Below are 114,577 nucleotides of genomic sequence, written 5' to 3'. Positions count from 1 at the left end.
GCGGCGATCACCGCACCATTTCCGATCGTGACGCCATCAAGGATTACGCAATTTGCGCCGATCCAGACATCGTCACCGATCACGATGCCGAGGCTGATGACTCCCTGGCGGTGTATAGGTCGATCAGGATCGTCGAAGCCGTGATTGAAGCCGACAATCGATGCGTGCGAGGCAATCCGTACCCCATTGCCGCATGTCACCTTGCCGGACACGCAGGCATAGGGATTGATGCTGCAGTCGTCGCCGAGGATCACGTCACCTCGAACGAGCGCGTGCCCGGCGATCCAGGACCGCTCGCCCATCGCCAGGCTTTCGGTGAAGATCGCGGCACCCTCGGCAATATAGGATGTCTCGGCCAATTCAGCCCCGCACGCCCGCCGAAGCTCCGCCTTGCGGGCGAGGTGCGAGGGATGATCGAGGTCGGATGCAATGCGTTCCCACGGAAGATATTGAAGCCTGCGCGCTTCCCCATCTTCGCTCGCCGATGTTTGCGGACGATTGGCGTGATCCATCCTGCTCCTCATTCGCGGATTCGGCTGCCGAATATTCGTCTGCCTTCAGCGGTCGTTTGGCGCCCGGCATCAGACAGCGTGATCCGGTCGAAAGCAAGACTGCCGACGATGATAACCAGAACGCGCTCAGGTCAGACGGGCTGAGCCGTAGGCCGGAACAGGATTTCGTTGATATCGACATTGTCGGGCTCGTTCACCGCGAAGGCGACCGTTCGGGCGAAGGTGTCGGCGCCGATGGCGATCTGGCTGACGAACTCCTTCGTGCCCGCCTGAATGTCCTTTTCGCTGATATGTTCGAGGAGCTCGGTGCTGACCGCGCCGGGTGAAATGATCGTCGTGCGAATATTATACGGCTTCACTTCCCCTCGCAGCCCTTCCGAGAGGGCGCGGACGGCGAACTTCGTGGCGCAATAGACGGCAGCACCTGGATCGACCACATGGCCGTAGACCGAGGACACGTTGATGATGTGCCCAGACTTCTGCGTCTTCATATGGGGAAGCGCTGCCGCGATGCCGTAGAGCACGCCCTTTATATTCACGTCGATCATGCGATCCCATTCGTCGACTTTGAGCCGTTCGAGCGGCGCGAGCGGCATCAGGCCCGCATTGTTCAGCATCACATCGATACGACCGTACGCATCGACCGCCGCGTCGACGAGGTTCTTGACCTGATATCGATCCGTTACATCGGTCTGGACGGCCTTGGCCCTATAGCCTTTGCCGGTCAGTTCCGCAGCCAGTGCGGTGATGCGATCGCTGCGGCGCGCCCCGAGGACGACCGAGGCGCCGCGCTCGGCGAGGTGACGTGCGGTGGCTTCGCCAAGTCCGCTGCTTGCCCCGGTGATGACGACGACTTTGTTTGTGATTCCTTCAGACATGACGATCTCCTGGTTTGAGGCTTCGGAAGGTTCAGGCACGACGGCCGGCTAGGGCGGCAAGGGCAGCCGAACCGGTGAGAAGGCAGGCGGCCAGAAGGAAGGTGCTCCACCATCCCGTGGTGTCGAACAATACGCCGCCGGCGAAAGCGCCGCCAGCAATGGCGAGTTGGATCAGCGCCACTTGCAGTCCACCTGCCGCTTCCAGCTCGCCGGGGACGATCGCGGCCATCCAGGTGTTCCAGGCGACCGGAATAGGGGTGGAGAAAAATCCCCACAGGACGAGCAGAGATACGGTAATCGCCGCAATCGGGCTGAGAGCGATCAGCAGCAAGGCAAGGATCGCCAGAGCAGCCGGCAATCCGACGAGAAAGAGCAGGAGGTGCCGCCGGGCGAGGAAGCCGATAACGGAGGTTCCTGCCAGGCCGCCGACGCCAAGGCCGAGAAGCACCATGGACAGGGTATTCAATCCCAATCCCGTGACGACCTCGAGGAACGGACGAAGGTAAATGGAGAGTGCGTTCTGGCCGATGAAGGCGAGACCGGTCGCCGCCATTCCAACCGCGAATGTGCGATTTCGCAGCAGCCCGAGGATGTTGGCCGCCGAGACGATGGCAGTTGCCGGCATCCTCGGCAGGACGACCAGTTGCCAGGCGAGTGCGGCCATTCCGATCGGCACGGTGACCAGGAAGGCACCGCGCCATCCGATCAGCCCGCCGAGGAAGCTGCCGAGCGGTGCGGCAAGGACGAGCGCGAATGCGGTGCCGCCCTGCAGCAGGGCGATAGCCTTGGGCAGGTCATGGCTGGAGGCCAGGCGTGACAGAATAGCCGTCGACAGCGACCAGAAGCCGCCGATCGACATGCCGACCAGAGCCCGTCCGACGAGAAAGACGAGGAAGTTCGGCGCAAGGGCAACCGCCAGGCTCGAAGCAACCAGAACCACCGTATAGAGCAGGACGACAGTCTTCCGGTCGATCTTCGCCAGGAAAGCATTGCCGAAAAGGCTGGTGACAACCGCAAAGACGCCCGACACGGTGATCGCCATCCCGGCCTGGCCCTCAGACACCGAGAGCTCCGCAGCGATCGGGATCAGAAGGCTGACAGGCAGGAACTCCAGCCCCACGAGAAGAAAGGTAAGAAGCGAGAGACAGGTCACCGCCGCCCACGGGGTTGCTGCGCCTTCAATCGTCGGCGCCTCATCCAATGTCAGCTCAATGGTCATCCATGCTCTCCTGTCCGTTGCGGAGATAAATAACCGCGCTGGTTTTGCGCGACTAGGAGCTATAATCTGAATGTCGTGATGAAGGAGATTCAACAATGCGGCGGGACGAGTTCACCGAAATGCGGGCTTTCCTGGAAGTGGCTCGGGAACGGAGTTTCACGCGCGCCGCATCGAAGCTGGGTGTGACGCGATCGGCGCTCAGCCACACGATCGGCGCGCTTGAAGAGCGGCTCGGCGTCCGTCTTCTGTCGCGGACGACACGCGATGTCGCCCCGACGGCGGCTGGCGCGCGCCTCGTGGAAAGCATTCAACCGCATTTCGAGAGCATTGCCGCCGGAATCAGTGCAATCAGCGCACTGCGTGGCAGGCCCTCAGGGGAAGTCCGGATCGTCTGTCCCGACGACGCCGTCGACCTGGTGTTCCGTCCGCGACTGCCGGCATTTCTGAGCGATTACCCTGAGATTGCCGTGGAACTCTTCGTCGACAATGGATTCACAAATATCGTCGAACGCCAGTTCGACGCCGGCGTCCGGCTTGGAGAAGCGATTGCCCGCGACATGGTGGCTGTTCGCATCGGCCCCGACGTCACCTATGCCGTCGTCGGATCACCGCAGTATCTTGCGCGCCGCGCCGCGCCTTCGACCCCGCAAGACCTGACGGACCACAATTGCGTCAACCTTCGGCTTCCGACTTCGGGCGGGCTCTACGCCTGGGAGTTCGAAAGGGACGGTCGCGACTTTAGTGTCCGGGTCGAGGGCCAGCTGACGATGAGCCATATAGGACCGGCGATCAATGCCGCCCTTGACGGCATCGGCCTCGCCTATGCGCCGAAGGATCTCGTCCGGCCATACCTCGACAGCGGCCAGTTGCAGGAAGTGCTGGCGGACTGGGCTCCGACCTTTCAAGGCTATCGCCTCTATTACCCCAGCCGGCGCCATCCATCGCCGGCTTTCTCTGCATTTGTCGAAGCCTTTCGCTACCGGCATAGGTAGGCCCAAACGCAGGTCGGGGCTTCATGCGAGAAAGTAGTTGTATCCGCCAGGGTCATATAATCACGAAAGGCTCGAACCGAACTTGTCCCAGCCTTCCTTGATCGTCTCCATCGCGACGTTCGTCGACGTGTTGGCAACGTGCGGCAGTGTCGAGATGCGCTCGCCGAGAACGCGGCGATAGCGGCCGATATCGCGGGTGCGAATCTTCAGGAGATAGTCGAACCGGCCGGCGATCATGTGGCACTCTTCGACTTCCTTGATCTTCTTGATGGCGTCGTTGAAGCTTTTCAGCGCAGCCTCACGGGTGTCGGAGAGCTTCACCTCGACGAAAGCGATATGGTCGAGCTGCATTTTCGCAGGATTGAGCACGGCCTTGAAGCCTTCGATGTATCCGTCGCTGATCAGCCGCTTGAAGCGGATCTGGCAGGGTGTCTTCGAAAGCCCCACGCGCGCCGCGAGATCGGTGATCGACAGCCTGCCGTCCTCGGCGAGCGCCGCGAGAATCTTCCTGTCGAACTGGTCTAATTCACTAAAGACGTCGATTTCTGTGGCCATCTGAACTCTCAGTGATCGCTTATTAAGTTCATACAGCTTGAAAAGCGCTAAAATCAAGTGAGATCGCAATTTACGGCTATGATAGATTATGCGTCGATAGCGGGAGGAAGGCGTGAGCGCCTGGCGCATTGCCGAAATCGGTATCGACGCCGCACCAATGGGGATCATGGATGCACGAGAAAAAATCGGATGACGATCAGAAACCCGACCTGCTCGTTCACTACCGGCCGGTGGCGATCAGAGCGGTTGCAGCGGCATTCACCCTGAAGCGCGACAAGCCGGATGCGCGCCCGCTTCGCGAGACGGAATATTCCGGCCCCGCTTTTATCGATGATGCGCACTGGGACGATGAGCCCGGTGTTCCATTTATCCGTTAGACGAAACATTGATTGATCAGGAACTCCCATGTTGAACGCAGCGATCGACCCCGCATCCTCCAATGATCCCGCCGATAGGGCGCCGTTCGCCGGCTTTGCCCCGCCGATCCGGCCGCAATCCGAGCTTCGCCAGGCGATCACGGCGGCCTATCGCCGTCCGGAAACCGAATGCCTGCCGCCGCTCGTGGCTGCCGCACGCGTCTCCGAGGCGAAGCGCTATGACATTCGCAGCACGGCCCGCACGCTGATCGAGGCGCTGCGCGCCAAGCACAAGGGCACCGGCGTCGAGGGGCTGGTGCAGGAATATTCGCTCTCCAGCCAGGAGGGCGTGGCGCTCATGTGCCTTGCCGAAGCGCTGCTGCGCATTCCCGATACCGATACCCGCGATGCGCTGATCCGCGACAAGATCTCCGAGGGAAACTGGACCTCGCATATCGGCGGCGGCAAATCCATGTTTGTCAACGCCGCCACCTGGGGTCTCGTTGTCACCGGCAAGCTGACGTCGACGGTCAACGACCGCAGCCTGTCGGCGGCGCTGACACGGCTGATCGCGCGCGCCGGCGAGCCGGTCATTCGCCGCGGCGTCGATATGGCGATGCGCATGATGGGCGAGCAATTCGTCACCGGCGAAACCATCGAAGAGGCGCTGAAACGCGCCCGGCCGCTCGAAGCGCGCGGCTTCCGCTATTCCTACGACATGCTGGGCGAGGCCGCGACGACCGCCGCCGACGCTGAACGTTATTTCAAGGACTATGAGAAGGCGATCCATGCCATCGGCAAGGCGTCGAACGGACGCGGCATCTATGACGGCCCTGGCATTTCGATCAAGCTTTCGGCCCTGCATCCCCGCTATGTGAGGGCACAGGCCGGCCGGGTGATCGGCGAGCTGCTGCCGAAGGTCAAGGCGCTGGCCGCGCTCGCAAAGTCTTATGACATCGGCCTCAACATCGACGCTGAAGAGGCCGACCGGCTGGAGCTTTCGCTCGATCTGCTCGAGGAACTCTGCTTTGCCCCGGATCTCGCCGGCTGGAACGGGCTGGGCTTCGTCGTCCAGGCCTATGGCAAGCGCTGCCCCTTCGTGCTCGATTATATCATCGATCTCGCCCGTCGGTCCGGGCGCCGGATCATGCTGCGTCTGGTCAAGGGCGCCTATTGGGATGCGGAGATCAAACGCGCCCAGCTCGACGGTCTCGACGACTATCCGGTCTATACCCGCAAGATCTATACCGACGTCGCCTACATCGCCTGCGCCCGCAAGCTGCTTGCCGCCCCCGATGCCGTCTTCCCGCAGTTTGCCAGCCACAACGCGCAGACGCTGGCGACGATCTATCATCTCGCCGGCCCCGATTTCGCCGTCGGCAAATACGAGTTCCAGTGCCTGCACGGCATGGGCGAACCGCTCTATGACGAAGTCGTCGGCAAGGAAAAGCTTGACCGGCCCTGCCGCATCTATGCGCCTGTGGGGACACATGAGACGCTGCTTGCCTATCTGGTGCGGCGTCTCCTGGAAAACGGCGCCAATTCCTCCTTCGTGCACCGCATCTCCGATCCGAACGTCTCGGTCGAGGCGCTGATCGCCGATCCCGCCGAAACGGTCGCCGCCATGCCGGTGGTCGGCGCCCCGCACGCGCAGATCGCCGCGCCGAAGGCGCTTTATGGCAGCGCCCGCGCCAATTCCGATGGTCTCGATCTCTCAAACGAGGCGACCCTCTCCGATCTGGCGCAGGTGCTCGCCGCTTCAGCTGCCAACCCGTGGCATGCGCTTCCCATCCTTGCCGATGGCTCCACGGATGGGGTGACACGGGACGTCCTCAATCCCGCCGATCACCGCGATGTCGTCGGCACGGTCACCGAGCTGAAGGTCGAGGACGCCGCCCGCGTCGTTGCAATGGCGGCCGAATATGCGCCACAATGGGCGGCCGTACCGCCGGCCGAGCGCGCGGCTTGCCTGGAGCGGGCGGGCGACATCATGCAGGCCCGCATCAAGACGTTGATGGGCATCATCATGCGCGAGGCCGGCAAATCCGCCGCCAATGCCGTCGGCGAGGTGCGTGAGGCAATCGACTTCCTGCGTTATTACGCCGAACAGGCGCGCAAGACCCTCGGGCCGTCGCATGCGCCGCTCGGCCCGATCGTCTGCATCAGCCCGTGGAATTTCCCGCTGGCGATCTTCACCGGGCAGGTTGCTGCAGCACTCGTGGCCGGCAATCCTGTGCTTGCCAAGCCTGCCGGCGTGACGCCGATCATCGCCTCGGAGAGTGTCAAGATCCTCCACGAGGCGGGCGTGCCTGTGGGCGCCCTGCAGTTCGTGCCTGGCAGCGGCCGCCTCGGCGCCGGCATGGTGGGCGCCGCGGAAACGGCCGGCGTGATGTTTACCGGCTCGACCGAAGTTGCCCGGATGATCCAGGCGCAGCTCGCCGAACGGCTGTCTTCGACCGGCAAGCCGATCCCGCTGATTGCCGAAACCGGCGGCCAGAACGGCATGATCGTCGACTCCTCGGCTTTGGCCGAACAAGTGGTGGCCGACGTCATTGCCTCGGCTTTCGACAGCGCCGGCCAGCGATGCTCGGCGCTCCGCGTTCTCTGCCTGCAGGACGATGTCGCCGACCGGACCCTCAACATGCTGAAGGGCGCCTTCCGCGAGCTGACGATCGGCCGCACCGACCGGCTGAGCATCGATGTCGGCCCCGTCATCAACGACGGCGCCAAGGCGGAGATCGACCAGCATATCGAGCAGATGCGCGGTATGGGCCGCAAGGTCGATCAACTGCCGCTGCCCGAAACTGCGACAGCCGGCACCTTCGTCCCGCCGACGATCATCGAGATCAAGGCCCTGTCTGATCTGACGCGGGAGATCTTCGGCCCGGTCCTGCATGTCGTCCGCTTCAAGCGAAACGGGCTCGATCGCCTGATCGACGATATCAACGCATCGGGCTACGGCCTCACCTTCGGGCTTCACACCCGGCTTGACGAAACGATCGCGCATGTGACGAGCCGCATCAAGGCCGGCAACCTCTACGTCAACCGTAACATCATCGGCGCCGTCGTCGGCGTGCAGCCTTTCGGTGGCCGCGGCCTGTCGGGCACCGGCCCGAAGGCCGGCGGTCCGCTCTATATCGGCCGGCTGGTGCAGCGCGCACCGGTGCCACCGCAGCAGGATTCCGTTCATACCGATCTTGCCCTTCGCGACTATATCGTCTGGCTCGACAAGAAGGGCTTGCCGGGCGAAGGGGAAGCGGCGCGCGGATATGCGAGCCGTTCGGCGCTTGGGCTCGAACGGGAACTGGTTGGTCCCGTCGGAGAACTCAATCTCTACGCGCTCCATCCCCGCGGCCGCATTCTTGCCGTGCCGCAGACCGAAAGTGGGCTCTATCGCCAGATCGCCGCAGCACTGTCGACGGGCAACCACGTCGTTGTCGACGCCGGCTCCCTGCCGAAATCAGTCCTGGCGGATCTCCCGGCGGCTGTTGCCAGCCGGGTTTCCTGGACGTCGGATTGGGAAAAGGACGGGCCATTCTCGGGCGCACTGGTCGAAGGGGATCGCGACAGGGTCCTGATCGTCAATCGAAAGATTGCTGCTCTGCCGGGTCCGCTTCTCCTGGTCCAGGCCGCGACGAGCGAAGAATTGGCGAGCGATCCCGAGGCCTATTGCCTGAACTGGCTGCTGGAGGAGGTGTCGACATCGATCAACACCGCGGCTGCCGGCGGCAATGCGAGCCTCATGGCGATCGGCTAATTGATAGGCCGAGGCCAAAGATACGATCCCTCCGGGCCAATGACCCAGGCTGCCAACTTCTTTTCGTCATGCTCGGGCTTGTCTCGAGCATTTGCGACCGACCGACAAGGCGGCAGATCCTCGGTACAAGGCCGGGCGTGATGCTGAGTAAATAGCGACCTTTGTCAGCAGACCTGAGAATCCAGAAAATGCGGTGTCTCGGTCACGGTTCCGATGGCTCTGAATGAACTCGACACCATTGACCATTTTTTTAGCAGTTGCAGCTATCGTCGCGCCATCAGGCGTGACCATTCCTGGGGGGCGGGGTTCTTATGGCGTTGATTGATCGACTGCTGCAGCGTATGCGGATCGTGACGAAGGTGCTCTTTTTCGTGGTGCCGCTGATCGTCCTCATCGCCGGCATCGGGCTTTTCGGCTATTTCACCGCCGGTACGCTCAAAGGCCAGATGACACTGACGCGGCAGACGATCGACGCCCTTTCCAGTTTCCAGCAACTGCGCTCTTCGCTGACGGCCTTTACCGATCTTCCGGCGGCTACCACGCGCGATCGGCTGGTTGCCAGCATCTCCGATCAGGAGAAAGGTGCCGCAACGCTCGACGCGATGCTGATCGATCCCGCCCAAAAACAGCAGATCGCCGTGGTGCGCGAACTCGGGGCTAAGATGCAGAGCGGCGCCGATACGCTTTGGGCTGTGTCGCAGGAGCGCGCCAATACCGAACAGGCAATCGACGATGCCGTGACCCAGTTGTTCAAGGAAAGCCAGACCGCCCGCAAGCAGCTCGACGTTCTCCAGGATCAGGCGAACGGAAAAGAGGCCTTCGTCCGGGCGTTGCTCCTCGATGCCTCCGTCTACAAGAATCTCGCGCAGCGCGTTGCAAAGTTGCGCAAGGCAACGGCGCAGGCAACTGCCCCCGCCGATATCGCCGGCGCTCTCGGCAGTCTCCTGCCGCCGCTCGTCAAGGAGGTCGGCGGGAGCGCCGCACTCGCCTCCGACAAGGCCCAGACCCAGATTGCCGCGCTGAAGCCGGTATTGGACAAGCTCGCCGCGATGGCGAAGGACAGCGCCAACCTGACGCTCGACGGCTACGCGCCTGTCGACCAGGACCTGCAGGGCTTCGAGGAGAAGTTTGGGAAGCTTGCCTCAGGGAATGCGGATACTGCGATCGAGCGTTTCGTCGGCATGGATGCAAGCATATCAACGTTTCGCTCGATGGTGGCGATCGTCAATACCGCGTTCAAATCGATTGACGATCTGCGCCTGCACTTAAGCGAATTGAACAGGCGGGTCGACGCCGAGGCGCGGGATGCCGTTCTCGCGGATCTCAAGGCGCTGCGCGAAAGCGCTGGCCAGCTCGTACCCTTGAGCGGAAAAAACGCCGCCTTGCAGGATCTTGCCAAGAAGATCGAGCCGTCGCTGGCCTCGATCGAAAAGGACAGTTCGCTTCTGATATCGATCGCCGACCAGTGGCGCGCGGACAAGGAGGCGGCGACCGCACTTGTGGCCGACGCAAGCCACACGCTCGAACAGTTCGTCAGCACGGCGCAGGAGAGCGGCAAGGAAATCAGCCAGCGTTCGGCGACGATGTCGCTTGCGGCAATGATTGCGGGCACGGTGCTTGCGATCATCGGCGGTCTCATGCTGATCGAAACCCTGCGCGCACCGCTGAAGCGGATCACCCAGACGATGATGAGACTTGCCGACGGCGATCTGAACATATCCATCGGCGACGGCAAGCGCGGCGACGAGATCGGCGACATGATCCGATCGGTGACCGTCTTCCGCGACCAGGCGCTGGAGAAGACCAGGCTGGAAGAGCTTGCCGAAACAAACAGGGCGCGGGACGAACGGGAGCAGGCCCGCCGCGCGGCCGAGCAGGCGCGCATCGAGGCGGAACAGAGCGAGGCTTTGAACGCGCTGTCCGACATGCTCGGCAAGCTCGCCAGCGGCAATCTCGCTGCAGAGATGAGCGAGGATCTGGCGGCAGATTATGTCGCGATGGCACGCACCTACAATCACGCCATCGACGCGTTGCGCCTGACGCTCGCCGAGGTTCGCAACACGACCTACGAGATCGCCGAGGGCAGCACCAATCTTTCGGGCGCGGCCGACGACCTGGCTCGCCGAACGGAGCAGCAGGCTGCGGCTCTCGAAGACAGTTCGCGCGTGCTCGGCGAACTCACAGCCAGCGTGCGGACGACGGCCGAAAATGCGAACCAGACGTCGCGTTCGGTCGCCGAAGCGCACCGCCAGGCCGAGCATTCCGCAGCCGTCGTCGCCAAGGCCGTCGACGCCATGGGCGCCATCAACCGATCGTCCGAAAAGGTCAGCAGCATCATCGGTGTGATCGACGAGATCGCCTTCCAGACCAATCTTCTTGCCCTCAATGCGGGCGTGGAAGCGGCGCGCGCAGGGGAGGCCGGCAGAGGTTTTGCCGTGGTTGCTCAGGAGGTTCGCGAGCTTGCCCAGCGTTGCGCCAAGGCTGCCCGCGAGATCAAGGAGCTGATCTCCAACAGCGCATCGCAGGTCGGCACGGGCGTCAAGCTCGTCGAGGAGACCGGTGAGGCGCTTTCGGCGATCATGGAGCACTTCACCTCGATCAACGGGCTGGTGCAGGTCATCTCGTCCGCCACGACAACGCAGTACAAGGGCATCGACGAGGTGAACAACGCCGTTCGCGACGTCGAGCACATCACCCAGCACAATGCCGCCATGGTGGAGGAAAACACCGCGGAAATTCACCGGCTTCGGCAGCAGGTGGAACTATTGAACGAAAGAATTTCCCACTTTCAAACTGCCGACGGCCGCAGGACTTCGCCTGCCAGCATCCTGCGGATGGCCGTGGGCTCCTGACGGGGTTCGTTCGGAGAGCTTCCCAATGGTGATCAAGCGTCGTCGACCCTGACCGGTCGAGGTGTCATGTTGCCCTCGACCGCACCTGGTCCTTTCGCTGCCCCAAACGCCGTTTCACGTTTTCGATCCCAAGGACCGGGCTTGTTAGAACTGGAAGACTGTGGTCCATGCCCTTTACTGCACGAGCCATCGAAGCCTGCGCAAAAACGATCACATCGACCTTCTGCGACAGCTCTTCAAGCGCTTGGCGGATTTGCGCGTCATGCGCTTCGACGTTCCCGTCGGGGAGGAATTGAAACGCTCCCTGAACAAGCACCTCGTCGATCACTACATTTTTGCCCGCCTCGCATGCCTGGCGCTTCAGCAGATCCACCGTCGGCACCAGTGTCGTGGATAATGTCGCCAGGACGCCGATGCGGTTACCATGCTCGACAGCGGCTTTGGCCATGCCTTCGTCAATACGGAACAGCGGCACAGGGCAAAGCGGTGCAATTGCATCGACCGCCGGTCCAAGCGTTGAGCATGTGACGACAATCGCATCTGCCCCGGCGTCGACTGCCGACCATACGTAGGTAGCGAGCCTTCGTTTCGTCAGATGGGATAGCGATCCGCGCTCAATGGTGCTTCTCAGTAGGCTCTCGTCGAGGATCGCGAACGGCTTCCAGTCGGGCAAATGTTCTGTAGCGAGGGCCCCGAATTCGGAAACAAGGCCTGAAACTGTATGGATGAACGCCAGCTTTCTGGCGGAAGCGCTCGTAGATTGAATCGACATGTGATTTCCATCGAGTTGCGGGGGAATCGGCCGACATCGTGATCCGTGATTTGAAGGATCCGCGGCAGCTAGGAACATCGCGGATCATCCAACGCCGCTCGGCTACATCGCATCAGATCGCGCCAACTTCAATTTTCGATTTGTCCGCGAAGCGCGACAGGCGGAATGGGGTCGGATCGACGATTGCCCTGTCGCCGGCGACCAAATCCGCTGCCAGATGGCCTATGCCAGGGCCGGCGCCGAAGCCGTGTCCGGAACAACCTGCGGCGACGAACACGCCGTCGATGCTGCCCACCGGAGAAATCGCGGGTATGGCATCCGGGGTGGAGTCGACATATCCGCCCCAAGCAGACACGACGCCGGCATCGGCGACGGCGGGCAGCAGGGCTTTTATCCGCGCCATTATGGTTGCCGTCGTCCGAATGTCCGGAGCAGGATCGAGTACGCGAATGCGTTCGAAGGGGGTCGGCCTGTCAAGATGCCAGCGACCGAGTGCTTCCGGACCTTGGAAAAACGAGCGGCCTATGCCGATCTCGACGGCCTTCCGCCGTTTGATGAACATCGGCAGAAACGGGCGAGCATAGCGAATGCTCTGCGGCGTGAGCTCGAGCGTCGCCCTGCCGCTGACGGCTATCGTGTAGCTGCCATCGGTCCGGCGCGTCAGGGCACAGTCGGACGTATAGATTGCTCCGCCAAAATCCGGTGCAGGGCCGGTCCGCAGTGCGGTCTGACGGACACTGGCCTGCGGCAGGGAAACCGCATGCATGCGCAGAAAAGCAGAAGCCCAGGCACCGGCGGCACATAGTACCCGGCTGGTGCGGATAAGGCCCTTCTCGGTGACGACGCCGCTCACTTGACCATTGGTGATATCCAGGCCGCGCGCCGCGCAGTTCTGATGAATGGTCGCGCCATGTTTGCGCGCCCCCTCGGCTATCCGAGGAGCGGCGAGCCAGGGCTCGGCCTTGCCGTCGTCGGCCGCGTGGACGCCGCCCAGCCATTTGCGGCCGCCGGCCGCTGGAACGGCGGCAGCGGCCTCGCTGGCGGTAAGCATTCGCGTATTGACGTCAAACCGTCGGGCAACCTCGCGCCAACGGTCCCATTCAGCGAGCTGCTTGGGATCAGCAGTGGCATAAAGGAGCCCGCAACGGCGAAAGCCAAGGTCATGCCCGATCTCTGTGGTCAGCTCTTCCCATAGCCGCAGCGCCAGATTGGCAAGCGGTAGCTCACGCTCATCCCGGTTCTGTTGACGGCACCAGCCCCAGTTCCGGCTCGACTGTTCGCAGCCGACATAACCCTTTTCGATAAGCGTCACTGAGAGGCCGCGACGTGCCAAGAAATAGGCTGCGCTGGCGCCAACAATCCCGCCACCGATCACGACGACATCTGATGATTTGGGTAGAGTTTCATCGCTGCTGATGGTGTGGATCAAAGGGGACATGGCGGCCTCGACGTGAATGATAGCTGGCAGTATCGGGGAGGGGGCACGGCAGAATGCACTGGTTGCAGCGGATTCTCCGTATTTTGCATCGAATATTGTCGCGCAGGAGGGGCGCGAGTTCGCGCAGTGCTGCGTCGGGCTGCGCGCGAGATCAAGTCGCGGTGCTCAGGTTGGTAGGGAGAACGGCCAGGCAATTTCCTCAGTCATGGCGCACCTCACCTCGATCAACGGGTGGTGCAGGTCATCGCGACTGCCACGACCACGCGGTATAAGGGGATCGACGAGGTGAACAACGCCGCTCGTGATGGCGAGCCCATCCCCCAGCACGACCGCAGGGCATCGCATGCCAGCAGCCCGCGGATGTCCGTGGCCTCTGGAACAAGTGCTGTTTCCGGCTTTTTGAGGCGACAGGCGCGTTAGGACATGCCTTAATCGGCGTGCCCGACAATGCCCTTGATCTCGGTGAATTCCTGCAATCCGAACTTCCCGTATTCGCGGCCGTTGCCGGACTGCTTGTAGCCGCCGAAGGGAGCCGCGCCATCCCATGCAGATTGATTGAGGCGCACGATGCCGGTGCGAAGCCGACGGGCGAGCGTCCGCGCCTCCTGCGGATCGCCTTGGATATAGGCGGCAAGACCGTAAGGTGTGTCGTTGGCAATCGCCATAGCATCGTCCTCGGTGTCGTAGCCGATGATCGACAGTACGGGACCAAAAATCTCCTCCCGTGCGATGGTCATCGAATTCTTCACGCACGCAAATACTGTCGGACGCACGTAATAGCCGGCGTTCAGATGCGACGGGCGCCCGCGACCGCCGGCCACCAACTCGGCGCCCTCGGCAATGCCTTTCTCAATCAGCGCCTGGATCTTGGCGAACTGGGCAGCGCTCGCCACCGGACCCAGATCAGTGCCCGGGTCGTCAGGCGGCCCGACCGTCAGCGATGCCGCCGCCGTCGCCGCAATGGCGCTCGCTTCATCCATGCGCTCGGCCGGCACCAGCATCCGGGTCGGCGCATTGCACGATTGCCCGGAATTGGCGAAGCACCGGCGCAGGCCGGCTGCGACCGCCGCACCCAGATCGGCGCTTCGCAATAGGATGTTCGGCGACTTTCCGCCGAGTTCCTGATGCACCCGCTTGACCGTCGGCGCCGCAGCCTGGGCGACGGCGATCCCGGCCTGCGTCGACCCGGTAAAAGACACCATATCGACATCGGAATGGCCGGCGAGCGCCGCGCCGACTGTCGGTCCGTCGCCCTGAACGAGGTTGAAGACCCCTTTCGGAACACCCGCCTCATGCATGATCTCAGCAAAGAGGAGAGCGTTGAAGGGCGCGATCTCCGACGGTTTGAGCACCATCGTGCAGCCTGTCGCCAGCGCCGGAGCCACCTTGCAGGCAATCTGGTTGATCGGCCAGTTCCATGGCGTGATCATGCTCACGACGCCGATCGGTTCGTGAATGATCCGAGTCGAGCCCTGCATATATTCGAAGTCGAATGCATCGAACGCCCGGATTGTCTCTTCGAAATGCGCCGCCCCCAGTCCCGCCTGTTCCGCCCGTGCCATGGCGCGCGGGGCTCCCATTTCGCGGGAGATGATGTCGCCGATCTCCCGCTGGCGGCGCTTCAGGATCATCAGAATTCGCTCGAGCAGCGCCCTGCGCTCCGCCTTCGTCGTCTGTGAAAAAGTCGTAAAGGCCGCCCGGGCGGCTTTGATCGCCCGCTCTACATCGGCGGTATCGCCGATCGCTATCGTTCCGATGGATTGCTCGGTCGATGGATCGATCACCTCAAGCTCTCTCAGCCTTTCGGGATCGACCCACTCACCGCCGATATAGAATTTGCGGGCGTTTTTCATGAAATGTTCCTCCGGCCGCGCCGAAATCAAAAGTCGGCCACCTTGCCCCAGGCGGATTTGCCGAAGCGGTCTGGGTGATAGGGCCGTGGATCGACAATCGGCTCATCGCCTGTGGCGATATCGGCAATCAAATGACCGGCGCCCGGTCCGATGCCGAAGCCGTGGCCGCTGAAGCCCGCAGCAAGGATAAAACCTGGGAGAGTGGCGATCTCGCCAATCCCCGGCACGCCGTCCGGAGTGCTGTCGATATAGCCCGCCCAAGCCGCGGCGATGCTGGTTTTCTTCAAGGCGGGCAGAAGCTCGAGTGCCCTCGCATGGGTTAGGGCAATGGTGGCCTTATCGACGGTCGGGTCGAGGATGCGCATGCGCTCCATTGGGGTCGGCCGGTCTAGACGCCAGCGGGCCAGCGATTCATGGCCGGATCGAAATCCCTCCAGACCGCCGGGCGCTAAGCTCCGCCAGCGCCGGGCAAACATCGGCAGGAACTGGCGGGCGAAGCGCAACTGCTGCGGCGTCGGATCGACGCGGCCGCGACCGCTGATTGCCAGCGTATAGCCACCATCGCTGCGACGTGTAGCGGAGACCGCAGATGTGTGGAGTGCGTCCGGCAGGCCGCTTGCTCCGGGCGAAACGGCAAGGATCGACGAACGGATCGATGCCTGCGGAAATCGAATGCCGAGCTGGCGGCAGAAGGAGGAGGCCCAGGCGCCGCCGGCCATGATGGCAATTTTTGTCCTGATCGTACCGTGCTCGGTGACGACGCCGGCGAGCCTGCCGCCTTCGATGTCGATGCCGCGGGCCGCGCAGGATTGATGCACCGTGCCGCCGAGCTTCAGGATCGCCCGCGCGACGGCCGGTGCGGCGCGTGACGGATCGGCGGTGCCGTCGGTCGGCGAAAACACTCCGCCCTTCCACGAGGCGCCGGTGGCGCGCCCGCGTTCGGTGGCCTCTGCGCCGCTCAGCATATACGTCGTGACGCCGACCGAACGCGCGAAATCCCGCCAGCGTGCCCAGCCGGCCAGTTCTTCGTCGCTATTGCTGAGATAGAAGAGGCCGCAGCGGCGAAAACCGGTATCCTCCCCGGTCTCCGCGGCGAAGCGCTCCCACAGATCGAGGCTCTTCGTCGACATCGGCAGTTCGCGGGCGTCGCGGTTCTGCTGCCGGCACCAGCCCCAGTTGCGGCTCGATTGTTCCGCGCCGATAAGGCCTTTCTCGACAAGAGCCACCTTCAATCCGCGCCGGGCCAGATAATAGGCTGCGAAAACGCCGACGATGCCGCCGCCGATCACCACCGCATCGGCGGCAGTGGGCAGCTCTGGCGTGGTGTCGACGCGATCGAGCGGTGCGGGCATGTCAGGGTCTCCGTTTCAGGGGGTAGTCTAGCGGACCTGGCGCGGCGCTTTTGCCGCAGATCAGCTGGTGGCGGCAGAAGATTGTGCCTTGCGAGGAGGTCGGCAGCCATTCGTGCTTCCCCCTGCCTCGCAAGGCGGAACGTTGCCGGACAAAGTGATCGCCACGCCGACCCTCATTGCCGGCAATAGGCTCGCACCAGTTCAGGATCCTGCTGGAGACCGTCGAGCCAGGCCGGATCGAGCGTCGGCACCGAGGAGAAGAGCAACTGCGAATAGGGATGCGTCGGCGCCTTCACCGTCGAGGGGGTGATTTCCTCGACCTTGCGGCCTCCATACATCACGACGATCTCGTCGCAGATCGCCTCCACGACTGAGAGGTCGTGGCTGATGAAGATGTAGGAGAGGCCGAGTTCGCGCTGCAACTCCTTGAGCAGGTCGATGACCGCGGCGGCAACCACCGTGTCGAGAGCCGAGGTAATCTCGTCGCAGAGGATCAGTTTCGGATCGGCGGCGAGCGCCCGGGCGAAGTTGACACGCTGTTTCTGCCCGCCTGAGAGCTCTCCCGGCCGGCGATGGCGCAGGCTGCGGGGCAGGCGAACCATGTCGAGCAGCTGATCGATCCGGGTTTTTCGCGCCTGACGATCCATGCGGTGGTAAAAAACCAGGGGCCTGGCAAGGATGTCCTCAACCGATTTTGCCGGGTTGAGAGCGGTATCGGCATATTGGAAGACGATCTGCATCTCGCGCAACTGATCGCGCGAGCGCTCGCGAGCGCTGCGGCTGAGTTCCGTGCCGTCGAAGACGATTTTGCCGATTGCGGCCGGCAGGATGCCGGCGATGGTGCGGGCGAGCGTTGACTTGCCGCACCCGGATTCGCCGATGATGCCGAGGTTACGCCCTTTTTCCACCTTCAGGCTCACGTGTTCGACCGCCCGGACGAGGGGGAGGCCGTCGGCCTGGCGCTGTCCATAGCCCGCGACGAGATCTTCGATCTTCAGGAGAGGGGCCGTCGCGTTTTCTATAGCGCCTGCTATGCCGCGTGATTTCGGCTCAAAGGCTGCAAGAAGCTCTCTGGTATAGGGATGCTTGGCGTTGTTGAGGATTTCATTGGTGGTCCCGGTTTCCTGGGTTTCCCCGCCTTTCAGCACGACAATGCGGTCAGCGATCTGCGCGACGACAGCAAGGTCGTGCGAGACATAGACGCCCGCTATGCCGCCCTTCTTCATGACCGACTTGAACGCGCGCAGCACTTCGATCTGGGTCGTCACGTCGAGCGCCGTCGTCGGCTCGTCGAAGATGACGAGGGTCGGGTCGCCGATCAGCGCCATGGCCGCCGCCAGGCGCTGCAGCTGGCCTCCGGAAACCTGGTGCGGATAACGGCTGCCGATCGTCTCGGGCTCCGGCAGGGACAGCGCCCGGAAGAGCTCCACTGCCCGGGCACGCGCATCCTCTGGCGACATCAGCTGATGAATACGGGTGACTTCGATCACCTGATCCATGATCGTTTTGGCCGGGTTGAAGGCGGCGGCAGCAGATTGCGGGACATAGGCGACTTCGGTGCCGCGCACCTTGGCGCGCTGCTTCTCGCTGAGCGTGACCATATCCTTGCCGCCGACCGAAACACTGCCGCCGGAGATGCGGCAGCCCGGACGGGTATGGCCCATCAGGGTCAGGGCAATGGTTGTCTTGCCGGAGCCGCTCTCGCCGATCAGCGCGACGATCTCGCCCTCGGCAATGTCGAGGCTGACACCCTTGATGATCTCGACGCGCCGGCCGGAATCGGTGGTGGCCTCGACCTTCAGGTCACGGATTTCAATGAAATTGCTCATGACACGCTCCGGTCGCGGATTTTCTGCGGCAGGTTGTCTATCAGCAGATTGACGCTGATCGTAAGGCTGGCGATGGCAAGCGAGGGAAACATCACCGCCGGTGCGCCGAACGGCAGCCCGCCGATATTCTCGCGCACCAGCGCACCCCAGTCGGCATAGGGCGGCTGAACGCCGAGGCCGAGGAAGGAAAGCCCGGAAAGGAGCAGAACGATGAAGACAAAGCGGATTCCAAGGTCCGCGAGCACCGGCCCGACGATGTTGGGCAGGATTTCCGAGCGGATGAGATAGAGGGTATTTTCGCCGCGGATGCGCGCGACCGTGATGAAATCCATCGCATTGATGTTGACGGCGAGCGCCCGAGCGAAGCGGTAGGCGCCGGGGATGTAGATCACCGACAGCGTCAAGACCAGAACCGGGACCGAAGAGCCGACTGCGGCGACAATCACCAGGCCGAACAGCTTGCTCGGGATGGAATTGAGGGCGTCGAGGAAGCGGCTGAGGATCGTGTCCAGCCAGCCGCCGGCGACCGCTGCGATCATGCCGAGCACGACGCCGCTGAAGCAGGCGATCGTCACCGCCGCCAGCGAGATGCCGACCGTGTACCGCGCGCCCATCAGAATCCGCGAGAGCATGTCGCGGCCGAGATAATCGGAGCCGAACCACAGTTCCCGGCTCATCGGGCCGAAATAGTCGAGATCGACGATCTCGCCGACAGGGTAGGGGATGATCAGTGGCGCGATGATCGCGATGAGCGCCCACGAAAGGATGACGATAAGGCCGATCGCTCCGACGATGTTGAAGCGATAGCCAAACCGTGTTCCGGACGGACGGCCGGACGTGGTTACGGAACTGGTCATGGTCATCGGAGCCTCGGATTGGAAAGGATGGCGATAATGTCGGCGATGGTGATCAGCAGCAGATAGCCTAGGCAGAAGATCATCGCGCAGCTCTGGATCAGCGGCAGGTCGCGCGTGGCGACGGCATCCAGCATCAGCTTGGCGATACCAGGATAGTTGAAGATGGTCTCGACGATGATGACCCCTCCAAGCAGGTAGGACAGTGAAAGTGCAACGGCATTGACGATCGGGCCGAGCGCATTGGGCAGCGCATGGCGAAAGACGATGCGCGGCCGGGAGGCTCCCTTGAGCAAGGCCATTTCGACATAGGGCGTGTTCAGCGTCTCGATAACAGCCGCGCGCGTCATGCGGATCATCTGAGCCGAGACGACGAAGGTGAGGGTGATGACCGGCATCGCATAGACGCGGAGCAAATCGCTGAGACTGTGGACCTCGTTGGCGAAAGACAGCGCCGGCAGCCATTTCAGATAGACCGCGAAGATCAGCGCAGCCGAGGTTGCGACCATGAACTCCGGCACAGAGATGACGCCGATGGTGATCACCGTGACGATCCGGTCGTAGAGCGTGCCGCGCAGCATCGCCGCGGTGATCCCGAGCGTCAGTGCAATCGGCACGGAGAACAGCGCGGTGACGCCGGCGAGTTTCAGCGTGTTGACGAAGCGGCCGGCAATGAGGTCGACGATCGGCATCTGGTTGGCATAGGACGTGCCAAGGTCGCCCTGCAGCAGTCCGACAGACCAGCGCAGGAAACGAAACAACGCCGGCTCGTCGAGATGCATGGCCTTGCGGAGACCTTCGACGGCTTCTGGCGTCGCCGCCTGGCCAAGCAGGATCGTCGCCGTGTCTCCCGGCAAAAGCGTTGTCGCGAAGAACACGGCGAAGGAGACGATCACCAGGGTGATCAGGGCGATGAGCAATCTGCTCAGCACAAGGGATAGGACCTGGTTGTTCACGCGCGGCTCCCTTTTGGCGTTCGAATTGAGTTTTACCAACACAAATGGAGGAACCGGGGGCGCGGCTGCGGCCGCGGCCCCCGGGCTTTATCAGGCTTCGAGCCAGACATATTCGGCAAAGGCGTATCCCATCTGGCCGCCAAGCGGGCTGGGTTGCAAACCCTTGAGCTTTGCCGTGGTGGCATCGACATTCGATATATAGGCTGGAATGATGGTGCCGGCTTCCTGGGCGACCATAGCCTGCATCTCGTTGTACATCGCCTTACGCTTCTCCTGGTCGAGCGAACCGCGAGCCTCGATCAGCATCTTGTCGAACTTCTCCGACTTGTAGTGGCTTTCGTTCCACGGGGCATCCGAGGCGTAGAGCAGGGAAAACAGGATATCAGGGGTTGGCCGTGGGTTGATATTGCCAAAGTGAATCGGCGCCTTGAGCCAGTAGTTGTCCCAGTATCCATCGGACGGCACGCGCTGAACATCGAGCTTCATGCCGATTTCAGCGCCGGCAGCCTGGATGATCATGGCCATGTCGATCGACGAGTTCGCCGCATCGGAAGCGATGATCGGAATGGATTGGCCGAGGACGCCCGCCTTATCGAAGTGGAACTTCGCCTTATCGGGATCGAATTCCCGCGCTTTCAGGCCGGCGTCATGATAGAAGTTCGCCGGTGAAATGGGTTGGTCGTTGCCGACCTCGCCGAGACCGCGCAGCGCCGACTTGACGATCTGTTCGCGATTGACGAGATATTTCATGCCCTCGATAAAGTCCCGCTTGTTGCCGGGCGCCATATCCAGCCGCATGTTGAGGTTTGTATAGCTGCCGGAGGTCGACTTCGACAATGTGAACGCGTCGCCTTGTGTCTCGACAAGGCGCATGGAACGCGGATTGATCGTGGCGGCAAGATGGATATCGCCCGAAAGCAGCGCGTTGACGCGGGCATTGTCGTCGCTGATGGCGAAATACTCGAAAGAATCGACGTTCGGGCCGGATTTCCAGTAGTTCTTGTTCTTGATCCCGACCGAGCGTACGCCGGGCTCGAAGACCTCCTTGACGAAAGCGCCGGTGCCATTCGCCTTTGAAAAGTCGGTCGTGCCGTCGGCAACGATCATGAAGTGGTGCAGAGCCAGGATGGTCGGCAAGTCCGCGTTTGCATCGGCGAGGGTGATCTCGACGGTCTGTTTGTCGACCGCCTTGAAGCCGGTCATCTGGGCGGCGATCTTGGCGACCTTCGAGCCGACGGCGGGGTCGAGATGGCGCTTCAGAGAGAACACCACGTCGTCGGCGGTCAGCGGCTTGCCGTCGTGGAAGGTGACGCCGCTTTTCAGCTTCACCGTCCAGGTTTTCGCATCCTTGGACTCGATCGCATCGGCAAGCTCCATCTGCGGCTTGCCGCTCTGGTCGAGGATGGTAAGACGGTTATAGAAGGAGCAGCACCGGACGTAGTCGGTGGAGAGCGACGCCTTGGCGGGGTCGAGCGTATCTGCCGTGGAGGACGACCAGCCGGCTGCCTTGAGCGCGCCGCCCGCAACGGGTGAGGCGGCAAGCGCCTTTCCGGCGCGGCCAAGAACGAACCCGCCGGCGGACATGGCGACGCCGCCCGCCAGCATCATATGCAGCAACTCGCGGCGGGTCGCGCCGCGACGGATGGCCGTCTCGATCATGGTGTCGTCGGACCTGGTCCAGTTGGTGATCTTGTCGTTCATCTCATTCCCCTTTTCTTGTGTGGCGGGCTGCCCTGCTGCGGGCGGGGCCCGATCCGGTTAAGTCAGGCGCGGGCGGCGGCCACCGCATCGGCGAGGCCAGCCATGGACGTAAAATGGTAATCGGGTTCGGTGAACTCGGCCGGCTCGATCGTGCCGCCGTAACCCTTTTGGGCATGGCGCCGCTCGATCCAGCAATTGGCGAGCCCCAGTTGCCTGGAAATTCCGATATCGTGGTACTGGCTCTGGGCGACATGCAGGATGTCGTCCTTCGAATGACCTTCTGCGGCAATGTAGGCGAAGACCTTCTCGAAGAATGCGGGATCGGGTTTTTCAGTGCCTGTATCGTCGGCCGTGAAGGCGGCATAAAAGGGATTGCCGAGTTCCTTCTCGAACAAATCGAATGCCCAGCGGCGGGCATTGGTCATCGCAACGAGGCGGTAATCCTTCGCAAGTTTGGCCAACGCTGCGGCGCTGTCCGAAAAGCCCTTCCAGCTCTTCGCCGAGTCCCGCAGCCGTTCGCCATATTTTTGATCGGCGGGCAGGCCGAGTTCCGGCGCGATCGCCAGGTAGACGCGCACGAGGTCGTCGGGAAAAAGATCGGCATCCTCGGAGTAGCGGGCTGCGCGGTAGAGGCTGAGCGCCTGCTCGCCGTCAACCGTGCGTCCCGTCTCGGCCGCGATCTCGGCAAAACAGGCCTTCAGGCCGCCCTCGAAGTCTATGAGCGTACCGACGACGTCGAATGTCATGTATTTGAATTCCGGAAGGCTCTTGCTCACGTGAATTCCCCAGTGTTCGGCTCTGGCGGGAGCGCGGTTTCTCAAAGAAGAATATTCTGTTCCCTATGGCGGGATCTTTTGCCCCGCTCTTGTGTGGAAGGCCCCGCATCTGCCGGGACACGAGCCGTTCACTGATTGTAGTGTGTCACCGGCCTTGCGCCGGATTCTCCTGAAAGGCGCGATATGGCGGCACAAAATACTGAATCTGGCCGTTTCGCGATATTCTCGGGGCTTGCTTCGCCCGCTCGCATCCTGGTCCGCCGGAGCCTCTGTCGGCGTGAAGCGCCTTCCCGAACGACGCTCGCCGTTTCGGTGCGGCGGGCGACAGGGCTCCCATGAACGCCGGGGATGCGAGGGGATAACGCGGTAATTGCAGGCCCAATCGAATATGCCGCGCACCGGCCCCGACGCCGTTTTCGTAAAGTTTCGGGGTTTCGGAGGCTGCTTGCGGCGCGGCGGCTTCTGACGCCGGTTGAAGGGGACGCGGAAGCGGCACGGCGAGCGGCCCGCGCCAATCGCCGATGAGCGGCGATAGTCGATCGAGATGAACTGATCGGCTTCAGGCTATCCTTGGATATTTCAGAATGGCCGAGAGGCTTCCCGACCATCGGTACCCAAGCCGGCACCTGGCGATGCTGAACACGTCAGTTCATCATCGCCAGCGCTGCCGCAAAGAAATCCTCGCCTCCGAAGTTTCCTGACTTCAACGCCAGAAGCATGTCGCCCTGGGCATTGCCGACTGTGCGCAGGACCGGCACGCCGGGCGCAATCTCCGGTCCGATCAGAAATGCCGGAATGGCAAGCTTGTCGACCGCCGCCCCCGAGGTTTCTCCGCCTGCGACCACGAGCCGCCGCACGCCTTTTTCCACCAGTTCGGCGGCGATGATCGACGTTGCGGTCTCGATCGCATGGCCGGCTGCCTCCCGTCCATAAAGGGATTGCAGACGGGCCACGGTTTCGGGCGCGGCGCTGGCGGCGACCACGACTGGGCCGGCGGCGATGCGGTCTCCCGCCCAGGAAATCGCCGCGGCGATCTCGTCCGGACCGGCAAGCAGTTTTTCTGGGTCGAGACGCAGGACGGACATCGAACGCTCGGCGGCGTCGAGCTGGCGTAGCGTTGCTGCGGAACAACTGCCGGCGATGACCGCGGAAAACCCGCCCACCGGCCGGATAACCGCCGGCGCAGCTCCGTCGGACGATACCCGACCGGAGTGGACGAGCGCGCGGGCAAGGCCGAGGCCGAGCCCGGAGGCGCCGGTGGACACCGGAGTTTCGAGTGCGACCGCGCCGAGCGTTTCAAGATCCCGCTCGAAAATCGCGTCGGCGATGGCAGCGGTGATGCCTGCCGCCCGCAGTGCCTCGAGCCTCGCCTTGACGGTGGCGGGTCCGGCGGCGATGGCCGTGAGATCGATCAGCCCTATAGCGCCATTCGATTGCCTGGCGAGAACCCGCACCAGATTGGCGTCGTGCATCGGATTGAGGGGGTGGTCCTTGAGCGGGCTTTCGTTCAACGGCTGTCCGCCGACAAAGAGGTGACCGAGATAGACGGTCCGACCCGTTTCCGGGAAGGCTGGCGTTACTAGCACGACGCCGCCGCCGGCGGCATCGCGCAATGCCTCGGTGACCGGTCCGATATTGCCGGCATCGGTGGAATCGAAGGTCGAGCAGATCTTGTAGAGCACATGGCCCGCGCCGCTCTGGCGCAGCCATCGCTCGGCGCTGGTGGCGGCCGTGACGGCCTCCGAAGCCGGGACGGAGCGGATCTTCAGGGAAACGACCACGGCGTCGACATCCGGCAGCGTGAGCCCCGGGTTGGGGATGCCGACCGTCTGCACCGTGCGCAGACCGTTCTTCGTCAGCGTGTTGGCGAGGTCTGAGGCGCCCGTATAGTCGTCGGCGATTGATCCGAGCAAAATAGCCATCATCTAGCTCCGTGCAAAAGGTTTGAACCAGCCAAGGCCGTCCAGTGTCTGGCCGCGCGGGATATATTCGCAGCCGATGAAACCGTCGTAACCCAGGCGATCGATTTCGCCGAACAGATAGGGATAGTTCAGCTCCTCGCCGTCCGGCTCATTGCGTGACGGCACACTGGCAATCTGGATATGGCCGGTGATCGGCAGCAGGCGCCGCAATGCCATGACGACGTCGCCATGGATGATCTGCCGGTGATAGATATCGAACTGGAGCTTCAGGTTCGCCAGGCCGGATTCGGCAATCAGTTTTTCGGCGGCGCCGAAATCATTGAGGAAATATCCCGGCATGTTCCGCCCGTTGATCGGCTCGAGCAGAAGATCGAGGCCCTTTTCCGCAAGCCGCTCGGCCGTATAAGTGACCGAGCGCCGGTAACGGGAGGAGGCGTCTTCGTCGTGACGGTTGGCAATGCCTGCCATCAGGTGCAATCGCCTGACGCCCGTCGCCGCCGCATAGTCCAGTGCCTTCTCGACATCCGCTTTCAGCGCATCGAAGCGTCCGGGAAGAGCCGCGATGCCGCGCTCACCTGCCGCCCAGTCGCCCGGCGGCAGGTTGAACAAGGCCTGCTGCAGATTGTTGCGGGTCAGCCGTTCGGCGATCGCCTCGGGTGCCGCTTCGTAGGGAAAGAGATATTCGACGGCAGAAAAGCCGGCATCGGCTGCGGCGTCGAAGCGATCGAGGAACGCCCATTCGTTGAACATCATCGTCAGGTTGGCGGCGAAAACCGGCATTTTGGCGTTTCCTTTTTACAGCTTCTGCGGTTCTTTGCCGGAACCCGGCAATTCAGCGCCGGAAAGTTTTGCGTAGAGCCGGGCGAGCGAGGAATCATCATCACGGCCCATGCCGGCGCCGGCGGCGGCCAGATACATTTGCAGCGCCGCCGCTGCGAGGGGCACCGGATACCGCTCGGAGCGGGCCATGTCCTGGACGATGCCGAGATCCTTGACGAAAATCTCGATGCTGCTGAGCGGCGTGTAGTCTCCGGCCAGCACATGCGGCACGCGGTTTTCGAACATCCACGAATTGCCAGCCGAAGCCGTGATCACCTCGAACACCTTGTCGAGATCGAGGCCCTGCTTGGCGGCAAAGGTTATCGCCTCGCAGGCGGCCGCGATATGCACGCCGGCGAGAAGCTGGTTGATCATTTTGAAGGCAGCGCCGGTTCCGGCCGCGTCCCCGAGTTCGTAGACCTTGCCGGCCATGGCGTCGAGACCCGGGCGCGCCCTGTCGAAGGCCTGGCTGGAGCCGGACGCCATGATCGTCAGTTCGCCACGCGCCGCCTTGGCGGCGCCGCCCGAAATCGGCGCGTCGAGATAATGCAGGCCGAGAGCCTCCACCCTTTGTGCCAGGTCGCGTGCAACGGCGGGGTCCATGGTTGCCGACGAGATGAACACGGCGCCGGGCTTCATCTTGTGGGCGACGCCATCGGGTCCGAACAGCACGGCTTCGGTCTGCGCGCCGTTGACGACGACGGAAACGACAATATCGGCTTCCTTCGCCGCATCGGCGGGGGTTGCCGCGCCACGTCCACCATCGGCGATGAAGCGGTCGACAGCCGCCGGCGTGATGTCATATCCGATGACGTCGATACCGGCGCGCTTCATCGACCGAGCCATTCCAAGCCCCATGGAGCCAAGGCCGATGACGGCCGAGACAATGGCGGAGCCCGAGTTTTCTGCAAATGATGCCATGAGGATGTGCTCCGTCTTGCGAGGAAAGGTCCGCACCGCTGCGAGGGGGCCATACCCGCTTTGTGGCAGCGCTGCCATATTCTTTAATCTATTTTGGCAGCGCTGCCAATGGCAAGTTGGTAGCGCTGCCAAAAAAACATTGCTTCTTGGTCAGAGCAGTGAAAATAGTGGCAGCAGGTAGGCGAACGGACAGAACGAGCAGCCACTTGAAAGCTGGATTTTCCAACGTGACCATGGAACTCAAACAGCAGGTGACGGTAACGCTTGCCGAGGTCGCGGAAGCGGCCGGCGTCGGCGAGAGCACGGTATCGCGCGTGCTGCGCAATCACGGCTCGTTTTCCGGCAAGACGCGGGAGCGAGTGATGGCTGCCGTCGAGCGATTGGGCTATGTGCCGAACCGGATCGCGGGAACGCTGGCCTCCACCGGGTCGCGTCTCGTTGCCTTCGTCATTCCGTCGCTCTCCAACATCGTCTTCCCCGATGTGCTGCGCGGAGCCAGCGCCGTTCTGGAGGAAAACCGCTACCAGGCGGTGTTCTCCGTCACCGATTATGATCCGGGCAAGGAGGAAGTGCTCGCCGCCGCGATGCTCGCCTGGCGGCCGGCGGCGGTCATGCTGGCCGGATACGAACATACGGACGGGACAGTGAAGATGCTGCGCGCCAGCGGGTGCCGGGTCGTGGAACTGCTTGATCTGGACGGAGATGCGCTCGATATCGCGGTCGGCTTCTCGAACCGGGCGGCCGGGCGGGAGAGCGCCGCCTTCCTGCTCAAGCGGGGCTATCGCCGCATCGGCTATGTCGGCCACGATCTCAACCGTGATACCCGCGCCGGCAAGCGGTTTTCAAGCTTTTGCGAAACGCTGGAAGTTGGTGGCGCGCCCCTCGTGGCCCGTGAAATTCTCGCCGGCGCGTCGTCCGTGGAAAACGGCAGGCTGGGGCTGGAGCGGCTACTTGCCCGGACGCCGGATCTCGATGCGGTTTATTTCTCCAACGACGATATGGCGCTGGGCGGCTATTTCCACTGTCTGGCTGAGGGGATCGCTATCCCCTCGAAGCTCGCTATTTTCGGCTATAATGGCCTCGATATCGGCCGGGCAATGCCGCAGCCCTTGTCAACCATCCGAACGCCGCGCGTGGCGACCGGGCAAATCGCCGCGCAGATGGTCGTCGCCAACGCGCCGCCCCAGGCCGTCGATCTCGGTTTCGAGCTCATCGAAGGCGCAACCGCGTAATTTTGGAGGAAATGTCATGTCCGACGCGCGCCAGCGTGAAGAAATCTGCCGATACGGCCGCTCGCTGTTCGAGCGCGGGCTGACGCCCGGTTCGTCGGGCAACATATCGTTACGGCTCGATGATGGCGGCTGGCTGGTGACGCCGACCAATGCCTCGCTCGGGTTTCTCGATCCGGCGCAGATCTCCAGGCTCGATGCCGAAGGTCGGCTGTTGTCCGGCGACAAGCCGACCAAGGAAATTCCGCTGCATACCGCCCTCTACGACACACGCGGCAGCGCCCGCGCCATCGTCCATCTTCATTCCACTCACGCGGTGGCGCTGACCATGCTGCCGGAGATCGATCCCCGCGCTGCCCTGCCTCCGATGACGCCCTATTATCTCATGCGCGCCGGCGAAACCGCACTGGTGCCGTATTATCGTCCCGGCGACCCGGCGGTGGCCGACGCCATCCGCGGGCTGGCAGGCAAGTATTCATCGGTGCTTCTGGCCAACCACGGACCTGTTGTCGCCGGCGACACCCTGGAGGCGGCGGTCTTTGCCACCGAGGAGCTGGAGGAAACGGCAAAACTCTATCTGCTGCTGCGCAACCTCAATCCCCGTTACCTCAGCCCGGGACAGGTGGCCGATCTCGTCAACACGTTCGGCCTCGACCTTCCATCGCATCACCATCACGACGATGATTGAAACTGTCGCTTGGCGGTCCAGGCTTTAGTCGAGCGCCGAAAGCACTGACGAGGTGATCGCGTCTGTCTTGTCCTTGCCAGGAATTGAGCCGATGCCGCGTGCCGTCGTTGCCTCGATTGCGGCCATCACCTTTCCGGCGGCAGCCGGTTCCCCCAGGTGCTCCAGCATCATTGCGCCCGACCAGATGGCGGCGATCGGGTTGGCAATGCCGAGATGGGCGATATCCGGCGCCGAGCCGTGGACGGGCTCGAACATGGACGGCGCCGAGCGATCAGGATTGATATTGGCGGAGGCCGCAAAGCCGAGCCCGCCCTGGATGGCGGCGCCGAGATCGGTCAGGATGTCGCCGAACAGGTTGGAGGCGACGACCACGTCGAGGCTCTCCGGCGCCATGACCATCCGGGCAGCCATGGCGTCGATATGGTAGCTGGTCACCTCGACATCGGGGTATTCCGTGGAAAGCTGCTGGGTGATCTCGTCCCAGAACACCATCGAGTATTTCTGCGCGTTCGACTTCGTCACCGAGGCAAGCTTGCCGCGCCGCGCCCGTGCTTGTTCGAAGCCGAAACGCAGGATGCGCTCGACCCCCTTGCGGGTGAAGATCGAGGTCTCGACAGCCACCTCGCTGTCGGTTCCCTGGTGGATGCGGCCGCCGGCGCCGGAATATTCGCCCTCGGTATTTTCACGAATGCAGAGGATGTCGAAATTCTCCGACCGCAGCGGTCCTTGCACACCCGGCAGCAGCCGGTGCGGGCGGATATTGGCATATTGCACGAAAGCCTTGCGGATCGGCAGCAGAAGTCCATGCAGAGACACGGAATCGGGCACTTTCCGAGGCCATCCGACGGCGCCGAGCAGAATGGCATCGAAGGAGCGCAGCGTTTCGATGCCATTGTCGGGCATCATGCTGCCGTTCTCCAGATAGTAGTCGCAGGACCAGGGATAGCTTGTTGTCGCCAGCGAAAATCCGTTTCGCGCACCCGCCTTTTCGAGCACGGACTTGGCTGCCTCAGTTACATCGCGGCCGATGCCGTCTCCCGGCAGAAGGGCAATCTTGTAGGTCTTCATGGCAGGTCCTCTCAACGCTGATCAGCACATTCTTGCACCGCGGGTTGGCCGGATAGGCTTCGCAGTCGGGATCCGTGCTGATACCGGGCTGCGTGTTGCGCCGTACGGCCATGACTGTAGAGGGCCGGTCAGGCTTTATTTGCCGAAAGCGGTCGGGATTTGGTCGATTGTTGTGTTCGCGCCGGCATCACCAGTGAATTCTATCGAACGATCCGTTGTCGGCAGGGCGCATTGCTACCTGGCGAAAGAAATGCGCAGGCAGGCGAAGTTTGAATTCGGCGAGGAAGGGCGCGGGATCGACGGAATCGATTGAGCGGGATCTTCGCATCGCTGCGGGGTCAAGCGCCGGGATAGATGGGCGTGGAGACCAGAGCCTGTGCGCGTTCGGATTCGGGCCGGAACGAGCGGTATTGCCAGAAGCCGTCGGAGGATTTCCGCCGGTATACGGTCTCGAGCCAAAACACGGTGTCATCGATCGGCAAGACCGGATGCCAGGCATACCATTCGGACCAGATCTTGCCTGCCTGTCTGCTCTCCATGGCCATCGCTCATTGGATGAGTTTCCGCATTGGAGAATAACAATGAAATATCATTCTTCAATAGAGATTGTTTTTCCCGCGTGGCGTGAAAATTTTCTTGGGTAATATCGTGGAGCGTTTGGGGCTTGCAAGCGGTTTAGGGGCGTTGTGTCGGCCGCTAAAAGTCCTTGCTGGCATCTATTGAAATTATATCGTAATACGATATATTTCGGTGTCGACTATTGAGGAGTGAGCTTCATGTCAAGCCGATTGTATCCCGCATTGCACCGCCCTGCGCCTTATCCCGCTGATGAGGCGTTTGAAAATCTCAGGCAGAGGGTTCATGCCTTGCTTGATAGTGGAGAAGCAGGCCGCTGGGAGCTTTTGCGGGCGGAGTGGCTGTATGATGTGGCGCTGCTCACGAATGATTTTCGGCTCTGGATGCAGCACCTCGACAGAGGCTTCGGAACGGCCAAATAGCTTGCGTTCGATAGGGCTCAGTTGATCGAACGCACGCCGAGATAGGCCGCCAGGCTGATGGCGGACAAGGCGATCGTCAGTCTGGGTCTGGCATCATCGAACATGGTCGCCAGGAACAGGCCGAGCAGCAGGATGGCGGATTTCGCCCAGAGGTCCTGATCGGAGACGGTGAAGGCGAGCGTCGCCAGGAAGACGGCGCTTGCGACGATCGTCACGGGCGCAGACTTCTCGGCGAGATCGCCGCCCGGGAAATAGGGCAGAAGAAAGCGCCGCATGCTCAGGCCGGAAGCGATGCTGAGAAGAAGACAGGTCAAGACAATATGCAACATGGGGTCGGCGCCGATCGATCTGCAGATGGAATTGCACATGCAAACCCCGTGCCAGCTGCAAGCCTCGAAATGGCGCCCGGCAGATGGGATGTCCGGGCTTGTATGGCTATTTACGCGGCGTCTCGATCCTTTTTTCGGCAGCCGTTCACGGCTTCGCTTCAGCCGTACGATTATATCGTGATACGACTTGAGCTGCGACAATGATTTTTATATAGAGAATTATCTTCCCCGTTAATTCCGGAAACGAGATCTTTTTTGGACCTTTCGTCGATCGAAATATTTCTCGCTGTTGTCAGCGATCGCAGCGTGACCAAGGCTGCCAAGGCCGTCGGGCGGGTGCCGTCAAATGTGACGACACGCATCCAGCAGTTGGAGGAGGATCTCGGCGTTTCCCTCTTCAGCCGTGACGGCAAGAAGATGACGTTGACGCGGGAGGGTGAGACGTTCCTTGCCTACGCCAACCGGCTGATGGCGCTTGCGCTCGAAGCGCGCCAGGCCGTGCGACCTCTTGCTCCGTCGGGAACATTGCGCGTCGGCACGATGGAAAGCACGGCCGCCAGCAGGCTGCCGGCGGCGCTGACCCAATTCAACCGGATGTGGCCTGATGTGTCGCTTCAGCTGACGATGGGTGCATCCCGCGATCTCGCCTGCGCCGTCGTCAGCGATGCGCTGGATTGTGCGCTGGTTGCCCGTCCGCCCAAGGCGATGCGCGAGGAGGACGTCGGGTTCGATGCTGAGCTCAAGGCGCTGGAGATGGAGCCGGTCTTTGTCGAAGACCTGTTGATCGTGCTGCCCTCCGGGCATCCGGCGATCAAATCCGCCGCCGACCTCCGTGTCGGGGCGCTTGCCGCTTTGGAACCCGGCTGCACCTATCGCAGGATTGCCGAACACTGGGCGCGCAAATCGAGGGCCCTGCCGACGAGCGAGCATGGCTCCTACCATGCGATCCTGGCGAGCGTTGCGGCCGGCAACGCCGCCGGCATCATGCCGAGATCCGTTCTCGACCTCATGCCATGGCCGACATCCGTCCAGACCCACCAGCTCGGGCCTGTCGAGACGCTGCTGGTCTATCGCAAGAATGATCGCCCCAGCGCATTCAATGCATTCCACGAAGTCCTGAGCGCGACAAAAGGCAGAGATATCAGGCTGGCAACAAACTAGCTCTCAGATCTTCCTTCAGTCCGCCAGATAATCCTCGCTCAAAATTGGTCTTGTCATGCAGTATCCCGTTTCCCCGAAGGTGGGACCGAGCCGCTTCCGTCGCTTCCGTCTGTTTTCACCGATTTTGGCGGGTGCGACCTTACGCGAGCGGTTGATCGCATGTCTCGGCGCTTTGGTGGCCATCGGTCTTACCGGCGTCATCAGCGGTTATCTGTTCGGGCAGGGGCCGCATCTTCCCCTGATCGTCGCGCCGATGGGGGCATCCGCGGTGCTTCTTTTCGCGGTGCCGGCCAGCCCGCTTGCGCAACCGTGGTCGATCATCGGCGGCAATACGATTTCCGCCCTGATGGGTATCATTGCCGCCTATTTCATCCGCGATCCGATCATCGCGACCGGCGTCGGAGTGTCGCTTGCCATCGGCGCCATGTCTTTCACGCGCTGCCTGCATCCGCCGGGAGGCGCCGCAGCGCTGACCGCCGTGCTCGGCGGCCCTGTCGTCGCCGGCTGGGGTTTCCTCTTTCCCTTCGTGCCGGTCGCCCTGAACTCCTGCATTCTCGTCGGCCTCGGCCTGCTGTTCCATAAGCTTTCCCGGCGGAACTATCCGCATGTGGTTCCCAAACCCGCGGAGAACACCCATCAAACGATCGACCTGCCGTCTGCCGTGCGGGTGGGTTTCCGCGAGGAGGATGTCGATGCCGCCCTCGCAGCGCTCGACGAAACCTTCGACATCGATCGCGCCGATCTCGGCCGGCTGCTGCAGCAGGTCGAGCTGCAGGCGACGATCCGCTCTAACGGCAAGATCAGCTGTGCCGATATCATGTCGCGCGACGTGATCGCCGTCAGCGAAGCTGCAGAACCGGATGCCGCACGGCACCTGCTTTTGAAGCACAATATCCGCACGCTGCCGGTAAAGGACCCGGAGGGCCGTCTGATCGGCAGCGTCGGCTTGCGGGAATTGTCGATGAGCATTGATACGATTGCTGGCGCAATTTCAAAGCCAGCGGTGGCTAGGCCTTCGGACCCGGCCCTGTCGCTGCTGCCCGTTCTGACGGATGGGCGCACACATGCCGTCATTATTATCGATGACGACCACCGGATCCTCGGCCTGATCTCGCAGACCGATCTTCTGAGCGCAGTGGCGCGGCTGCTGCCGAATGAGAGCACCCCAATCTCGGCCGTGGCCTGAGCGGTGGTCGTGGGTCGTCACGCAGAGGGGAGAATGAGCCAATGTTGATCGAGCGCGATCCGAACGGGGATTTTATTCTGGACTCAGCCGAACTCGCGGAACGGTTCGGATTGTCGCTGGCCGATCTCCGTCGTCACATGCGACATGGCTCCCTCGTCAGCACCGTGGAAATCGGCACTGCTGAACACGAGGGCACCAAGCGGGTATCGCTTCGGCTCGGCAACAGGCTTTGGCGCGCGGTGCTGAACGATGCGAATGAGGTACAGCACGAACAGATGACCGTGCTTCGGGGGAAACCATCCTGACGGCGCCCGGGCTGACATCATCGTCATGAAAGTCTCGTCAGGCGCTGCTTGCTGAAGCCGTTCCGTTCCTCCGAGGCAAGAGCGCCCAGCTATTGCGAGATGTCGGAGCTTCCAGACATTATCCGGTCGATGATCTGAAGCGGATGCGGAATGCGTTTGCCGTCGATTTCCTTGACCTGCGAGCGGCAGGAATATCCGGTTGCCATCAGGATATCGGCTTCCCCGGCCGCATCAAGCTCGGGCTTCCAGCTCATCGCATAGAGGCGTTCGGAGATCGGCCGGTTGCGGGCCTCGTGGCCGAAAGTGCCGGCCATGCCGCAACAGCCGGTTTGCGCTGCCTGAAGATCGACGCCGAGGCTCTCGAACACTTTTTGCCACTGCGCGACGGAGGCAGGCGCGTTGGTGCGCTCGGTGCAATGGGCCATCAAGCGGTAGCTTTTGCCTTCAGCCGTTGAAGGCGAGGCGGCGAGCCGATCGAGGTTGGTGGTGAGCCATTCCTGAGGGAGGAGGACGGTCGCCTTCGATATGCCCTTATATTCGCTGCGAAAGGCGAGTGTCATCGACGGATCGAGCCCGACGAGCGCCACGCTTGTCGAATCCAGTCGCTCGAGATAGCGCGCTGTCCGCTTGGCCGCTGCCTCGAAGCGTCCGAGATAGCCATGAACATGCAGGGCTTTGCCATTGGTGTGGGATGCCGCAAGGAAGGGCGTGAGCCCGATTTTCCTGGCGAGCCCGATGGCGGCAAGCGCGACATCCGGGTCGAAATAGGCGGTAAAAGCGTCGGCGACTAAGACGACGCTGCGCTGCCGTTCACCCGGCGACAGGGCTTCGATTATTTGCGGCGTCGCAAGCGGCACGCCGAGGCGGGCGGCTTCCTTCGCGAGCGAGATTTGCGGCAGCCGCGGCAGGGAGGTCAGCCCGGCAATGCGCATCATCGCCCGGCCGGCCGGCGTGCCGACGACCAGGTTGTAGGCCGGCCGGATGCGCCGGACCAGCGGCAGGGTGATTTCGATCGCCGCGACCAGCGGATCCTTCAGCGGACGGAGGTAGCGTCCGTAGTAGAGTTCGAGGAATTTCGAGCGGAAGGCGGGCACGCTAACCTTCACCGGACATTGTCCCGCGCAGGCCTTGCAGGCCAGACACGTGTCCATCGCGGCGCGCACCTCGTGGGAAAAGTCGTCCCGGTTTGCTGGGTTGAGCGAGTTGAAGGCGCGCCGCGCGAGGCTTGCGAGCGGGACGCTTCGCCGCAGGCGCGTCGCCTCCTGGCGGGGATCGACGCCTTTCTCGGCAAGCAGCCTCAGCCATTCCCGCATCAGCGCGGCGCGGCCCTTGGGCGAAAAACGCCGATCGCGTGTCGCCTTGTAGGAGGGGCACATCGGGCTCGTTTCGTCGAAATCGAAACAGGCGCCGTTGCCGTTGCAATAGGCGGCGTTGTCGAAGGCGGAGCGGATCTCGTTGCCGATAATGCGGTCGGTCGCTCCCCGCAGCGGAACATCGTCGATCTTGGTCAGTGCCTCAGTGGCAGGGGTGGCAATCTTGCCCGGATTGAGCCGGTTTTCCGGATCGAAAGCCCGCTTGATCTCCTGCAGGCTGGGATAAAGATCGCCGAAAAATTCCGGCACATATTCTGAACGTACGCCCTTGCCATGCTCTCCCCAGAGCACGCCTCCATATTTGCGGGTAAGCGCCACGACGGCGTCACTGACCTCGCGAACCAGCCCGATATGGTCGTCGCGGGTGAGGTCGAGCGCCGGCCGCACATGCAGGACGCCGGCATCGACATGGCCGAACATGCCGTAGGAAAGGCCGGCATTATCGAGAAGCGCGCGGAATTCACTGATATAGGCTGCAAGGTTTTCCGGCGGCACGGCCGTATCCTCGACGAAGGCGACGGGCCTGACCGGCCCCTCCACATTTCCGAGCAGGCCGACCGCTCGCTTGCGCATCGACCAGATCGCCTCGACGTCCGCGTGGCCCCGGGCGATCGTGTAGCCGGCATGGCGTGGATTCGCACCCGTGTCGAGGGCGGTGGTCACATCCGCGAGTTTGCGTTCGAGTTCCTCTTCATCATCGGCGAGCACTTCGGCGATATTGATGCCGTTGGTCGTTCCAGCTGCATCGTCCGGAAAGAAGCGGGCAATGCCGGTCCAGACGATATCGGCTCTGGCAAGGCCGAGAACTTTCTCATCGACCGTTTCCACCGAGGCGACGTTCAACGCCACAAGGTTGCGGGCATCCTCCAGGGCGGTGTTGAAGTCGCCGTAGCGGATGTTGATCAGCGCCGCATAAGCGGGGATCGGCAGAAGGTTGACTTCGGCTTCGGCGATCATTGCAAGCGTTCCCTCCGAACCGCAGAGAACGGCGTTGAGGTCGAAGCGTCCGTCGCCGCGCCTTATATGGGCGAGGTCGTAGCCGGTCATGTAGCGGTTGAGCTTCGGGAAGACCTCGGCGATCCGCTGATGTTTTTCCCGGGCGATCCGATCGACCGTCCTGTGGATCTCGCCGATGCGATCCTCTCGAGCAGCGATCTCTTCGAGCGCCTCAGCGTCGAGCGAGCGCGACCAAAAGTCGGAGCCGTCCATAAGCACGATGCGCAATCCGAGCACGTGGTTGCTGGTCTTGCCGTAAAGGCAGGAACCCTGGCCGCAGGCGTCGGTGGAAATCATGCCGCCGATGGTGGCGCGATTGGAGGTCGAGAGTTCGGGCGCGAAAAAGAGACCGTAGGGCTTCAGCGCCCTGTTCAGCTGATCCTTGACGACACCCGCCTGGACGCGCGCGACCCGTCGGACGGGGTCGATCTCGAGGAGGGACGTCATATGCCGCGAACAGTCCACCACGACGCCGGATGTCAGGGATTGGCCGTTCGTGCCGGTGCCGCCGCCGCGGGGCGCCACGGTTAGATGACGAAATGCCGGTTCCGACAGCACGGCCGCCACGACCTGCAGGTCTTCAATGCCCCTCGGGAAGAGGATGCCGGCCGGCTCGACCTGGTAGATGGAGTTGTCGGTCGAAAACACGGTTCGGCTTGCCGCGCCGCTTTCGATGTCGCCGCCGAATCCTGCCTCGACGAGCCGCTGGAAGAAATCCGCGGGGGGAAGGGAGATTGAAGCGTTGGGCCGGAGGCGTGGAATCATTCCCCCAGGAATGTGCCGAAGATCACATCCTTGTCAATTCGCGGCACCCGCCGCTGTCGCGATGGACGGCGTAAGGAGCTCGAATTCCTGCTGAGTTGACGAAGGCCAGCGCGCGCCGGGGAGGAGCAGTCGCTCCTGCGACCTGACGACGTCTGAGCCTTCCGATCCGGCGTGCGGGCGTGTCGATCGCGCGGCGAGCGATGTCGACACTGAGGCGTCACAGTCTCGCCCCTCCAGGGAACCGAAGATCGGCTCCCGCGTTCGAAATAAAGACGACGGGATGAACTCGGTAACCACCTTACGTCTTCAACCCCAAGTTTTTGGCCCCAAGTCTTTTGGCCCACGTCTTTTGGAGTGCGCGACATGGAAGAGATGACCAGTATAATCAAAGATCTTAGCATTGAGGAACGCGAGGAAATCTTCGTCGATATCGCTCGAACGCTGGAAGACACGGCACGTGAGGCCCTTGTCGAAGGCGATATGCATTTTGCAGAACTTTCCAACAACTTGGCGGAAGCGCTTCGTTTCAACGCCGACGAACTCGCCCGTGACGATCTTGAGAATGCCGAGCGGGTGTTGCTGCAGGCAACGGCGATGGTCTCGCAGTTCGAAGCCGTGCACCCCTATCGGATGATGAGTATGGCCGTTCATTGATGGCTGGGATCGCCGGCCAGTGCTCGGCTCGATCCTCGCCTAAAGCGGTGCTCCGCTCAAATCATTGCGACAGGTTGGAACTCTCGCTATCGGCGAGGGTTATCGGATAGCAACATCTTTTGCATGAATGAAGGGAGGACCGGTATGACGTCCAAATCCACTGTGCCCGATAGCGGCACTGACGACGCACGCTCCGCCGACACGCAGCAGACCGAGAAGGATCGTCTAAGGACATTTGAGAATGCCCGCCGCAACGTCAGCGCGGTCATCGGCGACGGCAGCGACACCGAAACCCCAAGCCTGAAGCTTGCGAAGGAATATCTCAGCCTCGGCGGCCGCCGCCGGTCCAAAATTGACGACAACATTACCAGTGTCCGCCAATGGGAAGAGGATCCGCCGGAAGCCGAACGGTTCTGGAAGGAACGGGTGGAGACGCTTTCAAAGGATAAGCGTAAACTGGTGGAGGATTTTCTTCCAACCATCAATACGCCCTGACCGGCTCATTCAAATCTGCTTGGAGGTGATCATGGCTATAGACAAGCACGAGCAGATCCGTCGCCGTGCCTACGAAATCTGGGAGGCTGAGGGCCGTCCGGATGGCGCGGACCAGCGCCATTGGCTGCAAGCCTGCGATGAACTGGCAGGCGAGGATGAGCACGAGACGCTGCAGGACCTGCTCGATGAAGACGACAGGGATGATGCGGCACTGCTTCAAGCCGCCGGCGAGAGCGATGATCTCGATCGGCGACCGGCAGAAAGTCTTCGCCAGGGCGCGAAGGCTGTGCCTGATATCGAGATAACGACAGGCGAAAAACCGTCCCAGCGGAAGATCAGGACGACCGAAGGGCCGTAATCTTATGCAGCATCTTGACCACGCCATCCAGATCGCTCTGGACGCACATGAAGGGCAGGCTGATCAGACCGACCGGCCGTACTTCGAGCACTGCCAGCGGGTCGCACTTCTCGTTTCCGGCGACGAGACACGAACGGTGGCATACCTTCATGACGTTGCCGAGAAGGGAAACGGGTGGACGCTCGACAGGCTGAGGGAGGAAGGCTTTCCTCCGGCGATTATCTCCGCGGTGGATGCTTTGACACGGCGGACCGACGAGGCCGACGACGACTTTGTCAGACGTGCGGCATCAAACCCGCTGGCCCTACCGGTCAAACAGGCCGACCTCGAAGATAATCTCCGTCAGGCCGAACAAGCCGGCAAGAACACGGAAAAATACCAGCGCGGCCTGGATCTCCTGCGCGACATCGGCAACGGCCGCTAGCACCTCGTTGGCTGGTAATGGCGACCGGCGCGTCGAACGCACCACCGGGGGCGTTGGCCTATTTCATGTTTTATTGGCAAACCAGACGGTCGGAGTGCCGAGCACGCCTCCCTTGCTCATTGCCGCCTTCAGCTCTTCCAGCTTGCTGAAGGCTTGAGCCGCTTCCAGCGTGGCAAATTCGTGTGTAACAGTAATGTCGTTCGGATTGTCGGTAGCCCGGTAGACGGCTTCCGCCGTAACTCCATTGGCCTTTTGCACTTGATGAAACGCATCATATATCTTGCGCCAGCTGGTATAGTCGGAGACCTCGTGCCTCACGAATAACGTCGTCATGTTATCCTCCCGCGTTGCATTTCCGAGTCTGGTCGAAATGTGTATTACGATTGAACCAGGAACCTCATGGTCTCGGGCAAGACGCCGTCAGTCGCCATGGCATCAGCCGCGGCCTTGGTCTGCATGAAGGCCATCAACTTTTCCATGTCTGCCACGTCCATGACCAAACCAACACGGTTGGACGTTTGAGGGTCTGTAAAGGTGCGAATATTCGTGACGCCAACGGGCTCCAATACCTGCTTGCGAACAGGTGAGGCGAGCCAGTGTTTCGGGTCTTTGACATCGTGACAGATCATTATGGTCGGCATTGCATTCTCCTCCTCTCATGATCTTCAAATGAAAGCGGAGTATATCACCATGTTCAGCTGGATCTCAGTCAATAATATTGGCATTGAATGAGTTATGATGGTCTGCGTTCGGAAGAAATAAATATAGTTATTTTAAGTAATCCAAAAATATTATGATGTTCTGCCGGTTTGGCCGCTCTTCATTTTCCGGCCATGGCCTTTGAGGGTCGAATTGACCTCTCGATATCGGTTGATGCATCGATCTTACAATCGGATGCGCGCGCCGCGCATGAGATGGCAGAGGTTCTGGAATGATCGAGCGCCGACCATTTGATCTGAAGGCCTATATGCACCGCATTGAAACAAGGCCGTGCTTTATCTGCGGCTTGGTCAGCTCCATCAGAGAGCAAAGGCTGGCACACGCACGCCTCTGTCACGGAAATGCCGCTCGACCTGCTGAAGCTCCGGGCAAGCCGGCGGATTGGCGAGCGCCTCTGGCCAGTTCTCGCGGCTGGGCAGAGCCATCGCCGCGGTGACGAGCACCGTGGTTCCTGGGCCGATTTCGCCGCGCAGCTGCGGCAGCAGGGTCTTGGCGTGGATGAGGTTGACGTTCGGGATCGGGCTCATCGCATGGCCGGTTCTCGGATTGGGCGATAAGTCGATGATCGCGCTGACATCCGCCTGTCCGTACCAGACGGCCCGGCCCTCGCCCTGTTCGGATCGATCGGCATTGAAATCGGCGCGTGCGATCGCAAAGCCGCCCTCGATGGTGCTGAGGGCGCGCGGCGTGGCGATGCGGTGGATGCGGATGTGCCAGGGATTGGCGGGAAGCAGCCAGGTTTCGATGACGACATCGTTCCAGGGGCGCCAGCGCGAATAGAGCTGGTCGCCTGCTATCAGCGCCTCTTCGAGGATTTCGCGCATGCGGAAGTGGCTGCCGTCGTCGGAGAGGCCGAGCATGCCGTCGAAGCTTGCGGCGGTAAAATTCCGGTCGTCGGCTTCGATGTTGAAGGCGTAGCGGGTGGAGTAGACGAATTTCGAATATTTCTCGTTGGCGCCGCGCATCTTGTCGTGCTGCTGGCCGGAGGAGAGCACGACGACATTTCCCGGTGTGTGCATGGCGACCATACCCGCCGGTTTCAAGGCAACCGGCTCCGGGAATTCCGGCTGCGGCGCTTCCTCCGCGGCCCAGAAGGGATGATCCTCTGAAAGAGCGAGCGGCAGGAAGAATTTCAGCGCCCAATAGGGCGATCCGGGCGAATTGTAGCTCTCGCTCATCAAGAGGTTCGGATAGCAGTAGCCGATGGAGAGAATGCCGTCGCGCTCGGCAATCGGCATCGGCGACCACCAGCGGATATGACGCATGTAATAGCCCTTGATCTCAGGCCAGGGCAGCGCCTCGACGCCGGCAAAGGCAAGCGCGCCCCAAAAGCCGCCGGCCGCAAAGCGGTAGGTCTGGCTGCGGCCGAAGGCAAGGGCAGCGCCATCGGGACCGAACCAATGGCGGATATCCCTGGCGAAGATCCGGGCGCGGTTGCGGAAGCGGTCCTTGCGTGCCTCATCGCCGTGCGCCAGCACGGTATGGATCAGGCCGTAGAAATGCATGGCGAAGGGAATGTAATGGTCGACCCGCCGCACCGGCCCATCGCGATACCAGCCTTCGCCGAGATCGAAAGCTTCCAACTCATCGAGATAGGCGAGGGTTTTCCTGTGGTCGAACGCCACACCCACGCGCTCCAGCCCGAGATCGATAAGGACGCGGAAGAATTTCCAGTTGTTGTCGATAAATTCCAGGTCCCGCGCCGCGACAAGATAGGTGGCGACCGTCTTCCTGTCGCTATCGCTCAAAGGCTCCCAGATGTGTTCAGGCACCAGCGCCAGCGCGAAGCCGACGGCGGCAAGCTCGACGAGCCGCTGGTTGCGGTCGGCGAGATCGCCCCAATATTCGGGATGAGTGGGATTGGTGCCATTTGCGAGCCCGCGCCGGTAGAGATCCCAATGCGGGAAATGGCCCCCGCCGGCGGCAAGCGGAACGATGCCCCAGAGCGGTCGCGCAAATCCCTCCAGGTCCGCAGCCGCCCTGTCGAAGATCGCGCCGGTGGCACCAAGGCGCACGCGGGCGCCGCCTTCGGAAAAATATGGCAGCAGTGGCTCGAAGAGGTCGATGACAGCCTTGGCGAGGTCGTCGCGTGTCTTCAGGGGATTGCCGAAAAGCGGATTGGCCCTTGCGGGATCATAGATCATCGTCAGCTCGAAATTTCTCAAAACAGATTGGCCGCGGGCCAGATGCTGGTCCGCGGCCACCGGCATCTTGTGAGGCTTACTTGATGGCATTCACGCCTTCGGTCATTTCCTTCAATCCGTCGTCGATTGAGGTGTTGTCGGTCATCATCGCGTCATGGACGCGGTTGAGCACGACCTCGATCTTGGCGGCGTTCGGATTGACCGCCATTTCCAGATAGGCCTTCGACGGTGTCAGCGCCTCCTTGCTGGCCGCGTCTGCAGGGAAGCCGGGTGTTGCCGCGATCTTTGCGCTGACATCAGCCGTCTTGAGCGCCGGGAAGGTGCCGGTCGATGCGATGACGGCAGCGCCCTCCGGACCGGTGACGAACTTGATGAAGTCGAGGGCAGCATCTTTGTGCTCGGAATTGGCGTTGACGGCGAGGCCCGAGATCTGCGCAGCCGTCGTGCCGGCTGCAACGCCGTCCGGATGCGGGAATTTCACGATGCCCCAGTTCTTGCTCTTCGATTCACCCGATTTCACCTTGGCGATCTGAGTGCCGACGAACCAGGTGCCCATCGGCAGCATCCCGATCGTGCCATTGAAGAACAGCGCCGAATAATGCGTGTTCGACGTTTTCAGGAAGGCATAGGAGGGAATGGCGCCATCCTTCTGCAGGGTGAGCGCCCGCTCGTACCAAGGCTTGAGGAAGGCATAGTCGCCATCGACGAGCGTGTGTTTTCCATCGAGGATGCCGGGCAGCTGGACGGTCGACCGCCAGGTATGCAGCAGCGCGCCATAGGTCTTGTTGGTACCCATGCCGCCCGTGAGCTTCTCGGCGGTTGCGTCGAATTGCGCCCAGGTCATGTCATTGGTGGGGTAGGGGACGCCTGATTTATCGAAGATGTCCTTGTTGTAATAGACGATCCAGAAGTCGGAGCGGAACGGCAGGGAATAGATCTTGCCGTCGATGGTCAGTTCCTCGATCAGGCCGCCATAGGGCGCCGGGTCGATCTTCTGATCCTTCACAAAGCCGCTCAGATCGGCGATATTGCCGGCGCGCACCAGATTGGTATAGCCCGGCACGTCCTTGACGGTGACGATGTCGATGTCTTTCGAGCCGCCGGTCAGCTGTGTCGAAATCATCTGCTGATAGTCCTGCGAGCCGAGGTCCATCGGCTCGAACTTCACGTTCGGATGCTTGGCCTGATAGGCCTCGATCAGCGGCTTGTAATAGGCTGTTTTGTCCCAGTCCCACAAAGCCCATTTGAGCGTCACGGCGTCTTGGGCAAGTGCTGCGCCGGCCGTCGTTGCTGCCAGCGTGAAACCCGCCACGGCAAGTTTCACCGTCCTCCCGAATTTATCCAGATACATTCCTGTTCTCCTTCCCTGGATCAGTTATTTTATGAAGCGCTTCGTGCATGCGGTTTACGGTGCGGCGGCAGGTCCAGAACCATGACCGCTGCCCGATGGACGCCGAATGCGACGGCGAACATTCCGAGTGAAAAATTGAAGGTTGCCGGCATGAACGCCGACACCGGATAGAAGAGAATGTGCGCCAGCCACAGCCCGGCGTTGAAGGCAAGTGCAGCAAGCGCCGGGAGCGGGCGGGCAAGCGATGCGAGCGCAGCCAGGCGGAGGAGCCGCAGTGCCGGCAGGTCGCGCATCATCATTAGAACGACGAGGTGGCAGGCGAGCACGGCGACGAAAGCGGTGGCGACAAGGGCGATCGTCAGTGGTGCGGCGAACATCAAATTGTCCCGCGCGCCGGCGGCATAGGTCAGGATCGCCTGGATACAGATGGCGAGCGCTCCCGCCAGCGCCAGGCCCCAAGCAGTGGCGCGCCAGAAATAGCGGAGAAAGCCTTCCGTGAAATCGCGCAGCAGATAGGTGTTGCGATCTTCCACCAATTCCACGGAGACGCGGGCCATGGCGACGAGTGCTGCCGGCAACGTCACGACGAAGAGCGAAGCCAGGATGAACAGGATGTTGAGCTTGACCATCTCCCACCATTCGCGGACGAGGATCTCGGTAAACAGGGCAAGGCCGGTCTTTGCAGGCGCATCCTTTGCGATGCCCGGCCCCTCCTTCGTCCACATGTCCCGCAACCACTGCATGGTCGTTTCCCCAGGCGCTCAGTATAGAATCGAGCGTTCCGTTTCCTTGTCGAACAACTGCGCATTGCTCATGTCGGCGGTGAGCGTCGCTTCCTCGCCGATATCGGGCCGGAAGCGCGGCGACACACGGGCGATGAGATTGCGCCCGCCGGCCACCATGTTCAGATGCACTTCCGAGCCCATCGGTTCGGCAAGCTCTACCACCGCCTTCAGCGGCGCCAGGTTCTCGGGTGGGATGTCGGCCGGCGGCAGTTCGTGGAAATTCTCCGGACGGATGCCGAGCACCAGTTCGCGCCCCTCATAGGGTGCGATCCTGCTCTTGTCGAAATGATCGGGCAGCGGCAGCTCCCGGCCGTCGAAGACGGCGACGTAGCCGTCGCCGCGGCGGTGAATGGTCGATGGCAGCATGTTCATCTGCGGCGCGCCGATGAAGCCGGCGACGAACATGTTGACGGGGCGGTCGTAGAGGTTCTGCGGCGTATCGACCTGCTGGATGTGGCCGTCCTTCATGACGACGATCCGGTCCGCCATGGTCATGGCCTCCACCTGGTCATGGGTGACGTAGATGAAGGTGGCGTTGAGGCGCTTATGCAGCTTGGTGATTTCGCTGCGCATCGTGCCGCGCAGCTTGGCATCGAGATTGGAAAGCGGCTCGTCGAGAAGGAAGACGGCCGGATTGCGAACCATGGCACGGCCGAGCGCGACGCGCTGGCGCTGGCCGCCCGAAAGCGCCTTCGGCTTGCGGTTCAAGAGATGGGTGATGTCGAGGATCTTGGCAGCATCCTGCACCTGGGCATCGATGAAGTCACGCGACACCTTTCTGAGCTGCAGGCCGAAGGCCATGTTCTTGTAGACGGTCATATGCGGATAGAGCGCATAGTTCTGGAAGACCATGGCGATATCCCGATCCTTGGAGGGGACATCGTTCATGACATCGCCGCCGATCTTGAGCTCGCCGCCGGAGATTTCCTCGAGACCGGCAATCATCCTGAGCGTCGTCGATTTTCCGCAGCCGGAGGGGCCGACCAGGATGATGAATTCCTTATCGGCGATCTCAAGGTCGATATCGTGGACGACGGTGAGCGCGCCGTAGGATTTGTTCAGCTCTTTAAGCGAAATGCTGGCCATCGGGTTCTCCTGAGGTCACCAATAGGAAGACCAGCGACGCGAAAGGCGCGTCAAAGCTTCCATGTAATAATAGTCTCCCCAGGAGACGCATTCATCGACGCCCTCGCCGCGGCAGGTGTTGAACGGCGATTTCTTCGAATAGGTGGCATGCAGCACCAGACCGTTGGAAACAGTGGGATCCTTGACCGCATAGTGGTCGGCCAGGCTCTTGATCATGCGGCGCGCCAGCGTGCGGTAACGCTCAGCTTGTTCGACTTCGACGAGTTCGGCCATTTCAAGCAGGCCGCAGGCGGTGATCGACGCCGACGAACTGTCGCGCGGCTCGCCGTCGCCGTCGGAAAAGACCAGATCCCAATAGGGCACCATGTCGGCCGGCAGCCGGTTGAGATAGAAGGCAAGCAGCCGCTCGAAGGTCTGGCGATATTCCTCGATCCGCTCGTAACGATAGGAGAGCGCCATGCCGGAGATTGCCCAGGCCTGTCCACGCGCCCAGGCGCTGTCGTCCCTGTAGCCCTGTTTGGTGGCGCCGCGCACCGGAGCGCCGGTCACCGGGTCCATGTAGAAGGTGTGATAGGTGGAATCATCCGGCCGCACCGAGTTGGCAAGCGTCGTGCGGGCGTGGATAAGCGCGATTTCACGGTATTTCGGATCGCCGGTCTCACGGCTTGCCCAGTAGAGCAGCGGCAGGTTCAGCAGGCAATCGATGATGTAGCGGTATTCTTCCGCCTTGCCCTTGCGGCCCCAGGCCTGGATGAACTGGCCGATCGGCTGGAAACGCTCGATCAACTGGTCGGCGGCCAGGATAGCGGCTCTGCGGCCATCCTCGTCGCCAACGAGCTTCCAGGCGGCGATGCAGGAGGGCGAATAGAGAAACCCCATATCGTGATGATCGGTTTCGATGCGATTGACGATCCGATGCAGGAACGATTGCACCTGGATCTGTGCCGCCTCCCGGAAAGCCGCGTCGCCGCTGTGTTCGAATGCGAGCCACAGCTCGCCCGGCCAGAAGCCCGCGGTCCACTGGTCGTTCGCCACGGGGGGATAGAAATTCTTGACGCTCGAATGGTTTTGCGAGGCATGGGTGAACTCAGGCAGATTGCGCCTGACCTGCTCGACGGCAATATCGAGCGCGGTGTTCACTTCCTCGTCGGTAATCGGCTGGGGGGCAACGGAGGAAACGGCGTTCATGGCTTAACCCTTCAATCCGGTCGAGGCGATGCCCTCGACGAAGAAGCGCTGCAGAACAAGGAAGACGATGAGGACCGGAATGAGCGCGACGACGGAAGCCGCCATGATCAGCCCGTATTCGGCCGAATATTGCGAGATGAACATGCGCAGGCCGATCTGCACGGTCTTCAGCTCGGTCTTGGTGAGATAGATCATCGGCCCGAGAAAATCGTTCCAGGTGGTGACGAAGGTGAAGATCGTCAGTGTCGAGAGCGCGGGCTTCGACAGCGGCAGCATGATGCGCGCCCAGATCTGATACTCGTTCATGCCGTCGATGCGGGCCGCCTCGCAAAGCTCGGTCGGGATCGACATGTAGAACTGCCGCATCAGGAAGACGCCGAAGGCGGTGAAGGCCTGCAGGCAGATCAGTGCCAGATGCGTGTTGTTCAGGCCGAATTCGCGCATCAGCAGGAACTGCGGCACCATATAAACCTGCCAGGGCATGGCGATGGTGGCGATATAGCCGAGGAACAGCGTATTTTTGTAAGGGAAATTCAGCTTCGCGAAGGCGTAGGCGGCAAAGCTGGAGGTCAGAAGCTGCAGCAGCGTGACGATGATCGTCAGTTTCGACGTATTGTAGATGAAGAGGGCGAGCGGGATCTTCGTCCAGATATCCACGTAGTTCTGCCATTGCGGCTCGGCCGGTATCCACTCGATCGGAAAGGCGAAGACGTCGCGGCTGAGCTTCAGCGATGCCGAGAGCATCCAGGCGAATGGCATCAGCATGATGAGCGTGACGGCGATGACGATGGCATAAATCGCGATCGTCCCGGTCGTCACTTTGCGTCCGGCGATCCTCATGCCTCGTCCTCCCTCTGGCGGCGGAACTGGAAGACCGTGACGGCGAGCACGAGGAAGAACAGCACCAGCGAAACCATGCTGGAATAGCCGAGATCCCAGGAAATGAAGGCCTCGTTATAGATGTGATAGACGAGGACCAGCGTCGAAGTGCCGGGGCCGCCCTGGGTGATCATGAAGATCTGATCGAACACCTTGAAGGATTGGATCGTCAGCATGACGGTCACGAAGAAGGTCGTCGGCCCGAGCTGCGGCACGGTGACATGGATGAATTTCTGCCAGGAATTGGCGCCGTCGAGATCGGCCGCCTCATAGAGTTCCGCATTGATCCCCTGCAGGCCGGCCAGATAGATGACCATGTAATAACCCATGTTCTTCCAGATGCCGAAGAGGATCACCGTGACCATCGCCCAGTGGCGATCGGCCGCCCATCCCGGCATGTTTTTGGGGTCGAGACCGAACGTGTAGAGGATCATGTTCACCGGTCCCATCTCGGGATTGAAGATCATGTTCCAGACGACGGCGACGGCCACCAGCGAGGCGACATAGGGAAAGAACATCGCCGTGCGGAAGAAATTCCGTCCCAGGATCTTCTGGTTGAGAAGAACGGCGAGGCCGAGTGCGCAAAGCAGCGTCGCCGGCACCGAGGCGACCGTATAGATGACCGTGTTCCAGAACGCCGCGATGAAGGCCTTGTCGTCGAAGAGCCGCCAGAAATTGTCGAGGCCAGCGAATGTGATCGCATTCGAGCCGTCCCAATGCATGAAGGCAAGTGCGAAGGCGAACAGGATCGGGCCGAGCGTGAAGACCGCGAAACCGAGGAAATTCGGCGCGATGAACGAATAGGCGACAAGCGCATTGCGGATCTTGCGCTGGCGCTTGGACAGGACGGTGATCTTCCGGCGTGAAACTGCCGGAGCGCTATCCCTAGCGATGACCGAATTCGATATGGACACCGATGCTTCCTCCTGGGCGGGCATTCTGCGGCTGGCGGCCGTCGGGATTCTCTAGCTTAAACCCAGAGCCGTTTGGGCGGGTGGGCGCCGCCTGTTCTACCTCCTGCCAACGGACATAGCACATCTCCGTTATTGGTCAAACAAGTTCTGAATAGATCATACAAATTTTATGGCGAACGCCAGAAACATATGATAGGTGAGCATCAGGTCGATGCGCCGTCGAGGCATTTTCCAATGCGGGGAGGGACATGTTCAGCGAGATTTCAGGGGAGTTGCCGGACGTCCTCAGCGATTTCACGCCGGGATCTACCTACTTCGATCGCGAGAGATGGAATGCGGTGCCGCAGGCGGTGCGGGATGTGGTCGTGCGCGATGCCGAAGCCACTTTTGCGCGCGCCTGGCCTCTCATCACCGCCGCCGATTACCGGGAGTACACGCAGACCGGCAACCGCTCGCGCTTCGAGGCGCTATATTTCACGCGCCGGCGGATGCTCAATGATCTGGTGTTGGGCGAACTCGTCGAAGCGGCTGGGCGGTTCCTGCCTGGGATTGTCGACGGCATCTTCCTGATTGCCGAGGAGAGCGGCTGGCAGCTTCCTGCGCATAATGCCTACGGGCGCGGCGGCCCGCGTTTGCCGCTTCCCGATACTTCGCAGCCGGTTGTCGATCTCTTCGCCGCCGAAACGGCGGCCCTTCTGGCGACGATCGTCGCTCTCCTTGGCGACGCGGTCGACGGCATCAGCCCGGAGGTTGCGGCGCGTGTGAAACGCGAGATCGAAGCCCGCATCCTGACGCCCTATCTCGGCCGGCATTTCTGGTGGATGGGCAATGGTAAAGAGCGGATGAACAACTGGACGGCCTGGATAACCCAGAACATCCTGTTGACGGCCTTCTCGCTGAAGACGGATCAGCCGACGCGCCGCGCCGTCGTCGAAAAAGCGCTCGGCAGTCTCGATGCTTTCCTCAAGGATTATGCCGAAGACGGGGCCTGCGAGGAGGGCGTGGTCTATTATCGCCATGCCGCACTCTGCCTGAACGGCGCACTGACCGTACTCGATAGCGTGGCGCCCGGCCTGTTCGACGGGATCTGGCAGCAGCCGAAGATCCGCAATATGGCCGAATACATCGCCAACATGCATGTCGCCGGCCGCCATTATTTCAACTTTGCGGATTCCTCCGCGGTGGTCGAGCCTTGCAGCGCACGGGAATACCTGTTCGGCAAGGCTGTTGGTTCCGAGATGCTGGCGGCGTTCGCCGCAGCCGACCGGGCGACTGCCGAGACCCCGCATCTGCCCGGCGAATGGAACCTCTGGTACCGCGTGCAGGAGCTGCTGGCCGGTCATATGATCCCTGCCGCGGAACTGCGGCCGGCATCCGGGCGGGATATCTTTTATCCCGGCATCGGCCTGTTCATCGCCCGCGATGGGCAGTTTTCCCTCGCGGTCAAGGCCGGCAACAACGGCGAGGGCCACAATCACAACGATGTCGGCAGCGTCACGCTCTACAAGAACGGCCGTCCCTTCCTGATCGACGTCGGCGTCGAAACCTATACGGCCAAGACCTTTTCGCCGCGGCGCTACGAGATATGGACGATGCAATCGGCCTATCACAACCTACCCACCTTCGAAGGCGTCATGCAGTCCGCCGGCGAAGCCTACGGCGCACGCGATGTCGAAGTCGAATTTGGCGACAGCGAGGCGCGCATCTCTCTCGATATAGCGAGCGCCTATCCCCCGGAAGCGAACGTGCGCAGCTACAGGCGCGCTGTCTCCCTGCAACGGGGTCGCCATGTCGAGATCGTCGATACCCTCGACGGAGACAGACCGGCGGTTTTGTCGCTAATGACGTGCGTCGCGCCGACCATAACACCCGAGGGGATCGATCTCGCCGATCTCGGCAGCATCGTCGTCGATGGCGCCGGGAAAATCGAAATCGACGAGATCGAGGTAGATGACACTAGGCTGAGATCGGCCTGGCCCGAAAAACTCTTCCGTCTGCGCGTGCCGCTTGTCGGCAAGCGCCTTTCGTTGCGGATCGTCTGAGGAGAGCGAGCATGGAATTGACGCTGAAGATCGTGGATGCCGATGGGTTCTTGCTGGCGAACTCGACAGGGCAGGACGAGACGTTTCTGGTCTATCGACAGAGCTATAGCGAGGGTGACTGCGTCATCGTTGAGGCTTCCGAGCCGGGGCATGTCTTCCTCGCGCTGGACAACGCGGTCCATCCCGCCCTCGCCTACATGAGGGAAGGTGCCTACTCGCTTGCCGTGCCCTTCAGCGACAGGCGAAAGTCCTATTCGCCGAACGCCTTCAAGGGCGATATCCACCGGCTTTCAGCAAGATGTGCTCGGCCCGGGGAGATCGCTCAAAGGCGCAATCTCGCTCTGAACCCTTGGGACGATCATGCCAACCGCACGCTCTTTCCGCATGTGCGGGCCAATGTGGAAACCCGCGGCGAGGCGGCTTTCGCGGCGCGCAACGCCATCGATGGTGAAAAGGCCAACGACAATCACGGCTTCTGGCCCTATACGAGCTGGGGCATCAATCGCGATCCTCAAGCCGCGCTGACGGTGGAATTCGGCCGGCCGGTCCGGATCGATGAGATCGTCTTTTATCTCCGGGCGGATTTTCCGCATGATTCCTGGTGGGAAAAGGCAAGCGTCACCTTTTCGAATGGCAGGACCTCCGCTTTTCCGCTGGTGAAATCAGGCGCCGCCCAGAGCTTTTCGATAGAGCCATGTATCGTCGAGTGGGTAGAGCTGCACGGCCTGATCAAGGCGGAAGACAGCTCGCCCTTTCCGGCGCTGACGCAGATCGAAATCTGGGGGACGGAGGCGATGGCTACCGGAGGCCGAGACGTCGCAGCCATCGCCGTCGAAGCCGAGGCCGAGCGCGCTAGGCGGGTGCTCATCGGTCGCCCCCTGTGACGCTTCCGCCAGACCGTCAGCCCGTGCTAAGGGGGATGGATGAGACTGCTTGTGGTGGAGGACAACAAGGATCTGGCGGCCTGGCTGGGCAAAGCCCTGCGACAGGCGCAATATGCTATCGATATCGCCCATGACGGCGAGGACGCCGAGCATATGCTCAAGGTCGCCGAGTATTCGGCAATGATCCTCGACCTTGCGCTGCCCAAGCTTGACGGCTTGACGCTTTTGAAGCGGCTGAGGCAGTCCGGAAACAAGCTTCCGGTGATTATCCTGACCGCGAATGCAAGCCTGGACGGCCGTGTGGCCGGGCTCGACAGCGGCGCCGACGACTATCTCGCCAAGCCCTTCGAAATTGCCGAGCTCGAAGCGAGAATCCGCGCTGTGGTGCGACGCGGACAGGATCGTGCATCCTCAGAGATCACCGTCGGCAACCTGCGTTTTTCCGGCGGGACACGGCAGTTTTTCGTCGCGGACGAGCTGCTGCAGCTGACGCCGCGAGAATATGCTGTCCTTGAACAGCTCGTCATGAAGCTGGGTAACACGGTCTCGAAGGCCGCCCTTTCCGAAAGCGTGTTCGGTTTCGACGACGAGGCGGATCCGAGCGCCATCGAAATCTATGTCCACAGGCTGCGAAAGAAGCTCGAGAACAGTTCGGTTCAGATTGCGACGTTGCGCGGGCTCGGTTATCTCCTTAGACATGTCGAATAGCGTTGTCACAAAGGCCGGCGCGACAATCGCGCGGCTCAGCCGGAGCCTAAGAGTACAACTGCTCTGCTGGGTGCTGCTGACCCTGCTCGGCGCCATCGGCTTCAATCTTTACGACAGCTTCTGGACGGCGGATGCGACGGCAAAGCTGGTGACGGACCGAACGCTTCTGGCTTCGGCCCGCGTCATCGCCGAGGCAGTCCGCGTCGACGAGGGCGGCAATGTTCAGTTGGACGTGCCGCCGGCTGCGCTGGAGATGTTCGATACAGGCTTCGGCGACCGGGTTTCCTACCAGGTGATCACCGCCTGGGGCAGTCTGGTGAGCGGCTTTCCCGACTTGCCCTTGCCGACCGTCCAGCGCGCAGGGGAGGACCGCGTATTCCATGGCGCCGCCGTGCGCGTCCTGATGCTCGACCATCCCGTCGTCGGCCTTCCTGACGACGGCACTATCTCGGTGACAGTCGCCGTGACCCATAACAGCCAGTACGCCATGCGAAGGCAGCTGTGGCTTTCGGATTTTTCGAAGCAGTTCATGCTTGTCTTCGTCGCAAGCCTGGTGACCATCCTCGGGCTTCAACGCGGCCTGGCGCCGGCTCTCAGACTGCGGGACGCCGTGCGCCAGCGCGGCCGCAACCGTCTCGATCCGCTGCCGCCCGAGATGGTGCAGAGCGAATTGCAGCCGCTCGTTCATGCGCTCAACGATTACATGGAGCGTGTCCAGAACCAGATGGCCGCGCAGCGACGGTTCGTATCGAATGCCGCCCATCAGCTTCGAACGCCGCTCGCGCTGATTTCGACGCAGGCAAGCGTGGCGGCCCGCGAAGGTGATGCGGTTCGCCGCGACGAGGCGCTTTCCGCCCTTCGAACCAGCACGCGGCAGATTTCGCGTCTCGCCAGCCAGCTCCTGACCTTGTCGCGGGCCGAACCCGGAAGCCGGCGTCCTCGCAGCGATGCGACCGACCTCAGCAAGGCTGCCCGCGAGATTTTGGAAGCGCATGCCGAGGAGGCGCTGAGGCGCAATATCGATCTCGGGCTGGAAGTGTCCCGACCCGTTTTTGTCGAGGGCGACGGAACGATGCTGCGCGAGATGCTGGTCAACCTCATAGACAACGCCATCCGCTATACCCGCGCCGATGGCCGGGTGACCGTCGCAGTCGGGCAGGCCGACGGCAGGGCCGTCATCACCGTCGAGGATAACGGGCCGGGTATTCCCGAAGGGGAGCGCGAACAGGTTTTCGAACGGTTCTACCGGATCATGGGAACCGAAGCCGAGGGAAGCGGCTTGGGTCTTGCGATCGTTCGGGAGGTCGCGGAAGGCGCCGGAGGTTCGGTCTCGCTTGAAGATGCGAACGGCGGCGGTCTCGTGGTTACCGTGTGGCTTCCGCTTGCCCATGCCTGACGTGCAATGAGATGAAGAAGGCCGGACGTCGCGCCCGGCCTTCGCTTCGATCTGCCTTGGGAGGAAGATCGATCTGATTACTGTGTATCGAGGTGCTGCTGCGGCCGCCACTTCGCCAGGCGGTTCTCGATCAGCGTCATGATGTATTCGGCGATAAGCGTGACGACCATCACGAGGAGGATTGCCGCGAACATGCCGGCTGCGTCGAACGTGCCCTTCGCAATCGAGATCAGCTGGCCGATGCCGAAGCGGGCGCCGACGAATTCGCCGACGATCGCGCCGATGATCGCAAAGCCGAAAGAGACGTGCAGGCTGGCGAAGATCCAGCTCATCGCCGAGGGGATAACCACCGTGCGGGTCACCTGCCAGTCGGAGGCGCCGAGGATGCGGGCATTGGCGATCATGTTGCGGTCGGCTTCGCGCACGCCCTGGAAGGCGTTGGCAAAGACGACGAAGAACACCATGATGAAGGCGAGGGCGACCTTGGACGGCAGGCCGAGACCCATGATCATGATGAAGATCGGGGCAAGGACCACGCGGGGGATCGAGTTGATCGCCTTGATGTAGACGGAAAAGATATCCGACAAGAAGCGGTTGCGGCCAAGGCCGATGCCGACGAAGACGCCGGTGATCGAGCCTGCGAAGAAGCCGATCAGCGCCTCTTCCATCGTCACCCAGAGATTATACCAGAGCGACCCTTCGGTGGTGCCCTCGGTCGCCCATTCATAGAGCCGCTCGATAACGCCGCTCGGGCTTGAATAGAAGAACGGGTCGATCCACTGCATGTTGGAGGAGAGCTCCCACATGCCGATGACGAAGACCAGGATGGCGATCTGCCAGAAGCGCACGAGTGTGTTGCGCCGGCGTATCGCCTTCAGTGCGGAGGCTTCGATCTCGGCATCTGATGTGCCCGGACGAAACAGCGTGGCCGAAGCGGCCTCGAAAGTGGTGTCTGCCATGATATCCTCCCGTCAGGCCGCTTCGCTTGCGCGGCGGTAGCTGGTCTGGACCTCTTCGCGCAGGTCTTCCCAGATCGTCTTGCAGTAGTCGATAAAGCTCTGCTCGTAGCGGATTTCCGACACCACCCGGGGGCGGGGAAGATCGATCGGGTAGACCGACTTGACCGTCGCAGGGCCGGCGGTCAGCACATAGACCTTGTCGGCAAGGGCCACGGCCTCTTCGAGATCGTGGGTGACGAACACCACCGAGGCCTTGCGCTCGGCCCACAGCTTCAGCAGTTCCTCGTGCATGACCGTGCGGGTCTGCACGTCGAGCGCCGAAAAGGGCTCGTCCATCAGCAGGATCTCAGGCTCGTTGATGAAGGTCTGCGCCAGTGAAACGCGCTTGCGCATGCCGCCCGAAAGCTGATGGGGATAGTGATGCAGAAACTTCGACAGGCCGACGCGGGCCAGCCAGTCGCGCGCCAACTTTTCCGCCTCGGTGCGGGACTTGCCGCGGAACAGTGGACCGGCCATGACGTTGTCGATCACGTTCTTCCAGGGAAACAGCGCGTCGGTCTGGAATGCGAAGCCGACACGCGGGTCGATGCCGGTGATCGGCCCGCCCATCAGCCGGACTTCGCCCGCGCTCGGCCGTGCGAGCCCCGTCACAAGGTTGAGCGTCGTCGACTTGCCGCAGCCGGTGGGACCGACAACGGCGACGAACTCGCCGCGGGCGACCGTCATGTTGAAATCGCGAAGCGCAGTCAGGGATTTGCCGGTCGGCGAGACAAAGCGGCGGCTGACATTGATCAGCTCGATCGCCGGGATCTGCTTGGTGTCCTGTTGCATGGTGTACCTGAGGCGTGCTTTGAGGGCGCGCACGCAATGCCCATGATCGAACGGTGGCCGCTCCCGCTTGGGAGCCGGGAGCGGCGCGACTGACTTACTTGACGTTCTTGACGAACTCAGTCGTGTAGGTCTTGGAGAGGTCGATCTGCTTGCCTTTGACGTTCTTGGAGAACTCCGAGAGCACGGCAAGCACGGTCTTCGGGCCGTCTTCGGGCATGACGCCATCGGGCGTGAACATGCCCTTGCCCGCGTCGAGAGCCTTGATGTAGCCGTCCTTGTCGCCGACGTAGAAATCCTTCGGCATCTTGTCCGCGATCTCGGCGGCAGAATGCGTGTTGATATACTTCAACGTCTTGACGAAGGCGTTGGCGAGCTTCTGCGCCTCCTCCTTGTGGGCGTCGACCCAGGAGGCTTCCATGTAGAGCGAGGCGGCCGGGTAGGTGCCGCCGAGCGCCTGGCGGGTCGACTCGACCGTACGCATATCGACGAGCACGCTCGCCTCGCCTGTTTTGACCAAGCGCGAGATCGTCGGCTCGGTCGTCATGCCGGCTTGGATCTGATCCTGCTGCATGGCGGCGATGAAAGTGCCGCCGGCGCCGACCGGAACGGTGACGACGTCGCCGGGCTTCAGACCGGCCTTCGAGGCCATGAAGAGGGTCAGGAAGTTCGTGGACGAACCGAGACCAGTAACGCCGAGGGTCTTGCCCTTGAAGTCGGCCGGCGACTTGATCTCGGGGTGTTTGCTCGAGACCATCTCGACTTCGCCCGGCGCCTGGCTGAACTGGACGATGGATTCGACGAACTTGCCCTTGGCCTGCAGGTCTACACAGTGATCGTAGAAGCCGACGACACCCTGAACGGCGCCGGCCAGCAGCTGGTTTTCGGCATCGACGCCGGCAGCTTCGTTCAGCAGCTCGACATCAAGGCCCTCGTCCTTGAAGTAACCGAGGGATTCGGCGAGCTTGGCGGGCAGATAGATCTGCTTCTCATAGCCGCCGACCATGATGGTAATCTTGTCGGCTGCGTTAGCGGCGCTCGCAGCAAATGATGCTGCAGCGAAAAGCGCGGAAAATGCGACGGTGTGAAAAAGGCTGCGTGAAGAACGCATTGGTATCTCCTCCTAGTGGTGTGCTGCATCGTCGTCTCGCCACCTTGACCGTGTCTCCTCCACGATGCTGCCTCTTCCTAAGACGTCCAAGCTTTCAATTAGCTTTCAGCCGCAGACGGGTAAAACAACCTGTCCAATCCCGTTCAAGCATCACGCCGATACGTTCTATGCAAGTCCTTTGCCATAACGTCGCCTACGCGAGCCAGCCGGGAAAACCGCTCGCTGACGCTCGTGTTCGCAGGTGGGTTGGCTCGCGATTTCTGAAAACTTATAGCGTTGGCAGCGCTTCTCGACTGCCTCAGCCGGTAAAGCTTCGCAGATCCTTCAGCAGGTTCCGGTATCTCGCCTGGCTGCCGACCAGATGGTCGCGCATGGCGCTGCGTGCAGCCTGATCGTCCCTGTCCGAGATGGCCATGACGATCGTTTCGTGTTCCCTGTGGATCAGCTTTCGGTAAGCGGTCTGCTCGGCCGTCCTCGTTTCCGGGACGAGCCTCGATTGCGGGATGATCGCCGAGCCTTGCGATTCCAGGAAGTGCTTGAACAGCGGGTTGTTCGTCGCCTCGGCGATCGCGACATGAAGCTCGAGATCCGCTTCGCGGATCGATTGATCAGTCTCGATGCATTGCAGGATTTTCCGGTGGCATTCGAAGATCGCTTCCTCCTGTGCCGGCGAGCGGCGCAAGGCGGCAAGTCCCGCCGCCTCGATTTCGACAGGTGTGCGGATTTCGAGCACTTCCAGATCGGAGGCGACGCGGGCCTTGTCGACCTTCCGGCCGGACAGCGCTGGGTCGGCGCCGATGACGAAAATCCCCGCGCCCTGGCGCACCTCGACCAGGCCATCGGAACGAAGAGCTGCCACGGCCTCGCGCACCACGGTTCGGCTGACGCTATGCGTTTCGGTCAGTTCATGTTCGCTCGGAAGCTTGTCGCCGACTGAATACTGGCCGCTCAAGATGGCTTGCCGAAGACTTTCGCCGACCTGTGCGACCAGCGACCCGGAGCCTCTGCCGCGATCCTTCACCTGCATAACGCCTCGACCCCCGCATCGGCTTTGATCCTAACACCGCCCATACCGGCGGCACCGAATCTCGATTCATCACACATGTATGACAAATTGCTCCGACTTTCAATGGATCGAAGTTACTTGTCCATTGCCTGTTACTGCCCGCCGGGCCGCTGTAGTTGAATAACAGTAGAGTTTATCGTTATGATCGGAAGAATGATGAGGAGGTTTTCTATGGAAGCCAGGGCGCCGACCGCGCATGTTTCGCTGCCCCTTGCGCAGAAGCGCCGACGTTTGACGGTCGAGGCGCTGGCCGACGTGAACGACGGCAATACTCTCGATTACCGGGCCGTCCAAGCCTGGGCCGACAGCCTCGATCACGATGGGCCGCTCTTTACCTCGGTGACGCAGTTCAGCCGCGCTCAGAGCCGCCTGGTCGACTCCCCGCGCACGAATCTCGGCGTCAGGATAAAATCCTGGGGCGGGGCGGCGGCGCTCTCGGGGCTTGCTATTCTCGCCAGCAGGCGTTGTGCCGCCAGTTCGCCGAGCTTGTTCGCATCCTGCACGACCATGGTGATGCGGGGCGTGATGACGTTGCTCCACGGCACGTCGTCGACCATCGCCAGCGACACGTCATCAGGGCAGCGGAAGCCCATTTCCTGCATCACCTGTAGTGCAGCCAGACCCGTCATATTGTTGGCGCCAATGATGGCGGTCGGCCGGTCGCGGCGGGTCAGGAGGCGCATCGCCTGTGCATGGCCGCCGGCCCTGGTATAGCCGCCCTCGACCACCAGCGACGGATCGATGTCGACGCCGGCGCCGGCCATCGTGTCCGTAAAGCCCTTCAGGCGCTCATCGGCGGTGTGCAGGCCGGAGGGGCCGGAGATGAAGCCGATGCGCCGGTGGCCGAGCTGCAGCAGATGTTCCGTCAGGATGGTGGTGGTCAGCGGATTATCGGAGCCGACAAAATCACGTTCCGCACCTTCCACCTTCTGGTCGAACATGACGATCGGCGTCTTGAAATCCCGCAGGAAGGTTGCGTATTCCTCGCCATGACCGTTTGTCGCCAGCGCGATACCGGCAATCTTCTGCGCCTCCATCCGCTCTAGCAGCGCCCGTTCGAGATCGGCCCTGCCGGAGGAGTCGGCGATCAGCACGAAATAGCCGTGGTCGAGCGCCTGATGCTCGATCTCCCGACGGATGTCGCCGAAGAACATGTTGCCGAGATTGGCAGACACGAAACCGATCAGCGAGCTGCGGCCGCGCGCCAGCGTCTGGGCCACCGGATCGATGCGGTAGCCCGTCGAATTTATCGCCTGCTGGATGCGGTCTAGCGTCTCGGCGCCGACCCGCTTGGGGCTGTTGAGCGCGAGCGAGACGGTTGAGATCGAAACCCCCGCCAGGCGCGCGACATCTCTTATGGTCGTCATCTTTATCGAACCGGTTCTAGAGCCTTCTTTTGTCAGATTTTATTCGCCGTTGCAACAGAACGTGGCAAAATGCCTAATTTCTGGGTGGTTCCCGAGAATTTGCGAATTGAGAATTTCAACTTGACAGGCGCTGGATCAAGGAAGATGTTCAATCACCGAACCGGTTCGACATGATGTGGGCCGGAGAACAGGGAGGAGAAACCTGTGACGGGTTCGGAACGCCAGCTGGAAAATCCGGCATCGGGGACGAGTAAGCACGCCTGGTTCAGTCATGACCGCTTGGGCATGTTCATCCATTGGGGCCTTTATGCGCTTGGAGCACGGCATGAGTGGTTGAAGAACCGCGAAGAGCTGACCGATGAGCATTACCAGCGCTATTTCGACAATTTCGATCCCGATCTATACGACCCCAAGGAATGGGCTCGCCGTGCGCGTCTCGCTGGCATGAAATATGTCGTGGTGACGACCAAGCATCACGAAGGTTTCTGCCTTTGGGACAGCAAGGTGACCGACTATAAGGCGCCGAGCACGCCCTGTGGCAGGGATCTGCTGACGCCTCTGGTCGAAGCCTTCCGCGCCGAGGGGCTGAAGATCGGCTTTTATTATTCACTGCTCGACTGGCACCATCCGGATTTCCCGATCGACGTTCACCATCCCTTGCGTAATCACCCGGAGGCCGAGGCGCTGAATGCCGGCCGCAATATCGCGAAATACGCCGCCTATATGCGCGAACAGGTGCGCGAGCTTTTGACCGGATTCGGCCGCGTCGACATCATCTGGTTCGATTTCAGCTATCCCGGGCGCGAATATCGCGGCCTGCCCGGCAAGGGGCGCGCTGACTGGGAAAGCGAGCGACTAATTGAGCTGGTGCGCGAGCTGCAGCCCGAAATCATCGTCAATAATCGCCTCGATCTGCCGCCGGGCAAGCTGCCCGACGTGACGACGCCGGAGCAATATACGCCGCGCGTGGCGCCTGCCATCGCCAGCCAGGGCGTGCTCTGGGAGGCTTGCCACACCTTCAGTGGCTCCTGGGGCTATCACCGTGACGAGGATAGCTGGAAGAGCCCGGAACAGATCATCCAGTTGCTGATCGATTCCGTCGCGCTCGGCGGCAACCTCTTGATGAATGTCGGCCCGACAGGCCGCGGCACTTTCGACGCACGCGCCATCGATGCGCTTGAGGTCTACCAGAACTGGATGGCCGTCAACGACCGCTCCATCTATGGAGCCGGACCGTCCGAGTTACCGGCGCCGGCCGGTTGCCGCTACACCCAGCGCGGCAACCGCCTCTACCTGCATGTCTACAACTGGCCTTACCGCCACATCCATATCCAAGGCCTTGCCGACAGGATCGCCTATGCGCAATTCCTGCATGACGCCAGCGAAGTGCGCTGGCTCAGCCAGACGAAGGACGTGGATTCCAATATCGGCGTGATGGTGCCGGAAGGCATGATCACGCTCGAACTGCCGGTCCGGCGACCTGATGTTACCGTCCCGGTGATCGAGATCGTCCTCAAGGCGTGAACTCGGTCGCACTCGCGTGTTCATTGCGTCATGGAGGGAGGAGAAACCCATGAAGGTTCTGAAGAAAGCGCTTTTGCTCGCCACAATCGGCGGCAGTCTTTTTGCCACAGCCGCATCGGCCGAGCAGGTCAACCTGACCTGGCAGATGTGGACCGGCTCCGAAGCCGACACCAAGAGCTGGCAGCATCTGGCCGACATGGTGACCGCCAAGTACCCCGACATTAAGGTGACGCTCACGACGACGGGGTGGGTCGACTACTGGACGAGGCTGCCGGTGCTGGCAGCATCGGGACAGCTCGCCGACATCGTGTCCATGCAGTCGCTGCGCATGCCGAATTTCTATTCGTTGCTCGAGCCTCTGAATGACCGGATCGCGGCCGACAAGTTCGACGTCGGCGCCTTCACCCCCTCGATCATCGGCGGCATGTCCGTCGACAAGCAGCTTTACGGCCTGCCTTACGACGTCGGTCCATGGGTCATCTATTATAACCGGGATGCCCTCGAAGCCGCCGGCATTCCGCTGCCGAAGCCGGGCTGGACACTTGCCGAATTCACGGACGCCGCCAAGAAGCTGACGAAGGACGGCAAATACGGATTCGGCATGACTCCGACCAACTATTCGGTGCTGGCCGCGGCCTGGGGTGATAAATACGTCAACGACGCCGGCGAGCTTGACTTGACCAGTGCGAGCGCAGTTGCCGCCGCCGACAGGCTGATCGGCTTTGCCGCCAAGGATAAGATCGCGCCGCTGGTTCCCTCGGGCGGCGCGGATCCCGGTGATGTCGTCCAGGGCCGGTTCAATTCGGGCAACATCGCCATGTATATCGACGGTCCCTGGTCGATCATCGGCATGAAGGGCCAGACGAAGTTTAAGATCGGCCTCACCACCCTGCCGCGCGCCGAAGGCGAACTCTCGGCTGTCACAGCAGGCTCCGGTTTCGGTATTTCCACGACAAGCAAGAACAAGGATGCGGCCTGGAAAGCCATTCAGGTGCTGACCAGCCCCGAAGCGCTGGCCTATCTTGCCGAAGGCGGTCGCGCCTTGCCGGCGCGCACGGCGGCGCAATCCTCCTGGTACAAGGTGGCGGCCAAGGACATCACCAATGGCGGCGAGGCCATCGACTACTCGCTGGCGCATTCCGTACCCTACGTGATTACCAATAACTGGGCGGCGGTGGAAAACCTGTTCAACCAGTATTTCCCGCCGGCCTTCGGCGGCAGCGCCGACGCCAAGCAGACGATGGAGTCGATCCAGAGCCTCGCGCAACAATAGAGCGCCGCCCACACCCCTAAATCGATTTCGGTTTCCGAGGGGTGGGCCAGCTCTCGTCGCGGCAGGAACTGCCGCGCATGGAGGATGACATGTCGCAAAGCGCCGTCGCTGAAATTCCGTTGCAGCCCAGACAGCCACGGCGCTTTTTCAAGCCAGAGACGCAGACGGCCATGCTGTTCCTGCTGCCGAGCTTCCTCGGCTTCATGATTTTCATGGCCCTGCCGATTGTGGCGTCGCTCGCGCTGAGCTTCACCAACTGGCAGTTGATCTCGACGCCGTCCTTTGTCGGCTTCCAGAATTACATCAAGCTCTTTACCGTCGATCCGGCCTTCTACACCATCCTGGGCAACACGCTGTTCTTCGCCGTCGAGTATCTGGCTGTGAATATCATCGTTTCGCTGACGCTTGCCGTGTGGATATCGAGCCTGAAGCGCGGCAAGGCGATCTTCCGGGTGATCTTCTTCCTGCCGACCTTCACGCCGACAATTGCCGCCTCGGTGGTGTGGCTGCTGATACTCACGCCGGACGGACTGGCCGACAGCGTCATCCGCTCGCTCGGCCTCGGCCTGCCGAATTTCCTGCTGAGCTCGACCTGGGCCATGCAGGCGGTCATCCTGGTCACTCTCTGGGCGAATGTCGGCTATAACGTCGTGATGTTCAACGCCGCACTCGACCTGGTGCCGAAGCACTATCTCGAGGCGGCGACGATCGACGGCGCCAACGTCTGGCAGCGCTTCTGGCGCATCCGCCTGCCGCTGATTTCGCCGACTATTTTCTTTGCCACCGTGATGACGGCGATCACCTCGCTACAGGTCTTCGACGAGATCTTTGCGATGACACGCGGCGGCCCGGGCTCGGCAACGGCGACGCTCGGTTTTGCCATCTACCAGAAGGGTTTCACCAATTTCCAGATGGGTTATGCCTCGGCTCTCGCCTGGGTGATGTTCGTCATGATTATGGCGCTCACCATCCTGCAATTCCACATGCAGCGCAAATGGGTGCATTATGACGATTGACCCGACCCGTCACCCGCATTCCGTTTCCGCGGATCGGCACCGCCTCTTGCGGCGCCTCGGCACTTTCGCCAGTTATGCGGGACTTTCGCTGATCGCGCTGCTTTTCCTCTTTCCCTTTTTCTGGATGGTATCGAACGCGGTGCGCTCGAATGCCGAAGTGATGGCCGTTCCGGTCCGCATCTTCCCCGAGGAATATGAATGGGGAACATTCGTCGACGCCTTCGTTTCATTGCCGTTCGGAACCTTCCTGTTCAACTCCTTGGTGGTCGCCTGCGGCGTCACCGCAATCGTAATTGTGGTATCGTGTCTCTCCGCCTACGCCTTTGCCCGGCTGCGGTTTCCCGGCCGGGAAGGCCTGCTGCTGACCTATCTCAGCACACTGATGATCCCGCAGGTGATGTTGGTCATCCCGCTTTTCCTCGTCGTCAGCAAGCTCGGCTGGATCAACACCTATCACGGCATGATCCTGCCGGTCGCATTTAGCTCCTTCGGCACATTTCTGCTGCGGCAGTTCATTCTTGGCATTCCCAAGGATCTTGACGAGGCGGCAATGATGGACGGCGCTTCGCGCCTGCGCATTCTGGTAACGGTGATCGTGCCGCTCGCCATGCCGGCGATCGGACTGTTGTCGCTCTTCACCTTCATCGCCCAGTGGAAGAGCTTCCTGTGGCCGCTGATCGCCACCAGCGGCGTCGAAAAAGCCACACTGCCGCTCGGGCTTACCCTGTTCCAGACACAGCAGGGCACCGCCTGGAACTACATCATGGCGGGTGCGACGATCTCCATGGTGCCCGGTGTCATCCTGGCCATCGTGCTGCAGAGGGTAATGTACAAGGGCATCTCCGTCGGCTCCGGCTTCGGCGGACGCTAACGCCCATTAAACCAAAAGGCTTAGACGCATTGCATCATCTGACGCGATGTCCATTAAGTCAGGCCGAGTGCGGCCGAAGAACGCGCTTCTGCCGCCGCAAGATCATCCCGCGCGCTTAACTTTTGCTTCCGGGCGAAAAGTAAAATTTAACCAAGATCTGAAATAACGCAGTTCCATCCGAATTGCCCAGAGGAATTCATGAAAACGGCCACGCTTGCTTCCATCGCCCTGGCGATATCGATCTCCGCTGCCAACGCGCAGACGATCGGGGTTTCGATGTCCGATCTCGATAAATTCAGGACGGCGCTGCTGAACGGCGTCATCTCGCACGGGCAGACGATTTCGGGCCTCAAGCTAGTCACCGAGAACGCCAAGGGCGATAACGAGCTTCAGAAGAAACAGGTCCAGAAGCTTATCGCCGACAAGGTCGACGCCATTATTCTTGCGGTCTCCGACGGCGATCTTGGGCCGCAGATGACCAAGATGGCGGCAGATGCGGGCATTCCGCTGGTTTATATCAACAATGTTCCTTCCAACCTTGCGGACCTGCCCGACAATCAGGTCGTGGTTGCCTCCAATGAGAAAGATTCCGGCACACTGGAGACGAAGCAGGTCTGCGCGCTCCTCAAGGGCAAGGGCCGCATCGTCGTGCTGATGGGGGAAACCTTTCATGCGGCCGCCCGCACCCGCACCCAGGACATTTCAGACGTCATCGCCACGCCGGACTGCAAGGGCCTTGAAATCGTCGAACGGCAGGCGGCCTATTGGTCCAGCGATTATGCCGACCAGCAGATGCAGGAATGGATCGCCGCCGGCGTCAAGTTCGACGCAGTCATCGCCAACAATGACGAAATGGCGCTCGGGGCGATCCGCGCCATGAAGAAGGCCAATATCCCGATGAAGGACGTCGTCGTCGCCGGCGTCGACGCGACCGACGATGCACTCGCCGCGATGGTGGCCGGCGATCTCGACGTGACCATTCTCCAGAGCGCTGTCGGCCAGGGAGCGGCCGCAATCGACGCTGCCGTCAAGCTGGTCAGCAAGGAGAAGGTGCCGCGCGAAAACAACGTTCCTTTCGAACTCGTCACACCTGAGAATATTGCCCAATACCTGCCGAAGAGCCAGTGAGTAAAGAGGCCTATGATGTTGCATTTCTGGAATAAATTCGGCATTCGCGCGCAGATCACCTCCGGCTTCGTGCCGTTGATTCTGTTGATGAGCCTGCTCACCGTCAGCGCGATCTCGGGCATGAACGGCCTCGCCTCGATCTTCGCATCCTATCGCGCCACGGCCGGGCAGAGCCTCGCCATATCGGACTACAGCGACCAGCTGCACGAGATCCAGATGTCGGCCGAAGCCTTCCGCTCGACGCCGGCGCAGGCCGTTGTCGACAGCTTTCGCGCCGGCGTGAAGGCGTTCGAGGCGGACGACCCGCGTTTTGCCGACAACAAGGACCTGCAATCCGGCCTTGCGACGATCCGCCAGGACATTGCCGGATATGGCAAGGCCTTCGAACAGATCGTCTCGCTGCAGGCCAGGCGTGATGCGCTGATCTCCAAGGTCACCGAATTCGGGCCATGGACCAGCATTGCACTCAACGACGTCATGCGCAGCGCCTGGCGCCAGAACGATGTGCCGCTGCTGCACATGACGGCGGCAACGCTCGAAGCCTTGAACCGCAGCCTCTATTTTTCTGAGCGCTTCGTGCATTCCGACGATTTTGCGGCCTACGATACGGCCCAGGCAGCACTCGCCGAAGCAGTCTCGCTCAATGATGCCGCTGCCAAGGCTGCCAAGAACGAGTTGCAGAAGAAGCGCCTGATGGGTGCCGGCCAGCTTATGCAGAACTATACCGCCCGTCTGGGCGACATGAAGGATGTCTTGCAGGCGAGCGGCAGTATCCGCCAGACGCAGCTCAATGTGCTGGCACCGAAAATATCAGGCGAGTTCAAGGATCTGCAGGCCGGCGTCACCGGCGCGCAGAAGAACCTGGACGGTTCGGTGGAAGCAACGGTCGCCTCGGCGACCAGCGCGACGCTTGTTATCAGCGGTCTGTTGATCGTCATCGGCCTCGTGCTTTCCTATTTCGTCGGCCGGTTGATTTCCTCGGCGGTGCGCAAGATGGCGCAGTCGATGGAGCAGCTTGCCCGTGGCGAGGAAAAGATCGTGATAACCGGCGTCGAGCACCGCCACGAACTCGGAGCCATGGCTCGTTCGCTGAAGGTTTTCCAGGAAACGGGACGCGCCAAGCTGATCGCCGAAGCCAATGCCGAACGCGCTCGTCTCGCCGCCGAAGAAGAACGGCTGCGCCAGGAAGCCGAGCGGCTCTCCGACGCCCAGGTGATGGAGCATGCCTTCCGCCAGATTTCCGTGGGCCTCGACGCGCTTTCCAAGGGCGACCTCACTGTCCGGGTCGGCGAAGTCGACCATCGCTATGTCAGGATTCGTGATCACTTTAACAACTCGGTCGCAAGCCTCGAGGAAGCGGTCGACTCCGTCATTCGCGCAGTCGCCACCATCCGCTCCGGTCTGTCGGAAATCTCCACCGCCTCCAACGATCTCGCCCGCCGCACCGAGCAGCAGGCGGCGTCCCTGGAAGAAACGGTCGCAGCACTCGGCGACGTGACCCGCGGCGTCAACGGGACGGCGGAGGGCGCAGGCCGCGCCCAGGCCGTGGTGGCGACGGCCCGCACCAATGCTGAAAAGGGCGGCGAAATCGTCGCCCGTGCCATCGACGCGATGACGGAAATTCAAAACTCGTCGTCGAAGATCGGCAACATCATCAGCGTCATCGACGAGATCGCCTTCCAGACCAACCTGCTGGCGCTGAATGCCGGCGTTGAAGCGGCGCGCGCCGGTGAGGCAGGCAAGGGCTTTGCGGTTGTCGCTCAGGAAGTCCGCGAGCTCGCGCAACGTTCCGCCAATGCGGCTAGGGAGATCAAGCAACTGATTTCCACCTCCTCGGCGCAGGTCAAGACCGGGGTCCAGCTGGTCGGCGAATCCGGCCTCTCGCTCGAACAGATCGTCGAGCAGGTCACCGCGATGAATGCGACCGTCGCCGAGATCGCCGTTGCCGCCCGCGAACAGGCGACAAGCCTGCGCGAGGTCTCGGCCGCTGGCGACCAGATGGACAAGGTAACCCAGCAGAACGCCGCGATGGTCGAAGAAACCACGGCGGCCGCGCAAAGCCTGACGCAGGAAACCGAAAACCTTGCGCAACTGCTGTTGCGGTTCAGGACAAGCAGCGGCCGGGCATCGGAACGTCGCCATTATGCGATGGCTTCGTGATGTCTGCTGAAGCATGTCGCGCAATAGTTTGCAGCGGTAATCCGAAAGATCGCGACGCGCTTTGACGCCGCGAAGAGAACACCGCCGCCGCCCCAAAAGGGCGGCGGTGAGCGCGCATCAGTGGCTTCCGGATGCGGGGCCGTGGGGCGCACCGGCGATGCTCCTGCGCACATGACGGACGGCGGTCCAGACGGCGAAAAGCACAAGCGGGATGGCGCCGAGAACGGCGAGTTTTGTCACATGCGGATCGACGCCCAGCGCGGAAATGCTTTCCAGGCAGATCTTCGCCAGGCCAATGGTATAGTAGGTAATGGCGATGACCGAGAAACCTTCGACCGCCTGCTGGATATGCACCTGGACACGCGCCCGCTCTTCCATCGAGGTCAGCAGCGAGGCGTTCTGATCCTCAAGCTGAACCTGCACGGTGGTTCTGAGAAGGTCTCCGGCCAGGCTGACACGTTCGGCGAGCTCGTCGAGACGCCGCTCCGCCGCATAGACGGAGCGGACAGCCGGCTGGAAGCGCCGGTCGATGAAGGTGCCCAGTCTTTGCCTTCCCTCGGCCCGTTCTTCTCTGAGCTCGGATAATCGGCTGGCCACAATGTCGGCATAGGCTTTCGTTGCGCCGAAGCGGTGGCGGGCGAGCGCAGAGAAGTTGAGGACATCCGACGAGAGCCTGGTCACCTCGGACAGCAGCGCCTTGTCGACTTTGACGGCGCTCTGCATATGCGCGATCAGCAGATCGAGGCGCCCGTCGAAGGCGGAAAGCTTGGAGACGGTCTCGCGCGCCATCGGCAAAGCCAGCAGCGCCATCATCCGGTAGGTTTCGATCTCCAGGAAACGCCGGACCATGCGGCCGGTGCGATAGGCGTTGAGGTTGCGGTTGAAGAACAGGAATTCGACGAAACCGCTGTCGGTCAGACGAAAGTTCGAGTGCACTTCCGCATCGCCGCCGCCGACCTCAGAGGCGACATAGTCGAGCTTTGGTTTTTCGAGACGCTGCCCATCCTTCTCGTCGCGCACCAGCACGCGGACAGCCGCCATGACCTTTCCTTCGATCTGCCGGTAACAGGCCCGAAAGGCTTCCGGCGGATTGCTCCCGGGTTCGGACGAAGCGGGAACGACGAAGGTCAGGGTCAGGAATTCGGTATGCGCCTCCCATTTCAGCCGGCCGTCGCCAAGGCGGCCGATGCCATGATTGCCCTGGCCCGTGGTCGTTATCTCGTCCAGTCCCGGAAGATCACTCGGAAGCGGGGGAGGGGCGTTCTCGCCGACGATCGCGACATGCCAGACATCGGTGTCACCATCGAAATACAGCGACGGGCGGGCATGCAATTCGTTGTGAAGCTCCCTGCGCAGCGGATGCTCGGAACCCATCGGCATGGAGATGCACCTCTATACGGTAGACGGTCGCTCGGTCCCCGGCGGAATGACCGGGTGCCGGCGCTTATGATTTGACTTGGCGCCTTAGGGGGCTTGCCCAGGCTGACAACGCCTATAGCCTCTCCCGAGCCTCGTGTCACGACGCCTTCGCTATCGGATGCTAGACCGCATTGTTCTTGCCGCCAGGCCTGGCATCAGAGTGCTTGCCAAGCGAGGAATGGCGGTGCGCGACGCGATGCCCAGCACTTGAACCGGCAAGTCGAACGACGTGTCTCGCTATCCGCGTTTTCCGGAATGAAAAGCCGCGCTCCGGCTACTGCGATCAGCCCAACCGGAATGACGGCGAAGAAAACGGAGCGCCATCCCTTGCAGGGGAAGTAGCGTGGTTCAGCTCATCGACGATTTGAAACCGATCCAACTGTCGTGGACGGCGATGAGCAAGGGCAAAAAACCATCAGCCACGGCCTGTTGCGAGACCGTGGCTGATGCAGCGCGCAATCTGTTGGGAGACAGGCGCGGCCGGTTATTTGTTGGCGGCGAGCGCGACGTTGACCTTGTCGACGTCAGCGCTCATTGCCTTGAAGGTGTCATCGAGGGAAAGCTCGCCGACGATCAGCTGGCTCATGCGCTGGACGATGAGCTGATAGATGGCAGAAGAGCCCTTCAGGCGTTCCAGGTCGCGGGCGGCTTTCGGTGCGCTGCTGCGGGCAGCGAGGAAGACGGCCATGGCGTCCTTGGCGTTCTTGCTCTCGAGCTTGTACTGCGGGTCCTTGATGTCGGCGCCAGTCAGGATAACGTAGTTTTCGGCGATTTCACGCTGGACCTTTTCAGAGCCGAGGAACTCGATGAATGAGGCGACGGCTTGCGGGTACTTGGTGCGCTTGAAGCCGACGATTGCGGTGCCGCCAGGCATCGCGTAGCAACCGGCGTCGCCGCAGGGCGCGCTGATTGCCGTCCAGTCGAATGCATCGCCGATCTTCTTCTGGAACGGATTGACCATCCAGTTGCCGGCGAGATAGGTCACGACATTGCCGTTGACGAACTCGTCACCCATGTTCTTGTACTGGGTTCCGCCGGCAGCCCCCCACATTTCCTTCGGGAAAGAGCCGTCCTTCGTCCAGTTATAGAGATCGGTGATGTAGTGCTTGGCGGCATCATCGGGGAAGGCGAACTTGCCGTCCTTGACGTATTTCGAGCCATAGGAGAAGGCAGCACCCGAGAAGCGATGGCCCGAGCGGTCCATCGTGAAGGGGATCTGGGCGCCGGTCGCCTTGGCGACTCGCGCCGAGGCTTCGACGATATCCTTCAGTGTGGCGGTCGGCTTGGGAAGCGGTTCTTTGGCCTGTTCGAACAGCGTCTTGTTGACGAAGGGCAGGTTGAAGGTCTGCGACGCGACATAGCCGTTGATCGAGTTCGGATCGTTGACGCCGGGGAAACGAAGCGTGTTGAGGCTGTCGCCGTGCAGCTTGGCGAAGCCATCCGGATCTTTCATCAGCGGGCGCATGTCGAGGTAATAGGGCGCCAGCTGCCAGTCGGTGATCTTGGCGATATCTGGACCTTCGCCGATGGCAAGTTGCACTGGCAGCTGCTTGGCGACGGCATCATAGCCGGACGAGACGAAATTGACCTTGATGTCGGGATGCGCCGTCTCGAATTCTTTGCTCAGCGCTTCCATCCGCTCGACATAAGCCTGGTCGTCGTCGGTAAAGAGAAAAGTGATCGTCTGGGTTTCCGCCATGGCCACGCTGGACCACGCAAAGGAAACGGTGGCCAGCGCCAGTGCGAAAGCCCCTGAAAGATACGTTTTCATTTCATCCTCCCATGAAAACATTTTCATCAATCGCGGCATCAGCCATCGATAAGTGAATTTCATATACTTGACATTCGTCCCGTCAAGCTATTTTCTAAGCATATAGCGATGTTTTTGAGCAATTTTAAAAATCACGCACCCAAAGGGCCTAATGAAAATATTTTCATTGTATTGCGGAGGAGGCGATCTGTGAAAACGGAAAGCATCAAGCAGCCGGGCGACATGGCCCCGGCATACAGCGTGGCCGAGGGGCAGACGATAACGGCATGGGCCGTTTCCGGTCTCATCGCCAGCTATTTTCCCGGCGAGCCGGCCCTGGCCGAAGATCGTGTAAACTACCGCTTCATCAATGGTTTCGTCGACGTCGGCGACCTGCCGTGCCGCAAGGCCTTCTGGTCCACCATGGTCGGGCGGACGCTGGCGCCGGATACGTCCTGGCCGACAGAAAGCCTCTATCTCCCCGGTTCGAACCGCCGCGTCGAGTTTACCAGCTTCTGGCATGTGCCCACACATGTCAGGCGATGGCTGAAGGGCACGTTCAGGACGGAAGCCCCGCGCACGCTCAATCTCGCGCTCAAGACCTGCGGCGGTGTCCGCATCTGGGTCAACGGGCAAGAGGCGGTGCGCTTTGAGCCCTTCAAGCGCAACGTCGAGAGCGCAACCGAGATAGCGCTGCCGCTCGACGCCGGCGACAATGAGATCCTTGTCCATGCCGAAGATCTTGCCGAGCGCGACACGACCTGGTTCTTCGAGCTGGAAATGCGGGACAAGGAGCCGCTCTTGGTGCTGCTGCCGGTATCGCTGGATCAGGACGAGGTGCGCGAGCTGGAAGCCCTTTCGCGCGGCGTGCGTCCGGCTCGCGACGCCTTCGTCAATCAGCCGTTGGAGATCATCTTCGACACGGCGCCGGAGCGCGACCTGCCGGTGGAACTCAAGGTCGTCGGTCATGGCCACGAGCGACCCGTTCTCGCCCATTCGAAACTGATCCTGCGCGCCCGTCAGAGCCGTCTGATCGCCGACGATGTCTGCGGTATCGCAGACGGTTATCACGGCATTCACATGACGATCGGCACCGGGCCGGGTTCGGTCGCCCGCGTCATCGATGCCGCCTTCATGAGCAGCCTTTCGCCATTGCCGGCCGAGACGTCGCTTTCCGCCCGCAAGCGCCAGGCGCTGGAATACAGCGCCCGTTTCGGCGCCAACCGTGCCGGCCGCCTGATCGCGATGATGGAAACCGGCTACGACGACCAGGAGAGCTTCGACCGCATCGTCGATGCGACGCTCGCCTCGATCGATGCGCGCGAGGATTGCTCGGACTTCATCATGGTGCCGCTCTTGTGGCTGCTCGGCGCCTATGGCGACCGGATACCCAAGGCGACGGTCGAGCGCATCCGCCATTCCGTTCTCTCCTATCGCTACTGGGTCGACGAGCCGGGCAACGATGCGATGTGGTTCTGGAGCGAGAACCATGTGCTCTGCTTCCATACCAGCCAACTGCTGGCGGGACTTCTCCTGCCCGACGCGGTGTTCTCGGCCTCGGGGCGGATGGGACGGCAGCAGGCGGCGCTTGCCGTCGAGCGCCTCGGGCGCTGGTTCGACAGCGTCGAGGCCCATGGTCTGGCGGAATGGAATTCGGCCGCCTATTACCCGATCGATTTCATCGGTCTCTTGGCGCTGGAGCGCTGGGCCGAGAGCGGGATCGCCGATCGCGCCCGCGGCCAGATCGATCTCATCTTCCGCATGATCGCCCTTCATACGCTCGCCGGCGTTCCGGCCGGCTCACAGGGGCGCGCCTATGACAAGGAACTGCGCGCCGGCCCGCTGACCGAGCTTGCGCCCTTCGCCCAGGTTGCCTTCGGCACCGGCTGGCTCAACAACGGTGTCGCGGCGCTGACGATGTTTTGCGCCGGCGACTATGAGCCGCCGGCCGATCTCGCCGAGCTTGCTTCGCTTTCGCGGGGAAGAAGCGTCGAGGCGCGCTACAGCCAGGGGCTGGAGAGCGGAAAGCTCGTGCTCTTCAAGAACGAGACCGCGCAGCTTTCGACCGTCGTCGATCACAAGACCGGCCAGAAAGGGCATCAGCAGCACGTCCTCGACATCAGGCTGGCCGGCAATCCGATGGCGAGGCTGTGGGTCAACCATCCCGGTGAAGACGACCCCTGGGGCAATCAGCGGCCATCCTATTGGGCCGGCAACGGCATCCTGCCGCGTGTCGCCCAGCATCGCGACGTCGCCCTCTTGATCGAGGACACCGGCGATGCACGGCATGCATGGACGCACGCTTATATCGGTCGCGACGGCCTCGACGATCTGATCGTCGAAGACAAGTGGCTGATTGCCCGGTCGGGCCGGGGATTTGCCGCTCTTTGGGCCTCGAGCGGCCTGGAGCTGATCACCGACGGGCCGACCGCCGGCCGCGAAGCGCGCTCCTACGGATCGCTTTGCGGCTGGGCGGCCATCGTTGGATGCGGCAACGATGATACTTTCAAGGCCTTCATCGAGCGCCTGTGCCAGACGACGGTGTCCTTCGATCCTGCGCTTCGGGATCTTTCCCTGACGCCGCCGGGCGGCCCGGCGATCGCGCTTTCCTATGCCGGCGGTCTTTCGATCGCCGGTAAAGCGCGGCCGTTCACCCACGATCAGCCGCACCCGATCCTCACCCACGACAGCGCCGCGTCCCAAGCCGGCCTTGACGGGCCGTTCTACTCCTAAAACATAGGTCTCCAGCATGAACACAGCATCTGTCGACAACGCCGCCCTCCAGACGACGATCGATCGCGTGGCGACGGCTTTCAGCCGGCTCAGGGGCATCAAGGAAGGTCTCGTGACGGGAGGCGCCACCTCCGGAATTCAGTTCGACGAATGGGATTGGGAAGTCGGTGTTGGCCTTTACGGTTTCCTCAGACGCGCGATCTCCACCAATGATCAGAAGGCGTTGCAGGAGCTGGTCACCTGGTATGCCGCCCAGATCGAACGCGGCCTGCCGCCGCGCCAGATCAACAGCACGGCGCCGATGCTGCCGCTGGCAATCCTCGTCCAGCATGTCGACCGTCCCGATTTTCGCGCTCTCGTCGAGGACTGGGCCGAATGGCTCGTCAAGGAATTGCCGAAGACCGAAGAGGGTGGCTTTCAGCACGTCGTCAAGGAACGCCTCAACGATGGCGAATTGTGGGACGATACGCTGTTCATGGCCTGCCTCTTCCTTGCCCAGGCCGGCGTACTTTGCAGGCGCAACGACTGGATCGACGAAGCGGTCTACCAGTTCGTAATCCACACACGCTACCTCTCCGATCCGGTCAGCGGCCTCTGGTATCACGGCTGGACCTTCAACGGCCGGCACAATTTCGCCAAAGCCTTCTGGGCGCGTGGCAATGCCTGGATCACCGTCGCCATACCCGAACTCTTCGATCTCGTTCCCACCCTCGGCGAAAAAGACCGGCGTTTCCTATCGAACGTCCTCGTCAGCCAGGTGCGTTCGCTGAAGGCATATCAGCGGCCGGACGGAATGTTCACCACTCTACTGGACGACCCGACCTCGCCGCTGGAAACCTCGGCGACGGCAGGCATCGCCTATGGCATATTGCGGGCCATCGACGCCGGCATTCTTGACGAGAGCGACAGGGTTCATGCGGACCGCGCGCTCAAGGCCGTGCTGGCACAGATCGACGACGAAGGCGTCGTGCACGGCGTTTCCGATGGCACGCCGATGGGCCATGATCTCGATTTCTACCGGCGCATCCCGAACTTGCCGACGCCTTACGGCCAGGCGCTGACCATGCTGCTTCTGTCCGAAGTCCTGATCGAGAGTGGCCGCGGCCAATGAGTGCTCCCTCCCTCGTCTCGATCGAGTCGCTCGACGGCGACAATACCGATCGCCTGCAGGCGGCAATCGACGCTCTTTCGGCTTCCGGCGGCGGACGTCTGGAGCTCCTGGCGGGCACCCACATCTGCCGGGGGCTTCGGCTGCGCTCCGGCGTCGATCTGCACCTTGCCGCCGGCGCGATCATGCGTCCGGTTCCCGATTATGCGGCTTACGCGCATACGACGGTTTCGGTGATCGCCGAGAAGTCGGATCGCGGCATGATCGTCGCTAAAGATGCGCGGCGGATCAGCCTGACCGGGGAAGGGCGCATCGAAGCCGGCTGCGAGCGCTTCATCACGGGAGACGACGAGACTGTGGGAACCTTCATCCCGGCCGAATTCCGTCCCCGCGTCGCTGTCTTCGAGGGCTGCGACGAGGTCGAGATCAGCGCGCTGCATATCAGCCGCTCGCCGATGTGGACTCTGCATTTCGTCGACTGCACCGATGTCGCGGTCCGCAACGTCACCATCGAAAACGACCGACGTCTTCCCAATACGGACGGCATCGTGCTCGACGCATGCCGCGGCGCCGTCATCGAGGATTGCACGATATCGACGGCCGATGACGGCATATGCCTGAAGACGAGCATCGGTCCGCGGGGCGTCGCCATTGGCCGGTGCGAGAATATTCTTATTCGCCGCTGCTCCGTTCAGAGCCTCAGCTGTGCGCTGAAGATTGGCACGGAAACGCATGGCGACGTCACCAATGTTGTGTTCGAGGATTGCCGCGTCTCATCCTCCAACCGGGCACTCGGCATCTTCTCCCGCGACGGCGGCCGGATCTCGAACGTGAGGTTTTCGCGGATTGCGGTAGAGTGTCGCGAAACACTCGATGGTTTCTGGGGCTCGGGGGAGGCGCTGACCGTCAATGTCGTCGACCGTGTCGCCGAACGCCCCGCGGGCGCCATCGAAAACCTCATTGTCGAAGATGTGACCGGCCGTATGGAGGGGGCGATCACCATCATTGCTGCTGCGCCGTCGGGCATCCGGAACGTGTCGCTGGCCCGTATCGCCGTCGACCAACAGCCCGGACTACTCGGCACCGGGCGGAGCTACGACCTGCGCCCGACGAATGCCGACCTCGCGCCGACGGCCAATGGCGGTGGTCGTGCCAATGCCTGGACCCGCGGCTCCGACGGCCGGGTGATAGGACTGCAGGATTATCCAGGGGGAATGCCGGCCGTCTACGGGGCTGATGTCGCCGGGATCTTGATGAACGAGGTGCGGATCACGAGGCCGACACCGCTGCCGCAAGGCTGGAACGCAATCGACGTCGTCTTCGAAACGGCGGCACCTGATGGGAGTGGGGCATGGCAGAACTGAAACTTTCCACCGTCAACAAGTCATATGGCTCCGTCAAAGTCCTGCATGACGTCGAACTCGATATCAAGGACGGCGAGTTCGTCGTCTTCGTCGGCCCGTCGGGATGCGGCAAGTCGACCCTGCTGCGCGTGATTGCCGGCCTTGAAGAGGTGACGTCCGGCGGAATCGCCATCGGCAGCCGCGACGTCAGCGCCCTTTCGCCGGCCGAGCGCAAGATCGCCATGGTCTTCCAGTCCTACGCGCTTTATCCGCATATGAGCGTTCGCAAGAACCTCGCTTTCGGCCTTGAAAATCTGAAGTTCAAGCGCGCCGAGATCGAGGCGCGCATTGCTGAGGCGGCCCGGATGCTGGCGATCGAACCCTATCTCGACCGGCGTCCGAAGCAGCTTTCCGGCGGCCAGCGCCAGCGCGTAGCGATCGGCCGGGCGATCGTGCGCGAACCCGATATCTTTCTGTTCGACGAGCCGCTTTCCAATCTCGACGCGGCGTTGCGCGTCCAGACCCGGGCCGAGATCACCAAGCTCCATCGCGAGATCAAGACGACGATGATCTATGTCACGCACGACCAGGTCGAGGCGATGACGATGGCCGACAAGATCGTCGTGCTGCGCGCCGGACGGGTCGAGCAGGTCGGCGCGCCGCTCGAACTCTTCGATCACCCAAGCAATCTCTTTGTCGCCGGCTTCCTCGGTTCGCCGCGCATGAACATCATCAAGGGCAAGGTCGCAGCCATCACGGAAAGCGGCATCGCCATCGATGTCGCCAACGGCGGCAGGATCGCCAGCGATGTCGATCCTTCCGGCATTGCCGTGGGGCAGGAGGTTCTCGCCGGCATAAGGCCCGCACATTTCTCGCGCTCCAGCGGGCAGGGCCTGCCGTTCGTCGTGCAGTATCACGAGGGCCTGGGCACCGAGACCTATGTCTACGGCAATCTCGAGGGACAGGACGAGCAGATCATCATCCACGAGGCGGGCCATTTCGCGCCTCATCAGGGCGACCGGCTCGTCATCGATGCCGATCCCGCACGTGTTCATCTGTTCGATCCCAAAAGCGAACTTGCTTTTGCCCGTCGATCAGGACAGGGGAGGCGTTGACCATGGCTGCTGCTGGTGCATTGCTCTCCCAGGCGGGCGAAACGGCGATGAGGGTGGTCGAGGCTCCGATGAATGCGGTCGAGCGCATCTTCGGCCGCAAGCGCATGCCCTGGATGTTTCTGGCGCCGAACCTCATTCTGTTCGCCATCTTCACGTTTCTTCCGATCGCGATTGCGGTCGGCTACGCCTTCACCGGCGGCACCAATCTTTTCGTCTCGGAACGGCCCTTCGTCGGCTTCGACAATTTCCGCGCCCTGCTTTCCTGCGGCAATTATCTGCAGCCGGGAACCTGCCAGGAATCGCTGTTCTGGACGGCGGTTTGGAACACGCTCTGGTTCGTCGCATTGAACGTGACTGCCACGTTGCTGGTGGCGCTGATCACGGCGCTCATCCTCAACCGGGCGATCTTTGCACGCGGCTTCTTTCGGGCGATGTTCTTCTATCCCGTCCTGCTGTCGCCCGTCGTTATCGGCCTGATCTGGAAATGGTTCCTCGATCGCAACGGGCTGCTGAACGCCTTCTTCCAGATGATTGGCGTACCCCCGGAAATCTTCCTGCTCGATGTCGGCTGGTCGCGCTTCTTCGTCGTCGTGGTGTCGGTCTGGTTCCATATGGGCTTCTACACGCTCATCCTGCTCGCCGGTCTGCAGGCGATCCCGAAGGAACTCTACGAGGCAGCCTCGATCGATGCCGCTTCGCCGCGCCGGACTCTTTTCAGGATCACGTTGCCCCTGCTTGCGCCGAACCTGCTCGTCGTCTTCATCCTGTTGATGATCAAATCCGTGCAGATCTTCGACGAGGCCTGGGTTCTGACGAATGGCGGCGGCCCCGGCACGGCCAACAGCTTCATCGTCCAATATATCTACCAGATGGCCTTCAGCAGCGATCTCCGTCTCTTCGGCCTTGCCTCGGCCGCCTCGGTTCTCATGGGATTGGTGCTTCTGGTTCTCACCCTCATACAGTTGCGCCTCGGCAAGCGAATGGAGTCCTGAGATGAACAGCTCTATGAACCCGATCCGCTTTCTCGCGCGCACGCGCCGGGCGGGGCGCATCGACATCACCGATATATTGTCTTGGGTCTGGCTGATCGGCGGAACACTGGCAGTGCTCATTCCCGTCGTCTGGGCCGGCCTCTCCTCGTTGAAGCCGGCCGCCGAAATCACCCGCTTTCCGCCGACGCTGCTTCCGCGCGCCGCCGTGGAGCAGACCGTGCCCGGCTTCGACAAGCTGCTCAGCCTCTGGCAGGTCACTATCGACGGGCAGCCACGCGAGATGGCCATGGTGAGGCGCATCGGCCTCAAGGCGCAGATGGTCGATCCCGCAAGTCCAGGACCTCCCGTCAGCGTCGATGTGAAAGGGATCACGCCGGTCCAGCACCTGACCGTCGCGACCGAGAATTACACCGATCCGCTCACGCGCTTCAGCTTCCTGACTTTTTTGAAGAATTCGGTGTTCGTCACTGTGGTTGCGACGCTTCTGACGCTTGTTGTCAACGCCCTGGCGGCCTTTGCGCTGTCGAAATACAAGTTTCGTGGCGACACGACGGTTTTCGTCATCATCATCTCGACACTGATGATCCCGCTCGCCGTCGTCATGGTGCCTGCCTATCTCGTCATCGTCGGGGTGGGGCTCGCCGACAATCTCTGGGGCGTCATCCTGCCGACGATCGCCTCTCCGACCGCCGTCTTCCTGCTGCGACAATATATGCTGACCATCCCGGACGAACTCATAGAGGCGGCACGCGTCGACGCGGCAAGCGAATTCTGCATCTTCTGGCGCATCATCCTGCCGCTGACGGCGCCTGCTCTCGCGGTGCTGGCGATCTTTTCCGTGCTCTGGCGCTGGAACGACTTCCTCTGGCCGCTCATCGTTCTCAACAGCCGCGTGAATTTCACCCTGCAGGTCGGCCTCAACGCCTTCCAGGGAGAGTTCTCGGTGCAGTGGCACTATATCCTGGCGATGACCTTCCTCAGCCTGCTGCCCGTCACCGTCGTCTTCCTGTTCCTGCAGAAATACATCACCACCGGCATCGCCGGAACCGGGATGAAATGAGGGGCGAGGCGGGAAATAGACCTACTCCCAAGATCGGATACCCCTCCCTCCTGGCTGAAGCGTGTCGCGTAGAATTTGATTTGCGCGGTGCGCTTTGAGCGTAATTTTGTTCATGGCTCGGAAGCTCGACGTTTGGTCATCGAGGCGCCGCAGCCCGTGAGAGATTACAAAACGGTTTCGAAGAGCGGGATCAAGGCTGCGCCGATAGCGCCGGGGGCGTCGATGATCTTTGCCACGGCAAGGCTTGGAACGTCGCGCAATACGCCGTGCCGAGGCAGGTTGTTGAATTCGGTTCGTTCGATAAGCATTCTCGCAAGCGAATGCGGAAGCTCGCCGCCAAGGACGATGAGGGCGGGGTCGAATATCGCGCAGATCGCATTGATGGCGCGATTGTGGGCCGGCATGACGCGGTCGACCCATTCACGGACGCCATCCCAATCCACCAGCTTTTCATTCTTCAGATCCTTGAGGGTCAGGTCCGAGCGCCCCTTGCTGCGAAGATATTCGAGCAATTGGCCGAGTGCGGGTCGGTCGTCATAGTCCTGACGCGCGAACAGAACGGAGAATTCGCCGGCGTTGCCGAAACTGCCGCGAAACGGCATGCCTCCGGAAACCAGGCCGCCGCCGTAGCCATGAAGATGGGCAATATAGGCGAAGTCCGCGACATCCCGGCCAACCCCGAAAATCGCTTCCGCCAAAGCAGCGGTCCTGGCGACATTGTCTGCCCAGACCGGCAGGCCAAGCTGCTCTCCAAGCAAAGGCGCCAAGTCTATCAGCGACCAATGAGCGAGCGGCAGAGGACAGTTGAAGGCCGTGTCCAGCATGCGGTGGCCGGCGACTGCCAGGCCGACGCCGAGGACGTCGCGCCGTTTGGCGCCCTGGCGGGCGAGAATGTCCTCGACCGCTGCTTCAATCCGTTCCAGCTCCGCCGACAGCGAGTCGCCTGCTTGCGGGATTTCCATGTTTTCCAAAGGCTCGCCGAAGCCCATGAGACAAAGGCCGATCGAGCCGACGTTCACGGAAATGCCAAGTGTCAGACACCACTCGCTTCGAAGGGTCAGCTTTGGGCTGGGCGGACCGGGCCGCCGGCCTTCCGAATACGAAAAGACGATCATTCCTCGCTCATGAAGCCGGGCGACGATCCTGTGCAAGGATTGCTGCGTGAGATCGAGCGGCTCGGTAAGGTCTGAGCGCTCGATCCCGGGAGACTTCCAAATCAACCGCAAGAGGTCCCGTTCGTTGCGGGAGGCAACCCGCGCCGGTTGTACGTCTCGCAAAAAATGTGCGTCGACATGGTTTAGAGGACCGTACTTCATTTTCTGATCGTTTTGATTTACACTGTAGGTGTGAAGATGAAGGAGGGGACGCTTTATTTCCATCAGATGCAAGTAAATTCATCCATGGGTTGGCGCTCCTGCTTACCTCATCGAGATTGGTCAGGCCAGTCGAGATGACGTCTCGCGTGGCTGGGATAGGAATCGAGTTGCATGATTTCATTGAGACCGGAAAATACAGCCCGCGTGCTTGAGCCTGAGGGTTATGGTTTTGTGCCGACACATGAAGGCAGAAGCTTCGAATCGATGGTTCAAGCCTTCTCGACAGGATATGGGGCTTTTGGCGCACAGCCGTTAAGTAGTGACCGGACCTTTGCCTGGGCGGCGGACTTGAGGAGGACCGAAGCATTCACGCTAATTCATTCGGTCTACCAGAGCTCCTGGACAATCCGAACGCTCGACGAAACTCCGCAACATCTTGCGTTTTACCTGCCGCAGACGGGATCGTTTCGATTGTCCATTGGAAAAAGGATGGTTGAAAGTGGAGCGGGTCATCTGCTCATGGCCAACAATCATGAGGCCGGTGATCGCGTCGTCCAAGGCCCGCATCGCTCGGACGCTCTCTTCCTGGACTGGCAAGTCGTGAAGCGGATGCTCGTTTCGCTGGTGGAAGCGCCGCTTTGCGAATCGCTCGACCTGGAACCCATCCTGGATCTCGCGACACAGTCGGGCCAACTTATCGGCAACCTGGTGCAGACGATCGTGCAGGGCATGCGCGACGGTGGTCCGCTTTTGTCTTCCCCTCTCGCCATGGCGACGATGAGTGAAACGCTCGCGCATCTCGTAATCCGATTTGGCCACCACCGGTTGTCCGGCCATCTGGAAAGGAAGAAAGTGTCGTTGGTTGCGCCCTGGCATGTCCGGCGTGCCATCGACTATATGCACGCCAATATCGCTGAGCCTCTCACCATGACGATGGTTGCCGACGATGTCGGCGTTTCACTTCGCGCGCTGCAGACGGGCTTCAAAGCCTTCAGGGGAACCTCGCCGGCGGGTTACCTGCGCACGATCCGGCTGCAGGCGGCCCGGGAGCAATTGCGGGATCCAACGAATCAGCGGTCCGTCCGCGAAATCTGCATGATATGGGGGTTCGCACATGCAGGCAGATTCTCGATAATCTACCGCAGCACTTTTGGTGAAAGCCCGCGGGATACACGCCTGCGTGCGGAGCGCTTGCGTTAGAGCCTTTCGGGATTCTGCCACCTTCCGGCGGGTTTTAGCGCGGCGGCGCGATGCTGCCGCGCAGGACGAGGTGGCATCCAAGTTCCAGGCGATGGGCCGGCCGCTGCGGGTCATTGGCGATCAGTCTCTGTTCGATGAGCGCCAAGGCGGCAGCGCCGAGCTTGTCGGTGGGAACGCTGACGGTTGAAAGCGGCGGACGGCTGAATTCGCCGGGGACGATATCGTCAAAGCCCAGCACCGAGATTGCTTCGGGCACGCCTATGTCGCGATCCGCCAAGGCCTTCAAGCAGCCGAGCGCCAGATTGTCGGCGGCGCAGAAGACGGCGGTGGCGCCTTTCATCGTGGAATCGCGATCGAGCAGCGCGTTGATGGCAGCCTCTCCGTGACGAGGCTCATAACCTTCGGCCTCCACGATCATGTCGTGGGGCACGGGAAGCTGGGCGGCGAAATAGGCATCGGAAAAGCCGTCAAATCTGCGCTGGATCGTCGTGCGGCCCTTCCAGGTCAGGTGCAGGATGCGGCGATGTCCGAGCGCCAGCAGGTGTTCGATGCCGAGCCGCGCCCCGAATCGGTTTTCCGGTGTCACCGTATCGACCAGCATGGCGGGATCCTCGCCGTTGACGATGACGACGGGCATATCAGGGGAGGAGAGGCTACGGATCAGTTCCGGCTGATCGTCATTGAGGACCACGATACCGTCGGCGCGCTCGGAGAGCGCGATCTGTCTGACCTGAGCGCCGTCGATGCGCCGGCCGGTGCTGACGAAAGGCACGATCCGGATGCCGCGACGCTCGCACTCCTTCCTGAGACCGTTGAGGATCGTCCAGCTTACCAGGTTGAGGTCGCTCTCCGGCGCTGCATCGCCCGGAATGGCGAGAACCAGGACGCGAAGCGCCGCGATCGTCGCCTTCTTCCTGCGGCGGTCGAGATAACCCAGTCGCTTGGCCGAATTCAGCACCCGTTCGCGCACTTCGACCGTCAGCGGCGCGGTTCCGTTCAGCGCGTGCGAGGCCGTGCTCAGCGATACATCAGCGTCGCGCGCGACATCCTTGAGATTGACTTTGCGTTCCACTTTATTCCGTCGCGAATTGAGGTCGTGCCTTCGAAGGCGCAAGCTAACTCGATGTTTTCACATAAAGACTTCAGAAAAGCTACTCGTACCGGGGCCTATTTTTCGGCTTTCGGCGAAATCCGGTCACAGCGCTTGCGCAACCGAGAGGTGATCGCGAGCGCTCGGAGCCATTGGCGATCAGTGAGGCTTGGTGAGCAGACCGTTGAAGAGCAGATCGAAATAGGTCCGCAGGAAGTCCTCCTTGTTGGGGGTGGGCACCCGGCGGTCGTCGAATATCAGCCGCAGAACCGTCGTCGTCAGGATGGGGGCAACAACGATGTCGGAGAATGCCACCGGGATTTCGCGAAACTCCCCCGACGCCATTCCCTCCAGAAGAAGGCCGTCGATCTTGGCGATGATCGGCGCGATGAACTCATCATGGTGGCGGTCGATCAGGTCGGGGAACCGCTGGCCTTCCGCAATGACCAGCCGAACCAGTTCGCGGGTCGTGCGGTCCTCGGCGATTTGCTCGTAAAGCAGGCTCAGAATGGACATCAGCCTGTCGGCAGCCTTGCCGCTCAACCCGCCAGCGATCCCCAGCAACTCCTGGAACGGTACGGAGAAGTGGTTAATCATGGCTTCGAAGAGCTCTTCCTTGGTGTCGAAATAGACGTAGACCGTGCCCTTGGTGACACCGACCCTGTCGGCGATATCTTCGACACGGGTTCCGGCAAAACCGCATTTGACGAATTCCTCGAAGGCGGCATCCAGAATTTGGATGGGCCGTAATGCCTTCTGTTCCGCGCGTGTGAGCTTCTTTTGAGCTGCCATTTCCTATGTCCCCCGTTGTTGCGCGCGCCGTCGTCCCTGCGACGCAAAGTTTCATTGACTAATTCGTCAGTCAATTATATAGCAGCTGCCGTTGAGAGCAAGAGGTCAACTATGAGAACCATTCTGATCGCCACCGCGATCGTATGCGCCGTCGGTCTCGGATCATGCAGCGATTCGGGCGGGCCGATCGAGCCGACCCCGCGGCAGGTCGGCGTCGTCGAGGCCAAATCTGAGCCGCTGGCTAAGGGCGGCGCGCTCACCGGAGAAGTCCGGGCCCGTATTCAGACCGACCTGTCCTTCCGTGTCAGCGGCAAGATTGTCGAGCGGCTGGTGGAGGTGGGGCAGTCCGTGAAGGCGGGGCAGGTCCTGGCGCGCATCGATCCGGAAGAACAGAAAGCCGACCTGGACGTGGCTGCCGCCAATCTTCAGTCCGCCGAGGCGCAGCAAACCCAAGCGCAGCTTGCATTCGACCGGCAGCAGAGCCTGTTTAAAACCCAGGTGACGACGCGTGCCGCGCTCGACCAGGCGCAGGAGGCGCTTCTGACGGCGCAGGCATCGACGAAGTCGGCGCAGGCGCTCTTTGAAACCGCGCAGGACACCCTCTCTTACACGGAGCTGAAGGCGGACGCCGACGGCATCATCACCGCCCGTAATGCCGAGGTCGGGCAGGTGGCGCAGGCGGCCCAGGTCGTCTTCACCCTTGCCCATGACGGCGACCGGGATGCCGTCTTTGAAGTGGTCGAGAGCGCCTTTCTGCGCCCGATCGACGGCGACGGCACCGTGGCCCTGCTGTCGGACCCTTCGCAGAAGATCACGGCGAAGGTGCGCGAGATTTCGCCGACGATCGATTCTTCCACCGGCACCATCAGGGTCAAGGTCGCAATATCGAGCGACGCTCCCATTCCGCTCGGCGCTCCCGTCGTCGGAAAATTCAATTACGTCCCGCAGGACGTCATTCAGCTGCCCTGGTCGGCCATGACCTCCAAGGCCGGCAAGCCGGCCGTCTGGATCGTCGATCCCGCATCCTCTGAGGTCTCAGTGAGAGCGATCGACGTCGCCAGCTACGAGACCGGCAGCTTCATCGTCAAGTCTGGCGTGTCCGCAGGAGACGTCGTGGTGACCGACGGCACTAAATTCCTCAGGCCCGGCGAAATCGTGTCTTATGTCAAGGAAGCATCCAAGTGAGTATTCGTCCCAAGATAATCGCACTGATTGTGGGTACGGCCCTGATCTCCTCCTGCACCAAGCAGGAGGAGAGCACGGAGGAAGCGCCCCGTCCGGTGCTGTCGATGACAGTCAGGCAGACGCCCGCGACGAGCCTCGGCCTGACCGGCACGATCCAGCCGACGATCGAAACCGAGCTCGGCTTCCGGATCCTCGGTCGGATGATCGCCCGTAACGTCAATGTCGGAGATGTCGTCAAGAAGGGTGACGTCGTTGCCGCCATCGATCCGCTGGCGCTGGAGCTTGCCGTGCGCAGCGCTCAGTCCGACGTCGAGAACAGCGACGCCCAGCTTCGAAACGCCGTGACGACGGAACAGCGCCAGCGCGCGCTGGTGGAATCGCGCTCGGGCACGGAAGCCTCGCTAGAAGAGGCCGAACAAGCGAGACGGACGGCCGCGGCCGCCGTCGCCAAGGCGCAGGCCAATCTCGATAAGGCCAGAGAGCAGCTCGGCTACGCGCAGCTTCAGGCGGAATTCGACGGCGTGGTGACGACAACCTCGGCCGAGGTGGGACAGGTCGTCTCGGCCGGCCAGACTGTCGTCACAATCGCGCGGCCGGACAAACGCGACGCCGTGGTCGATGTGCCGCAGGGCGCCGCCCAGAAACTGAAAATCGGCGCGCCCTTCGAGGTGACGCTGCAGCTCGAACCGTCGATCCGCACGACGGGCGTCGTGCGCGAGATCGCGCCAGAGGCGGAAACCGCCACGCGCACGAGCAGAACCAAGATCGCGCTCGCCGATCCACCGGAAGCCTTCAGGCTCGGTGCGGTCATCACGGCCTCCGCAACGAGTGCCGTCGATCCCGAGATCGTGCTGCCTGCCTCGGCCATCCTTGCCGGCAGCGACGGCGCCAGCGTCTGGATCGTCGACGTAGCAGGAAAGAAGGTGGCGTTGCGCCCTGTGAAGATCGACGGCGACGTCGTCGAAGGCGGCACCGTCCGCGTCATCCAAGGGCTGGCTGCCGGAGAGCGGGTGGTCGTGGCAGGGGTACATAAACTTGAAGATGGCCAGGCCATCAGGATCGACCAGGAGATCAGCCAGTGAAGTCCTTCAATCTTTCCGACTGGGCGCTCGAACACCGTTCGCTCGTCTGGTACTTCATGATCGTCTTCATTCTCGCCGGCGCCTTCGCCTACCTGAACCTGGGCCGCGAGGAGGATCCGAATTTCACCATCAAGACGATGGTGATTACCGCGCAGTGGCCCGGCGCTTCGGCCGATGAGGTGACGCGGCAGGTGACCGACCGGATCGAGAAGAAGCTCCAGGAACTGGAATCGCTCGATTACACCAAGAGCCAGACCGTTGCCGGCCAGACGACCGTCTTCGTCGAACTGCTGCCGACGACGAAGGCTAAGGATGTCGCGCCGACCTGGCTGCGCATCCGCAACATGATCGCCGACATCCAGGGCGATTTTCCAACCGGTGTCGTCGGTCCCTTCTTCAATGATCGCTTCGGCGACGTGTTCGGCAATATCTATGCCTTCACCAGCGATGGACTGACCCAGCGGCAGCTTCGCGATCTCGTGGAAAATGCTCGATCTGAAGTTCTGACGGTGCCGAATGTCGGCAAGGTCGATGTGATCGGCGCCCAGGACGAGGCAATCTATCTCGAATTCTCCACGCGCCAGATCGCAGCCCTCGGCATCGACCAGCAGTCGGTCATCCAGACCCTGCAGGCGCAGAATGCCGTGACGCAATCCGGCTTCGTCGATGCCGGGCCGGAGCGTATTGCCTTGCGGGTGAGCGGACAGTTCACCTCCGAGGAAAGCCTGCGGTCGATCAACCTTCGCATTAACGACCGCTTCTTCCCGCTGACCGACGTCGCTACGATCAAGCGCGGTTACGTCGATCCGCCCTCGGCGCTGTTCCGCTTCAACGGAGAGCCCGCGATCGGGCTTGCCATCGGCATGAAGCAGGGCGCCAATCTCCTGCAGTTCGGCGAGGCGCTCGACGCGCAGATGAAACAGGTCGTCGCCGATCTTCCGATCGGCGTGGATGTCCACCGTGTTTCCGACCAGCCGCATGTCGTCGATGAAGCTGTCTCCGGCTTTACCCGCGCGCTTTTCGAAGCGATCGTCATCGTGCTCGTCATCAGCTTCATCAGCCTCGGCCTGCGCGCCGGCATGGTGGTGGCGATCTCCATCCCTCTCGTCCTCGCCATCACTTTCGTGGTGATGGAATATTCCGGCATTTCGCTCCAGCGCATCTCGCTCGGCGCACTCATCATTGCACTTGGGCTGCTTGTCGACGACGCCATGATCGCCGTCGAAATGATGGTGGCCCGCCTGGAGGCGGGCGACGATCTGAGGAAAGCTGCCACCTACGTCTATACATCGACGGCCTTTCCGATGCTGACGGGAACGCTGGTGACCGTCGCGGGCTTCATTCCGGTCGGTCTCAACAGTAGCGCCGCCGGCGAATTCACCTTTACGCTTTTCGTGGTCATTGCGGTTTCGCTTGTGGTGTCCTGGATCGTCGCCGTGCTGTTCACGCCGCTTCTCGGCGTCACGATCCTGCCGAAGACGATGAAGTCGCATCATGAAAAGAAGGGCCGCTTCGCCGCCGTCTTCTCCTGGCTGCTGAAGCTCGCCATGCGCTGGCGCTGGGTCACCATCATCCTGACGGTCGGCGTCTTCGCCCTTTCGGTCGGCGGCATGGGGCTGGTGCAGCAGCAGTTCTTCCCGAACTCGGACAGAACCGAGCTCGTTATCGACTGGAACCTGCCGCACAATAGCTCGATTGCCGAGACCAACAGGCAGATGGCCAAATTCGAAAAGGAGATTCTGGCCGACAACAAGGATATCGATCACTGGACAACCTATGTCGGCCAGGGCGCGCCGCGCTTCATCCTGTCCTTCGACGTGCAGACACCCGATGTCACCTTCGGCCAGACTATCATTGTCACCAAAGGCCTTGATGTGCGCGACAAGGTGCGGGCGGAGCTGCAGGACTATCTGACGAAGACCTTCCCCGGTACCGACGCCTTCGCGAAGCTTCTCGACATCGGCCCGCCGGTGGGCAAGCCGGTCCAGTACCGGATCACCGGCCCCGACATCCAAAAGGTGCGCGACATCTCCCAGCAATTTGCAGGTGTCGTCGGTTCGCATCCGCTGCTGTCGAACATGGTGCTCGACTGGAACGAGCCCTCCCGCGTCGTGAAGGTCGATGTGCTGCAGGACAAGGCGCGCCAGCTCGGCGTCTCCTCCGAGGATATTGCCACCGCCCTCAACGGCATCGTCGAAGGTTCCACGGCGACGCAGATCCGCGACGACATCTACCTGGTCAATGTCATCGGCCGGGCCAGGGCATCCGAGCGCGATTCCGTCCAGACGCTTGAGAACCTGCAGCTCTCCACTTCCAACGGCAAGGTCGTGCCGCTCTCGGCCGTGGCGAATTTCCGCTACGAGCTCGAGCAGCCGACGATCTGGCGTCGCGACCGGCAACCCACCATCACGCTCAAGGCGGCCGTCATCGGTTCGACGCAGCCGGCGACGATCGTCGAGCAGCTGAAGCCGAAGGTGGAGGAATTCCAGAAGAACCTTCCGGTGGGCTACAAGGTTGAAGTAGGTGGCGCCGTCGAATCCAGCGCCGAGGCGCAAGGGCCGATTGCGGCCGTGGCTCCGCTCATGCTGTTTACGATGGCGACGATCCTGATGATCCAGCTGCAGAGCTTCAGCCGCCTCTTCCTGGTCTTCGCGGTTGCGCCGACGGCCCTGATCGGCGTGGTCGCGGCGCTCTTGCTCAGCAATTCGCCCATGGGCTTCGTCGCCATCCTCGGCATTCTGGCGCTGATCGGCATCCTGATCCGCAACTCCGTTATCCTCGTGGTGCAGATCGAGCATCTGCGCACCGAGGGCGTCCCGCCATGGCAGGCGGTCATCGAAGCGACCGAACACCGCATGCGGCCGATCATGCTGACGGCGGCGGCAGCAACCCTCGCCCTGATCCCGATCTCGCGCGAGATCTTCTGGGGGCCGATGGCCTACGCCATGATGGGCGGCATCGTCATCGGAACCGCTCTTACCCTGCTGTTCCTGCCGGCGCTCTATGTCGCGTGGTTCAGAATCCCAAGGGAGGAGGGTGCTCGGGCCGAAGCCACGGCAGAGGCATGAGACGGTCGACGGCCATCGCCTACGGCCGCCGCGGCGGTCGCTGCAACACGGGCCGCGGTGAAATGAGTGGGATGGCGAAGGCGATGCCATCCCACACCAGGGCGGGAAAGACATGCCGGATGGCGAGACGGGCGGAGCCATGCGCCCAAATGCCATTGATCTCCACGGGAGCGGATCGATGACGAAAGAGTATCCCCAGGGGCTGCCGAAGGCCGTCCCGACTATCATCGTCGCGATAAGCCTGGCGATGCTTGCAGGCTGCGCCACCAGGCCATCGCCTGAGGTCTTGACGCCTGTTCATCTCAGCGAGCCACTTCATTCCGAAGCGGTTCCGGACAGGGTAAGCGTGCTCGTTGCGACCAACAGAACCCCCGATCGCGTGCGGGGCGGGTTCGGCAGTGCATGGGCCGAGAAGCTGACCTATGAGCAATACGCGTTTTCGGTTCCTCCCGGCAGGAAGGATACTGTGATCACCTATCCCAAGGCGAGGCCGGATCCCGAACGGCAGTTTGCCGTCACTGAGCGCAAGCAATTGCCTAGGGATGCTTTCGTGCAGCAGGCGCTCGCCTCCGTGCAACCGGACGGGACAGTCGGCATCTTCGTCCATGGCTACAACTACAGTTACCAGGAGGCGCTTTACCGCACGGCCCAGATCGCCGCCGATGCGAAGATCCCGGGTGCTCCGATCCTGTTTTCCTGGCCTTCGGCAGCATCCGTCGCCGGATATGTCGCCGACCGCGACGCCGCGCTCGCCTCGCGCAGCGAACTCGATTCCCTCGTCACATCGCTCTCGGCATCGACCAAGGTGAAGCGCATCATCCTGTTCGGGCACAGCATGGGCGGGTTCCTGGTGATGGAAGCGGTGCGAGAGCTCAAGCTGCAGCATCGTGACGCCATCGTCGGCAAACTGGCTGTGGTGCTTGCCGCCCCGGACATCGACGTCGATGTCTTCCGGTCCCAGCTGAAAGACATCGGTCCAATGCCGATTCCGATCTCCCTTCTCGTTTCCAAGGATGACCGGGCGCTGGTGGCCTCGAGCTTCATCGCTGGGGAGCGGCCGCGCGTCGGCCGGCTCGATATCGACGATCCCGTCATTGAGGAGACCGCCCTGAAGGCACGGCTTCGGGTCATCGACATTACATCGATCCAGACGTCCGATGGGCTGGGCCACGACCGTTATGCTTCGCTCGCCAAGTTCGGCGCCCAGCTTGCCTCCTTCGAGAACGGCCGGCGCGCGACGGCCGGTGATGTCGGCGCCTTCGTCTTCGATGCCGCCGGCGCCGCAATCGCGAGTCCATTTCGGCTGGGCGGGCGTGCCGTTAGCTCGCAATAGATCGGCCGTCTGTACATCCGAGTTCCGCATTGTGTACAAAGTGACTATTAAATTGTCAGATGCCCAAATGAGGAGCAGACTTTCGTCTGTGGTCGAGTCGGCCTCAGGGAATATGGGAGGGCATTCATGGGCATACGAAATCCGTCTCCCTCGTTATACAACGAGGATCTTGCACCAGCCGAGGAGCGCAAATGGGGTGCATTCAGTATCTTTAACGTTTGGACATCTGATGTTCACAGCCTGTGGGGCTATTATCTGGCGGCGAGCCTGTTCCTGCTCTGCGGCAGCTTCGTGAACTTCGTCATCGCCATCGGCATCGGCTCCCTGGTGATCTTCCTTCTGATGAGCCTGGTCGGCAATGCCGGCGTGCGCACCGGCGTACCCTTTCCGGTTCTGGCACGTGCCTCCTTCGGCACGTTCGGCGCCAACGTTCCGGCTTTGGTGCGGGCCGTGGTTGCCTGTTTCTGGTACGGTGCGCAGACCGCCGCCGCATCCGGTGCGATCGTCGCTCTTCTGATCCGCAACGAGAGCCTGCTCGCCTTCCATCAGAACAGTCATATGCTCGGCCACTCCACCCTCGAACTCATCTGCTACGTCATCGTCTGGGCGCTGCAACTGCTCATCATCCAGCGCGGCATGGAAACGGTTCGCAAGTTCCAGGATTGGGCCGGTCCTGCCGTCTGGATCATGATGCTGATCCTGGCCGTCTATCTGGTCGTCAAGTCGGGCACCTTCTCCTTCGGTTCCGAGATCCCGCGCGACGTGCTGATCGAAAAGACCAAGGACGCCGGCGTGCCGGGCGAGCCCGGCTCATTTGCGGCGCTTGCCGCGGTGGCAGCCACCTGGATCACCTATTTCGCGGCGCTCTATCTGAACTTCTGCGATTTCTCGCGTTACGCAACCAGCGAAAAGGCGCTGCGCAAGGGCAATCTCTGGGGTTTGCCGATCAACCTTCTGGCATTCTGCCTCGTCGCAGGCGTCACGACCACGGCCGCCTTCACCGTATACGGCGAGGTGCTGCTGCATCCGGAAATGATATCGGCGAAATTCGAAAGCTGGTTCCTGGCGCTGCTTGCGGCGCTGACATTCGCGATCGCCACGCTCGGCATCAACGTCGTGGCGAATTTCGTCTCACCGGCCTTCGACTTCGCCAATGTCTTCCCGCGGCAGATCAACTTCAAACGCGGCGGATATATCGCCGCATTGATCGCCCTCGTGCTTTATCCGTTTGCTCCCTGGGAAACGGGTGCGGCGCATTTCGTCAACTTCATTGGGTCGACGATGGGGCCGATCTTCGGCATCATGATGGTGGACTACTATCTCATCCGGAAGAGCCAGCTGAACGTCGAGGCGCTCTACCACGAGAATGGAGAGTTCCGCTTCCAGAACGGCTGGCACGGCAACGCCTTCATCGCCTTTGTGGTCGGCGCCCTGTTCTCCTCGATCCTGCCGACCTTCACCAGCATCCTGCCGGATTGGTGGGGCACCTATGGCTGGTTCTTCGGCGTCGGAATCGGCGGGGCGATCTATTTCGTGCTGAGAATGGGCGCCCGGCGCAATCCAGCCTTTGCGGCATGACGAAATGAAAGGCGCCCGGCATTGCCGGGCGCTTTTTTCATGCCGGATTTCCAGCCGCCGTCCGTTTTAGCGCCTTGCGGCAACCGCATGCATCGCGGCACGGGCAGCTGGTTGCGCCATCATTCTCGCCGTCGAGCGAAGGGCTGAAGACTGGCCGGAAGCCGCATCGTCGAGCCTGAACTGGCCGACGAGCTCGCGAAGCTTCTGGGCTTCCTGAGCCAGCGATTCAGATGCGGCCGTCGATTGTTCCACCATCGCCGCGTTCTGTTGCGTCGTCTGATCCATCTGGTTGACTGCAACGTTGACTTCGCTCAAGCCGACGGACTGCTCTTTCGCGGAGGTTGCGATCGCATCCATATGCTGATTGATCTGCGTGATGAAGCTGCCGATCGTCGCCAAGGCCTGGCCGGTATCGCGCACGAGCTTAACGCCGCTTTCCACCTCTTTCGAGGAGTTCAGGATCAAGCCCTTGATTTCCTTGGCAGCGCTTGCCGAGCGCTGGGCAAGTTCGCGCACTTCTTGGGCTACGACGGCAAAACCCTTGCCTGCTTCGCCGGCTCTCGCCGCTTCCACGCCCGCATTGAGGGCGAGAAGATTGGTCTGGAATGCGATTTCATCGATGACGCTGATAATGTTGGAAATCTGTCGCGACGAGGTCTCGATGCGTTCCATTGCCTCTTCGGCGTGGGAAACGACTTCCGCGGAGATCCCGGCGCTGTGATTTGCCTCGGTGGCAACCGCACGCGTTTCCTGTGTCCGCTTGCTCGAGTTCGATACGTTCGCGGTGATCTGCTCCAGTGCGGCAGCCGTCTCTTCGAGCGAGGCCGCCTGCTGCTCGGTGCGTTTGGAAAGATCGCCCGCGCCCGAGGAAATCTCCCGAGTGCCCTGGTCAATCGTGTCGATGCTTTCGGAAATCCCTCTGAGTGTCGCGCCAAGCTGGGCAACGGACTGATTGAAGTCATGACGCAGCGCCTCGAAGTCGGGGGCGAAGGCCTCGTTGAGCTGGAAGGCGAGGTCGCCCGCAGCGAGCCGCTTCAAACCGGCGGCAAGACCCGAGGTGGCGATGCGCAACCGCTCCGATGCGTCGGCTTCCGCCTGCCTCTGGGCGGCAATACGATCGGCTTCCGCCCTGTTGCGATTCTCCTCGGCTTCCATGGTCATCTGCTTGTTCGTGATCGCAGCCTGCCGGAAGATCTCCACGGCCCCCGCCATCGATCCGATCTCGTCGGCGCGGTCGGCAAAGGGGATCTCGGCACCCGTGTCTCCTTCTGCGAGGCGTCGCATCGAGGCGGTGATGCCGGTAATCGGATTGGCGATGCTCGTCAGCACGAAGGCGACGGCACCGAGGACAAGCAATCCCGCAAAACCGATTGCGGCAAGCAGGTAGAATTTTATCGAAGCGAACGTCTCCTTGCTGAGGTCGGCAGCCTGATTGCTGCCGCTGACGTCCAATTCGGCCAGAGTAGCCGTGGTTTCCTTGAGCTTGTCCGAATAGGTGCGCATTCCTCCGCCGAGATACTGCCCAGCGTCCTCGGTCTTGTTGGCGCGGGAAAGAACGAGCAGCTGCGAGCTGCTGGCGATGTAGCCTTCAACACTTTCCTTGATTGTTTTGATCAGCTCGCGCTCGTGGTCGGATGACGCCAGTGGAAGATAAGCGTCCACCGATTTGCGAATCGCACCCTCGGCAACTCCGATTGCCGCTTCCCGCGTTTTCTTCTCCGCCTCCGACTGAGCGATGATGTGGTCACGATAGGCGAGGCGCAGATTCGTCATGGCGAGATTGATCGCCTGCGAAGCCTGAACGCTCGGCAGCCAATGACTCGCAATCTCTTCGGTGGAACCGTTCGTCTTGCGAAGACCGTCGACCGCGAGATAGGCGACGAGACCGAAAAGAAGGGCTATACCACTGAAAATCAACAGCAAACTTGATTTTATGTTTGGGCGAAGCATTGAAAGTCCTCGATCGAACGGTCCGGCCTCATACCGGCCTGGCTTAGGGACTTTTGTATCGGAAAAAATTTAACGATTTGCTCAATCCGTAAAATGCCGTTTACCACCCTTCCGGAAACCGACGTCGCTTTTGCGCAAAACCTGTGCCGATAGCGTTGGAAATGTTTATCGATGCGTCAGAGATAAGCGGAGCCATATCCGATGAAGCGCCTATTTTCTGCCCTTGTTGCATTGATCCTTCCGGTGCAGGCAGCCGTCTCGCAACCCGCCGATGAGGCAGGGGCGCGTAAAGCCCGGTCTATCGCTCAGCTTCGATTGGAAGGCGTGCCGACGATCGATCATCTGCCGACCGTCGAGCCCGAGAGCGAGAGTACCCGCCGAAATACCAAGGCCGTCGTGCAGCGCACGATCGCGCTTGCGATCGTTGCCGTGAAAGGTGAGACCGGCGACCGCGAAATGGGGCAGGCTCTCATCCGGCAGTTCGACGCGGCAGGTTTTTTCACTTCGAAAGAGCAGGCGTTCATGGACGATCCCAATCCCTCTGACCAGGACCGCGCAAACTTTGCCTGGCGTTACGAAGGCGTGCACGTGATGTTGTGGGCGCTCGGGATTTCGCCGGAGCTCGAACGTCCCGACCATATTTGCGATGTCCCCTTCATCGCGAAAACACTTCGCGAATTGGGAACTGACGGTCTGATGCGCCGTGCCAGGCTGCGCCCGCAGAAAGAGCTGCTCGACGCAGCCGACCTGATCTACCGCTATGATTGGGCGGCCGTGAACGCAAGACTGAAAGGCGAAGAGCCGCCCGCCGGCTTGGACAAGGGCGTTGTCTACGAATGGCACTACGCCCTCAACTGGCTGATCGGCTACATGGATCAGGATTGGGACGATATTTCCACGGATACGTGATGGCGGCTGCCATTTCAGTGAGGTTATGGCACCTCTGGTGTATTGCGTTCTGCGTTACATTTGCTTATATAATTGCCTGACGCCTCATGAGGAAAACCATGGCAAACGCTGTTCCCCGGAAGGAAATACCGGTTTCAATGCGTTTTCGCGATGATGATCTGGCAATCATTGATCGCGGTGCAGCTCTCAAGGGTCTGTCCCGCACGGAGTTTATGCGGCGTGCTGCTGTACATGAGGCGCAGACGGCGATCCTGAATGAAAGTGTCATTCGTCTGTCTCCGGATGCCTTCGATGCCTTTGTTGCGGCAATCGAGGCTACGCCCTCCGCGCCGCCGCCGAAGGTCGCAGAGCGCTTGCAGCGCAAAGCGCCATGGGAAAACTGACCGGTGGCGCTGTCGAATGTCGAACTTCTCGATGGACGTCATAAGTTAGAGGGGTTCACTTGCGGCAAGCCATCTTTAGATTTCTGGCTGCAGAACTTTGCAGGCTCGAACCAACAGCGTGGATTTACCCGCACTTTTGTCGTTTGCGACGATGACAAAGTTGTCGGCTACTACGGTCTCGCACCGAGCGTCATCGAGCCCAATGCCGTGCCTCGCAGAATTAGAACCGGTCGCCCGCCCGATCCAATTCCCTGTCTCTTGATTGGGCAATTGGCTGTGGATAGCCGCTACAAGGGCAAAGGCATCGGATCGGCGCTCGTGAAGGACGCTTTTCTTCGCTGTATTGCGGGAGCCGACATCGTAGGCGGACGCGCCATTATCGTCCGGGCGATCGATGAAGAGGCCGAGCGCTTTTGGCAAAGCTGGGGTTTCATACCGTCGCGCGGTAATTCTTCAATACTCATTCGCTCCCTGGAGGATATCCGCGCATGGCTGTCAGGCCGCGGCGGGTAGGCAAGCGGAAGGCAAATTCTTTCGGTCGGCGGTTTCGGGTTTTGCCGGGCGGGCAGGGGCCGCTCAGCCGCCGCGCTGAGGCAGATGAATGTTTTACGAAATAGCATTATGATCGGAGCAACGCCTGACCGGCGTTGGGCCGGACGCGGCGCGTGCGCGGATGGGAGGATGACAGTTTTGGAACGGTTGAAGGATCTGGACAGTGTTTCCGCGCGGCAGGCCAGCGGTTCGCCGTTACCACGGCACGAACAACGGCCGGGTGTCGTGGCTGCCGCCGTTTACCAGCATGGGCAGCGCATCCGCGACATCAAGATAGAGGAAGCCGGTGAATGGCGCGGGCGCGAAAATGCCGTCGTCTGGATCGGCCTGCACGAGCCGGACGAAGTGCTGTTGCATCAGGTTCAGGCCGAGTTCAATCTCCACGCTTTGGCGATCGAGGACGCGGCGCAGCCCCACCAGCGCCCGAAGCTGGAGATTTATGGGGACGCAATGTTTATCGTCGCCCGAACCGCCCATATGAGGGATGACGAAATCGTCTTCGGCGAAACGCATTTATTCGTCGGTCGCGGGTACGTCGTCTCGGTTCGCCACGGGGATTCGTCCTCCTATCTGGCGGTGCGGCAGCGATGCGAGGCGACGCCGGCCGCACTGGCCCACGGCGAGAATTACATTCTCTATTCCATCCTCGATTTCATCGTCGACAACTACATGCCGGTCATCGAGGTCGTGCAGGAGGAGGTCGAGAAGCTCGAAGATCTGGTGCTGCGCGAACAGCTGGCAAAGGAGGACATCGAGCGGCTCTATCTTTTACGCCGCAAGCTTCTGCGGCTGCGCAATGCCGTGGTGCCGCTCGTCGACGTCTGCCGGCGATATGAGCATATCGATCTTCCCGGCATGGATCCGACGCTGCAATCGCTGTTTCGCGATGTGACCGATCACGTACGCCGCGTTCAGGAAGATATCGACGCCCTGCGTGAAGTGCTGGCCTTCGCCTTCGAGGCGAGTGTGATGATCGGCCAGACGGAGCAGACGGCGATTGCCCGCAAACTCGCCGCCTGGGCGGCGATCCTCGCCGTTCCCACGGCGATCGCCGGCATTTACGGGATGAACTTCAGCGACATGCCGGAATTGAAAACCCAGTATGGCTATTTCGTCGTGCTCGGCGTCATTGGCGTCTTGTGTCTTGGCCTGTTCGGCTTCTTCCGTCGGAGGAAGTGGCTCTGATTATTGGAGCGCTTTCAGCAGTTGGTCTCGATGCTGACTGATATAGTCTATGTCGCCGAGATACAGCCGGGCGTCTCCTGCAGCCACGTCCTCCATGAAGTTCTCGTCTCCGACCGAGGCCTTTGCCTGCATGAAATTGACGAGCGCCTGAAGCCGCCTGCAGATCATCTCCGGGAGCTGTTGCCGCTCTATGGCCGTTGTCCCATAGGCCGCGCAGAAGATTTCTGCGCGCCGCAATTGTTCATCGAGGCCTGATGACACGCCCAGATGGGAGGGATCGGACAACGGCGCCCAGCGGTAAATCGCATAGGCCAGATCCCAGAGTCGCGGAGCAGGATGCGCGGTGTCGAAATCGATGATCCCGACAGCCTCACGCTCTGCCGTGGCGACGTTATAAGGCGCGTAATCTCCATGGCAGACGATTTCGGGCGGTTCCTGTTGCGGCAGCATCCATGTCTGGACCGCGTTATCCGTTGCCAGAAACCCTTGAGATGCCGAATGAAAATCCCGCAGGAGCCTGGCCGCGGATAGCAGCATACGCTCCGATCCGACAAACGGGTCACCCAAGTCTTCGCAGACGCGCCCGGCGACGTAGCTGACGATCTCCTGATTTCCCCCAGCGATGCCGATGGGCTCCGGCGCCGCCAGAAAGCCTCGGCTCCTGAGATGGCGCAAAAACCGATGCACCGTCGGCGTCCACGCGCCTGATGGTCTGATGACGGCGTCGCCGTCGCGCCAGATCTGCCCGGTTCGCCCGCCCTGCAACGGTTTCAAGTCATCTCCTCCCGCCGATCGTCCCTTTATGCGGATTTCCGTTTTTCGATATGAGCCTGAACCGTGGCGCCAAGATTGGTCTCATGGCAGTTCCGGTAGAACGCCACTGTATCCTCAGGCATCCCGGCAGGAATGGCGACGAGGTCGTCAAGTCGGAAGCCGCTTGAACGGCTGAGCTGCCCATCCGCTAGCTGGCTTTCGCTCAACCCATCGACACGTTCGGCCAGGAATTCGAAATAGGCAAGGTTCGCCGTCACCGTCGAAGGCGAAGATGTCTGGCCATGGGCCGGGATGACCAGCCTCGCATCGAGATCACGGATCCGCTCCAGCGACGAACGGATCAGACGAAGGTCTTCGGCATTTTTACTCCAGACTTCGGGGATAGGATATTCCACCGCATCGACGGCCAGGCAGATGCGAAGTTCGGGAATCCAAATGGCGATATGGTCGGGCGTATGCCCGGGCGTATGGATGAGCTCGAGCGTCAGATCGCCGCCGTTGAGAACCATCGAGCCGGTAAAAGTGATATCGGGGCCAATGAGCTCGACATTGCCAAACCGAGATTCCTGGCTGGCCTTGTCCTTCAGAACTTTTTGCGCAGAGGGGTCACGCAAGCGGTCGAGTGCTGCGGCATGGGCGATAATCGGAGCGCGGCCGGCAACGGCCGCATTTCCCCAGAAATGATCCCAATCCATATGCGAATTGATGACGATCAGCGGGCGAGCTTCAGCCTTTTCTTCAAGCAGGTCCAGCGCCGTCCGGCATAGCTCCGGCGTTGCAAGCGTATCGATCAGGACGTTGAATCTCTCTGTCCTGACAAACACGGCATCGACTTCGTCCCCCTTCCGAACGATCACGATCCGATCGTCAAGTTCGGGATAGGTGCACAGTTCTACCGATACATTCACGTTTGGCTGCCTCATTGCAATCGGAGCGACCTCGTCGAGATTACCAAATCTTGTTCGGGTTAGACCTCTTTCCAAAGAAACGAAATCTGATCCCGGCCAGGTGCGGGTTTGTGAAACTTCACTTCGGCGCAACGCCGTATTGAGTGTTTTCAATGTCGGAAATCGTCTCCTCGTCCAGCTCTCCGACGATGAGAACTTCACGCTCCCTACGCTTCAGGTTCTTATAGTGTTCAAGCTCGCTTGCAGAAAGATACCCGCCGATGACCCGCCCATGGCTTGTGACTTCAATAATCTTTCCAGTCAGCGCCTCGTCCTGATATCGTGCGAAGCTGCGAGAGAAGGTGGTCGCCGGCACTCTCAATATTTGGGCCATTGTCCCTTCTCCGATTGAATGTGTAAAATCCGCAAAATACACAATTTGTCATTGGGTATCGACCGGGCGCTCAATTCGATTTCTCCTGCACCGGCACAGCGACATCCCAACTGCTCATCACGGCGTTCGGTTCGGCGGCTGCGCATATCACCATCACACTCGGTTTCGAGCGGCCGAGGCTCTTCGGCGTCCATCGGGTCTGCAGCGGGACCGCGCATCGGGGAACCAGTACCTTCGGGTTGGGTTCCAATACGACCCATTGCTGCCGCCCTTTGGCGTTCTCCTGGGCGATAAAGCGCCTCGCTTTCTCGCGGATTTCGAACAGGCCATGGTGGTTCTCAGTGGAGCGATCCGTCTCGATGCTCCAGGAGGCGAGGCATAAGACGGAAGCCGACAGAGTCGCGATGAAGAGGATCAATCGAAGCACAGATGTCTTTCAACAGCCAAATGAGTCACTTTCCCGGGACGTTGGAAGACTACTCAAATACGGCACTGATCCTCAAGATTACATCGCGTCACCGCATGGCTTTGATGCTCGAATGAAGCCTCTCCGTCATCCGGCGCCGATGCGGCTGATGACTTCGTACAGCCACGAATTGGCCCTGCCGGTGGAACAACAACCGCCGAAGGAAGTTTGCCTGAAAAGCAACTCGAGGCGGCGGCCGATGTCATTTTCTGCGAACGGGGGTGTGTTGAGCGCCCCACCCCGGATCTATTTTGTCAATCCGCTCCTTCTCCAGGGCATCGATTCATGGCGCGAAGTTTTCGACCATGCGGCGGATATCGGTTTCGATCATGTGCTGACGGCGCCTTTTTTCGATCGCGGTGGGGAAGGCAGCATCTTTATCTCCCGGGATTTCGACCGTCTCGATCCTGAACTGCAGCTCGGAAGCGCAGTCGAGGATGGCGTGGGGCGCCTGGCGGAGGCTGGGCGCAAGAGCGGCGTTGCGTTAATGATGGACGTGATGCTCGACGGCAAGGCGCGGGATCCTCAGGCGGGTTTTCGTCCGGTCGATCCGAGGCGCTCGCCACTGGACCCGGCGGAGCCGCTGACGGAGATGGGGGCGGAACGGCAATCGCAGCTGTTGGCGGAATGGATCGAACGGCTGCGGCGATTGAGCGGTCTCGGTCTCTCCGGCTACCGGGTGCTCGGGATCGATCGTGCCGCACCGGCGCTGTTCAAATCACTGATTTCGGCGGTGCGCGAAAAGACCGAGGCGCAATTCCTCGCTTGGACACCCGGCACCGATTTTGCCGTGAGGGGCGGGATCGAGGGGGCGGGTTTCAACGGCTGTTTTTCGTCGATGGCCTGGTGGGATTTCGACGAGAGATGGTTCATCGACGAGCATCGCGTGCAGCAGCCGCTCGGATGGCAGGTCGCGTTTCCGGAACCGCCATTCGCGCGGCGTATCGCGCACGGAACCGAGAGCCGCGAAATCCTCGAGCGGCGAGCCGTGAGAGCCTTGCGCCTTGCCGCTTCGCTCGGCGGTGGCCTGATGGTTCCAATGGGCTTCGAATATGGCGCGGCCACGCCGCTCGATCCGACGCATGGGACCAGGTCGGGCCTTCGGGGACTGCGTCACGACCTGGCTTTCGATCTTTCTTCCGAAATCCGCCTTGCGAACACCGAGATCGCCAGGACCGACCATACGCATGCCTCATCGCTGCGGCTTATCCGCAATGCCAATGGCCCGGTCTCGGCAGTTCTGCAATCCGAGGTGCAGGATCTGCGCAGCGCTGACAATGTGCGCTTCATCCTGTTGAACCGAGACCTGCGGCGAAGCGCGCCCGCGCCGGTGACCGCACTTCGCGAGGCGGCCTTCGGTTTTCTTCCCACTGCCGCCGATGGCGCGGCTCTGCGTCTGCGGGCAGGGGAGACGCGGGTCATCGAAGGCAAGGCGCCGGCGCCGATCACATCCAGACCCGCCTTGGAGATCGGACAGGCGACGGCATCGCCGCGGCTTGCCATCGAAAACATCGAGCCCCGCGTCGATGATGGGCGTTTTCCGGTCAAGCGGGTGGTCGGCGATATCGTCACTGTCGAGGCCGACATATTCGCCGACGGCCACGACCCGATTGCTGCCGTCCTGCTCTGGCGGCCGCTTGACGCCATGACGGACTGGAACGAGACGGAGATGCATCTGATCGAAAACGACCGCTGGCGCGCCGAATTCCTGCTGGAGCGCACCGGCCGTTACGAGTTTGCCGTCGAGGCATGGAAGAACCTGTTTGCGATCTTTCGCTACGAGCTCACGAAGAAGAATGATGCCCGGTTGGACCTGAAGCTTGAGCTGCAGGAGGGGCTGAACCTCGTCCGTTCGGCTGCAGCGCAGGCCAGCACAGCGCTGGGCGCCGAATTGAAAACTCTCGCCGACCGGCTCGAACGCGCGACGGACACTGAGCGCACCGCGATCCTGCTTGATCCCAGGACATCGGAATTGATGAACGAGGCCGACAGGCGGCCGTTCCGGCTTCGCTCGGCGGCAAGCGCCGTCGATGCCGAGCGCAAGGCCGCCGCCTTTGCCAGCTGGTACCAGATCTTCCCGCGCTCGCAGAGCGGCGATCCGGACCGGCATGGCACATTCGACGACGTCATCGCAAGGTTGCCTGCCATCCGCGACATGGGCTTCGACGTGCTCTATTTCCCACCCATTCATCCGATCGGTTCGACCAACCGGAAAGGTCGCAACAACAGCCTGAAAGCCGGGCCTGACGATCCCGGAAGCCCCTACGCCATCGGTTCCGAGGAGGGCGGCCACGATGCCATCCATCCCGAGCTCGGCGAGTTCGAGGATTTCCGGCGTCTGGTCGAGACGGCAGGCCGGCATGGCCTGGAGATCGCCCTCGACCTCGCCATCCAGGCGTCACCGGATCATCCCTGGCTGAAGGAACATCCCGGCTGGTTCGACTGGCGTCCTGACGGCACAATCAAATATGCCGAAAACCCGCCGAAGAAATATGAGGACATCGTCAATGTCGATTTCTACACAAAAGACGCGGTGCCCTCGTTATGGGTGGAGCTCAGAGACATCGTCCAGCTTTGGGTCGACCAGGGCGTCAAGCTGTTTCGCGTCGACAATCCGCACACCAAGCCCTTTCCCTTCTGGGAATGGCTGATCGGCGATATCAGGGCGCGTCATCCCGATGTGGTTTTCCTGTCGGAAGCCTTCACCAAGCCGAAGGTCATGTACCGGCTGGCGAAGATCGGCTTCTCCCAGTCCTACACCTATTTCACCTGGCGCAACGCCAAATGGGAGCTCGAGCAATATATGCGCGAGCTGACGGAGACGGATGCGAAGGATTTCTTCCGCCCGCACTTCTTCGTCAACACCCATGACATCAATCCGGATTTTCTGCAGAACGCACCGCGGCCGGCCTTCCTGATCCGTGCGGCACTGGCCGCCACGCTTTCGGGATTGTGGGGCGTCTATAATGGTTTCGAGCTTTGCGAGGGGCGCCCCGACGCCAAGCGCAAGGAATATGCCGACAGTGAGAAATACGAGATCCGCGCCTGGGACTACGACCGGCCTGGCAACATCGTCGCCGAAATCAGGATGCTCAACCGCATCAGGAACGAGAACACCGCGCTGCATTCGCATCTCGGGCTGACGCTACTAAATGCCTGGAATGACAATATCCTGTTCTTCGAGAAGGCAAGCAAAGCCCGCGACAATGTCTTGCTGATCGCCATCAGTCTCGACCCCCACAATTTCCAGCAAAGCGATGTCGAACTGCCGCTCTGGCACTGGTCGCTCGGCGACGGCGGTGCGCTGGATGCCGAGGATCTGGTCGGCGGGCATCGTTTCAAATGGACCGGCAAACGGCAGAATGTCAGCCTGAACCCTGAGATCCTGCCCTTTGCGATCTGGCGCGTTCGAGCAGCGGAGGCATGAATGGACACGATTAACCCCGATGGCACCGAGCAGCTCCTCTGGTACAAGGATGCGATCATCTACCAGCTGCACATCAAGTCGTTCTACGACGCCAATGGCGACGGGGTCGGCGACTTTGCCGGCCTGCACGCCAAGCTCGACCATATCGCAGCACTTGGCGTTAACGCCATCTGGCTGCTGCCTTTCTTTCCCTCTCCGCGGCGCGACGACGGCTACGATATCGCCGACTACGGCAATGTCAGCCCCGACTACGGGACGATGGAGGATTTCCGCGCTTTCGTCGACGCTGCCCATCAGCGCAATATCCGCGTCATCATCGAGCTCGTCATCAACCACACCTCCGATCAGCATCCCTGGTTCCAGCGCGCCCGGCAGGCGCCGGCGGGATCGCCGGAGCGCGACTTCTACGTCTGGTCGGATAGCGATCAGAAATTCCCGGAAACGCGCATCATCTTCATCGATACGGAAAAATCCAACTGGACATGGGATGCGGTGGCCGGCGCCTATTACTGGCATCGCTTCTATTCCCACCAGCCCGACCTGAATTTTGACAGCCCGCTGGTCATGGAGGAACTGCTGAAGGTGATGCGCTTCTGGCTGGAAACCGGCATCGACGGTTTCCGGCTCGACGCGATCCCCTATCTCGTCGAGCGCGAGGGCACGATCAACGAGAACCTGCCCGAAACCCACTCGATCCTCAAACGCATCCGTGCCGCCCTTGACGCCACCCATCCCGGCGTGATGCTGCTGGCCGAGGCCAATCAATGGCCGGAGGACACGCGCGAATATTTCGGCGAGGGAGACGAATGCCACATGGCGTTCCACTTCCCGCTGATGCCGCGCATGTACATGGCGATCGCCAAGGAAGACCGGTTTCCGATCACCGATATCCTGCGGCAGACGCCGGAGATTCCCGACAACTGCCAATGGGCGATCTTCCTTCGCAATCATGACGAACTGACGCTGGAAATGGTGACCGACGCGGAGCGGGACTATCTCTGGGAGACCTATGCATCCGACAAGCGCGCGCGCATCAATCTCGGCATCAGGCGGCGCCTGGCGCCGCTGATGGAGCGCGACCGCCGGCGGATCGAGCTGATGAACGCACTGCTTCTCTCGATGCCGGGAACGCCGGTGATTTATTACGGCGACGAGATCGGCATGGGCGACAATATCTATCTCGGCGATCGGGATGGGGTGAGAACGCCGATGCAATGGTCTCCGGACCGCAATGGCGGCTTTTCCAGGGTAGACCCGGCGCGTCTCGTCCTGCCGCCGGTGGCCGACCCCCTCTACGGTTTTGAGGCCGTCAACGTCGAGGCGCAGAGCACGGATGCGCATTCGCTGCTCAACTGGACGCGCAAGATGCTGGCGCTGCGCGGCAGGCATCCGGCCTTCGGCCGTGGCTCGCTGCGCTTCCTCGCACCCGAAAACCGCAAGATCCTCGCCTATCTCCGGGAATATGAAGGGGAAACCCTGCTTTGCGTCGCAAACCTCTCGCGACTGCCCCAAGCGGTGGAACTCGATCTGTCGAGTTTCGAGGGCCGCGTGCCGATCGAACTGACCGGCATGTCGCCTTTTCCGCCGATCGGCCAGCTGACCTATCTGCTGACATTGCCGCCCTACGGCTTCTTCTGGTTCCAGTTGGAGGCAGATGCCGATCCACCGGCATGGCGCACCGCGCCGCCGGAGCAGCTTCCCGATCTGATGACGATGGTCATCCGCCGCGGCCTGCTCGATCTTGTCGATGAACCCAAGCTTGCACGCGTCCTCAGCGCCGAAATTCTGCCTGCCTATCTCGCGAAGCGGCGGTGGTTCGGGGCGAAGGACCAGCCGCTGCAGTCGGCGCGTCTGATCTCTACAACGCCGATCCCGTTTGCCGACGGGATCGTTCTCGGTGAACTGGAGGCCGTGCTGCCGAACCATAGCGAATCCTATCAGCTGCCGCTGGCGGTCGCCTGGGACGATGCGCAACCATCCGTGCTGACCCAGCAGCTTGCCCTTGGACGGGTTCGTCAGGGCAGACGCGTCGGCTTCCTGACGGACGGATTTGCCGTGGAGGCGATGGCGCGGGGCATCCTGCGCGGACTTGGCGACCGCTCGCGCATCACCGGCCGCACCGGCACGCTTGAATTTCTCGGCACGGAACGGCTCGACCGTCTCGCCGTCACAGACGACCTTCCGGTCCATTGGCTCTCGGCCGAGCAGTCCAACAGTTCGCTGATCGTCGGCGATCTCGCGATGATCAAGCTGATCAGGCACATCTTTCCCGGTATCCATCCGGAGGTCGAGATGACGCGTTATCTCACCCGCGCCGGCTATGATCACACGGCGCCCTTGCTCGGCGAGGTCGCGCACACGGACTCCAGCGGACGCCGATCGACATTGATCATCGTCCAGGGCGCGATCCGCAATCAGGGCGACGCTTGGAACTGGATGCTGAACAATTTGCGCCGCGGGGCAGACGAACTCGTGCTGAACGACCCGGCCGTGCAGCCGGGCGACGACGTTTTCCAGCCGCTGATCAACTTCGTCGCAATGGTCGGCATGAGGCTCGGCGAACTGCACGTGGTGCTCGCCGGGGAGACAGAAGACCAAGCTTTCAGCCCGGTTGTCGCCGGCGACGCTGAGGTCAAGGCGATAAAGAAGGCGGTCGCCGGCGAAGTCGCCTATGCCATGTCGAAGCTTGCCGAACGCGAGGAAAATGCCGATCCGGCGATCGACCTGCTCGCCGCGCCGCTTCTGGAGCGCCAGGCTGAACTGGTCGAACTCGCCGCGACGCTCGCGGAAAGCGCCCGCCATACGCTGATGACGCGCACGCATGGCGATTTCCATCTTGGCCAGATCCTTGTCAGCGAGGGCGATGCCGTCATCATCGATTTCGAGGGCGAGCCCGCGAAGAACCTGGCTGAGCGCCGTGCCAAGACCAATCCGCTGCGCGATGTCGCCGGGCTTTTGAGGTCACTGAGTTATCTCGTCGCCACCGCCAAGCTGGATAACGATGCCGTCATCGAACACGAGAACGAAGTCCGACGCGAGGCCATCGCACGCTTCGGGCGCCAGGCGGAAGAGGCGTTTCTCGATGCCTATTCGCAGGCCGTTTCGGCATCGAAGGCGCTTGACATGCCACCCGATCAACGACGGAGGGTTCTTGATGCCTTTCTTCTCGAAAAGGCCGCCTATGAGATCGCCTATGAAGCCCGCAACCGGCCGAAATGGCTGCCGATTCCGCTGTCAGGGCTCACCGAAATCGTCTCGCGTCTGGCGGGGGTCACGGCATGAATGTTGAGCGCTCGGAACTTCTCTCGGGCATCGGACAGGATGCCCTCTGGGCCCTGATCGACGGACGCCACGGCGATCCTTTTTCGATCCTCGGCCCGCATGAGAGCGGCGGCATGACGGTCGTGCGGGTCTATCTGCCCGGCGCCGAAGCGGTCGACCTCATCGAGGCGGGGAGTGGTCGGGTGGTGGCACCCTTCAGCATCGCTCATCCCTCCGGCCTGTTTGCTGTCGCGACAGCCGCCATGGCGGGGTACCGGCTGCGGATCACATGGCCGGATGCGGTGCAGATCACCGAAGACCCCTATAGTTTCGGCCTGCTGCTCGGCGAGCTCGACCTGCATCTGATCTCGGAGGGCACGCATTATGATCTCAGCCGGACACTTGGTGCGGTTGATATGTCGATCGACGGCGTTGCGGGCGTTCGTTTCGCCGTATGGGCGCCGAATGCGCGCCGCGTCTCTGTCGTTGGCGATTTCAATGCCTGGGACGGGCGGCGAAATCCGATGCGGCTGAGGCCGTCGGCCGGCGTCTGGGAGCTGTTCATTCCGCGCCTCGCCCCCGGCGAAAGATACAAGTTCGAGATCGTCGACGCTGGGGGAACCTGCCTGCCGCAGAAAGCCGACCCGGTCGCCAGAGCCAGCGAGGCGGCCCCGTCCACCGCCTCTATCGTCGCATCGTCGACGCCGTTTCGATGGAGTGATGATGGCTGGATGAAGGGCCGCTCCCGGGAAGCGAGACTGGAGGGCGCGATGTCCGTCTATGAGGTGCACGTCGGCTCCTGGCTGCGTGAGGGGCAGGACGGCAACATGCATCTCGACTGGGTCGAGCTCAGCCAGCGGCTCGTTCCCTATGCCCGTGACATGGGCTTTACCCATATCGAGCTGCTGCCGATCATGGAGCATCCGTTCGGCGGCTCGTGGGGCTACCAGCCGCTGGGCTTGTTTGCCCCGACCGGCCGATACGGAACACCTGAGGATTTCGCCTATTTCGTCGACCGCTGCCATGGCGCCGGGCTCGGCGTTATCCTCGACTGGGTGCCGGCCCACTTCCCGACAGACGTCTGGGGGCTTGCCCGCTTTGACGGCAGTGCGCTCTACGAACACGAGGATCCGCGCGAGGGCTTCCACCGTGACTGGAACACGCTGATCTACAATCTTGGCCGCAACGAGGTGAAGGGCTTCCTGATCGCCAGTGCGCTCGAGTGGCTCGAGCGTTATCATGTCGACGGCTTGCGCGTCGATGCCGTCGCCTCGATGCTCTACCGCGACTACAGCCGCAATGAGGGCGAATGGATTCCCAACCAATATGGCGGACGTGAGAACTTGGAGGCGGTAGAGTTCTTCAAGCACCTGAACAGCATCATTCACGAGCGCTGCCCGCATGCGATGACGATTGCCGAGGAATCAACGGCCTGGCCTGGCGTCACGAAGCCGCCGGAGCAGGGCGGCCTCGGCTTCGACATCAAATGGAACATGGGCTGGATGCATGACAGCCTTAGTTATATCGAGAAGGATCCCATCTACCGAAGCTACAGCCACGGCACGATGACCTTCGGCATGATCTATGCCTATTCCGAGCGCTTCATGCTGCCGATTTCCCACGATGAAGTCGTCTACGGAAAGGGCTCGCTGCTGACGAAAATGCCGGGTAACGAGTGGCAGAAATTTGCCAATCTGCGCAGCTATCTCGGCTTCATGTGGGGACATCCTGGCAAGAAGCTATTGTTCATGGGCAGTGAAATCGCCCAGCCGGGCGAGTGGAACCACGATGCTTCGGTAAGCTGGGATGTGCTGGACCGGCCTCAGCATGTCGGCGTTCAGCGGCTGGTGAAGGATCTGAACGCGCTTTATAGCGACGAGCCGGCATTGCAGTTCGGCGACTTTCATCCCGAGGGCTTCGAATGGGCTGCTGCCGACGATGCTGTCAATTCCGTTCTCGGCATGCTCCGTTATGCCAAGGACCGCACGTCATCCGTCCTTGTCGTTTCGAATTTCACGCCGGTGCCGCGTTACGGCTACAGGATCGGCGTCCCGCAGGACGGTGTGTGGATCGAGCGGATCACGACGGATGCCCGCGAATATGGAGGCTCCGGCCTCGTCAACGGCGCGCTGTCGAGCGAACCCATCCCCGCCCACGGCCGGCCCGTCTCCCTGTCGCTGACCCTGCCGCCACTGGCGACGGTCTTTCTCAAGGGACCGTCGCCTTGATAGGAATCATTCGGCGTGCGGCGCCGGATGGAGGAAAGGCCAGGGACTTGCCTCGGATCCCTTTTCGATCGGAACCACGATAAGAACCGGTTCGTCCAGAGACAGGGCTTTCTCGATCGTGGTTTTCAGTTCTCCGGGGCTCGCCGCCTTGAATGCTCGAATGCCAAAACTCTCGGCAAGTGCGACAAAGTCCGGATTGGTGAGATCCGAACCGAGATAGCGGCCCTCATACGCCTGTTTCTGGTCGCGCAGGACGTTGCCATAGGCCGAATTGTCGAAGACGATCGCGATGACGTTGATCTTGTGTTGGACCGCAGTGGCAAGTTCCTGAACGCCGAACATGAAGCCGCCATCGCCCGAAACCGAGATCACGGCTTTGTCGGGATTGGCGACCTTTACGCCCAAGGCCGTGTTGAAGCCAAAACCGAGATTGTCCTGATAGCCGCATGTCACATATTGGCGCGGGCCGTAGACGGGGAAGGCAAAACGGGCGGTAAAGCCCATCTGGCAGACCTCCTCGACGAAAAAGCCATCTCTTGGAAGAGCCTGGCGAATGGCATCGAGATAGGCAAGCTGCGGCTGCACTTCTGAGAACCGGGATCTAGCCTCTTTGTTGAGCTCGGCGAATTCGCGGGTGCGATCCTCGTGCCGGGAACCAGTCAGTGCATCGATCAGAGCCTGCGTTCCGGCCTTGGCATCGGCGACGATGCCAACACCAGGCTTAAGGCGGACCATTTCGGTCGGATCGATATCGATGCGAATGATCTTGAGATCATTGGGAAGCCATTTCCATCGCATGAACTGCAATTCGAGCCGGCTGCCGATCCCGATCAAAACGTCGGTGTGCTTCCAATATTCATAGGCGGCGACCAAGTTCAGGTAGTTCGGGTGGTCGTCGGCGACGATGCCTTTGCCGGAACGATGGGAGGTGACGGGCGACTGCAGCAGTTCCGCAAGAGCGGCGATCTCTGCCCCGGCATCCGCCGCGCCGCCGCCGACCATGATCATCGGATTGCTGGCGCTCGATATCAGTGCCGCTGCGGCAGCGATCTGATCGGGGTTGACGGCCGGATGGAGCGCTCTCGAACCGACGGGAAGATCGACCTCGGGGCCGGATTGGCCAAATACGTCCCAGGGAGCTTCGACCGCTCCCGGACCCTGGCGGCCAGAAAGCATTTTGCTGACGACCTCGGCCATGACAGGACCGGCTTCGGATTGGTGATTGATGCGCGCCGCCGTCTTGGTAATGCCGCGGATCGTGGCAAGTTGATCGGGGAGTTCATGCAACTGTCCTCTGCCTTGGCCGATCAAGTGGGACATGATGTTGCCGGTAATGCAAAGCACCGGCGCGTTGGCACCATAAGCGGTGCAGAGAGCCGCACCGGAATTGAGAACGCCCGGACCGGGGACGACGGTATAGGCGCCGATCCGGCCGGTGGATTTGGCATAGCCATAGGCCATATATCCGGCGCCCTGTTCGTGGCGGGTGTGAATGAACCGAACCTTGTCGCGAGCGCCGTGGAGGGCATCGTTGAAATCATACATGTGGGCGCCTGGGATGCCGAACACCGTGTCGATCCCATGGCCGACAAGCGAACGGGTCATCGCCTGGCCGGTCGTTTCTTTTTTGCTCATTTCAAGCAACCTTCAGCGCGAAGTGCGGTGACGATGGCGTCGGCATCGGCCGGCTGCATGCCCGCAAGGTTCATACGGCCGGAATCGGCCATGTAGATGCCATGTTTGGCGCGGAGGGCTCCGGCCGTTTCTTTCGACATGGAGAGATTGGAGAACAGGCCGCGCTGCTGTCGAATGAACGCCAGATCGGGGGCAGCGGCGGCGAGCGCGGCGCGGTTGCCGTTGACGCGCTGGCACATCTCTTCGAGTTCGGCGCGCCACATTGCCGACATTTCCGGGCTCTCGAGAATGGTCCTGACGATCGCGGCGCCGTGATCGGGCGGCATGGACCAGTTTACGCGGGCGAGCGCTGCCATGTTGCTTTCAGCCTTGCCGATATCGTCGATATTGCGGGTCATGATATAGAGCGCGCCGACGCGCTCGCGGTAGAGACCGAAATTCTTGTCACAGGAATAGGCGATCAGCGCTTCATCGACAGCTTCGAGGATCATGCGCGTCGGTGCGGCGTCCGGTTCGAGACCGTCGCCCAGCCCCTGATAGGCAAGATCGATGAACGGCACCAACCTGTGCGCAACGAGGAGTTCGGTAATCTGGCGCCACTGCTCCATGGTGAAATCGATACCGGTCGGATTGTGGCAGCAACCGTGAAGCAGCACGACATCGCCTTCCGCAGCGGAAGACAAGGCGTCGATGACGCTGTCGAATTTGACCTGCTGTAACGTCAGATCGACGAAGGCGTAGTCCTTCACGGCCAGGCGCGCCGAGGAAAAGATCGGCGCGTGGTTCGGCCAGCTCGGCGCCCCCAATAGAACCTTTGCCGATGGATTTGCCGTCTGGATGAGTTCGGCGCCGAGACGTAGCGCGCCGCTTCCGCCCGGTGTCTGAATGCCGACAAGACGGTGATTGAACTTCGGCGATTTGCCGAAAATGATGGGCTGCAGCAGCCGCACGAATTGCAGATCGCCTTCCGGGCCCAAATATTTCTTGCTGTCCTGGGTCTCGAGTAGAACCTGCTCGGCCGCCTTGACGGCACGCATCACCGGCGTTCGGCCCATGGCGTCGCGATAAACGCCGACGCCGAGGTCGATCTTTCCGGCGTGCTCGTCGGCCTGAAAGGCCTTGATGAGGGCAAGCAGGCTGTCGGCTGGCCGGTTATTCAGTTTCTCGAACACAAGTTCACCTCCGTTTTATCCCTATGGCTGGAGATTAACTGAACGCCTGTGGCGATTTTCTGCGATTATCCGCCCAATTCGGCGTGTGAATGCAGACATTCTGCGTGATTTGGCTATACTGTGCTGAAATTCTCCTTTGCTGGGGTGCCCATGCTCGACCAGTTCGATATCAAATTGCTTGCCGCACTCCAGCAAAACAGCGAGGTGACGCAGGGTGAGTTGTCGCAGAAGGTCAATCTCTCCGCGACACAATGCGCACGCCGCTTGGAAAGACTGCGCAACGAACAGTACATCCAGACTGTCGTGGCCATCCTCAATCCTGCAAAACTGGGTTTTGCCGTGGTCGCTCATACCCTCGTCAGCCTGCGCGCGCATACGGAAGGCGGAAACGAGCGGCTCCACCGCTTCATCGAGACTGCGCCGGAGATCCTGGAGTGTTATTCGCAGACGGGGGACGCTGACTTTCTGATGAAGGTCATGACGCGTGACCTCGACCATCTCAGCCAGTTTCTCGAAAGAATGATCCGGGTCACCGACAATCTGGCCTCGGTAAAGTCGAGCATCGTTCTGAAGACGATCAAAAAGACCACAGCCTTGCCGCTGCAGATCGTAACGTGAGAGCGGCTCCGGCCGCTCTCATTTGAGATAGTGGATGTGCGGGCGGGAATGATAGGGCGAGGCTTCGATGCGGGCTTCGACGGAAAAGACGTCTCGCAGGAGGGTCTCGCTCAGCACATCCTCAGGCGCGCCCGAGGCGACGATCCTGCCCTGCTGCATGATGACAAGCTCATCGCAGAACATGGCGGCATGGTTGAGATCGTGCATGGCAACGATGCTGGTAATCGGCAGGCCGGAGACGAGGCGCATCAGGCCGATCTGGTGCTGGATATCGAGATGGTTGGTGGGTTCGTCGAGGATCAGCTCCTGCGGCGACTGGGCGAGCGCCCGTGCGATATGGGTGCGCTGCTTTTCGCCGCCCGACAGGTTCTGCCAGCGATCGTCGCGCTTCTCCGCCATGCCGGCGCGTGCGAGCGCCGCTTCGACCACCTCATCGTCGGCTCTTGTCCAGCCTGAAAAGATCGAGCGGTGCGGGAACCGGCCGAGCTTGACGACGTCGACGACCTTCAGATTGGCATTGGTCGTCGCGTGCTGTTCGACGAAGGCTATGCGCTGGGCGATCGAGCGGCGGCTGATGCTGCAGATATCGTTTCGGTCGAGGGTGACACGGCCGGAGTGTGGCCGTTTCAAGCCGGCGAGAAGCCGCAGCAGCGAGGTCTTGCCGGAGCCGTTGGGACCGAGCAGGCCGAGCATCCGGCCCGGCTGTGCCTCCAGGGAAACGCCGTCCAGAATGGTCTTCCTGCCAATTTTCCAGATGAGGTTGTCGGCCTTGATGCTCATGACGCGCGCTGGAACCGGTAGAGGATGATCGAGAAGAAGGGAACGCCGACGAGCGCCGTGACGACGCCGATCGGCAGGATCTGGCCGGGAATGAGGGCGCGTGCTGCAATGTCGGCGAGCACCATGAAGATCGCCCCTGCGATGGCGCAGGCCGGCAGCAGGCGGATATGCAGCGGCCCGACGACAAAGCGGGCGACATGCGGCACGACAAGGCCGACGAAACCGATCGAGCCGACCATGCTGACGATCGTCGCCGTCATCATCGCGGTCAACGCGAAGAGCACCATGCGCGCACGGCCGACATTGACGCCGAGCGAGGATGCCGCCTCGTCGCCGAAAGCGAAGGCATCGAGCACGCGAGCATAGAACAGACAGGCGGCAAGGCCGAAGCCGACGACGATCGAGACCAGCGCGAATTCCGGCCAGCGCACACCGCTGAAACTGCCAAGCAGCCAGAACATGACGTCGCGGGCTTGCTGCGCATTGGCCGAGGTGGTGACGATATAGGAGGTGGAGGCGTTGAAGAGCTGCGATGCGGCGACACCGGCGAGAATGGTACGGTCGGCGCCGCCGCGCGTGCCGTTCGACAGCAGCGCCACGAAGAAGAAGGCGGCAAAGGCACCGGCGAATGCACCTGATGACAGAGACACGGCACCCGCGCCGAGCCCCAGGATGACGATCGCCACGGCGCCGGTAGAGGCACCGGCTGAGATGCCGAGCACATAGGGTTCGGCAAGCGGGTTGCGCAGCAGCGACTGCATGATGGCGCCCGACAGCGCCAGCCCCGCGCCGCAGAAGGCGGCGACCAGCGCCCGGCTCAGCCGATAATCCCAGATGACCGTCTCGTGGATGCGGTTCAGTTCGACCGCGGTCCATCCGAGCCGGTTGGTGACGGCCGAAAATGTGGTCGCAAGCGGGATCGGCAGGTCGCCGATCCCGACGCTGACGCCAATGGCGATCGCGATGAGGCAAAGGGAAACCAGAAGCAGTGCGATGACTGCTCCCAACTGCCGGAAGAGACGGCCTGCGTCGGTCACTTCAGGAGACCGAGAGCCTTCAATTGCTCGGCCACCTGCTCGGCGCCGTAGATCGTGCGGATCGTCGGGTTCATCGCCTGGCCGTCCATGACGACGAGCGCCTTGTTCTTGACGGCCGGGGTCTGGCTGACGGCCGGATCGGTGTTCAGGAAGTTGATCTTGGCCTCGGGCTTGTCGAGCTCCCAGCGGTTGCGGTCGAGATTGGCGACGACGATGACGTCGGGATTGGCGGCGATGATGCCTTCCCAGCCGACGGTCGGCCATTCCGCTTCCGCTGATATCGCATTGTGGCCGCCGAGCAGATCGGCGATGAAGCCGGAAGCGCTGTTCTTGCCGCCGACATAGGCATCGGCCGACGGGCTGGGGGAGGAGAACCAGAAGACGTAGGACAGGTTCTGGCCGCCCTTGGCAACGCTCCCGCGGAGCCTGGCTTCACGCGCCTTGAAATCGGCAATCAGCGCCTGGCCGCGATCGGCGACGTCGAAAATCTCAGAGAGTTCGTCGATCTCCTTGTAGAGGAGATCCATGTTCCACAGCGCGCCGCGGCTGCCGTACTGATCTTTGACGTCCTTGGTGCTGAGGCAGGTGCTCGGCGAAAGATAGGTTGAAACACCGACCTTGTCGAAATCCTCGCGCTTGGCGATCTTGCTGTTCGGGCCGACCAGGCTCGGCAATGCCACCGCCACGAAGTCGGGATTTTCGGCGAGCATCGATTCGAAGGTCGGCATCTCGACGGTCAGAAGCTTGACCTTGGCATTGGCCTCGGCAAGCTGCGGCAGCACCTTGCTCGGCCAGAAGGCGGTGCCGACGATCTTGTCCTGAAGGCCGAGCAGCAGCAGGATTTCCGCGCTGTTCTGGCCGAGGCCGATCGCCCGCGCGGGCGCCGTCTTGAAGGTCACCTCAGCGCCGCAGTTTTCGAGCGTCAGCGGGTAGGTGGTCGAGCCGGCCAGAGACGGGGTTGCGGCAAGGCCGATCAGGGCGTAGAGGCCGCAAGCGGCCAGAAGTGTTTTGAGGCTGGTCACGTAGAAATCCCGGTGCGTGAAGTGTCTGCGGCCGCCGTATAGCCTCAGAAACGGCCGGAAAACAATACCAAATAAATCAACTTATCCAAAATCGACAACGCTTTTGCTGGTATGAAGTCAGTCAGCGTCATGACCGGGCGGGGATCAGCACCGCACGTCATTCGCGCAGTTCCACCCTGCTAGCGACTGTCATTCTTCCGATTTCGCTTTTCGCCACCGAGCTATCTACGCCGAGGCTTCGAAGCGGGCGACTTCTGCACCGGCTTGCAGATAGGCGCCCGGTTCGGCCGTGATCTTGATCTTGCCTGCCCGTGGGGCCGTGACCTGGGTTTCCATCTTCATTGCTTCCATGATGGCGATGAGGTCGCCGGCGGCAACGTCCGCGCCATCCTCGACCTTGAAGGCCTGCAAAGTGCCGGAAATCGGCGCGGTTACGCTCGATAGGTCCTCGGGTACCGTCGCCGCCGGACCGGCACCCCGGCCCTCGATCGCGCCGAGGCCCGCCAGGAGTGCTGCCGGAATACCGAGCTCATGGCGCTTGCCGTCAATCTCGACATGGGTGCGGATCAGATGCGAATCGACAGGTGGCTTTGGCCGGCATTCCGCCTCGAGAGCGGCGGCGAAATCGGTTTCGATCCAGCGCGTGTGCACCTTGAACCCGTTCGCGCCGATAAAATCCTCGGTCTCGATTGCTGCGCGGTGGAAGGGCAAGACAGTAGCAACACCCTCGATCCGGAATTCCTTGAGCGCGCGGCGTGCGCGCTTCAACGCCTCCTCGCGCGTGGTCCCGGTGACGATCAGCTTCGCCATCAGCGAATCGAATGTGCCAGGCACTGTCGAACCCGAAACCACGCCAGTGTCGAGACGGACGCCGGGGCCGGAAGGGGCGTCGAAAATCGTGATCGCGCCCGGCGTCGGCAAGAAGCCGCGGCCGGGATCCTCGGCATTGATGCGGAACTCGATAGAATGGCCACGCGGGGTCGGCGTTTCGGTTAGGCGCAGAGGCAGGCCGTCGGCGATGCGAAACTGCTCGATGACGAGATCGATGCCGGTCGTCTCCTCGGTCACCGGATGCTCGACCTGAAGACGCGTATTCACCTCAAGGAAGGAGATTGTGCCGTCGACGCTGAGCAGGAACTCAACCGTGCCCGCGCCCGAATAGCCGGACGCCGCGCAGATCTTCTGGGCTGCCGCGTGGATCGACTCGCGCTGGGCGTCGGACAGGAACGGGGCCGGCGCCTCCTCGACGAGTTTCTGGTTGCGCCGCTGCAGCGAGCAGTCGCGGGTGCCGAGCACCAGGACATTGCCATGCTTGTCGGCCAGAACCTGTGCCTCGATGTGACGCGGACGGTCGAGGAACCGTTCGAGAAAACATTCGCCGCGGCCGAAGGCGGCCTTGGCCTCGCGCACGGCGGATTCGTAGAGTTCCGCCACTTCCTCCATCTTCCAGGCAACCTTGAGGCCACGGCCGCCGCCGCCATGGGCCGCCTTGATGGCAACGGGCAAGCCGTGCTGTTCAGCAAAGGCGATGACTTCGGCGGCGGTGTCGACCGGGCCGTCGCTGCCGGCAACCAACGGTGCGCCGACACTCAGGGCGATGCGACGAGCCTCGACCTTGTCGCCGAGCGCTTCGATGACGTGCGGGTCGGGGCCGATCCAGACAAGGCCGGCATCAATCACCGCCCGGGCGAATTCAGCTCGCTCCGACAGGAAACCGTAACCGGGATGGACGGCATCGGCGCCGGAGCGCCGGGCGACGTCGATCAGCTTGTCGATATCGAGATAGGTCTCGGCCGGACGGCTGCCGGAAAGCCCATAGGCTTCGTCGGCCAGCTTGACGAAGAGTGCGTCCATGTCGGGATCGGCATAGACTGCGACCGATTGCAGGCCGTGGTCGCGACAGGCCCGAATGATGCGCACTGCGATCTCGCCGCGATTGGCGATAAGGACTTTCTGCATGGATGGCTCCTCATTATTCTTGTGGCCAGGC

General features: G+C 61.5%; 95 protein-coding genes and 2 pseudogenes (1 of these 97 running past the window's edge). 47 read left to right on the top strand and 50 right to left on the bottom strand.

The genetic code is table 11. The features are described from left to right. From RLEG4DRAFT_RS63070 to RLEG4DRAFT_RS63060, 3 genes are all read right to left on the bottom strand, one after another. On the bottom strand, nucleotides 1-512 hold the beginning of the coding sequence (locus RLEG4DRAFT_RS63070; RefSeq protein WP_003575771.1) for an acyltransferase. Its footprint begins 1,141 nt before the window's first position; the window shows 512 of its 1,653 coding nt (coding positions 1-512); it begins with the start codon at nucleotides 510-512; the stop codon falls past the left edge of the window. 131 nt (nucleotides 513-643) lie between these two features. After that, nucleotides 644-1,390, bottom strand: coding sequence for an SDR family oxidoreductase (locus RLEG4DRAFT_RS63065; protein WP_003575774.1), 747 nt, complete (start codon nucleotides 1,388-1,390; stop codon nucleotides 644-646). 31 nt (nucleotides 1,391-1,421) lie between these two features. Next, nucleotides 1,422-2,609, bottom strand: coding sequence for an MFS transporter (locus RLEG4DRAFT_RS63060; protein WP_003575775.1), 1,188 nt, complete (start codon nucleotides 2,607-2,609; stop codon nucleotides 1,422-1,424). Between the two features lie 95 nt (nucleotides 2,610-2,704). Between RLEG4DRAFT_RS63060 and RLEG4DRAFT_RS63055 the strand changes: the two genes are divergently transcribed. Continuing rightward, the gene (locus RLEG4DRAFT_RS63055; protein WP_003575777.1) at nucleotides 2,705-3,601 is read left to right on the top strand and encodes a LysR family transcriptional regulator; all 897 of its coding nucleotides are present in this window, start codon (nucleotides 2,705-2,707) and stop codon (nucleotides 3,599-3,601) included. Between the two features lie 60 nt (nucleotides 3,602-3,661). Here RLEG4DRAFT_RS63055 and RLEG4DRAFT_RS63050 read toward each other — a convergent pair whose 3' ends face one another. Next, the gene (locus tag RLEG4DRAFT_RS63050) at nucleotides 3,662-4,156 is read right to left on the bottom strand and encodes an Lrp/AsnC family transcriptional regulator (RefSeq protein ID WP_003575779.1); all 495 of its coding nucleotides are present in this window, start codon (nucleotides 4,154-4,156) and stop codon (nucleotides 3,662-3,664) included. A 170-nt stretch (nucleotides 4,157-4,326) separates the two neighbouring features. On the opposite strand from RLEG4DRAFT_RS63050, the gene RLEG4DRAFT_RS63045 reads away from it, so the two are divergent. From RLEG4DRAFT_RS63045 to RLEG4DRAFT_RS63035, 3 genes are all read left to right on the top strand, one after another. Next, complete coding sequence (locus tag RLEG4DRAFT_RS63045) at nucleotides 4,327-4,533, top strand: hypothetical protein (protein WP_003575782.1); 207 nt, start codon at nucleotides 4,327-4,329, stop codon at nucleotides 4,531-4,533. Nucleotides 4,534-4,561: 28 nt separating this feature from the next. Further along, nucleotides 4,562-8,269: a trifunctional transcriptional regulator/proline dehydrogenase/L-glutamate gamma-semialdehyde dehydrogenase gene (gene putA / locus RLEG4DRAFT_RS63040; protein WP_003575784.1), complete on the top strand. Its 3,708-nt coding sequence runs from the start codon at nucleotides 4,562-4,564 to the stop codon at nucleotides 8,267-8,269. A 311-nt stretch (nucleotides 8,270-8,580) separates the two neighbouring features. Continuing rightward, nucleotides 8,581-11,121: a methyl-accepting chemotaxis protein gene (locus RLEG4DRAFT_RS63035; RefSeq protein WP_003575786.1), complete on the top strand. Its 2,541-nt coding sequence runs from the start codon at nucleotides 8,581-8,583 to the stop codon at nucleotides 11,119-11,121. 64 nt (nucleotides 11,122-11,185) lie between these two features. On the opposite strand, the gene RLEG4DRAFT_RS63030 is transcribed toward RLEG4DRAFT_RS63035, so the two are convergent. From RLEG4DRAFT_RS63030 to ltnD, 12 genes are all read right to left on the bottom strand, one after another. Further along, complete coding sequence (locus RLEG4DRAFT_RS63030) at nucleotides 11,186-11,893, bottom strand: aspartate/glutamate racemase family protein (protein ID WP_003575789.1); 708 nt, start codon at nucleotides 11,891-11,893, stop codon at nucleotides 11,186-11,188. Between the two features lie 112 nt (nucleotides 11,894-12,005). After that, complete coding sequence (locus tag RLEG4DRAFT_RS63025; RefSeq protein WP_003575791.1) at nucleotides 12,006-13,331, bottom strand: NAD(P)/FAD-dependent oxidoreductase; 1,326 nt, start codon at nucleotides 13,329-13,331, stop codon at nucleotides 12,006-12,008. Between the two features lie 428 nt (nucleotides 13,332-13,759). Beyond that, nucleotides 13,760-15,184, bottom strand: a complete 1,425-nt coding sequence (locus RLEG4DRAFT_RS63020; RefSeq protein WP_003575794.1) for an aldehyde dehydrogenase family protein — start codon at nucleotides 15,182-15,184, stop codon at nucleotides 13,760-13,762. 26 nt (nucleotides 15,185-15,210) lie between these two features. Then, nucleotides 15,211-16,536, bottom strand: a complete 1,326-nt coding sequence (locus RLEG4DRAFT_RS63015; RefSeq protein WP_003575797.1) for an NAD(P)/FAD-dependent oxidoreductase — start codon at nucleotides 16,534-16,536, stop codon at nucleotides 15,211-15,213. 173 nt (nucleotides 16,537-16,709) lie between these two features. Then, on the bottom strand, nucleotides 16,710-18,365 hold the full coding sequence (locus RLEG4DRAFT_RS63010; RefSeq protein ID WP_003575799.1) for an ABC transporter ATP-binding protein: 1,656 nt from the start codon (nucleotides 18,363-18,365) through the stop codon (nucleotides 16,710-16,712). Further along, the gene (locus RLEG4DRAFT_RS63005; RefSeq protein ID WP_003575801.1) at nucleotides 18,362-19,228 is read right to left on the bottom strand and encodes an ABC transporter permease; all 867 of its coding nucleotides are present in this window, start codon (nucleotides 19,226-19,228) and stop codon (nucleotides 18,362-18,364) included. The genes RLEG4DRAFT_RS63010 and RLEG4DRAFT_RS63005 overlap by 4 nt, the downstream gene beginning before the upstream one ends. Then, on the bottom strand, nucleotides 19,225-20,175 hold the full coding sequence (locus RLEG4DRAFT_RS63000) for an ABC transporter permease (protein WP_003575803.1): 951 nt from the start codon (nucleotides 20,173-20,175) through the stop codon (nucleotides 19,225-19,227). Before RLEG4DRAFT_RS63000 ends, RLEG4DRAFT_RS63005 begins: the two co-directional genes overlap by 4 nt. 90 nt (nucleotides 20,176-20,265) lie before the next feature. Next, the gene (locus tag RLEG4DRAFT_RS62995) at nucleotides 20,266-21,876 is read right to left on the bottom strand and encodes an ABC transporter substrate-binding protein (RefSeq protein ID WP_003575804.1); all 1,611 of its coding nucleotides are present in this window, start codon (nucleotides 21,874-21,876) and stop codon (nucleotides 20,266-20,268) included. A 62-nt stretch (nucleotides 21,877-21,938) separates the two neighbouring features. Then, nucleotides 21,939-22,652, bottom strand: a complete 714-nt coding sequence (locus RLEG4DRAFT_RS62990) for an HAD-IA family hydrolase (protein ID WP_003575807.1) — start codon at nucleotides 22,650-22,652, stop codon at nucleotides 21,939-21,941. A gap of 644 nt (nucleotides 22,653-23,296) precedes the next feature. After that, on the bottom strand, nucleotides 23,297-24,574 hold the full coding sequence (otnK, locus tag RLEG4DRAFT_RS62985; protein WP_003575809.1) for a 3-oxo-tetronate kinase: 1,278 nt from the start codon (nucleotides 24,572-24,574) through the stop codon (nucleotides 23,297-23,299). 3 nt (nucleotides 24,575-24,577) lie between these two features. Then, nucleotides 24,578-25,354, bottom strand: coding sequence for a 2-oxo-tetronate isomerase (gene otnI, locus RLEG4DRAFT_RS62980; RefSeq protein ID WP_003575811.1), 777 nt, complete (start codon nucleotides 25,352-25,354; stop codon nucleotides 24,578-24,580). A 15-nt stretch (nucleotides 25,355-25,369) separates the two neighbouring features. Then, the gene (gene ltnD / locus RLEG4DRAFT_RS62975; RefSeq protein ID WP_003575813.1) at nucleotides 25,370-26,314 is read right to left on the bottom strand and encodes an L-threonate dehydrogenase; all 945 of its coding nucleotides are present in this window, start codon (nucleotides 26,312-26,314) and stop codon (nucleotides 25,370-25,372) included. Between the two features lie 233 nt (nucleotides 26,315-26,547). Here ltnD and RLEG4DRAFT_RS62970 point away from each other — a divergent pair, with 233 nt between their 5' ends. Both RLEG4DRAFT_RS62970 and RLEG4DRAFT_RS62965 read left to right on the top strand, forming a co-directional pair. After that, entirely contained in the window at nucleotides 26,548-27,546 is a 999-nt protein-coding gene (locus RLEG4DRAFT_RS62970) for a LacI family DNA-binding transcriptional regulator (protein WP_003575816.1), read from the top strand. 16 nt (nucleotides 27,547-27,562) lie between these two features. Then, complete coding sequence (locus tag RLEG4DRAFT_RS62965) at nucleotides 27,563-28,231, top strand: aldolase (RefSeq protein ID WP_003575818.1); 669 nt, start codon at nucleotides 27,563-27,565, stop codon at nucleotides 28,229-28,231. 24 nt (nucleotides 28,232-28,255) lie between these two features. Here RLEG4DRAFT_RS62965 and RLEG4DRAFT_RS62960 read toward each other — a convergent pair whose 3' ends face one another. Next, nucleotides 28,256-29,299: a tartrate dehydrogenase gene (locus RLEG4DRAFT_RS62960; protein ID WP_003575820.1), complete on the bottom strand. Its 1,044-nt coding sequence runs from the start codon at nucleotides 29,297-29,299 to the stop codon at nucleotides 28,256-28,258. Here RLEG4DRAFT_RS62960 and RLEG4DRAFT_RS62955 point away from each other — a divergent pair. Then, nucleotides 29,298-29,612: a hypothetical protein gene (locus tag RLEG4DRAFT_RS62955; RefSeq protein WP_037093263.1), complete on the top strand. Its 315-nt coding sequence runs from the start codon at nucleotides 29,298-29,300 to the stop codon at nucleotides 29,610-29,612. The two genes, RLEG4DRAFT_RS62960 and RLEG4DRAFT_RS62955, sit on opposite strands and share 2 nt — an antisense overlap. A gap of 25 nt (nucleotides 29,613-29,637) precedes the next feature. Here the strand turns inward: RLEG4DRAFT_RS62955 and RLEG4DRAFT_RS62950 are convergent, their stop codons facing one another. Continuing rightward, the gene (locus RLEG4DRAFT_RS62950) at nucleotides 29,638-29,838 is read right to left on the bottom strand and encodes a hypothetical protein (RefSeq protein WP_003575821.1); all 201 of its coding nucleotides are present in this window, start codon (nucleotides 29,836-29,838) and stop codon (nucleotides 29,638-29,640) included. A gap of 237 nt (nucleotides 29,839-30,075) precedes the next feature. On the opposite strand from RLEG4DRAFT_RS62950, the gene RLEG4DRAFT_RS62945 reads away from it, so the two are divergent. Beyond that, nucleotides 30,076-30,297, top strand: coding sequence for a hypothetical protein (locus RLEG4DRAFT_RS62945; RefSeq protein WP_003575823.1), 222 nt, complete (start codon nucleotides 30,076-30,078; stop codon nucleotides 30,295-30,297). A 17-nt stretch (nucleotides 30,298-30,314) separates the two neighbouring features. Here the strand turns inward: RLEG4DRAFT_RS62945 and RLEG4DRAFT_RS62940 are convergent, their stop codons facing one another. Then, complete coding sequence (locus RLEG4DRAFT_RS62940) at nucleotides 30,315-30,626, bottom strand: hypothetical protein (RefSeq protein WP_003575825.1); 312 nt, start codon at nucleotides 30,624-30,626, stop codon at nucleotides 30,315-30,317. 255 nt (nucleotides 30,627-30,881) lie between these two features. On the opposite strand from RLEG4DRAFT_RS62940, the gene RLEG4DRAFT_RS62935 reads away from it, so the two are divergent. From RLEG4DRAFT_RS62935 to RLEG4DRAFT_RS62925, 3 genes are read left to right on the top strand one after another with little or no spacing between them, the layout of a single operon-like run. After that, nucleotides 30,882-31,787, top strand: coding sequence for a LysR substrate-binding domain-containing protein (locus RLEG4DRAFT_RS62935; RefSeq protein WP_003575827.1), 906 nt, complete (start codon nucleotides 30,882-30,884; stop codon nucleotides 31,785-31,787). A 55-nt stretch (nucleotides 31,788-31,842) separates the two neighbouring features. Further along, nucleotides 31,843-32,973 (top strand): HPP family protein, encoded by a 1,131-nt coding sequence (locus tag RLEG4DRAFT_RS62930; RefSeq protein ID WP_003575829.1) that lies wholly within the window; start codon nucleotides 31,843-31,845, stop codon nucleotides 32,971-32,973. Nucleotides 32,974-33,014: 41 nt separating this feature from the next. Next, nucleotides 33,015-33,278 (top strand): DUF6522 family protein, encoded by a 264-nt coding sequence (locus tag RLEG4DRAFT_RS62925; RefSeq protein ID WP_003575831.1) that lies wholly within the window; start codon nucleotides 33,015-33,017, stop codon nucleotides 33,276-33,278. A gap of 89 nt (nucleotides 33,279-33,367) precedes the next feature. Here the strand turns inward: RLEG4DRAFT_RS62925 and ydiJ are convergent, their stop codons facing one another. Then, nucleotides 33,368-36,412, bottom strand: a complete 3,045-nt coding sequence (ydiJ, locus tag RLEG4DRAFT_RS62920) for a D-2-hydroxyglutarate dehydrogenase YdiJ (protein ID WP_003575833.1) — start codon at nucleotides 36,410-36,412, stop codon at nucleotides 33,368-33,370. Nucleotides 36,413-36,775: 363 nt separating this feature from the next. On the opposite strand from ydiJ, the gene RLEG4DRAFT_RS62915 reads away from it, so the two are divergent. The 4 genes from RLEG4DRAFT_RS62915 to RLEG4DRAFT_RS62900 all read left to right on the top strand — a co-directional run bounded on the left by RLEG4DRAFT_RS62915 (nucleotide 36,776) and on the right by RLEG4DRAFT_RS62900 (nucleotide 38,343). Then, nucleotides 36,776-37,066 (top strand): hypothetical protein, encoded by a 291-nt coding sequence (locus RLEG4DRAFT_RS62915; protein ID WP_003575835.1) that lies wholly within the window; start codon nucleotides 36,776-36,778, stop codon nucleotides 37,064-37,066. Between the two features lie 144 nt (nucleotides 37,067-37,210). After that, on the top strand, nucleotides 37,211-37,561 hold the full coding sequence (locus RLEG4DRAFT_RS62910; protein WP_003575837.1) for a hypothetical protein: 351 nt from the start codon (nucleotides 37,211-37,213) through the stop codon (nucleotides 37,559-37,561). Between the two features lie 31 nt (nucleotides 37,562-37,592). Further along, nucleotides 37,593-37,919, top strand: coding sequence for a DUF2934 domain-containing protein (locus tag RLEG4DRAFT_RS62905; protein WP_003575839.1), 327 nt, complete (start codon nucleotides 37,593-37,595; stop codon nucleotides 37,917-37,919). A gap of 4 nt (nucleotides 37,920-37,923) precedes the next feature. Beyond that, nucleotides 37,924-38,343 carry an HD domain-containing protein gene (locus tag RLEG4DRAFT_RS62900; RefSeq protein ID WP_003575840.1) on the top strand — a complete coding sequence of 140 codons (420 nt, stop codon included), beginning with the start codon at nucleotides 37,924-37,926 and terminating at the stop codon, nucleotides 38,341-38,343. A 63-nt stretch (nucleotides 38,344-38,406) separates the two neighbouring features. On the opposite strand, the gene RLEG4DRAFT_RS62895 is transcribed toward RLEG4DRAFT_RS62900, so the two are convergent. Together RLEG4DRAFT_RS62895 and RLEG4DRAFT_RS62890 are read right to left on the bottom strand one after the other, a co-directional pair. Then, nucleotides 38,407-38,676: an antibiotic biosynthesis monooxygenase gene (locus RLEG4DRAFT_RS62895; RefSeq protein ID WP_003575842.1), complete on the bottom strand. Its 270-nt coding sequence runs from the start codon at nucleotides 38,674-38,676 to the stop codon at nucleotides 38,407-38,409. Between the two features lie 44 nt (nucleotides 38,677-38,720). Then, the gene (locus RLEG4DRAFT_RS62890; protein WP_003575844.1) at nucleotides 38,721-38,984 is read right to left on the bottom strand and encodes a hypothetical protein; all 264 of its coding nucleotides are present in this window, start codon (nucleotides 38,982-38,984) and stop codon (nucleotides 38,721-38,723) included. A gap of 290 nt (nucleotides 38,985-39,274) precedes the next feature. On the opposite strand from RLEG4DRAFT_RS62890, the pseudogene RLEG4DRAFT_RS62885 reads away from it, so the two are divergent. After that, nucleotides 39,275-39,355 (top strand): annotated as a pseudogene (locus RLEG4DRAFT_RS62885) (HIT family protein); the annotation flags it as partial. 7 nt (nucleotides 39,356-39,362) lie between these two features. On the opposite strand, the gene RLEG4DRAFT_RS62880 reads toward RLEG4DRAFT_RS62885, so the two are convergent. The 7 genes from RLEG4DRAFT_RS62880 to RLEG4DRAFT_RS62850 all read right to left on the bottom strand — a co-directional run bounded on the left by RLEG4DRAFT_RS62880 (nucleotide 39,363) and on the right by RLEG4DRAFT_RS62850 (nucleotide 47,434). Further along, nucleotides 39,363-41,207: a DUF2264 domain-containing protein gene (locus RLEG4DRAFT_RS62880; RefSeq protein ID WP_037093441.1), complete on the bottom strand. Its 1,845-nt coding sequence runs from the start codon at nucleotides 41,205-41,207 to the stop codon at nucleotides 39,363-39,365. 76 nt (nucleotides 41,208-41,283) lie between these two features. Beyond that, nucleotides 41,284-42,558, bottom strand: coding sequence for an ABC transporter substrate-binding protein (locus tag RLEG4DRAFT_RS62875; protein ID WP_003575849.1), 1,275 nt, complete (start codon nucleotides 42,556-42,558; stop codon nucleotides 41,284-41,286). A 29-nt stretch (nucleotides 42,559-42,587) separates the two neighbouring features. Beyond that, nucleotides 42,588-43,301 (bottom strand): YesL family protein, encoded by a 714-nt coding sequence (locus RLEG4DRAFT_RS62870; protein WP_003575851.1) that lies wholly within the window; start codon nucleotides 43,299-43,301, stop codon nucleotides 42,588-42,590. Nucleotides 43,302-43,319: 18 nt separating this feature from the next. Continuing rightward, a complete protein-coding gene (locus RLEG4DRAFT_RS62865) occupies nucleotides 43,320-44,429 on the bottom strand; it encodes an ABC transporter ATP-binding protein (RefSeq protein WP_003575852.1) in 1,110 nt (369 codons plus the stop codon). A gap of 15 nt (nucleotides 44,430-44,444) precedes the next feature. Next, the gene (locus RLEG4DRAFT_RS62860) at nucleotides 44,445-45,617 is read right to left on the bottom strand and encodes a glycoside hydrolase family 88 protein (RefSeq protein ID WP_003575854.1); all 1,173 of its coding nucleotides are present in this window, start codon (nucleotides 45,615-45,617) and stop codon (nucleotides 44,445-44,447) included. Nucleotides 45,618-45,620: 3 nt separating this feature from the next. Next, nucleotides 45,621-46,457: a carbohydrate ABC transporter permease gene (locus RLEG4DRAFT_RS62855; protein WP_003575857.1), complete on the bottom strand. Its 837-nt coding sequence runs from the start codon at nucleotides 46,455-46,457 to the stop codon at nucleotides 45,621-45,623. Continuing rightward, complete coding sequence (locus tag RLEG4DRAFT_RS62850; RefSeq protein ID WP_245277931.1) at nucleotides 46,454-47,434, bottom strand: carbohydrate ABC transporter permease; 981 nt, start codon at nucleotides 47,432-47,434, stop codon at nucleotides 46,454-46,456. The genes RLEG4DRAFT_RS62855 and RLEG4DRAFT_RS62850 overlap by 4 nt, the downstream gene beginning before the upstream one ends. Nucleotides 47,435-47,658: 224 nt before the next feature. Between RLEG4DRAFT_RS62850 and RLEG4DRAFT_RS62845 the strand changes: the two genes are divergently transcribed. The 4 genes from RLEG4DRAFT_RS62845 to RLEG4DRAFT_RS62830 are packed head-to-tail and all read left to right on the top strand — an operon-like array spanning nucleotide 47,659 to nucleotide 52,440. Further along, nucleotides 47,659-49,452: a heparinase II/III domain-containing protein gene (locus RLEG4DRAFT_RS62845; protein ID WP_003575861.1), complete on the top strand. Its 1,794-nt coding sequence runs from the start codon at nucleotides 47,659-47,661 to the stop codon at nucleotides 49,450-49,452. 11 nt (nucleotides 49,453-49,463) lie between these two features. Then, nucleotides 49,464-50,336 (top strand): hypothetical protein, encoded by an 873-nt coding sequence (locus RLEG4DRAFT_RS62840; RefSeq protein ID WP_003575863.1) that lies wholly within the window; start codon nucleotides 49,464-49,466, stop codon nucleotides 50,334-50,336. A gap of 39 nt (nucleotides 50,337-50,375) precedes the next feature. Further along, nucleotides 50,376-51,044, top strand: coding sequence for a response regulator (locus RLEG4DRAFT_RS62835; RefSeq protein WP_003575865.1), 669 nt, complete (start codon nucleotides 50,376-50,378; stop codon nucleotides 51,042-51,044). Next, on the top strand, nucleotides 51,034-52,440 hold the full coding sequence (locus tag RLEG4DRAFT_RS62830; RefSeq protein ID WP_003575867.1) for a sensor histidine kinase: 1,407 nt from the start codon (nucleotides 51,034-51,036) through the stop codon (nucleotides 52,438-52,440). Before RLEG4DRAFT_RS62835 ends, RLEG4DRAFT_RS62830 begins: the two co-directional genes overlap by 11 nt. A gap of 77 nt (nucleotides 52,441-52,517) precedes the next feature. Here the strand turns inward: RLEG4DRAFT_RS62830 and RLEG4DRAFT_RS62825 are convergent, their stop codons facing one another. From RLEG4DRAFT_RS62825 to RLEG4DRAFT_RS62810, 4 genes are all read right to left on the bottom strand, one after another. Continuing rightward, nucleotides 52,518-53,399 (bottom strand): ABC transporter permease, encoded by an 882-nt coding sequence (locus tag RLEG4DRAFT_RS62825; RefSeq protein ID WP_003575869.1) that lies wholly within the window; start codon nucleotides 53,397-53,399, stop codon nucleotides 52,518-52,520. Nucleotides 53,400-53,411: 12 nt separating this feature from the next. Beyond that, nucleotides 53,412-54,230, bottom strand: a complete 819-nt coding sequence (locus RLEG4DRAFT_RS62820; protein ID WP_003575870.1) for an ABC transporter ATP-binding protein — start codon at nucleotides 54,228-54,230, stop codon at nucleotides 53,412-53,414. Nucleotides 54,231-54,324: 94 nt separating this feature from the next. Continuing rightward, nucleotides 54,325-55,338 (bottom strand): ABC transporter substrate-binding protein, encoded by a 1,014-nt coding sequence (locus RLEG4DRAFT_RS62815; RefSeq protein WP_003575871.1) that lies wholly within the window; start codon nucleotides 55,336-55,338, stop codon nucleotides 54,325-54,327. Between the two features lie 298 nt (nucleotides 55,339-55,636). Then, entirely contained in the window at nucleotides 55,637-56,365 is a 729-nt protein-coding gene (locus RLEG4DRAFT_RS62810) for a FadR/GntR family transcriptional regulator (RefSeq protein ID WP_003575874.1), read from the bottom strand. 210 nt (nucleotides 56,366-56,575) lie between these two features. On the opposite strand from RLEG4DRAFT_RS62810, the pseudogene RLEG4DRAFT_RS62805 reads away from it, so the two are divergent. Then, nucleotides 56,576-56,734, top strand: a pseudogene (locus RLEG4DRAFT_RS62805) (CopG family transcriptional regulator); the annotation flags it as partial. Between the two features lie 29 nt (nucleotides 56,735-56,763). On the opposite strand, the gene RLEG4DRAFT_RS62800 reads toward RLEG4DRAFT_RS62805, so the two are convergent. Further along, a complete protein-coding gene (locus RLEG4DRAFT_RS62800) occupies nucleotides 56,764-57,771 on the bottom strand; it encodes a LacI family DNA-binding transcriptional regulator (protein ID WP_003575877.1) in 1,008 nt (335 codons plus the stop codon). A 204-nt stretch (nucleotides 57,772-57,975) separates the two neighbouring features. Between RLEG4DRAFT_RS62800 and RLEG4DRAFT_RS62795 the strand changes: the two genes are divergently transcribed. The 6 genes from RLEG4DRAFT_RS62795 (at nucleotide 57,976) to RLEG4DRAFT_RS62770 (ending at nucleotide 65,743) form a co-directional block, all read left to right on the top strand. Continuing rightward, nucleotides 57,976-59,295, top strand: coding sequence for an alpha-L-fucosidase (locus RLEG4DRAFT_RS62795; protein WP_003575880.1), 1,320 nt, complete (start codon nucleotides 57,976-57,978; stop codon nucleotides 59,293-59,295). Between the two features lie 49 nt (nucleotides 59,296-59,344). Further along, complete coding sequence (locus RLEG4DRAFT_RS62790; RefSeq protein ID WP_003575881.1) at nucleotides 59,345-60,568, top strand: ABC transporter substrate-binding protein; 1,224 nt, start codon at nucleotides 59,345-59,347, stop codon at nucleotides 60,566-60,568. Between the two features lie 89 nt (nucleotides 60,569-60,657). Further along, on the top strand, nucleotides 60,658-61,584 hold the full coding sequence (locus tag RLEG4DRAFT_RS62785) for a carbohydrate ABC transporter permease (protein WP_003575884.1): 927 nt from the start codon (nucleotides 60,658-60,660) through the stop codon (nucleotides 61,582-61,584). Continuing rightward, the gene (locus RLEG4DRAFT_RS62780; RefSeq protein WP_003575886.1) at nucleotides 61,574-62,455 is read left to right on the top strand and encodes a carbohydrate ABC transporter permease; all 882 of its coding nucleotides are present in this window, start codon (nucleotides 61,574-61,576) and stop codon (nucleotides 62,453-62,455) included. The genes RLEG4DRAFT_RS62785 and RLEG4DRAFT_RS62780 overlap by 11 nt, the downstream gene beginning before the upstream one ends. A gap of 198 nt (nucleotides 62,456-62,653) precedes the next feature. Further along, entirely contained in the window at nucleotides 62,654-63,583 is a 930-nt protein-coding gene (locus RLEG4DRAFT_RS62775; RefSeq protein WP_003575890.1) for a substrate-binding domain-containing protein, read from the top strand. A gap of 15 nt (nucleotides 63,584-63,598) precedes the next feature. Beyond that, a complete protein-coding gene (locus RLEG4DRAFT_RS62770) occupies nucleotides 63,599-65,743 on the top strand; it encodes a methyl-accepting chemotaxis protein (RefSeq protein ID WP_003575892.1) in 2,145 nt (714 codons plus the stop codon). 117 nt (nucleotides 65,744-65,860) lie between these two features. On the opposite strand, the gene RLEG4DRAFT_RS62765 is transcribed toward RLEG4DRAFT_RS62770, so the two are convergent. Both RLEG4DRAFT_RS62765 and RLEG4DRAFT_RS62760 read right to left on the bottom strand, forming a co-directional pair. Then, entirely contained in the window at nucleotides 65,861-67,123 is a 1,263-nt protein-coding gene (locus tag RLEG4DRAFT_RS62765; protein ID WP_003575893.1) for a DUF3422 domain-containing protein, read from the bottom strand. Between the two features lie 523 nt (nucleotides 67,124-67,646). Then, nucleotides 67,647-68,933, bottom strand: coding sequence for an ABC transporter substrate-binding protein (locus RLEG4DRAFT_RS62760; protein WP_003575896.1), 1,287 nt, complete (start codon nucleotides 68,931-68,933; stop codon nucleotides 67,647-67,649). Between the two features lie 189 nt (nucleotides 68,934-69,122). Here RLEG4DRAFT_RS62760 and RLEG4DRAFT_RS62755 point away from each other — a divergent pair, with 189 nt between their 5' ends. From RLEG4DRAFT_RS62755 to RLEG4DRAFT_RS62730, 6 genes are read left to right on the top strand one after another with little or no spacing between them, the layout of a single operon-like run. Further along, complete coding sequence (locus tag RLEG4DRAFT_RS62755; RefSeq protein WP_003575897.1) at nucleotides 69,123-71,645, top strand: hypothetical protein; 2,523 nt, start codon at nucleotides 69,123-69,125, stop codon at nucleotides 71,643-71,645. Nucleotides 71,646-71,661: 16 nt separating this feature from the next. Further along, a complete protein-coding gene (locus RLEG4DRAFT_RS62750; protein ID WP_003575900.1) occupies nucleotides 71,662-72,756 on the top strand; it encodes a glycoside hydrolase family 88/105 protein in 1,095 nt (364 codons plus the stop codon). Beyond that, nucleotides 72,753-74,117: a glycoside hydrolase family 28 protein gene (locus tag RLEG4DRAFT_RS62745; protein ID WP_003575902.1), complete on the top strand. Its 1,365-nt coding sequence runs from the start codon at nucleotides 72,753-72,755 to the stop codon at nucleotides 74,115-74,117. The genes RLEG4DRAFT_RS62750 and RLEG4DRAFT_RS62745 overlap by 4 nt, the downstream gene beginning before the upstream one ends. Next, the gene (locus RLEG4DRAFT_RS62740; protein WP_003575904.1) at nucleotides 74,105-75,211 is read left to right on the top strand and encodes an ABC transporter ATP-binding protein; all 1,107 of its coding nucleotides are present in this window, start codon (nucleotides 74,105-74,107) and stop codon (nucleotides 75,209-75,211) included. The genes RLEG4DRAFT_RS62745 and RLEG4DRAFT_RS62740 overlap by 13 nt, the downstream gene beginning before the upstream one ends. A gap of 2 nt (nucleotides 75,212-75,213) precedes the next feature. After that, entirely contained in the window at nucleotides 75,214-76,203 is a 990-nt protein-coding gene (locus RLEG4DRAFT_RS62735) for a carbohydrate ABC transporter permease (protein WP_003575906.1), read from the top strand. A gap of 13 nt (nucleotides 76,204-76,216) precedes the next feature. Continuing rightward, nucleotides 76,217-77,263 (top strand): carbohydrate ABC transporter permease, encoded by a 1,047-nt coding sequence (locus tag RLEG4DRAFT_RS62730; RefSeq protein ID WP_171898195.1) that lies wholly within the window; start codon nucleotides 76,217-76,219, stop codon nucleotides 77,261-77,263. A 164-nt stretch (nucleotides 77,264-77,427) separates the two neighbouring features. Here the strand turns inward: RLEG4DRAFT_RS62730 and RLEG4DRAFT_RS62725 are convergent, their stop codons facing one another. After that, the gene (locus tag RLEG4DRAFT_RS62725; protein ID WP_003575910.1) at nucleotides 77,428-78,579 is read right to left on the bottom strand and encodes an ROK family transcriptional regulator; all 1,152 of its coding nucleotides are present in this window, start codon (nucleotides 78,577-78,579) and stop codon (nucleotides 77,428-77,430) included. Nucleotides 78,580-78,750: 171 nt separating this feature from the next. Here RLEG4DRAFT_RS62725 and RLEG4DRAFT_RS62720 point away from each other — a divergent pair, with 171 nt between their 5' ends. Continuing rightward, nucleotides 78,751-79,779 (top strand): AraC family transcriptional regulator, encoded by a 1,029-nt coding sequence (locus tag RLEG4DRAFT_RS62720; protein WP_003575912.1) that lies wholly within the window; start codon nucleotides 78,751-78,753, stop codon nucleotides 79,777-79,779. A 34-nt stretch (nucleotides 79,780-79,813) separates the two neighbouring features. Here the strand turns inward: RLEG4DRAFT_RS62720 and RLEG4DRAFT_RS62715 are convergent, their stop codons facing one another. After that, the gene (locus RLEG4DRAFT_RS62715) at nucleotides 79,814-80,851 is read right to left on the bottom strand and encodes a LacI family DNA-binding transcriptional regulator (RefSeq protein WP_003575914.1); all 1,038 of its coding nucleotides are present in this window, start codon (nucleotides 80,849-80,851) and stop codon (nucleotides 79,814-79,816) included. A gap of 177 nt (nucleotides 80,852-81,028) precedes the next feature. Continuing rightward, nucleotides 81,029-81,661 (bottom strand): TetR/AcrR family transcriptional regulator, encoded by a 633-nt coding sequence (locus RLEG4DRAFT_RS62710; protein WP_003575916.1) that lies wholly within the window; start codon nucleotides 81,659-81,661, stop codon nucleotides 81,029-81,031. Nucleotides 81,662-81,772: 111 nt separating this feature from the next. Here RLEG4DRAFT_RS62710 and RLEG4DRAFT_RS62705 point away from each other — a divergent pair, with 111 nt between their 5' ends. From RLEG4DRAFT_RS62705 to RLEG4DRAFT_RS62685, 5 genes are all read left to right on the top strand, one after another. After that, the gene (locus RLEG4DRAFT_RS62705; RefSeq protein WP_003575917.1) at nucleotides 81,773-82,846 is read left to right on the top strand and encodes an efflux RND transporter periplasmic adaptor subunit; all 1,074 of its coding nucleotides are present in this window, start codon (nucleotides 81,773-81,775) and stop codon (nucleotides 82,844-82,846) included. After that, a complete protein-coding gene (locus tag RLEG4DRAFT_RS62700; RefSeq protein WP_003575921.1) occupies nucleotides 82,843-83,928 on the top strand; it encodes an efflux RND transporter periplasmic adaptor subunit in 1,086 nt (361 codons plus the stop codon). Before RLEG4DRAFT_RS62705 ends, RLEG4DRAFT_RS62700 begins: the two co-directional genes overlap by 4 nt. Then, on the top strand, nucleotides 83,925-86,996 hold the full coding sequence (locus RLEG4DRAFT_RS62695) for an efflux RND transporter permease subunit (RefSeq protein ID WP_003575922.1): 3,072 nt from the start codon (nucleotides 83,925-83,927) through the stop codon (nucleotides 86,994-86,996). Before RLEG4DRAFT_RS62700 ends, RLEG4DRAFT_RS62695 begins: the two co-directional genes overlap by 4 nt. Nucleotides 86,997-87,174: 178 nt before the next feature. Then, complete coding sequence (locus RLEG4DRAFT_RS62690; RefSeq protein WP_003575924.1) at nucleotides 87,175-88,329, top strand: alpha/beta hydrolase; 1,155 nt, start codon at nucleotides 87,175-87,177, stop codon at nucleotides 88,327-88,329. 126 nt (nucleotides 88,330-88,455) lie between these two features. Continuing rightward, the gene (locus RLEG4DRAFT_RS62685) at nucleotides 88,456-89,907 is read left to right on the top strand and encodes an NCS1 family nucleobase:cation symporter-1 (RefSeq protein ID WP_003575926.1); all 1,452 of its coding nucleotides are present in this window, start codon (nucleotides 88,456-88,458) and stop codon (nucleotides 89,905-89,907) included. A gap of 66 nt (nucleotides 89,908-89,973) precedes the next feature. Here the strand turns inward: RLEG4DRAFT_RS62685 and RLEG4DRAFT_RS62680 are convergent, their stop codons facing one another. Further along, on the bottom strand, nucleotides 89,974-91,857 hold the full coding sequence (locus RLEG4DRAFT_RS62680) for a methyl-accepting chemotaxis protein (protein WP_003575927.1): 1,884 nt from the start codon (nucleotides 91,855-91,857) through the stop codon (nucleotides 89,974-89,976). Nucleotides 91,858-92,058: 201 nt separating this feature from the next. Here RLEG4DRAFT_RS62680 and RLEG4DRAFT_RS62675 point away from each other — a divergent pair, with 201 nt between their 5' ends. The 4 genes from RLEG4DRAFT_RS62675 (at nucleotide 92,059) to RLEG4DRAFT_RS62660 (ending at nucleotide 94,886) form a co-directional block, all read left to right on the top strand. Continuing rightward, on the top strand, nucleotides 92,059-92,766 hold the full coding sequence (locus RLEG4DRAFT_RS62675) for a DUF4272 domain-containing protein (RefSeq protein ID WP_003575928.1): 708 nt from the start codon (nucleotides 92,059-92,061) through the stop codon (nucleotides 92,764-92,766). Nucleotides 92,767-92,864: 98 nt separating this feature from the next. Then, nucleotides 92,865-93,149, top strand: a complete 285-nt coding sequence (locus tag RLEG4DRAFT_RS62670) for a DUF1778 domain-containing protein (RefSeq protein ID WP_003575929.1) — start codon at nucleotides 92,865-92,867, stop codon at nucleotides 93,147-93,149. A 3-nt stretch (nucleotides 93,150-93,152) separates the two neighbouring features. Beyond that, complete coding sequence (locus RLEG4DRAFT_RS62665) at nucleotides 93,153-93,662, top strand: GNAT family N-acetyltransferase (protein ID WP_003575930.1); 510 nt, start codon at nucleotides 93,153-93,155, stop codon at nucleotides 93,660-93,662. Between the two features lie 177 nt (nucleotides 93,663-93,839). Beyond that, nucleotides 93,840-94,886, top strand: a complete 1,047-nt coding sequence (locus RLEG4DRAFT_RS62660; RefSeq protein ID WP_037093267.1) for a magnesium and cobalt transport protein CorA — start codon at nucleotides 93,840-93,842, stop codon at nucleotides 94,884-94,886. Here RLEG4DRAFT_RS62660 and RLEG4DRAFT_RS62655 read toward each other — a convergent pair whose 3' ends face one another. The 4 genes from RLEG4DRAFT_RS62655 to RLEG4DRAFT_RS62640 form a co-directional block, all read right to left on the bottom strand. Then, complete coding sequence (locus RLEG4DRAFT_RS62655) at nucleotides 94,887-95,660, bottom strand: phosphotransferase enzyme family protein (RefSeq protein WP_003575932.1); 774 nt, start codon at nucleotides 95,658-95,660, stop codon at nucleotides 94,887-94,889. A gap of 26 nt (nucleotides 95,661-95,686) precedes the next feature. Beyond that, nucleotides 95,687-96,568: an MBL fold metallo-hydrolase gene (locus RLEG4DRAFT_RS62650; protein WP_003575933.1), complete on the bottom strand. Its 882-nt coding sequence runs from the start codon at nucleotides 96,566-96,568 to the stop codon at nucleotides 95,687-95,689. A 118-nt stretch (nucleotides 96,569-96,686) separates the two neighbouring features. Beyond that, nucleotides 96,687-96,941: a hypothetical protein gene (locus RLEG4DRAFT_RS62645; RefSeq protein WP_003575934.1), complete on the bottom strand. Its 255-nt coding sequence runs from the start codon at nucleotides 96,939-96,941 to the stop codon at nucleotides 96,687-96,689. Between the two features lie 70 nt (nucleotides 96,942-97,011). Further along, a complete protein-coding gene (locus tag RLEG4DRAFT_RS62640; RefSeq protein ID WP_003575935.1) occupies nucleotides 97,012-97,368 on the bottom strand; it encodes a hypothetical protein in 357 nt (118 codons plus the stop codon). Nucleotides 97,369-97,606: 238 nt separating this feature from the next. Here RLEG4DRAFT_RS62640 and RLEG4DRAFT_RS62635 point away from each other — a divergent pair, with 238 nt between their 5' ends. From RLEG4DRAFT_RS62635 to glgB, 3 genes are read left to right on the top strand one after another with little or no spacing between them, the layout of a single operon-like run. Continuing rightward, nucleotides 97,607-100,834, top strand: a complete 3,228-nt coding sequence (locus RLEG4DRAFT_RS62635; protein ID WP_003575936.1) for an alpha-1,4-glucan--maltose-1-phosphate maltosyltransferase — start codon at nucleotides 97,607-97,609, stop codon at nucleotides 100,832-100,834. Further along, nucleotides 100,835-104,116 carry a maltose alpha-D-glucosyltransferase gene (gene treS, locus RLEG4DRAFT_RS62630; RefSeq protein ID WP_003575937.1) on the top strand — a complete coding sequence of 1,094 codons (3,282 nt, stop codon included), beginning with the start codon at nucleotides 100,835-100,837 and terminating at the stop codon, nucleotides 104,114-104,116. Continuing rightward, nucleotides 104,113-106,323, top strand: a complete 2,211-nt coding sequence (glgB, locus tag RLEG4DRAFT_RS62625) for a 1,4-alpha-glucan branching protein GlgB (protein WP_003575939.1) — start codon at nucleotides 104,113-104,115, stop codon at nucleotides 106,321-106,323. The genes treS and glgB overlap by 4 nt, the downstream gene beginning before the upstream one ends. Nucleotides 106,324-106,329: 6 nt before the next feature. Here the strand turns inward: glgB and RLEG4DRAFT_RS62620 are convergent, their stop codons facing one another. Both RLEG4DRAFT_RS62620 and RLEG4DRAFT_RS62615 read right to left on the bottom strand, forming a co-directional pair. Then, nucleotides 106,330-107,958 (bottom strand): thiamine pyrophosphate-dependent enzyme, encoded by a 1,629-nt coding sequence (locus RLEG4DRAFT_RS62620; protein ID WP_003575941.1) that lies wholly within the window; start codon nucleotides 107,956-107,958, stop codon nucleotides 106,330-106,332. Then, the gene (locus tag RLEG4DRAFT_RS62615) at nucleotides 107,955-109,130 is read right to left on the bottom strand and encodes an amino acid aminotransferase (RefSeq protein ID WP_003575943.1); all 1,176 of its coding nucleotides are present in this window, start codon (nucleotides 109,128-109,130) and stop codon (nucleotides 107,955-107,957) included. The genes RLEG4DRAFT_RS62620 and RLEG4DRAFT_RS62615 overlap by 4 nt, the downstream gene beginning before the upstream one ends. A 150-nt stretch (nucleotides 109,131-109,280) precedes the next feature. On the opposite strand from RLEG4DRAFT_RS62615, the gene RLEG4DRAFT_RS62610 reads away from it, so the two are divergent. After that, nucleotides 109,281-109,748, top strand: a complete 468-nt coding sequence (locus RLEG4DRAFT_RS62610) for an Lrp/AsnC family transcriptional regulator (protein ID WP_003575945.1) — start codon at nucleotides 109,281-109,283, stop codon at nucleotides 109,746-109,748. Between the two features lie 18 nt (nucleotides 109,749-109,766). On the opposite strand, the gene RLEG4DRAFT_RS62605 is transcribed toward RLEG4DRAFT_RS62610, so the two are convergent. The 4 genes from RLEG4DRAFT_RS62605 to RLEG4DRAFT_RS62590 form a co-directional block, all read right to left on the bottom strand. Beyond that, entirely contained in the window at nucleotides 109,767-110,528 is a 762-nt protein-coding gene (locus RLEG4DRAFT_RS62605) for an ABC transporter ATP-binding protein (RefSeq protein ID WP_003575946.1), read from the bottom strand. Continuing rightward, nucleotides 110,525-111,565: a FecCD family ABC transporter permease gene (locus RLEG4DRAFT_RS62600; protein ID WP_003575948.1), complete on the bottom strand. Its 1,041-nt coding sequence runs from the start codon at nucleotides 111,563-111,565 to the stop codon at nucleotides 110,525-110,527. The genes RLEG4DRAFT_RS62605 and RLEG4DRAFT_RS62600 overlap by 4 nt, the downstream gene beginning before the upstream one ends. Beyond that, the gene (locus RLEG4DRAFT_RS62595) at nucleotides 111,562-112,587 is read right to left on the bottom strand and encodes an ABC transporter substrate-binding protein (protein WP_003575949.1); all 1,026 of its coding nucleotides are present in this window, start codon (nucleotides 112,585-112,587) and stop codon (nucleotides 111,562-111,564) included. The genes RLEG4DRAFT_RS62600 and RLEG4DRAFT_RS62595 overlap by 4 nt, the downstream gene beginning before the upstream one ends. A 225-nt stretch (nucleotides 112,588-112,812) precedes the next feature. After that, nucleotides 112,813-114,546: an acetyl/propionyl/methylcrotonyl-CoA carboxylase subunit alpha gene (locus RLEG4DRAFT_RS62590; protein ID WP_003575950.1), complete on the bottom strand. Its 1,734-nt coding sequence runs from the start codon at nucleotides 114,544-114,546 to the stop codon at nucleotides 112,813-112,815. Nucleotides 114,547-114,577: the final 31 nt, after the last annotated feature.

This window comes from Rhizobium leguminosarum bv. trifolii WSM2297 (assembly GCF_000271845.1).
Note: the sequence above shows the minus strand (reverse complement) of the source record. Positions and strands in the feature narration are given on the sequence as shown.

Coding starts and splice junctions, on each gene's coding strand:
- RLEG4DRAFT_RS63065 (WP_003575774.1), bottom strand. CDS start 1,390: ATGTCTGAAGGAATCACAAACAAAGTCGTCGTCATCACCGGGGCAAGC.
- RLEG4DRAFT_RS63060 (WP_003575775.1), bottom strand. CDS start 2,609: ATGACCATTGAGCTGACATTGGATGAGGCGCCGACGATTGAAGGCGCA.
- RLEG4DRAFT_RS63055 (WP_003575777.1), top strand. CDS start 2,705: ATGCGGCGGGACGAGTTCACCGAAATGCGGGCTTTCCTGGAAGTGGCT.
- RLEG4DRAFT_RS63050 (WP_003575779.1), bottom strand. CDS start 4,156: ATGGCCACAGAAATCGACGTCTTTAGTGAATTAGACCAGTTCGACAGG.
- RLEG4DRAFT_RS63045 (WP_003575782.1), top strand. CDS start 4,327: ATGCACGAGAAAAAATCGGATGACGATCAGAAACCCGACCTGCTCGTT.
- putA (WP_003575784.1), top strand. CDS start 4,562: ATGTTGAACGCAGCGATCGACCCCGCATCCTCCAATGATCCCGCCGAT.
- RLEG4DRAFT_RS63035 (WP_003575786.1), top strand. CDS start 8,581: ATGGCGTTGATTGATCGACTGCTGCAGCGTATGCGGATCGTGACGAAG.
- RLEG4DRAFT_RS63030 (WP_003575789.1), bottom strand. CDS start 11,893: ATGTCGATTCAATCTACGAGCGCTTCCGCCAGAAAGCTGGCGTTCATC.
- RLEG4DRAFT_RS63025 (WP_003575791.1), bottom strand. CDS start 13,331: ATGTCCCCTTTGATCCACACCATCAGCAGCGATGAAACTCTACCCAAA.
- RLEG4DRAFT_RS63020 (WP_003575794.1), bottom strand. CDS start 15,184: ATGAAAAACGCCCGCAAATTCTATATCGGCGGTGAGTGGGTCGATCCC.
- RLEG4DRAFT_RS63015 (WP_003575797.1), bottom strand. CDS start 16,536: ATGCCCGCACCGCTCGATCGCGTCGACACCACGCCAGAGCTGCCCACT.
- RLEG4DRAFT_RS63010 (WP_003575799.1), bottom strand. CDS start 18,365: ATGAGCAATTTCATTGAAATCCGTGACCTGAAGGTCGAGGCCACCACC.
- RLEG4DRAFT_RS63005 (WP_003575801.1), bottom strand. CDS start 19,228: ATGACCATGACCAGTTCCGTAACCACGTCCGGCCGTCCGTCCGGAACA.
- RLEG4DRAFT_RS62995 (WP_003575804.1), bottom strand. CDS start 21,876: ATGAACGACAAGATCACCAACTGGACCAGGTCCGACGACACCATGATC.
- otnK (WP_003575809.1), bottom strand. CDS start 24,574: ATGGCTATTTTGCTCGGATCAATCGCCGACGACTATACGGGCGCCTCA.
- otnI (WP_003575811.1), bottom strand. CDS start 25,354: ATGCCGGTTTTCGCCGCCAACCTGACGATGATGTTCAACGAATGGGCG.
- ltnD (WP_003575813.1), bottom strand. CDS start 26,314: ATGGCATCATTTGCAGAAAACTCGGGCTCCGCCATTGTCTCGGCCGTC.
- RLEG4DRAFT_RS62970 (WP_003575816.1), top strand. CDS start 26,548: ATGGAACTCAAACAGCAGGTGACGGTAACGCTTGCCGAGGTCGCGGAA.
- RLEG4DRAFT_RS62965 (WP_003575818.1), top strand. CDS start 27,563: ATGTCCGACGCGCGCCAGCGTGAAGAAATCTGCCGATACGGCCGCTCG.
- RLEG4DRAFT_RS62955 (WP_037093263.1), top strand. CDS start 29,298: ATGGCAGGTCCTCTCAACGCTGATCAGCACATTCTTGCACCGCGGGTT.
- RLEG4DRAFT_RS62960 (WP_003575820.1), bottom strand. CDS start 29,299: ATGAAGACCTACAAGATTGCCCTTCTGCCGGGAGACGGCATCGGCCGC.
- RLEG4DRAFT_RS62950 (WP_003575821.1), bottom strand. CDS start 29,838: ATGGAGAGCAGACAGGCAGGCAAGATCTGGTCCGAATGGTATGCCTGG.
- RLEG4DRAFT_RS62945 (WP_003575823.1), top strand. CDS start 30,076: ATGTCAAGCCGATTGTATCCCGCATTGCACCGCCCTGCGCCTTATCCC.
- RLEG4DRAFT_RS62940 (WP_003575825.1), bottom strand. CDS start 30,626: ATGTTGCATATTGTCTTGACCTGTCTTCTTCTCAGCATCGCTTCCGGC.
- RLEG4DRAFT_RS62930 (WP_003575829.1), top strand. CDS start 31,843: ATGCAGTATCCCGTTTCCCCGAAGGTGGGACCGAGCCGCTTCCGTCGC.
- RLEG4DRAFT_RS62925 (WP_003575831.1), top strand. CDS start 33,015: ATGTTGATCGAGCGCGATCCGAACGGGGATTTTATTCTGGACTCAGCC.
- ydiJ (WP_003575833.1), bottom strand. CDS start 36,412: ATGATTCCACGCCTCCGGCCCAACGCTTCAATCTCCCTTCCCCCCGCG.
- RLEG4DRAFT_RS62915 (WP_003575835.1), top strand. CDS start 36,776: ATGGAAGAGATGACCAGTATAATCAAAGATCTTAGCATTGAGGAACGC.
- RLEG4DRAFT_RS62910 (WP_003575837.1), top strand. CDS start 37,211: ATGACGTCCAAATCCACTGTGCCCGATAGCGGCACTGACGACGCACGC.
- RLEG4DRAFT_RS62905 (WP_003575839.1), top strand. CDS start 37,593: ATGGCTATAGACAAGCACGAGCAGATCCGTCGCCGTGCCTACGAAATC.
- RLEG4DRAFT_RS62900 (WP_003575840.1), top strand. CDS start 37,924: ATGCAGCATCTTGACCACGCCATCCAGATCGCTCTGGACGCACATGAA.
- RLEG4DRAFT_RS62895 (WP_003575842.1), bottom strand. CDS start 38,676: ATGACGACGTTATTCGTGAGGCACGAGGTCTCCGACTATACCAGCTGG.
- RLEG4DRAFT_RS62890 (WP_003575844.1), bottom strand. CDS start 38,984: ATGCCGACCATAATGATCTGTCACGATGTCAAAGACCCGAAACACTGG.
- RLEG4DRAFT_RS62880 (WP_037093441.1), bottom strand. CDS start 41,207: ATGATCTATGATCCCGCAAGGGCCAATCCGCTTTTCGGCAATCCCCTG.
- RLEG4DRAFT_RS62875 (WP_003575849.1), bottom strand. CDS start 42,558: ATGTATCTGGATAAATTCGGGAGGACGGTGAAACTTGCCGTGGCGGGT.
- RLEG4DRAFT_RS62870 (WP_003575851.1), bottom strand. CDS start 43,301: ATGCAGTGGTTGCGGGACATGTGGACGAAGGAGGGGCCGGGCATCGCA.
- RLEG4DRAFT_RS62865 (WP_003575852.1), bottom strand. CDS start 44,429: ATGGCCAGCATTTCGCTTAAAGAGCTGAACAAATCCTACGGCGCGCTC.
- RLEG4DRAFT_RS62860 (WP_003575854.1), bottom strand. CDS start 45,617: ATGAACGCCGTTTCCTCCGTTGCCCCCCAGCCGATTACCGACGAGGAA.
- RLEG4DRAFT_RS62855 (WP_003575857.1), bottom strand. CDS start 46,457: ATGAGGATCGCCGGACGCAAAGTGACGACCGGGACGATCGCGATTTAT.
- RLEG4DRAFT_RS62850 (WP_245277931.1), bottom strand. CDS start 47,434: ATGCCCGCCCAGGAGGAAGCATCGGTGTCCATATCGAATTCGGTCATC.
- RLEG4DRAFT_RS62845 (WP_003575861.1), top strand. CDS start 47,659: ATGTTCAGCGAGATTTCAGGGGAGTTGCCGGACGTCCTCAGCGATTTC.
- RLEG4DRAFT_RS62840 (WP_003575863.1), top strand. CDS start 49,464: ATGGAATTGACGCTGAAGATCGTGGATGCCGATGGGTTCTTGCTGGCG.
- RLEG4DRAFT_RS62835 (WP_003575865.1), top strand. CDS start 50,376: ATGAGACTGCTTGTGGTGGAGGACAACAAGGATCTGGCGGCCTGGCTG.
- RLEG4DRAFT_RS62830 (WP_003575867.1), top strand. CDS start 51,034: ATGTCGAATAGCGTTGTCACAAAGGCCGGCGCGACAATCGCGCGGCTC.
- RLEG4DRAFT_RS62825 (WP_003575869.1), bottom strand. CDS start 53,399: ATGGCAGACACCACTTTCGAGGCCGCTTCGGCCACGCTGTTTCGTCCG.
- RLEG4DRAFT_RS62820 (WP_003575870.1), bottom strand. CDS start 54,230: ATGCAACAGGACACCAAGCAGATCCCGGCGATCGAGCTGATCAATGTC.
- RLEG4DRAFT_RS62815 (WP_003575871.1), bottom strand. CDS start 55,338: ATGCGTTCTTCACGCAGCCTTTTTCACACCGTCGCATTTTCCGCGCTT.
- RLEG4DRAFT_RS62810 (WP_003575874.1), bottom strand. CDS start 56,365: ATGCAGGTGAAGGATCGCGGCAGAGGCTCCGGGTCGCTGGTCGCACAG.
- RLEG4DRAFT_RS62800 (WP_003575877.1), bottom strand. CDS start 57,771: ATGACGACCATAAGAGATGTCGCGCGCCTGGCGGGGGTTTCGATCTCA.
- RLEG4DRAFT_RS62790 (WP_003575881.1), top strand. CDS start 59,345: ATGAAGGTTCTGAAGAAAGCGCTTTTGCTCGCCACAATCGGCGGCAGT.
- RLEG4DRAFT_RS62785 (WP_003575884.1), top strand. CDS start 60,658: ATGTCGCAAAGCGCCGTCGCTGAAATTCCGTTGCAGCCCAGACAGCCA.
- RLEG4DRAFT_RS62780 (WP_003575886.1), top strand. CDS start 61,574: ATGACGATTGACCCGACCCGTCACCCGCATTCCGTTTCCGCGGATCGG.
- RLEG4DRAFT_RS62775 (WP_003575890.1), top strand. CDS start 62,654: ATGAAAACGGCCACGCTTGCTTCCATCGCCCTGGCGATATCGATCTCC.
- RLEG4DRAFT_RS62770 (WP_003575892.1), top strand. CDS start 63,599: ATGTTGCATTTCTGGAATAAATTCGGCATTCGCGCGCAGATCACCTCC.
- RLEG4DRAFT_RS62765 (WP_003575893.1), bottom strand. CDS start 67,123: ATGCCGATGGGTTCCGAGCATCCGCTGCGCAGGGAGCTTCACAACGAA.
- RLEG4DRAFT_RS62760 (WP_003575896.1), bottom strand. CDS start 68,933: ATGAAAACGTATCTTTCAGGGGCTTTCGCACTGGCGCTGGCCACCGTT.
- RLEG4DRAFT_RS62750 (WP_003575900.1), top strand. CDS start 71,662: ATGAACACAGCATCTGTCGACAACGCCGCCCTCCAGACGACGATCGAT.
- RLEG4DRAFT_RS62745 (WP_003575902.1), top strand. CDS start 72,753: ATGAGTGCTCCCTCCCTCGTCTCGATCGAGTCGCTCGACGGCGACAAT.
- RLEG4DRAFT_RS62740 (WP_003575904.1), top strand. CDS start 74,105: ATGGCAGAACTGAAACTTTCCACCGTCAACAAGTCATATGGCTCCGTC.
- RLEG4DRAFT_RS62735 (WP_003575906.1), top strand. CDS start 75,214: ATGGCTGCTGCTGGTGCATTGCTCTCCCAGGCGGGCGAAACGGCGATG.
- RLEG4DRAFT_RS62730 (WP_171898195.1), top strand. CDS start 76,217: ATGAACCCGATCCGCTTTCTCGCGCGCACGCGCCGGGCGGGGCGCATC.
- RLEG4DRAFT_RS62725 (WP_003575910.1), bottom strand. CDS start 78,579: ATGAAGTACGGTCCTCTAAACCATGTCGACGCACATTTTTTGCGAGAC.
- RLEG4DRAFT_RS62720 (WP_003575912.1), top strand. CDS start 78,751: ATGATTTCATTGAGACCGGAAAATACAGCCCGCGTGCTTGAGCCTGAG.
- RLEG4DRAFT_RS62710 (WP_003575916.1), bottom strand. CDS start 81,661: ATGGCAGCTCAAAAGAAGCTCACACGCGCGGAACAGAAGGCATTACGG.
- RLEG4DRAFT_RS62705 (WP_003575917.1), top strand. CDS start 81,773: ATGAGAACCATTCTGATCGCCACCGCGATCGTATGCGCCGTCGGTCTC.
- RLEG4DRAFT_RS62690 (WP_003575924.1), top strand. CDS start 87,175: ATGACGAAAGAGTATCCCCAGGGGCTGCCGAAGGCCGTCCCGACTATC.
- RLEG4DRAFT_RS62685 (WP_003575926.1), top strand. CDS start 88,456: ATGGGCATACGAAATCCGTCTCCCTCGTTATACAACGAGGATCTTGCA.
- RLEG4DRAFT_RS62680 (WP_003575927.1), bottom strand. CDS start 91,857: ATGCTTCGCCCAAACATAAAATCAAGTTTGCTGTTGATTTTCAGTGGT.
- RLEG4DRAFT_RS62675 (WP_003575928.1), top strand. CDS start 92,059: ATGAAGCGCCTATTTTCTGCCCTTGTTGCATTGATCCTTCCGGTGCAG.
- RLEG4DRAFT_RS62670 (WP_003575929.1), top strand. CDS start 92,865: ATGGCAAACGCTGTTCCCCGGAAGGAAATACCGGTTTCAATGCGTTTT.
- RLEG4DRAFT_RS62645 (WP_003575934.1), bottom strand. CDS start 96,941: ATGGCCCAAATATTGAGAGTGCCGGCGACCACCTTCTCTCGCAGCTTC.
- RLEG4DRAFT_RS62635 (WP_003575936.1), top strand. CDS start 97,607: ATGTCATTTTCTGCGAACGGGGGTGTGTTGAGCGCCCCACCCCGGATC.
- treS (WP_003575937.1), top strand. CDS start 100,835: ATGGACACGATTAACCCCGATGGCACCGAGCAGCTCCTCTGGTACAAG.
- glgB (WP_003575939.1), top strand. CDS start 104,113: ATGAATGTTGAGCGCTCGGAACTTCTCTCGGGCATCGGACAGGATGCC.
- RLEG4DRAFT_RS62620 (WP_003575941.1), bottom strand. CDS start 107,958: ATGAGCAAAAAAGAAACGACCGGCCAGGCGATGACCCGTTCGCTTGTC.
- RLEG4DRAFT_RS62610 (WP_003575945.1), top strand. CDS start 109,281: ATGCTCGACCAGTTCGATATCAAATTGCTTGCCGCACTCCAGCAAAAC.
- RLEG4DRAFT_RS62605 (WP_003575946.1), bottom strand. CDS start 110,528: ATGAGCATCAAGGCCGACAACCTCATCTGGAAAATTGGCAGGAAGACC.
- RLEG4DRAFT_RS62590 (WP_003575950.1), bottom strand. CDS start 114,546: ATGCAGAAAGTCCTTATCGCCAATCGCGGCGAGATCGCAGTGCGCATC.